At 60.8% G+C, this 105,166-nt stretch carries 90 protein-coding genes and 1 pseudogene (1 of these 91 cut by a window edge); 39 read left to right on the plus strand and 52 right to left on the minus strand.

What is annotated here, in order from left to right:
- Positions 1-574, minus strand: the 5' portion of a protein-coding gene (locus ACR0AO_RS15285) for an HAD-IA family hydrolase (protein ID WP_480605060.1). Its footprint begins 107 nt before the window's first position; the window shows 574 of its 681 coding nt (coding positions 1-574); it begins with the start codon at positions 572-574; its stop codon lies beyond the left edge, outside the window.
- Between the two features lie 133 nt (positions 575-707).
- On the opposite strand from ACR0AO_RS15285, the gene glmU reads away from it, so the two are divergent.
- From glmU to ACR0AO_RS15305, 4 genes are read left to right on the plus strand one after another with little or no spacing between them, the layout of a single operon-like run.
- Positions 708-2,057: a bifunctional UDP-N-acetylglucosamine diphosphorylase/glucosamine-1-phosphate N-acetyltransferase GlmU gene (gene glmU / locus ACR0AO_RS15290; protein WP_480605062.1), complete on the plus strand. Its 1,350-nt coding sequence runs from the start codon at positions 708-710 to the stop codon at positions 2,055-2,057.
- A 5-nt stretch (positions 2,058-2,062) separates the two neighbouring features.
- Positions 2,063-3,883, plus strand: a complete 1,821-nt coding sequence (gene glmS / locus ACR0AO_RS15295) for a glutamine--fructose-6-phosphate transaminase (isomerizing) (RefSeq protein ID WP_480605065.1) — start codon at positions 2,063-2,065, stop codon at positions 3,881-3,883.
- A gap of 3 nt (positions 3,884-3,886) precedes the next feature.
- Entirely contained in the window at positions 3,887-4,429 is a 543-nt protein-coding gene (locus tag ACR0AO_RS15300) for a pyridoxamine 5'-phosphate oxidase family protein (protein WP_480605068.1), read from the plus strand.
- A 7-nt stretch (positions 4,430-4,436) separates the two neighbouring features.
- Positions 4,437-5,123 (plus strand): DNA alkylation repair protein, encoded by a 687-nt coding sequence (locus ACR0AO_RS15305; RefSeq protein WP_480605070.1) that lies wholly within the window; start codon positions 4,437-4,439, stop codon positions 5,121-5,123.
- On the opposite strand, the gene ACR0AO_RS15310 is transcribed toward ACR0AO_RS15305, so the two are convergent.
- On the minus strand, positions 5,111-5,536 hold the full coding sequence (locus ACR0AO_RS15310; protein WP_480605072.1) for a hypothetical protein: 426 nt from the start codon (positions 5,534-5,536) through the stop codon (positions 5,111-5,113). The two genes, ACR0AO_RS15305 and ACR0AO_RS15310, sit on opposite strands and share 13 nt — an antisense overlap.
- A gap of 90 nt (positions 5,537-5,626) precedes the next feature.
- Between ACR0AO_RS15310 and moaA the strand changes: the two genes are divergently transcribed.
- Positions 5,627-6,634, plus strand: coding sequence for a GTP 3',8-cyclase MoaA (gene moaA, locus ACR0AO_RS15315; RefSeq protein WP_480605227.1), 1,008 nt, complete (start codon positions 5,627-5,629; stop codon positions 6,632-6,634).
- Between the two features lies 1 nt (position 6,635).
- Positions 6,636-7,934, plus strand: coding sequence for a 3-deoxy-D-manno-octulosonic acid transferase (locus ACR0AO_RS15320; RefSeq protein WP_480605074.1), 1,299 nt, complete (start codon positions 6,636-6,638; stop codon positions 7,932-7,934).
- A 45-nt stretch (positions 7,935-7,979) separates the two neighbouring features.
- On the opposite strand, the gene ACR0AO_RS15325 is transcribed toward ACR0AO_RS15320, so the two are convergent.
- From ACR0AO_RS15325 to ACR0AO_RS15345, 5 genes are read right to left on the minus strand one after another with little or no spacing between them, the layout of a single operon-like run.
- Complete coding sequence (locus ACR0AO_RS15325; RefSeq protein ID WP_480605076.1) at positions 7,980-9,143, minus strand: M20 aminoacylase family protein; 1,164 nt, start codon at positions 9,141-9,143, stop codon at positions 7,980-7,982.
- A 22-nt stretch (positions 9,144-9,165) separates the two neighbouring features.
- Complete coding sequence (locus ACR0AO_RS15330; protein ID WP_480605078.1) at positions 9,166-10,329, minus strand: M20 aminoacylase family protein; 1,164 nt, start codon at positions 10,327-10,329, stop codon at positions 9,166-9,168.
- 14 nt (positions 10,330-10,343) lie between these two features.
- Positions 10,344-11,510 (minus strand): M20 aminoacylase family protein, encoded by a 1,167-nt coding sequence (locus tag ACR0AO_RS15335; RefSeq protein ID WP_480605080.1) that lies wholly within the window; start codon positions 11,508-11,510, stop codon positions 10,344-10,346.
- A 32-nt stretch (positions 11,511-11,542) separates the two neighbouring features.
- Entirely contained in the window at positions 11,543-12,709 is a 1,167-nt protein-coding gene (argE, locus tag ACR0AO_RS15340; RefSeq protein ID WP_480605082.1) for an acetylornithine deacetylase, read from the minus strand.
- A 4-nt stretch (positions 12,710-12,713) separates the two neighbouring features.
- The gene (locus ACR0AO_RS15345) at positions 12,714-14,534 is read right to left on the minus strand and encodes an ABC transporter ATP-binding protein (RefSeq protein WP_480605084.1); all 1,821 of its coding nucleotides are present in this window, start codon (positions 14,532-14,534) and stop codon (positions 12,714-12,716) included.
- A gap of 285 nt (positions 14,535-14,819) precedes the next feature.
- Between ACR0AO_RS15345 and ACR0AO_RS15350 the strand changes: the two genes are divergently transcribed.
- The 3 genes from ACR0AO_RS15350 to ACR0AO_RS15360 all read left to right on the plus strand — a co-directional run bounded on the left by ACR0AO_RS15350 (position 14,820) and on the right by ACR0AO_RS15360 (position 18,600).
- Positions 14,820-16,526 (plus strand): peptide ABC transporter substrate-binding protein, encoded by a 1,707-nt coding sequence (locus ACR0AO_RS15350; RefSeq protein ID WP_480605086.1) that lies wholly within the window; start codon positions 14,820-14,822, stop codon positions 16,524-16,526.
- Between the two features lie 93 nt (positions 16,527-16,619).
- Positions 16,620-17,627 carry an ABC transporter permease gene (locus tag ACR0AO_RS15355; RefSeq protein ID WP_480605088.1) on the plus strand — a complete coding sequence of 336 codons (1,008 nt, stop codon included), beginning with the start codon at positions 16,620-16,622 and terminating at the stop codon, positions 17,625-17,627.
- Complete coding sequence (locus ACR0AO_RS15360; RefSeq protein WP_480605090.1) at positions 17,620-18,600, plus strand: ABC transporter permease; 981 nt, start codon at positions 17,620-17,622, stop codon at positions 18,598-18,600. Before ACR0AO_RS15355 ends, ACR0AO_RS15360 begins: the two co-directional genes overlap by 8 nt.
- Positions 18,601-18,728: 128 nt before the next feature.
- Here ACR0AO_RS15360 and ACR0AO_RS15365 read toward each other — a convergent pair whose 3' ends face one another.
- The 6 genes from ACR0AO_RS15365 to ACR0AO_RS15390 all read right to left on the minus strand — a co-directional run bounded on the left by ACR0AO_RS15365 (position 18,729) and on the right by ACR0AO_RS15390 (position 25,339).
- Complete coding sequence (locus ACR0AO_RS15365; RefSeq protein WP_480605093.1) at positions 18,729-20,018, minus strand: DUF3422 family protein; 1,290 nt, start codon at positions 20,016-20,018, stop codon at positions 18,729-18,731.
- A 109-nt stretch (positions 20,019-20,127) separates the two neighbouring features.
- Complete coding sequence (locus ACR0AO_RS15370) at positions 20,128-20,481, minus strand: VOC family protein (protein ID WP_480605095.1); 354 nt, start codon at positions 20,479-20,481, stop codon at positions 20,128-20,130.
- A gap of 101 nt (positions 20,482-20,582) precedes the next feature.
- Positions 20,583-22,037 (minus strand): NAD(P)(+) transhydrogenase (Re/Si-specific) subunit beta, encoded by a 1,455-nt coding sequence (locus ACR0AO_RS15375; RefSeq protein ID WP_480605097.1) that lies wholly within the window; start codon positions 22,035-22,037, stop codon positions 20,583-20,585.
- 13 nt (positions 22,038-22,050) lie between these two features.
- Positions 22,051-23,622, minus strand: coding sequence for a Re/Si-specific NAD(P)(+) transhydrogenase subunit alpha (locus ACR0AO_RS15380; protein ID WP_480605099.1), 1,572 nt, complete (start codon positions 23,620-23,622; stop codon positions 22,051-22,053).
- 123 nt (positions 23,623-23,745) lie between these two features.
- Entirely contained in the window at positions 23,746-24,204 is a 459-nt protein-coding gene (locus ACR0AO_RS15385; RefSeq protein ID WP_480605102.1) for a methyltransferase family protein, read from the minus strand.
- A gap of 181 nt (positions 24,205-24,385) precedes the next feature.
- A complete protein-coding gene (locus ACR0AO_RS15390; RefSeq protein WP_480605104.1) occupies positions 24,386-25,339 on the minus strand; it encodes an MBL fold metallo-hydrolase in 954 nt (317 codons plus the stop codon).
- Positions 25,340-25,459: 120 nt separating this feature from the next.
- Between ACR0AO_RS15390 and ACR0AO_RS15395 the strand changes: the two genes are divergently transcribed.
- Together ACR0AO_RS15395 and kynU are read left to right on the plus strand one after the other, a co-directional pair.
- Positions 25,460-26,212, plus strand: a complete 753-nt coding sequence (locus ACR0AO_RS15395; RefSeq protein ID WP_480605106.1) for an SDR family NAD(P)-dependent oxidoreductase — start codon at positions 25,460-25,462, stop codon at positions 26,210-26,212.
- A gap of 78 nt (positions 26,213-26,290) precedes the next feature.
- Entirely contained in the window at positions 26,291-27,484 is a 1,194-nt protein-coding gene (kynU, locus tag ACR0AO_RS15400) for a kynureninase (protein ID WP_480605108.1), read from the plus strand.
- Here kynU and ACR0AO_RS15405 read toward each other — a convergent pair.
- A complete protein-coding gene (locus ACR0AO_RS15405; RefSeq protein ID WP_480605109.1) occupies positions 27,477-28,055 on the minus strand; it encodes a TetR/AcrR family transcriptional regulator in 579 nt (192 codons plus the stop codon). The genes kynU and ACR0AO_RS15405 overlap by 8 nt on opposite strands.
- Before the next feature lie 104 nt (positions 28,056-28,159).
- Between ACR0AO_RS15405 and ACR0AO_RS15410 the strand changes: the two genes are divergently transcribed.
- The 3 genes from ACR0AO_RS15410 (at position 28,160) to ACR0AO_RS15420 (ending at position 31,875) form a co-directional block, all read left to right on the plus strand.
- Positions 28,160-28,624: a (2Fe-2S)-binding protein gene (locus ACR0AO_RS15410; protein ID WP_480605111.1), complete on the plus strand. Its 465-nt coding sequence runs from the start codon at positions 28,160-28,162 to the stop codon at positions 28,622-28,624.
- Positions 28,625-28,627: 3 nt separating this feature from the next.
- Entirely contained in the window at positions 28,628-30,868 is a 2,241-nt protein-coding gene (locus ACR0AO_RS15415) for a xanthine dehydrogenase family protein molybdopterin-binding subunit (RefSeq protein ID WP_480605113.1), read from the plus strand.
- 233 nt (positions 30,869-31,101) lie between these two features.
- The gene (locus tag ACR0AO_RS15420; protein WP_480605115.1) at positions 31,102-31,875 is read left to right on the plus strand and encodes a prephenate dehydrogenase/arogenate dehydrogenase family protein; all 774 of its coding nucleotides are present in this window, start codon (positions 31,102-31,104) and stop codon (positions 31,873-31,875) included.
- Here ACR0AO_RS15420 and ACR0AO_RS15425 read toward each other — a convergent pair.
- On the minus strand, positions 31,863-32,642 hold the full coding sequence (locus ACR0AO_RS15425; RefSeq protein WP_480605117.1) for a gamma-glutamyl-gamma-aminobutyrate hydrolase family protein: 780 nt from the start codon (positions 32,640-32,642) through the stop codon (positions 31,863-31,865). The genes ACR0AO_RS15420 and ACR0AO_RS15425 overlap by 13 nt on opposite strands.
- Before the next feature lie 236 nt (positions 32,643-32,878).
- Here ACR0AO_RS15425 and ACR0AO_RS15430 point away from each other — a divergent pair, with 236 nt between their 5' ends.
- Positions 32,879-33,853 (plus strand): phosphatase PAP2 family protein, encoded by a 975-nt coding sequence (locus ACR0AO_RS15430; RefSeq protein WP_480605121.1) that lies wholly within the window; start codon positions 32,879-32,881, stop codon positions 33,851-33,853.
- Here ACR0AO_RS15430 and ACR0AO_RS15435 read toward each other — a convergent pair.
- Positions 33,837-34,262 carry a GlcG/HbpS family heme-binding protein gene (locus ACR0AO_RS15435; RefSeq protein WP_480605124.1) on the minus strand — a complete coding sequence of 142 codons (426 nt, stop codon included), beginning with the start codon at positions 34,260-34,262 and terminating at the stop codon, positions 33,837-33,839. The genes ACR0AO_RS15430 and ACR0AO_RS15435 overlap by 17 nt on opposite strands.
- A 65-nt stretch (positions 34,263-34,327) precedes the next feature.
- Entirely contained in the window at positions 34,328-36,472 is a 2,145-nt protein-coding gene (locus ACR0AO_RS15440; RefSeq protein WP_480605127.1) for a malate synthase G, read from the minus strand.
- Positions 36,473-36,693: 221 nt separating this feature from the next.
- Here ACR0AO_RS15440 and pepN point away from each other — a divergent pair, with 221 nt between their 5' ends.
- From pepN to ACR0AO_RS15455, 3 genes are all read left to right on the plus strand, one after another.
- Positions 36,694-39,300 (plus strand): aminopeptidase N, encoded by a 2,607-nt coding sequence (gene pepN, locus ACR0AO_RS15445; protein WP_480605129.1) that lies wholly within the window; start codon positions 36,694-36,696, stop codon positions 39,298-39,300.
- Entirely contained in the window at positions 39,297-39,749 is a 453-nt protein-coding gene (locus ACR0AO_RS15450; protein ID WP_480605131.1) for a hypothetical protein, read from the plus strand. The genes pepN and ACR0AO_RS15450 overlap by 4 nt, the downstream gene beginning before the upstream one ends.
- A 135-nt stretch (positions 39,750-39,884) precedes the next feature.
- Positions 39,885-41,147 (plus strand): hypothetical protein, encoded by a 1,263-nt coding sequence (locus tag ACR0AO_RS15455; protein ID WP_480605133.1) that lies wholly within the window; start codon positions 39,885-39,887, stop codon positions 41,145-41,147.
- A gap of 175 nt (positions 41,148-41,322) precedes the next feature.
- Here the strand turns inward: ACR0AO_RS15455 and ACR0AO_RS15460 are convergent, their stop codons facing one another.
- Complete coding sequence (locus ACR0AO_RS15460) at positions 41,323-41,469, minus strand: hypothetical protein (protein WP_480605135.1); 147 nt, start codon at positions 41,467-41,469, stop codon at positions 41,323-41,325.
- A 135-nt stretch (positions 41,470-41,604) separates the two neighbouring features.
- Between ACR0AO_RS15460 and gatB the strand changes: the two genes are divergently transcribed.
- On the plus strand, positions 41,605-43,116 hold the full coding sequence (gatB, locus tag ACR0AO_RS15465; protein ID WP_480605137.1) for an Asp-tRNA(Asn)/Glu-tRNA(Gln) amidotransferase subunit GatB: 1,512 nt from the start codon (positions 41,605-41,607) through the stop codon (positions 43,114-43,116).
- 433 nt (positions 43,117-43,549) lie between these two features.
- Positions 43,550-44,350: a 4-hydroxy-tetrahydrodipicolinate reductase gene (gene dapB / locus ACR0AO_RS15470; RefSeq protein ID WP_480605139.1), complete on the plus strand. Its 801-nt coding sequence runs from the start codon at positions 43,550-43,552 to the stop codon at positions 44,348-44,350.
- A 171-nt stretch (positions 44,351-44,521) separates the two neighbouring features.
- On the opposite strand, the gene ACR0AO_RS15475 is transcribed toward dapB, so the two are convergent.
- Both ACR0AO_RS15475 and ACR0AO_RS15480 read right to left on the minus strand, forming a co-directional pair.
- Positions 44,522-45,640, minus strand: a complete 1,119-nt coding sequence (locus ACR0AO_RS15475; RefSeq protein WP_480605141.1) for an asparaginase — start codon at positions 45,638-45,640, stop codon at positions 44,522-44,524.
- Positions 45,630-47,003: an MFS transporter gene (locus tag ACR0AO_RS15480; RefSeq protein ID WP_480605143.1), complete on the minus strand. Its 1,374-nt coding sequence runs from the start codon at positions 47,001-47,003 to the stop codon at positions 45,630-45,632. Before ACR0AO_RS15480 ends, ACR0AO_RS15475 begins: the two co-directional genes overlap by 11 nt.
- A gap of 199 nt (positions 47,004-47,202) precedes the next feature.
- On the opposite strand from ACR0AO_RS15480, the gene ACR0AO_RS15485 reads away from it, so the two are divergent.
- The gene (locus tag ACR0AO_RS15485; protein WP_480605145.1) at positions 47,203-47,631 is read left to right on the plus strand and encodes a DUF4177 domain-containing protein; all 429 of its coding nucleotides are present in this window, start codon (positions 47,203-47,205) and stop codon (positions 47,629-47,631) included.
- A 500-nt stretch (positions 47,632-48,131) separates the two neighbouring features.
- Here ACR0AO_RS15485 and ACR0AO_RS15490 read toward each other — a convergent pair whose 3' ends face one another.
- Positions 48,132-49,460 carry a tetratricopeptide repeat protein gene (locus ACR0AO_RS15490; protein WP_480605146.1) on the minus strand — a complete coding sequence of 443 codons (1,329 nt, stop codon included), beginning with the start codon at positions 49,458-49,460 and terminating at the stop codon, positions 48,132-48,134.
- A 144-nt stretch (positions 49,461-49,604) separates the two neighbouring features.
- Between ACR0AO_RS15490 and ACR0AO_RS15495 the strand changes: the two genes are divergently transcribed.
- Positions 49,605-49,913 carry a hypothetical protein gene (locus ACR0AO_RS15495; RefSeq protein WP_480496469.1) on the plus strand — a complete coding sequence of 103 codons (309 nt, stop codon included), beginning with the start codon at positions 49,605-49,607 and terminating at the stop codon, positions 49,911-49,913.
- A gap of 4 nt (positions 49,914-49,917) precedes the next feature.
- Entirely contained in the window at positions 49,918-51,372 is a 1,455-nt protein-coding gene (gntH, locus tag ACR0AO_RS15500) for a guanitoxin biosynthesis MBL fold metallo-hydrolase GntH (protein ID WP_480496467.1), read from the plus strand.
- Positions 51,373-51,418: 46 nt separating this feature from the next.
- Here gntH and ACR0AO_RS15505 read toward each other — a convergent pair whose 3' ends face one another.
- Together ACR0AO_RS15505 and ACR0AO_RS15510 are read right to left on the minus strand one after the other, a co-directional pair.
- Entirely contained in the window at positions 51,419-51,610 is a 192-nt protein-coding gene (locus ACR0AO_RS15505; RefSeq protein ID WP_480496465.1) for a hypothetical protein, read from the minus strand.
- Positions 51,611-51,620: 10 nt separating this feature from the next.
- Positions 51,621-51,749 (minus strand): annotated as a pseudogene (locus ACR0AO_RS15510) (ATP-binding protein); the annotation flags it as partial.
- Between the two features lie 167 nt (positions 51,750-51,916).
- On the opposite strand from ACR0AO_RS15510, the gene ACR0AO_RS15515 reads away from it, so the two are divergent.
- Positions 51,917-55,141: an AAA family ATPase gene (locus ACR0AO_RS15515; protein ID WP_480605148.1), complete on the plus strand. Its 3,225-nt coding sequence runs from the start codon at positions 51,917-51,919 to the stop codon at positions 55,139-55,141.
- A gap of 8 nt (positions 55,142-55,149) precedes the next feature.
- Here ACR0AO_RS15515 and ACR0AO_RS15520 read toward each other — a convergent pair whose 3' ends face one another.
- Positions 55,150-55,524 carry a nuclear transport factor 2 family protein gene (locus ACR0AO_RS15520; RefSeq protein ID WP_480496461.1) on the minus strand — a complete coding sequence of 125 codons (375 nt, stop codon included), beginning with the start codon at positions 55,522-55,524 and terminating at the stop codon, positions 55,150-55,152.
- A 535-nt stretch (positions 55,525-56,059) separates the two neighbouring features.
- Positions 56,060-56,314: a BolA family protein gene (locus ACR0AO_RS15525; RefSeq protein WP_480605150.1), complete on the minus strand. Its 255-nt coding sequence runs from the start codon at positions 56,312-56,314 to the stop codon at positions 56,060-56,062.
- 107 nt (positions 56,315-56,421) lie between these two features.
- Here ACR0AO_RS15525 and ACR0AO_RS15530 point away from each other — a divergent pair, with 107 nt between their 5' ends.
- The gene (locus ACR0AO_RS15530; RefSeq protein WP_480605152.1) at positions 56,422-57,048 is read left to right on the plus strand and encodes a J domain-containing protein; all 627 of its coding nucleotides are present in this window, start codon (positions 56,422-56,424) and stop codon (positions 57,046-57,048) included.
- A gap of 65 nt (positions 57,049-57,113) precedes the next feature.
- On the opposite strand, the gene ACR0AO_RS15535 is transcribed toward ACR0AO_RS15530, so the two are convergent.
- Positions 57,114-58,658, minus strand: coding sequence for an arylsulfatase (locus ACR0AO_RS15535; RefSeq protein ID WP_480605154.1), 1,545 nt, complete (start codon positions 58,656-58,658; stop codon positions 57,114-57,116).
- Between the two features lie 302 nt (positions 58,659-58,960).
- On the opposite strand from ACR0AO_RS15535, the gene cobS reads away from it, so the two are divergent.
- From cobS to ACR0AO_RS15565, 6 genes are all read left to right on the plus strand, one after another.
- On the plus strand, positions 58,961-59,947 hold the full coding sequence (gene cobS, locus ACR0AO_RS15540; RefSeq protein WP_480605156.1) for a cobaltochelatase subunit CobS: 987 nt from the start codon (positions 58,961-58,963) through the stop codon (positions 59,945-59,947).
- Positions 59,948-59,960: 13 nt separating this feature from the next.
- Complete coding sequence (locus ACR0AO_RS15545; RefSeq protein WP_480605158.1) at positions 59,961-60,659, plus strand: aspartate/glutamate racemase family protein; 699 nt, start codon at positions 59,961-59,963, stop codon at positions 60,657-60,659.
- Positions 60,659-62,536, plus strand: a complete 1,878-nt coding sequence (cobT, locus tag ACR0AO_RS15550; protein WP_480605160.1) for a cobaltochelatase subunit CobT — start codon at positions 60,659-60,661, stop codon at positions 62,534-62,536. Before ACR0AO_RS15545 ends, cobT begins: the two co-directional genes overlap by 1 nt.
- 322 nt (positions 62,537-62,858) lie before the next feature.
- Positions 62,859-64,022 (plus strand): alpha/beta hydrolase, encoded by a 1,164-nt coding sequence (locus tag ACR0AO_RS15555; protein ID WP_480605162.1) that lies wholly within the window; start codon positions 62,859-62,861, stop codon positions 64,020-64,022.
- Between the two features lie 79 nt (positions 64,023-64,101).
- On the plus strand, positions 64,102-65,892 hold the full coding sequence (locus ACR0AO_RS15560) for an aminopeptidase P family protein (protein ID WP_480605164.1): 1,791 nt from the start codon (positions 64,102-64,104) through the stop codon (positions 65,890-65,892).
- Positions 65,893-65,955: 63 nt separating this feature from the next.
- On the plus strand, positions 65,956-66,300 hold the full coding sequence (locus ACR0AO_RS15565; RefSeq protein ID WP_480605166.1) for a DUF427 domain-containing protein: 345 nt from the start codon (positions 65,956-65,958) through the stop codon (positions 66,298-66,300).
- Between the two features lie 15 nt (positions 66,301-66,315).
- On the opposite strand, the gene ACR0AO_RS15570 is transcribed toward ACR0AO_RS15565, so the two are convergent.
- The 10 genes from ACR0AO_RS15570 to murB form a co-directional block, all read right to left on the minus strand.
- A complete protein-coding gene (locus tag ACR0AO_RS15570; RefSeq protein WP_480605168.1) occupies positions 66,316-68,001 on the minus strand; it encodes a chloride channel protein in 1,686 nt (561 codons plus the stop codon).
- 102 nt (positions 68,002-68,103) lie between these two features.
- Positions 68,104-69,753 carry a DNA repair protein RecN gene (gene recN, locus ACR0AO_RS15575; protein ID WP_480605170.1) on the minus strand — a complete coding sequence of 550 codons (1,650 nt, stop codon included), beginning with the start codon at positions 69,751-69,753 and terminating at the stop codon, positions 68,104-68,106.
- Between the two features lie 33 nt (positions 69,754-69,786).
- The gene (locus tag ACR0AO_RS15580) at positions 69,787-70,638 is read right to left on the minus strand and encodes an outer membrane protein assembly factor BamD (protein WP_480605172.1); all 852 of its coding nucleotides are present in this window, start codon (positions 70,636-70,638) and stop codon (positions 69,787-69,789) included.
- Positions 70,639-70,765: 127 nt separating this feature from the next.
- Positions 70,766-71,686 (minus strand): UDP-3-O-acyl-N-acetylglucosamine deacetylase, encoded by a 921-nt coding sequence (lpxC, locus tag ACR0AO_RS15585; protein WP_480605174.1) that lies wholly within the window; start codon positions 71,684-71,686, stop codon positions 70,766-70,768.
- Positions 71,687-71,899: 213 nt separating this feature from the next.
- Positions 71,900-73,519 (minus strand): cell division protein FtsZ, encoded by a 1,620-nt coding sequence (ftsZ, locus tag ACR0AO_RS15590; protein ID WP_480605176.1) that lies wholly within the window; start codon positions 73,517-73,519, stop codon positions 71,900-71,902.
- Positions 73,520-73,870: 351 nt separating this feature from the next.
- A complete protein-coding gene (locus tag ACR0AO_RS15595) occupies positions 73,871-74,290 on the minus strand; it encodes a hypothetical protein (RefSeq protein ID WP_480605178.1) in 420 nt (139 codons plus the stop codon).
- Positions 74,277-75,611, minus strand: coding sequence for a cell division protein FtsA (gene ftsA, locus ACR0AO_RS15600; protein ID WP_480605229.1), 1,335 nt, complete (start codon positions 75,609-75,611; stop codon positions 74,277-74,279). The genes ACR0AO_RS15595 and ftsA overlap by 14 nt, the downstream gene beginning before the upstream one ends.
- 4 nt (positions 75,612-75,615) lie before the next feature.
- Positions 75,616-76,617, minus strand: a complete 1,002-nt coding sequence (locus tag ACR0AO_RS15605; protein ID WP_480605180.1) for a cell division protein FtsQ/DivIB — start codon at positions 76,615-76,617, stop codon at positions 75,616-75,618.
- A complete protein-coding gene (locus ACR0AO_RS15610) occupies positions 76,605-77,525 on the minus strand; it encodes a D-alanine--D-alanine ligase (RefSeq protein WP_480605181.1) in 921 nt (306 codons plus the stop codon). Before ACR0AO_RS15610 ends, ACR0AO_RS15605 begins: the two co-directional genes overlap by 13 nt.
- Before the next feature lie 107 nt (positions 77,526-77,632).
- Positions 77,633-78,559 carry a UDP-N-acetylmuramate dehydrogenase gene (gene murB / locus ACR0AO_RS15615; protein WP_480605183.1) on the minus strand — a complete coding sequence of 309 codons (927 nt, stop codon included), beginning with the start codon at positions 78,557-78,559 and terminating at the stop codon, positions 77,633-77,635.
- Positions 78,560-78,631: 72 nt separating this feature from the next.
- On the opposite strand from murB, the gene ACR0AO_RS15620 reads away from it, so the two are divergent.
- Positions 78,632-79,978, plus strand: a complete 1,347-nt coding sequence (locus ACR0AO_RS15620; RefSeq protein ID WP_480605184.1) for an adenylate/guanylate cyclase domain-containing protein — start codon at positions 78,632-78,634, stop codon at positions 79,976-79,978.
- A 9-nt stretch (positions 79,979-79,987) separates the two neighbouring features.
- Here ACR0AO_RS15620 and ACR0AO_RS15625 read toward each other — a convergent pair whose 3' ends face one another.
- From ACR0AO_RS15625 to ACR0AO_RS15640, 4 genes are read right to left on the minus strand one after another with little or no spacing between them, the layout of a single operon-like run.
- Positions 79,988-80,281 (minus strand): hypothetical protein, encoded by a 294-nt coding sequence (locus tag ACR0AO_RS15625; protein WP_480605186.1) that lies wholly within the window; start codon positions 80,279-80,281, stop codon positions 79,988-79,990.
- Positions 80,282-80,296: 15 nt separating this feature from the next.
- Positions 80,297-80,563 (minus strand): DUF2484 family protein, encoded by a 267-nt coding sequence (locus ACR0AO_RS15630; RefSeq protein ID WP_480605188.1) that lies wholly within the window; start codon positions 80,561-80,563, stop codon positions 80,297-80,299.
- Positions 80,560-80,814 carry a DUF2484 family protein gene (locus tag ACR0AO_RS15635; protein WP_480605190.1) on the minus strand — a complete coding sequence of 85 codons (255 nt, stop codon included), beginning with the start codon at positions 80,812-80,814 and terminating at the stop codon, positions 80,560-80,562. The genes ACR0AO_RS15630 and ACR0AO_RS15635 overlap by 4 nt, the downstream gene beginning before the upstream one ends.
- Positions 80,811-81,998, minus strand: coding sequence for an APC family permease (locus ACR0AO_RS15640; protein WP_480605192.1), 1,188 nt, complete (start codon positions 81,996-81,998; stop codon positions 80,811-80,813). The genes ACR0AO_RS15635 and ACR0AO_RS15640 overlap by 4 nt, the downstream gene beginning before the upstream one ends.
- Positions 81,999-82,172: 174 nt before the next feature.
- Here ACR0AO_RS15640 and ACR0AO_RS15645 point away from each other — a divergent pair, with 174 nt between their 5' ends.
- A complete protein-coding gene (locus tag ACR0AO_RS15645; protein ID WP_480605194.1) occupies positions 82,173-82,682 on the plus strand; it encodes an N-acetyltransferase family protein in 510 nt (169 codons plus the stop codon).
- Here the strand turns inward: ACR0AO_RS15645 and murC are convergent.
- The 3 genes from murC to ftsW are packed head-to-tail and all read right to left on the minus strand — an operon-like array spanning position 82,667 to position 86,348.
- Positions 82,667-84,091, minus strand: coding sequence for a UDP-N-acetylmuramate--L-alanine ligase (murC, locus tag ACR0AO_RS15650; protein ID WP_480605196.1), 1,425 nt, complete (start codon positions 84,089-84,091; stop codon positions 82,667-82,669). The genes ACR0AO_RS15645 and murC overlap by 16 nt on opposite strands.
- Complete coding sequence (locus tag ACR0AO_RS15655) at positions 84,088-85,185, minus strand: UDP-N-acetylglucosamine--N-acetylmuramyl-(pentapeptide) pyrophosphoryl-undecaprenol N-acetylglucosamine transferase (protein WP_480605198.1); 1,098 nt, start codon at positions 85,183-85,185, stop codon at positions 84,088-84,090. Before ACR0AO_RS15655 ends, murC begins: the two co-directional genes overlap by 4 nt.
- The gene (gene ftsW / locus ACR0AO_RS15660; RefSeq protein ID WP_480605200.1) at positions 85,185-86,348 is read right to left on the minus strand and encodes a putative lipid II flippase FtsW; all 1,164 of its coding nucleotides are present in this window, start codon (positions 86,346-86,348) and stop codon (positions 85,185-85,187) included. The genes ACR0AO_RS15655 and ftsW overlap by 1 nt, the downstream gene beginning before the upstream one ends.
- 130 nt (positions 86,349-86,478) lie before the next feature.
- Between ftsW and ACR0AO_RS15665 the strand changes: the two genes are divergently transcribed.
- Positions 86,479-87,660, plus strand: a complete 1,182-nt coding sequence (locus tag ACR0AO_RS15665) for a BaiN/RdsA family NAD(P)/FAD-dependent oxidoreductase (protein ID WP_480605201.1) — start codon at positions 86,479-86,481, stop codon at positions 87,658-87,660.
- A 69-nt stretch (positions 87,661-87,729) separates the two neighbouring features.
- Here ACR0AO_RS15665 and murD read toward each other — a convergent pair whose 3' ends face one another.
- From murD to mraZ, 8 genes are all read right to left on the minus strand, one after another.
- Positions 87,730-89,130 (minus strand): UDP-N-acetylmuramoyl-L-alanine--D-glutamate ligase, encoded by a 1,401-nt coding sequence (gene murD / locus ACR0AO_RS15670; RefSeq protein ID WP_480605202.1) that lies wholly within the window; start codon positions 89,128-89,130, stop codon positions 87,730-87,732.
- Positions 89,131-89,280: 150 nt separating this feature from the next.
- The gene (gene mraY, locus ACR0AO_RS15675; RefSeq protein ID WP_480605203.1) at positions 89,281-90,363 is read right to left on the minus strand and encodes a phospho-N-acetylmuramoyl-pentapeptide-transferase; all 1,083 of its coding nucleotides are present in this window, start codon (positions 90,361-90,363) and stop codon (positions 89,281-89,283) included.
- A gap of 16 nt (positions 90,364-90,379) precedes the next feature.
- On the minus strand, positions 90,380-91,780 hold the full coding sequence (locus ACR0AO_RS15680; protein ID WP_480605205.1) for a UDP-N-acetylmuramoyl-tripeptide--D-alanyl-D-alanine ligase: 1,401 nt from the start codon (positions 91,778-91,780) through the stop codon (positions 90,380-90,382).
- A complete protein-coding gene (locus ACR0AO_RS15685; protein ID WP_480605206.1) occupies positions 91,777-93,276 on the minus strand; it encodes a UDP-N-acetylmuramoyl-L-alanyl-D-glutamate--2,6-diaminopimelate ligase in 1,500 nt (499 codons plus the stop codon). The genes ACR0AO_RS15680 and ACR0AO_RS15685 overlap by 4 nt, the downstream gene beginning before the upstream one ends.
- A gap of 21 nt (positions 93,277-93,297) precedes the next feature.
- A complete protein-coding gene (locus tag ACR0AO_RS15690) occupies positions 93,298-95,085 on the minus strand; it encodes a peptidoglycan D,D-transpeptidase FtsI family protein (protein ID WP_480605208.1) in 1,788 nt (595 codons plus the stop codon).
- The gene (gene ftsL, locus ACR0AO_RS15695) at positions 95,082-95,450 is read right to left on the minus strand and encodes a cell division protein FtsL (RefSeq protein ID WP_480605210.1); all 369 of its coding nucleotides are present in this window, start codon (positions 95,448-95,450) and stop codon (positions 95,082-95,084) included. Before ftsL ends, ACR0AO_RS15690 begins: the two co-directional genes overlap by 4 nt.
- On the minus strand, positions 95,447-96,439 hold the full coding sequence (gene rsmH / locus ACR0AO_RS15700; protein ID WP_480605212.1) for a 16S rRNA (cytosine(1402)-N(4))-methyltransferase RsmH: 993 nt from the start codon (positions 96,437-96,439) through the stop codon (positions 95,447-95,449). Before rsmH ends, ftsL begins: the two co-directional genes overlap by 4 nt.
- A gap of 4 nt (positions 96,440-96,443) precedes the next feature.
- Positions 96,444-96,947, minus strand: a complete 504-nt coding sequence (gene mraZ / locus ACR0AO_RS15705; RefSeq protein WP_480605213.1) for a division/cell wall cluster transcriptional repressor MraZ — start codon at positions 96,945-96,947, stop codon at positions 96,444-96,446.
- A gap of 985 nt (positions 96,948-97,932) precedes the next feature.
- On the opposite strand from mraZ, the gene ACR0AO_RS15710 reads away from it, so the two are divergent.
- Positions 97,933-98,154: a DUF1127 domain-containing protein gene (locus ACR0AO_RS15710; RefSeq protein ID WP_480605215.1), complete on the plus strand. Its 222-nt coding sequence runs from the start codon at positions 97,933-97,935 to the stop codon at positions 98,152-98,154.
- A gap of 371 nt (positions 98,155-98,525) precedes the next feature.
- The gene (locus tag ACR0AO_RS15715) at positions 98,526-98,816 is read left to right on the plus strand and encodes a DUF1330 domain-containing protein (RefSeq protein WP_480605217.1); all 291 of its coding nucleotides are present in this window, start codon (positions 98,526-98,528) and stop codon (positions 98,814-98,816) included.
- Here the strand turns inward: ACR0AO_RS15715 and ACR0AO_RS15720 are convergent.
- Complete coding sequence (locus ACR0AO_RS15720; RefSeq protein ID WP_480605219.1) at positions 98,813-101,215, minus strand: ATP-dependent helicase; 2,403 nt, start codon at positions 101,213-101,215, stop codon at positions 98,813-98,815. The two genes, ACR0AO_RS15715 and ACR0AO_RS15720, sit on opposite strands and share 4 nt — an antisense overlap.
- Positions 101,216-101,410: 195 nt before the next feature.
- On the opposite strand from ACR0AO_RS15720, the gene ACR0AO_RS15725 reads away from it, so the two are divergent.
- The 3 genes from ACR0AO_RS15725 to ACR0AO_RS15735 form a co-directional block, all read left to right on the plus strand.
- On the plus strand, positions 101,411-103,198 hold the full coding sequence (locus tag ACR0AO_RS15725) for a sensor domain-containing diguanylate cyclase (RefSeq protein WP_480605231.1): 1,788 nt from the start codon (positions 101,411-101,413) through the stop codon (positions 103,196-103,198).
- Positions 103,199-103,236: 38 nt separating this feature from the next.
- Complete coding sequence (locus ACR0AO_RS15730; RefSeq protein WP_480605221.1) at positions 103,237-104,397, plus strand: alpha-hydroxy acid oxidase; 1,161 nt, start codon at positions 103,237-103,239, stop codon at positions 104,395-104,397.
- 125 nt (positions 104,398-104,522) lie between these two features.
- Positions 104,523-105,166: biotin carboxylase N-terminal domain-containing protein (locus ACR0AO_RS15735; RefSeq protein WP_480605222.1), on the plus strand; the 644-nt coding region annotated here is incomplete at its 3' end.

The following is a 105,166-nucleotide window of genomic DNA, read 5'->3' on the forward strand; positions in this document are numbered from 1 at the left end:
ACGGTCCGAAAGTCACCAGAACCGAAGGCACGCCCGCAGCCCGGGCCGTATTCCGGTCGGTATCGGAATCTCCTACCAGAATGCACGTCTCGGGGTTTCCGCCGGCGCGCCGCGCGGCCTCGCGCAGCGGTTCCGGGTCGGGTTTGCGCACGGGAAGCGTATCGGCACCGATCAGCGAATCGAAGACATCGCGCGCACCCAGACGGGTCAGCAACAGGTCGGCCAGCGCCTCGGGCTTGTTCGTGCAAATGCCGACCCGGTATCCCGCCGATCTCAATTCATCCACCGCGGCCAGCGCCCCGGGGTAGAATTGCGTATGATGGTCGATGGCCTCGCCATAAGCTGACAGCAGAACGGGGTAAAACTGGTCCACCGCGGCAGGTTCGTAGCAACCCAGACGTTCCAACCCGCGCGTCAGCATCATCCGCCCTCCTCGCAGGGCGATGCCCGCATCTTCGCCTGGGATCAGAACATCGCCGTGTCCCATCAACCGAAAGCAATGGTTTGCGGCCGCCAAAAGATCGCCCGATGTATCCGCCAATGTTCCGTCCAGATCAAAGATAACCGTGCGCATCCTGTCTCCATGCTCGGCGGGATTTCGCCTTGTCGTGTTGCAAACGGCAATTTTGTTTGATCACCGAATTGCTTGCGCCTTTTGGCATAGCGGATAAAACGGACGGCAACAAAACGAAAGAGAAAACGTATTCATGAGTACTGCATTGGTCATCCTCGCCGCCGGGAAAGGCACCAGGATGAACTCGGAAATTCCGAAAGTCCTGCACCCGATTGCCCAAACTCCCATGCTGATCCATGCGATGCGGGCAGGCGCTGTATTGGAACCCGAGCGCACTATCGTGGTTGCGGGCCACGGCGCCGAACAAGTGCGCAAAGTGGTTGCGGGCGAAAGCGAAACAGCGACGGTTGTTTTGCAAGAAGAACAACTCGGCACCGCGCATGCAGTAAATCAGGCGCGCGACTCGCTTGAGGGCTTCAATGGTGAAGTCGTCGTACTTTACGGTGACACGCCGTTCCTGCAGCCCGAGACACTGGAAAGAATGGTCGCGGCCCGGCGATCTCATGATCTGGTCATTCTAGGCTTCCAAGCGGCGAATCCGGCGCGCTACGGCCGGCTGATCATGAACGGCGATACCCTGGAACGCATCGTGGAATTCAAAAATGCATCCGAGGAAGAGCGCGCCATTACATTCTGCAATTCCGGGCTGATGGCCTGTGACGCGGCGACCTTGTTCTCTTTGATTTCGGACGTGGATAACAGCAATGGTTGCGGGGAATACTACCTCACGGATGTCGTTGAAATCGCACGCCGGAAAGGATTGAGCGTGACGGCGGTGGCCTGCGAAGAAGAAGAAACACTGGGGGTCAACTCACGGGCTGACCTGGCGGCGGCGGACGCGATTTTTCAATCCAAAGCCCGCGCCAGTCTTCTCGAAAATGGTGTTACCATGATGGCCCCCGAGACCGTCTATCTGGCCTCCGACACCGTGATCGGGCGGGATACCGTAATCGAGCCCAATGTTGTCTTTGGCCCCGGCGTCACCGTCGAAAGCGGAACCCTGATCCGGTCTTTCACATACCTTGAGGAATGCCACATTAGCCGGGGCGCCATTGTCGGCCCGTTTGCCCGACTGCGCCCAGGCGCGGAACTGGCCGAAAACACAAAAATCGGCAACTTCGTCGAGATCAAGAATTCGGAAATCGGTGAAGGCGCCAAGGTCAACCATCTGAGCTATATCGGGGATGCGTCGGTTGGCGCTGGCTCGAATATCGGCGCTGGCACCATCGTCTGCAACTATGATGGCGTAATGAAATACCGAACCGAAATCGGGCAAAACGTGTTCATTGGATCAAACACCATGCTTGTTGCACCCGTGAAATTGGGCGATGGTTCGATGACCGCCACCGGTACTGTGGTAACCCGTGATGTCGAAGCAGACGCCCTGGCGGTCGGGCGGGCGCGGCAAGAGAATAAACCAGGTTATGCACGCAAATTGTTTGAAATGTTGAAGGCGAAGAAGGCTCGTCGCGATAAGGGGTAAATTTCATGTGTGGAATTGTCGGAGTTCTTGGGCATCACGAAGCCGCACCCATTTTGGTGGAGGCGCTAAAACGACTTGAATACCGTGGCTATGACAGTGCCGGTATCGCGACGATCAACAGCGGCGCGCTGGACCGACGCCGCGCAGTAGGAAAACTGGTCAATCTCAGTGACCTTCTGGTGCACAAGCCGTTGGCTGGAAAATCGGGTATCGGCCACACCCGCTGGGCCACGCATGGCGCACCTTCCGTCGGCAATGCGCATCCCCATCGCGCCGGTCCGGTCGCAATCGTTCACAACGGGATTGTCGAGAACTACCGGGAACTGCGCGCGGAACTGGCCGAAAATGGGATCGGGTTCCAAACCGAAACCGATACTGAAACCGTCGCCCTGATGACAGAGCATTTCATGCAGGACGGACTCGGGCCGGTCGAGGCCGCCTTCAAGACAATTGATCGGCTTAAGGGCGCGTTTGCGCTCGCCTTTCTCTTTGAAGGTCAGGACGATCTGATCGTCGCCGCGCGCAAGGGTTCGCCGCTTGCCATCGGTCATGGCAAGGGCGAGATGTTTGTCGGCTCCGACGCCATTGCCCTGGCCCCGTTGACCAACCGCATCACCTATCTGGAGGAAGGCGACCGCGCAGTCCTGACACGCACATCGCTGGAAATCCGCACCGAAGACGGCGAGCTGGCGAACCGTGAAATCCGCGAGATCAAGCTGGATCACGCCCGAACAGGCAAGGACGGGCACAAGCACTATATGGCCAAAGAGATCAACGAACAGCCCGTGGTCGTTGCCGAAGCCATCCTGTCCTATCTGCCCTCCGGAAGCGAACAGATAGTTTTTCCTGCAGAATTGGATTTCTCTAAGATCGACCGTCTGACCATGGTGGCCTGCGGCACGGCTTTCTATGCCTGCCTCACCGCAAAATACTGGTTCGAGCAGCTGGCGCAGATCCCGGTCGAGGTCGATATCGCATCCGAGTTCCGCTATCGCGAGCCACCGGTAGCGCACCGCACGCTCGCCCTTTTTGTCAGCCAATCGGGAGAAACCGCCGACACGCTGGCGGCGCTGCGGTATTGCGAGGGCAAGGCGGAGAAAATCGTGTCTGTCGTCAACGTCCCTGAAAGCTCGATTGCGCGGGAAAGCGATGTTGCCCTGCCCATTCATGCCGGCGTTGAAATCGGCGTCGCCTCAACCAAGGCCTTTACCTGCCAGTTGACCGTGCTGCTTTTGCTGGCCCTGAAAGCCGCCGCTGACCGCGAAACCCTTAGCGACGAACAATTTAGCGATCACGTCGCGGCCCTGCGCGGACTGCCTTCGGTGCTGAATGCGGCGCTGGATCTGAACGAAGCGATCCGCAAGGCCGCGCAGCAACTCAGCGAGGCGCGCGACGTGCTTTTCCTGGGTCGCGGCCTAATGTACCCGCTTGCGCTTGAAGGGGCTCTGAAACTCAAGGAAATCAGCTATATCCACGCCGAGGGATATGCTTCGGGTGAACTCAAGCATGGTCCGATCGCGCTGATCGACAAACACATGCCGGTGGTCGTTCTTGCCCCGCATGACAGGCTGTTCGACAAGACGACCTCGAACATGCAGGAAGTCATGGCCCGCAAGGGCAAGGTCATCCTGGTGTCAGACGATGACGGCATCGCCGATGCCAAAGACGGCGTCTGGTCGACGATCAGGATGCCGCACATCCACGACAGCCTGACACCGATCCTTTACGCGATCCCGGCGCAGCTTTTGGCCTATCACACGGCGGTTGCCAAAGGCACTGATGTCGATCAGCCCCGCAACCTGGCAAAATCCGTGACCGTGGAGTGACACATGGCCAAGCAGTTCCCCGCCCTTGAGGACGCACACCGCAAGTTCATCGAAGACCAGCATATGTTCTTTACCGGGTCGGCAGGCCCGGAGGGGCGGGTGAACATATCTCCAAAGGGGATGGATTCACTTCGGGTCCTGGACCCTAACCGCATCCTGTGGATGAACCTCACGGGCAGCGGGAACGAGACCGCCGGGCATCTGATTGAAGCCAACCGTATCACGTTGATGTGGTGTTCGTTCACCACGCGCCCGATAATCCTGCGCGCATATGGGTCGGCCAGAGTGTCTCACGTCAATGATCCCGACTGGGGCGAACTCGCCACGCATTTTCCGGCCCACCGCAGCGCGCGGCAGATTTTCGACGTCAGCGTGGATATGGTGCAAACTTCTTGCGGTTATGCGGTTCCGTTCATGGACTACCTCTCTGAACGCGACACGATGCAGAAATGGGTGGATGACAAGTCCGACGATGACATCCGCTCCTATTGGGTCGAAAAAAATCAAATGACAATCGATGGAAAACCGACTGGCGTGCCGGTCTGATCCGGCCATGCTTGTTCCGTATCTCGATCAGATCAAGGCGCATGCCGACCCCGAACGCGCGGTTCAGATGGCGGCCTATCACAAGGCGGACCGCCCCTATCTGGGCATCGCGAATCCGGTTCTGAACGAGCTGACAAAAACGTGGCGGCAAGAATTGTCTGTTGCAGGACGTGTGGAACTGGCCAATGCCCTTTGGCAGACCAACATTCACGAAGGCCGCCTGGCCGCCGCAAAACTGTTGACCCAGGCCCGCATAAGACCCGATGATGCGGCGTGGGCGTTGCTGCAAAGCTGGGTGCCTGACTTTGACGCCTGGGCTGTCGCCGACCACGCTTGCATGGCCATGCAAAAAAGACTGGTTGCCGACCCTCAGCGTTTGGACCAAATCGAAAACTGGATTCTCTCAGACCATATGTGGACCCGCCGCGCGGCGCTGGTTTCCACTCTGCCCTGGACCAAGCAGAACCACCCTAAGCCAGACGATCTGGTCCGCAGGGACCGCATCCTTGGCTGGGCCGCGGGATACGTAACCGATCGCGACTGGTTCATACAAAAAGCCGTGGCCTGGTGGCTGCGGGAATTGTCCAAGCACGACGCCGCGCGCGTCGTCGCGTTTCTGGCCGAGCATGGCGCGTCCATGAAACCCTTTGCCCGCAAAGAGGCCGCAAAATACCTGGCCGGTCAGTTGGAATAGACGTCCAGTTCCACCAACTGATCCAGAGGCAGCAACATCGCCTTCATCGCCTCCAGCGACAGACGGCTTCCGGCGCCCTGCGGCCCCGGCGCCGGGATCAGCAAAACATAGACCTGCGCGCCAGTTTCCCGTGTCACGATTCTTCCGTTGATTTCAGAGGTGACCAGCGGTGTTTCCAACCACCGCCCCGGTCGCGTCGGATCGCCCAGCCCCGCCACGGTCCGCTTGGCCCCGTCCCAGCCCGGATCGACCGCGCCGGGGGCCTCTTCCACGTTCTCGGGCGCATCGACGGAAACCTCTTCCACGACGGTTTCCGAAACCGGCTCACTCTCTCCGAACAGGCGGTCCCGGGTCGACCGGATGGCGGAACAGCTGACGAGCAGGATCAATGACATCAGGGCTATGTATCTCATGCGGGCGACCCTAGCTGCGCCCGGAAAGACATGCCAGTCAAATCACTGTTGGCCCTTGCCGCCAGCCATCACCCGCTTTACCTATTGCGCATGACTGCTCCGTTGATCGACCCGTTTGCCCGCGCCATTACCTATCTGCGTGTTTCCGTCACGGACCGCTGCGATTTTCGCTGCGTGTATTGCATGTCGGAAAACATGACCTTTCTGCCCAAGAAAGAGCTATTGACGCTGGAAGAACTGGACCGCATGTGTTCGACTTTCATCCGCATGGGCGTCGAAAAGCTGCGCATCACCGGCGGCGAGCCTTTGGTGCGGCGGGACATCATGACGTTTTTCAACGCCATGACCCGGCATCTGGAAAGCGGCGTGCTGAAAGAACTGACGCTGACCACCAATGGTTCGCAACTGTCGCGATTTTCAGACCAGCTTTATGCGGCGGGTGTGCGCCGGGTGAACGTGTCACTGGATACGCTGGACGAGGCGAAATTCGCCGACATCACCCGCTGGGGTCGCCTGCCTCAGGTTCTGAAAGGGATCGACGCCGCGCAAAAGGCCGGTTTGCGGATCAAGATCAACGCCGTGGCCCTCAAGGGGTTCAACGAAGAAGAACTGCCACGCATCACCGAATGGTGTGCCGAGCGCGACATGGACCTGACCTGGATCGAAGTCATGCCGATGGGCGATATCGGCAACGAGGACCGGCTGGATCAGTACTGGTCGCTCAAGGACGTGCGCGCGGAATACGAAAAGCACTATCAGGTGACCGATCTTACGGAACGCACGGGCGGACCGGCGCGTTACGTGCGGCTGGAGGAGACCGGTCAGAAGATCGGCTTCATCACGCCACTCAGCCATAATTTCTGCGAAAGCTGCAACCGGGTGCGCCTGACCTGCACCGGAGAGTTGTTCATGTGCCTGGGACAAGAGGACATGGCCGACCTGCGCGGGGCTTTGCGCGATAATCCCGATTCGGAAACGCCACTGGAAAACGCCATTCGCGCCGCGATCACCCTGAAACCCAAGGGGCACGATTTCGACTATTCGCGCCAGCGTGTGGACGGCCAGATGACCCGGCACATGAGCCACACGGGCGGCTGAGGTGAAGCGCAGCCCAGGTAAGGCAACGCTGCTCTATTCGGCATATTGCGGCGCGACCGCAATTCTGGCGCCGATCGCGTGGTCGGTCATTCGTCGCAAACTGGAACGCGCCGGAGTTTCCCGAGAACGACAGCAAGAACGTCTGGGCCATGCCAGCCTGCTCCGCCCCGACGGGAAACTGATCTGGTTTCACGCGGCGAGTGTGGGTGAAAGCCTGTCCGTTCTGAGCCTGATCAAACGCATTGGTGCCCGCCTGCCGGAAACCGAATTCCTGATCACATCCGGCACGCCAACCTCTGCCGCTCTGATCGAAAAACGCCTGCCGCCGCGGACACGCCACCAATATCCCCCGCTGGACACTCCGTCTCCGGTGAAGCGTTTTCTCGACCACTGGAAACCGGACGCGGGTATTTTTGTGGAAAGCGAGATCTGGCCACGGCTGGTCGTCGAAAGCGGTGCGCGTGGCATCCCACTGGCCTTGCTGAACGCGCGCCTGTCCGAAAAATCGGTGCAGGGCTGGAAGAAACGCCCCGCAACCGCGCGGTTCATCCTGGACCAGTTCCGACTGTTTCTCACACAGAACAACACAACTGCGGCGAACCTGATCGACATGGGTGCCGGTACGACCCGCGTTCGGCCCGGAACCAACCTCAAGGCCATGTCCGATCCTTTGCCGGTAGATGATGAGACACTGGCCGGGATTCAGGCACAAATCGGCCAGCGCCCGGTCTGGATCGCAAGCTCGACCCATGCCGGAGAAGAGGAAACCGTGCTGGCTGCTCATGCGGACCTGCTCGAACGCTGGCCCGATCTTTTGCTTCTGCTGATCCCGCGCCATCCGGAACGGGGAAACGAGGTCGCAGCCCTGATCGAAAAGGCCGGTCTTGGCATGGCGCGCCGAACCTCGCAGGACACCATCACTTCGCAAACTCAGGTCTATATGGCCGACACGCTCGGCGAGACCGGAACCTGGTATGCCCTGTGCCCGCTGGTGTTTCTGGGCGGGTCTCTCAAGGAAATCGGCGGGCACAACCCGTTCGAGCCCGCTCAGGCCGGGGCCGCCGTGATCACCGGGCCGGGGTATTTCAATTTTGCGGAAACCTTCAAACCGCTGATAGAGAACGGCGGCGCAATCGAGGTTCGCACGGCCCAGGACCTGGCACGCGCGGTGGCGACTTGGCTATCGGACGAATCCGCGTTGAACGCCGCCCGGAAGGCCGCGCAAAGCTGCGTGTCCGACCAGAGACACGCGCTGGAGGCCGTCATCGACACGCTGTGCTCGCAGCTTGATCTTACCTGAATTGCCGGCAAGACGTGGGAGGCAACCTCCCACGACCTTGGCCCGTCAGGCTGCGGGCATCCGCTTTTCAACAATTTCAGCCCACCAACTGCATCCGGCAGGGATTGCTTCGTCGTTGAAGTTGTACTCGGGGTGGTGCACCATCGCCGTATCGCCGTTGCCGACCAGAATATAGGCACCGGGGCGTTCTTCGAGCATGAAGGCGAAATCCTCGCCGCCCATCACCAGCGGCGCCTCTTCGCATTCACCGGATACCGCGCGTGCCACCTCGGCCGCGAATTCGGTCTGCTCGTCGCTGTTCACCATCACCGGATACCCGCGGATATAGGTCACATCCGCCGTTCCGCCAAAGGTCGCGGCGACACCCGCGCATATCGCTTTGATCCGCTCTTCGGCCAGATCGCGCATCTCTTTGCTCATGGTTCGCACGGTGCCCTTGATCTGAACTTTCTGCGGTATCACGTTGAAAGCATTTGAAGACGTCTCAAACGACGTGACCGACACCACCACCTGATCAACCGGATCGGCATTGCGCGAAGCGATGGTCTGCAGCGCCAGAACCGCCTGCGCCGTCATGACCGTGGTGTCCACCGTCTCGTGCGGTTTGGCCGCGTGCCCGCCCCGGCCCTCAAAGGTGATGTCGAACTGATCGGTCGCGGCGAAAAATGCTCCGGAACGTATCGAGAAACTGCCGACCGGTTTTCCCGGCCAGTTGTGCATCCCATAGACTTCCTGAATGTTCCAACGCTGCATCATGCCGTCTTCGCACATCTCGCGGCCGCCACCACCGCCTTCCTCGGCCGGCTGGAAGATGACCACGACCGTTCCGTCGAAATTGCGGGTCTCGGACAAATACTTGGCCGCGCCCAGCAACATCGCCGTATGGCCATCATGACCGCAGGCGTGCATCGCACCCGGCGTCTTGGAGGCATATTCCAGCCCTGCCGCCTCGTGGATCGGCAACGCATCCATGTCAGCGCGCAACCCGATCACCTTGCCGGAACTGTCGCTCTTGCCCCTGATCACCCCAACAACACCGGTGCGGCCGATGCCCGCCACCACTTCGTCACAGCCGAATTCGCGCAGCTTGTCCGCGACCAAAGCGCTGGTGCGATGAGTTTCGAAAAGAATTTCGGGGTTTTCGTGAATGTCACGACGCCAAGCAGCAATTTCATCCTGCAACTCGGCGAACCGGTTTTTCACTGGCATATCTGTCTTCTCCTTGAATATCTCAGGCTGCCGGCATCCGGCGTTCGACCATTTCGGCAAACCAAGAGCACCCCAACGGGATGATCTCATCATTGAAATCGTATTCGGGGTGATGCAGCCCGGCGCTGTCGCCATTGCCCAGCACGATGAAAGCGCCGGGGCGTTCCTCCAGCATGAACGAAAAATCCTCGCCCCCCATCACCATCGGCGCCTCATCGCAACTGCCACCGACGGCAACCGCCGCTTCGACAGCATAGCCAGTCTGCTCCTCGGCATTGATTGTCACCGGAACTCCATGGCTGTAGCGGATTTCGGCTGTTCCTCCGAATGCAGCGACAACCCCGGAAACGACCTCATTCAGGCGCACTTCGATCAATGCGCGCGCTTCGTTGGAATGTGTCCGAACCGTTCCGCGCAGGCGCGCCGATTGCGGGATCACGTTGAAGGCATTGGAAGATGTTTCGACCGACGTCACAGACAACACCGCTTGCAGGGTCGGGTCTACATTGCGCGATACGACCGTCTGCAACGCCACGATGACTTGCGACAGCATCACCGTGGTGTCGACTGTCTCATGCGGTTTCGCCGCGTGGCCTCCGCGCCCTTCCAGGTGAATGTCGAACTCGTCCGCCGCCGCCAGCAAAGGCCCCGACCGGATCGCAAACTGACCGGTGGGCAGACCCGGCACATTGTGCATGGCATAGACTTCCTGAATGCCGAACCGATCCATCAGCCCGTCCTTGACCATCGCTTCGGCCCCATTGCCGCCTTCCTCGGCGGGCTGGAAGATAACCACCGCCGTGCCGTCGAAATTACGGGTCTCGGCCAGATATTTTGCAGCCCCCAGCACCATTGCCGTGTGGCCATCGTGACCGCAGGCATGCATCGCCCCGGGCGTCCTGGAGGCATGGCCCAGCCCGGTCTGCTCCTGCATCGGCAGCGCGTCCATGTCCGCGCGCAGCCCGATGGCCCTGCCCTGCGTGTCCGTCTTGCCCCGGATCACACCGACAACACCGGTGCGACCGATGCCGGTCACCACATCGTCGCAACCGAATGCCTTCAGCTTGTCGGCGACCAGCGCGCTGGTGCGGTGTGTATCGTACAGAATCTCGGGGTTCTCGTGAATGTCACGCCGCCAGGCCGTGATCTCGTCGTGCATTTCCGCGAGGCGGTTCTTGATCGGCATGTCACTCCCCCTTTTCACGCCACGGGCATTCGTCGTTCCACCAGTTCCGCAAACCAGCTGCAGCCGGCAGGAATGGCGTCATCGTCAAAATCATAAGCCGGATGATGGCACATGGCCGTATCCCCGTTCCCGATAAAGATGTACGCGCCGGGCCGTTCTTCAAGCATGTAGGCGAAATCTTCTGACGGCATGATCGGATCGGTCGAGTCGTTCACATGGCCCGACACCGCCTGTGCCGCATCGGCCGCGTATCCGGTTTCGGCCTCGGAATTGATCGTGGCCGGATAGCCAGGCGTCCATGTCATCTGGGCCGTCGCACCAAACGCGGCCGCGGTATCCTCGGCAATCCGGCGCACACGCTCTTCCGCGATGGCGCGATATTCCGGATCCAGTGTCCGCACCGTACCTTTCAGACGCGCAGTATGCGCGATGACATTCGATGCAACACTGTCGGTTTCAAACGTGCCCACGGTCAGAACCACGCTTTTGATCGGATTGACAGTACGGGCCACGACCGATTGCAGGGACACCACGATCTGCGACGCCACCAGAGTTGTATCGACCGCCTCATGCGGGGCCGCCGCATGGCCGCCCTTGCCGGTGACGACAATCTCGAACTCATCGGAAGAGGCCAGCAGGGCACCGGACCGGATCGCGAACTCGCCCACGGGCAGCCCCGGCATGTTGTGCATCCCGTAAACTTCCTGAATCCCCCAGCGGTTCATCAGACCGTCCTGGCACATGGCCAGACCACCTGCCCCGCCTTCTTCTGCCGGCTGGAAGATCAGCACCACGGTCCCGTCGAAATTCCGTGTCTCGGCCAGATATTTCGCCGCCCCAAGCAGCATCGACGTATGCCCATCATGACCGCAGGCATGCATCTTGCCGGGCACGGTCGAGGCATATTCGGCTCCTGTAACCTCCTCGATCGGCAGCGCATCCATGTCCGCACGCAGACCGATCACGCGACCCTTGCCGTTGGAATTCCCCTTGATCACCGCCACAACGCCCGTCTTGCCTATTCCGGTCGTGATGTCGTCGACACCGATCTCCTTAAGGCGCTCCACCACAAAGGCCGCGGTTTCGTGCACGTCGTACATAAGTTCGGGGTGGGCATGCAGATGGCGGCGCCAACCGGTGATTTCACTGTGCATTTCCGCAAGCCGGTTCTTGATCGGCATGTCCAATTCTCCTCTGTTGGTTGCAGGCGGTACTAGGCCGACAGCTTGTCCAGCAGCCGTTCCATGAATGTGTGGCCCGCATTGAATTGCTTCACGGTAATGAATTCATTTGGCTGGTGCGCCTGCGCAATGTCTCCGGGGCCGCAGATAACTGCAGAATAGCCCGCCTCCTGAAACTGTCCGGCCTCGGTGCCGTAGCTTACAACGTGGCGCCCGTTGTCGCCAGTGAGGGCACGCACCAGCATCTCAGCCTCACCGTGCTGTTCAGGCAACAACGCGGGAACCGCGAAATGTTCCGATACCTCGATGCGCGCATCGGAATGCACCGCCTGCATTGCGGCCTGGGCCTTGCGGACCTGCTCCAGATAGGCATCGCGCCACATGCCCGCATCTTCACCGGGCACAATCCGGAAATCCATCATGAACCGGCAATCCTTGGCGGTGATGTTATGCGCCGTTCCGCCGTTGATCATGCCGACGTGGCAGGTGGTCCAGGGCGGAACGAATAACGCCGCCACTTCAGAAGGTTCCGCCGTCATGTTCTCGGCATTTCGGCGATTTGCCCAGTCGATCAGCGGCGCGGCAGACATAACCGCATTGACGCCCGTATGCATGATCGAGCTGTGCACCTCGAAGCCAACCACGTGAGTATCATAGCCGAACCCGCCCTTGTGCCCGGTCACCGCCTGCATCATCGACGGCTCGCCCACGATCACGGCAGAACCTTTGGGCAGCACCTCCTGCATCGCCACAATCATCGGCGGCGCACCGGTGCAGCCGATCTCTTCGTCAAAGCTGAGCGCCAGTTGCAATGGCCGTGTCACGTTCCGATATTTCGCCTCGATCAGCGTCCAGATCGCCAGCGCATCAAAGCCCTTCATGTCGCATGTGCCACGCCCGAAATACTTGCCGTCACGCTCGGTCACGGTGAACGGATCGCTGTCCCAGGGCTGACCATCGACCGGCACCACATCGGTATGGCCGGACAGGATCACCGCGCCCTCTTCCCACGGGCCGACATGCGCAAACAAGGCAGCCTTGTGCGATTGATCCGGATCGGTCCAGCGATGCGCCTTGATCCCGTGACCAGCCAGATAGTTTTCGACCCATTCGACCAAAGGAAGGTTCGTGTCGCGACTGACAGTGGGAAAGGAGATCAGTTTCACCATGATCTCCAGCGGCGACAAACGTTGAGCCATTCGGTCAATACCCGCTGTCGGTCGTCAGGATGAAATGCCCCGGCTCCACTTCGCGATATTGCGACGGCTCCGGATCGTACCCGATGGGGTGGATCGGAGATGGGATCGGTTTGAAATTCAGATCCTTTTCAGATTTGCGCTTGTTGGGGTCCGCAATCGGAACCGCCTGCATCAACGCCTGGGTGTAGGGGTGTTGCGGATTCTCGAAAACACTTGCACGCGGCCCCAACTCGACGATGCGGCCCAGATACATGACACCGACATGGTGGCTGACCCGTTCCACCACAGCCATATCATGGCTAATGAAAAGATAGCTCAGCCCAAGTTCAGCCTGCAGTTCCATCATCAAGTTCAGAACCTGCGCTTGTACCGACACATCCAGCGCCGACACGGCCTCATCGGCGATGATCAGCTTCGGGTTCAGCGCAAGCGCGCGTGCGATGGCGATGCGCTGGCGTTGCCCGCCCGACATTTCGTGCGGGAACCGACGCATGAAGCTGCGCGGCAATTGTACCCGGTCGAACAGAGTCGCCACACGATCCTGAAGCTCGGAACCTGACGCGACATTGTAATTGCGCAACGGCTCTGCCACCTGATCCACCAGTTGCATCTGTGGATTGAGCGAGGCGAACGGATCCTGAAAGATCATCTGCATGTCCAGGCGCGCCTTGCGCAGACCGCCCTGGTCCAATTTCATGATATCGACGCCATCGAGGTTGATTTCACCCGCCATCGGCTCGACCAACCGCAATATGGACCGGCCAGCCGAAGACTTGCCGCAACCCGACTCGCCCACAAGGCTCAGGGTCTGACCTCGGTTCAGGGTAAAGGATACATCTTCGACCGCATGCACATTTGAAATGGTACGGCGCAGCAACCCGCCCTTGACCGGGAATCGTGTCGTCAGATTACTGACGGACAGCAGAGCTTCCTGAGTGCCGGGGATGGGCGCGATGTTCTGGTTCTCGACTCCCATCAGCTTCATCGGCTCGGGCGCGGGTTTTCCCCGCATCTCGCCCAGCTTCGGCACCGCCGCCAGCAGCGCCTTGGTATAATCATGCTGCGGGTTTTCAAAGATTTCGGTAACGGAGCCTTCTTCAACCTTGTTGCCGCGGAACATGACCACCACGCGGTCGGCCATCTGCGCCACAACCGCCATGTCATGGGTGATGAACATCACCGCCGTGCCGGTCTCACGCTTGAGCCGGTCCATCAGCGCCAGGATCTCGGCCTGGATGGTCACATCAAGCGCCGTGGTGGGTTCGTCGGCAATCAGCAGACGCGGCTCACACGCCATCGCCATGGCTATCACAACCCGCTGACGCATCCCGCCCGAAAGTTCATGCGGGTATTGTTTCAGACGCCGTTCGGGCTCGGGGATTCGAACCTGGCGCAGCAACTCCAGCGCGCGTTCCTCGGCCTGCGTCCTGGACATATTCTTGTGAATTCGCAGACCCTCGGTCAATTGACGGCCCACGGTGAAAACCGGGTTCAGCGCCGTCATCGGTTCCTGAAAGATCATCCCGATCTCGTTTCCGCGAATCTGTTTCATCAAATCCTGATCGGCTATCGACAGATCGAACTCTTCCCCGTCGCGCCGATCGAACAGCAACTGGCCGCCCGCAATCTCGCCGCCACCGAATTCAACCAACCGCATCAGCGACAGTGACGAGACCGATTTTCCTGACCCGGATTCGCCTACGATACAAACGGTTTCACCGGGATGAACCTCGAACGAGACATCCTCCACGCCCACGACCGGGCCGTCCTTGGTCTGAAACTCGACGCGAAGTTTCTTGATTTGTGCAATGGGCTGATCCAGCACGAGTGCGCTCCCCTTGGTCACCCTTATGTGTTGTGTGTCAAACGCTATGTCCGGGGGGCGGCAAAAGTCAAACCCATTGGGAATTTTCCCAACGGCAAGGCTTGCATTTTTCAGAAACTCTGTTTCGATACGCGTCGTAACCGTTCCTGGGGAGAGAACGAATACGGCGCATTGTGAAACACTTTGTCGTTCGGTTTCAATATCTTACCAGACATGCGGCAACGCCTAATCCGCAGGCAATGCGGAGATAATCGAGACACGATCGTGTCCAACATGGAGTATAATATGAAAACCAAAGCCCTTTTACTTGGTGCGATTGCAAGCACGGCTCTGGCCCCGGCGGCCTTTGCCGAACGCGGATCGGACGGCAATGTCAGCATTATCTATTGGCAGGCCCCGTCGATCCTGAACCCGTTCCTGTCGGGCGGCACCAAGGACGTGGAATCGGCCTCGCTGGTGATTGAGCCGTTGGCCCGCTATGACCAGGACGGCAACATGGTGCCTTATCTGGCCACCGAGATCCCGACCGTCGACAATGGCGGCGTGAGCGAGGATCTGACCTCGATCACCTGGAAGATTGCGCCGGGCATCACCTGGTCGGACGGCACCCCCTTTACCGCGCATGACGTAAAATTCACCGCCGACTATTGCATGCACCCAGAGGGCGGCTGCGCGCAGGTGACAAAATTCGAAGGTGTCACCAATGTCGAGGCGGTTGATGACATGACCGTCAAAGTAACCTTCGGCACGCCGACACCTTTCCCCTATGGGCCGTTTGTGGGCGGTGAAAGCCCGATCATTCAGAAAGCCCAGTTCGAAAACTGCTTGGGCGCAAAAGCCCCCGAGTGCACAACCGAGAATTTCGGCCCCATCGGTACCGGCCCATTTGTCGTGGACGAATTCAAGCCGAACGACGTGATCACCATGTCGGCCAACCCAAACTACCGCGACCCGAACAAACCTGCCTTTGCCACGCTAACCTTCAAAGGTGGCGGTGATGCGACAGCGGCGGGCCGCGCGGTGATGGAAACCGGTGAATTCGACTATGCCTGGAACCTGCAGCTTGCACCGGAAGTGATCGCGCAGATGGAAGCGGGCGGCAAAGGCATTCCGGTCGCAGGCTTTGGCCCGCTGGTCGAACGCATCATGCTGAACCAGACCAATGCTTCGCCAGACCTGCCCGAAGGCGAGCGTTCGACCGCCAAGCATCCGCATCCGTTCCTGACCGATCCGGCAGTGTACAAGGCAATGTCGCTGGCCATCGACCGGCCACTGCTTGTGGAAATCGGCTACGGCAAGGCCGGTCAGGTGACCTGTAACTGGGTTCCGGCTCCGGCTGCAGTGAACTCGGATACCTTTACCTGCGACAAGCAGGACATCGAAGGCGCGAAGAAGTTGCTGGATGACGCAGGTATCGTCGACACCAACGGCGACGGCGTTCGTGAAAAGGACGGTGTTCCGCTCAAGATCGTCTACCAGACCTCGACCAACGCGGTCCGTCAGGACTTCCAGGCGCTGATCAAGGAATGGTGGGCTCAGATCGGTATCGAATCCGAGCTGCGCAACCTCAACGCCTCGGTGTTCTTCGGCGGCGATCCGGGCAGCCCGGATACGTTCCAGAAGTTTTACGCCGATGTTGAAATGTACGCCAACACCTTCAACGGAACAGACCCGCAATCCTATCTGGGCAACGGCCTGTGCGACAAGGCGCCAAAGCCTGAAAGCCAGTGGCAAGGTGAAAACATCAGCCGTTTCTGCAACGAAGAGTTCGATAAGCTGCATGAGGAACTCACCAAAACGGCCGGGGCCGATGCACGCGCGGAAATCGCCAAGCGTCTGAACGACATCATGGTCGAAAATGGCGGCATGATCCCGCTTGTTCACCGTGGCCGTCTGTCGGCACATGCCAACACTTTGGGTGGCGTGGTCCTGAACGTTTGGGACAGCGAGTTGTGGAACGCAGCGGACTGGTACCGCAAGACCGGTTCCTAAGCGTCTTGCTTGCACAACCGCGTCCCGATTTTTCGGGGCGCGGTATCAAGCAGGCGACCTCATGAAAAGACTAATAAACCAAGGCGCACCTGAATGCTGACCTTCACTATCCGCCGCCTGATCCTGGCCGTTCCGACGCTTTTGTTCATCAGTCTCGTGATCTTCCTGCTCCTCGAACTCGCCCCCGGCGACCCGATGGCGCAGGTTCCCCTGACCGTCCCCCCGGAAGTTAAGGAGAAAATGCGCGAGGCCCTGGGCCTTGGCCAGCCGATGCACATCCGCTTTTGGAAATGGATCGTGCAATTTTTCTGGATAGAACCACAGGTTCTGATCGACCACTATCTTGGCACCACCTTTGCCGAAGGCGACCTGCGGGTGATCTCGTGGCAGACCCGCTCTCCGGTGATGGACATCGTGGTGCAGCGCATTCCGCAGACCCTGTGGGTCGTTGGCACCGCCTATATCGTGGCGATCATAATCGCCCTGCCGATCGGTATCTATTCGGCCTATCGCCAGTATTCGTGGTTCGACCAGATGGGCACTTTCGTGTCGATGGTCGGCTTCTCGGTTCCGCCCTTCTTTTCCGGTGTTCTGGTGATCGTGATCTTTTCGGTTCAGCTGGGATGGTTCCCGTCGATCTATGACACCACACATGTGGTTAACAGCTGGGAAAGCTTCGTCGAACAGCTCAAACAGATGATTATGCCGGTGATGGTTCTGGCGTTGCAGATCACCGCACAGCTCAGCCGATTCATGCGCGCCTCGATGCTGGACAATCTCAACCAGGACTACGTGCGCACCGCGCGCGCAAAGGGGCTGAGCGAATACACGGTCGTCATGGTTCATGTTCTGCGCAACTCGATGATACCGGTGGTGACCGTGATCGCGTTGGGTATCCCTGCGATCTTTGGCGGCGCCATCATCACCGAGCAGGTGTTCAAGGTGAACGGAATCGGCCAGTTGCTGATCGGCGCCATTCAGGCAAATGACTTGCCAATGGTACAGACTCTTACCTTCATCTTCGCCGTGCTGATCGTGCTGTTCAACCTGATCGCCGACGTACTCTATGGCATTCTGGACCCGAGGATCCGCTATGACTGACAAGGATCGCACTGAAACCCTGGTTCCGGACGAAGGACTCGCCCCGGCCTCGACCGCACTGCCGACAGCCGACGTGATGGAAGAAATCGCCACTCCGCCGCGCAGCCAGTGGCGGGACGTCTGGGATCAGTTCAAAACTCACAAAGGCGCAATGATCGGGGCGGTTTTGTTCTTCCTGATCGTCGCTGCCGTCTATCTGGGCCCATACGTGTGGGATATAGATCCGACCAAAACCGCCATTCGCGAGCGCAATCAGGGACCCAGCCTTGCACACCCGTTCGGCACGGATCAGCTCGGTCGAGACATCATGGCCCGGATGATGGCGGGCGGTCAGACCTCGGTGTCCGTCGGCATCACCGCAATGCTGCTGGCGCTGTTTCTGGGATCGCTGATCGGGGTCGTTGCCGGGTTTTTCAAACGGCTGGACGGGCCGCTGATGCGTCTGACCGACCTGTTCCTGGCTCTGCCACTGCTGCCGCTGCTGCTGGTAATGATGCTGTTGTTTCGCGAGCCCCTGTCCGCCGCTTTCGGGTTGGAGCGCGGGATCTTCATACTGATCGTGTCCGCCATCGGCGTCACCTCGTGGATGCCCACTGCGCGGATCGTGCGCGGGGATGTGCTGGCCATCAAGGAACGGGAATTCGTTCTGGCTGCGCGTTCGATCGGGACATCGAACAGACAGATCATCACGCGGCACATCCTGCCCAACGTACTGTCGCCTATCATGGTTTCCGCGACGCTGGGCATCGCCACGGCGATCATCACCGAAAGCGCTCTGTCTTTCCTGGGCCTTGGCTTTCCGCCCGATTTCCCGACTTGGGGCCGCCTGCTGTTCGATGGGGTCGACTATCTGCAACAATATCCCGAGCGGGTGTTCTGGCCCGGACTGGCGATCTCACTAACGGTGCTGAGCGTCAACTACCTCGGCGACGGTCTGCGCGATGCCCTGGACCCGCGCATTCGCGGGCGCTGAAGCGGGTGTCAAAAATACTCAGCCGCCCTGTCGGACGGCTGAGGCCTTGCGAGGTTCCGCCTCGCGCTTCGGGATATTTTTGGCCAGATGAACAGGGGATCGGTTCGTACGGATGGCCGGCAATCTGCCTATTTGTTCTGGCGTTCCAACCGGTGGCGGATCCGCCGGATTGACACCCAAACCAGCAAAACCACCGGAAGTGTGACAAGTGCTGTGAGCATCCCTTTGCTGATCCCCGCCGCAGTCAGTGGATACAACAGATAGCCGACCAGCGAGACGGCATAATAGCTGATGGCGACAACCGACAGGCCTTCGACTGTGTGCTGCAGGCGCAGGGCGAGATCTGCCCGGTGGTCCATGCTTTCCAAAAGCGCCTGATTCTGTGCGCTGCGCTCCACGTCCACACGCGTTCGCAACAATTCGCCTGCCCGGATGGCCCTGTCCGACAAAGCTTCCAGCCGCTTTTCCGTTGACTTGACCGTTCGGATCGCCGGATCATATCGGCGCATCATGAAATCGGCAAAAGTCTGACGACCCGCGAACCGCTCCTCGCGCAGAATTTCGATTCTCTGGTTCACGATGGCTTCATAGGCACCGGTCGCACCAAATCGAAAAGCGCATCGCGCGGACAGAGTTTCGAGTTCCGTCGACGTCGACAAAAGTTGCGGCAAAAGCGCATCGGCGCTGGCATCACCATCGGTCATTTCCGTCATCAGCGCTGTCAGTTTGCCGTCCAGCTCGCCAATGCGTGGTATCAGTTTCTTGACACGGGCAAAGCCCAGCATCGACATTGCCTTATAGGTCTCGATTTCACACAAACGCTGAATGATCCGTCCGGTTCTGCGATGGCCGGCTTCACTAGATACAAAGACCGCCAAACGCATATGCCCCGCGGGATCAATGCGAAAATCGCTGGCCACAACCGCGGTGTCATCCAGGACACGCGCAACGGCGAGGCTTTCCGGTTCGAACCATTCCGCCAACGCTTTGTCGATCTGGTTTTCGGCCGGGCGATCCACGACGCGCAGCATGGCCGATGTCACTCTCTGCCCCGGACTTTGCACCAGCCAGTCGGGAGGGAAAATCTCAAAATCCGCCGGATTGAAGGCCCGGTCACTGACGTTTCGCGTGATCGCTGTATAGGTCACGAATTCGGTGTGCTGTTCCCATTTCAGCCAATGGCGCCCGATCTGGCCCGCATAATGCGTGGCACCGGGTTGCGGATGCGGCGCACCATGCCGGTCCAGCAGGTTGATCAAATGGGCAACATCCAGCGTCTTGTCGCGGGCCGCCGCTTCGACGGGCTGCTTGATCGCCAGAAACACAACGGTGCACGGCGTTGACGCCGATGGAAAGGGCCGTGCATGCAACTCGTTGGCCAGCGCATAACGCAAAGGGTGATCCTGGATCGGCGTCATTTTCAGCTCCTGCAATTGCAGGGCACTATACGCAACACCCAAAATACATCAATTCCCTTTTATTTCATGTGCTTACATGAATACCAAGGTATACGGGGCCACCAAACCCCTATTTCGGTTGCCATAATTCAATCGGGTTGCCTTCGGGGTCGTGAATCCGGGCGAACCATCCAACCTCACTGTCCCACTCGCTGCGGGTTTCAACATCGATTCCAGCGGCACGCAACTGTGCGATCATGGCGTTCAGATCATCGACCCGAAAATTGATCATCCATTGTTGCTCGACCTTGCCAAGATATTCCGTGTCGCGCGCGAAAGGCGCAAATACCGTATAGCCTTCACGCTGACGCCAGGGCAGCGGGTTCAGCCGGTCCACACCCAGATACGTTTCATACCACATGGCCAGAGCATCCGGGTCGCGGGCACGGAAGAAAAAGCCGCCGATGCCGTTTACCTTTTCCATCGTCACCTCCGTTTGTCCGATCTTATTCCCCGTTGGTGTGGGCCCCAAAGACAAAAGGGGCGCCCCAACAGGGCGCCCCGATTGCTTTTATACCGGCTGACTTACTCGATCATCGGCAACAGCTTGTCCAGCGACTGCTTGGCGTCGCCATAGAACATGCGGGTGTTTTCCTTGAAGAAAAGCGGGTTTTCGATGCCCGAGTACCCGGTGCCCTGACCGCGTTTCGACACGAACACTTGCTTGGCCTTCCAACACTCCAGTACCGGCATCCCGGCGATGGGCGAGTTCGGGTCCTCCTGTGCCGCCGGGTTCACGATGTCGTTCGAGCCGATAACGATGGCCACATCCGTATCCGGAAAGTCCTCGTTGATCTCGTCCATTTCCAGAACGATGTCGTAAGGCACCTTCGCCTCGGCCAGCAGAACGTTCATGTGGCCCGGCAGGCGGCCCGCGACGGGGTGGATTGCAAAACGCACGTTCTTGCCCTTGGCGCGCAGCTTGCGGACCAGTTCGGACACCGATTGCTGCGCCTGCGCAACCGCCATGCCGTAACCGGGGATGATGATCACGCTGTCGGCATCGTTCAGCGCTGCGGCAACCCCGTCGGCCTCGATGGCGACCTGTTCGCCCTCGACCTCCATCTGCGGTCCGCCGGTGTTGCCGAAACCACCGAGGATCACCGACACGAAGTGACGGTTCATGGCCTTGCACATGATGTAGCTGAGGATGGCACCGCTTGATCCCACGAGCGCGCCGACCACGATCAGAAGGTCATTGCCCAGCGAGAAGCCGATCGCCGCAGCGGCCCAGCCCGAGTAGCTGTTCAGCATCGACACAACCACCGGCATGTCGGCACCGCCGATGCCCATGATCAGGTGATAGCCGATAAACAGGGCCGCCAGCGTCATCAGGAACAGCGGGAAGAACCCGCCCGAACTGGTGTACCAGATCAGGCAGATCAGCGACAAAGCCGCAGCACCGGCGTTCAACGCATGGCCGCCGGGCAGCTTGGTTGCGGCAGACGTCACCTTACCTGCCAGTTTGCCATAGGCCACGACCGAACCGGTGAAGGTGATCGCACCGATGAAGATGCCCAGGAACAGTTCCACATGCAGAATCGACAGTTCCGCAGACGTCTTCTTGGCGATCAGCTTGGCGAATGCGCCGAGATCGGACAGATCCGCATCCTTGGCGGCATCTACGATCGCAAACACCTCGGCGACGTTCTTGATCTCGAAATGCGCATTGAAGCCGACGAAGACCGCCGCCAGACCGACCAGCGAGTGCATCGCGGCCACAAGCTGAGGCATCTCGGTCATCTGCACGCGCTGCGCGACGTATTGACCGATCATGCCGCCGCCCGCGATCAGCAATAGCGACAGCAACCACAGTCCCGAACCGGGGCCGACCAGCGTGGCAAAGACCGCCAGCGCCATGCCGACGATGCCGTACCAGACCGCACGCTTGGCGCTTTCCTGGTTCGAAAGGCCGCCGAGGGACAGGATGAAAAGGACAGCCGCGACGACATAGGCGGCAGTGGTGAAGCCATAATCCATTTGCCCGGCCTCCTTAAGATTTCTGGAACATGGCGAGCATGCGCCGGGTGACAAGGAAGCCGCCAACGATGTTGATCCCGGCCATGAAGACCGACAACGCCGCCAGCAGAATGACGAGGAACGAGCCCGACCCGATCTGCATCAGCGCGCCCACGATGATGATCGACGAGATCGCGTTGGTGATCGCCATCAGCGGAGTGTGCAGGCTGTGCGAGACGTTCCAGATAACCTGGAAGCCCACGAAGATCGCCAGTACGAAAACGATGAAGTGCTGCATGAAGCTGGCCGGGGCCACCAGCCCCACCAGCAACATCAACGCCCCTCCGACACCCAGCAGGGTAAACTGCTGTTTGGTCTGCGCCTTGAAGGCCGCAACCTCCTGCGCGCGTTTTTCTTCAGCCGTCAGTTCCCTGGTTTTTTCCTTGGGCTTGGCCGCAATCGCCTGCACCTTGGGCGGCGGCGGCGGGAAAGTGATTTCGCCCTGATAGGTGACCGTCGAGCCACGGATCACGTCGTCTTCCATGTCGTGATTGACCTGCCCATCCTTCTCGGGCGTCAGGTCGGTCATCATGTGACGGATATTGGTCGCGTACAGAGACGAAGACTGCGCCGCCATCCGGCTGGGGAAGTCGGTATAGCCGATGATGGTCACGCCATTGTCGGTGACGATTTTTTCGTCCTTGACAGTGCCTTCGACATTGCCGCCGCGTTCGGCAGCAAGGTCGACGATGACCGAACCCGGTTTCATCGCCGCAACCATATCCTCAAGCCAAAGCTTGGGCGCTTCGCGGTTGGGGATCAGCGCCGTGGTGATCACGATGTCCATTTCCGGAGCCAGTTCGCGGAACTTGGCCAGTTGCGCCTCGCGGAATTCCGGGGACGAAACCGAGGCATAACCGCCGGTGGCGGCACCGTCCTGCTGCTCTTCCTCGAAATCGAGATAGACGAATTCGGCCCCCATCGACTCGACCTGTTCGGCCACTTCGGGACGCACGTCGAAAGCATAGGTGATTGCCCCCAGCGAGGTCGAGGTGCCGATGGCGGCCAGACCGGCCACACCCGCGCCCACGATCAGAACCTTGGCGGGCGGCACCTTGCCGGCGGCGGTCACCTGCCCGGTGAAGAACCGGCCAAAGTTGTTGCCAGCCTCGATCACCGCACGGTAACCGGCGATGTTGGCCATCGAACTCAGCGCATCCATCTTCTGCGCGCGGGAAATCCGTGGAACCATCTCCATCGCGATCACATTCGCGCCTTTGGATTTCGCCAGTTCCATCCCTTCTTCGTTCCCGGCGGGATTGAAGAAGGAAATCAGCGTCTTGCTCTTGTTCAGGCGCTTGAGTTCCGCCTCGTTCGGCTGGCGGACCTTGGCGATGATGTCGGCCGCCTTCCACAGCGCCGCCGGTGTCTTGACGATCTCGACCCCCGCCGCCTCATAGGCCGCGTCCGAAAAACCGGCAGCCGCGCCCGCACCGCTTTCGATAACGCAGTCATAACCGAGTTTCTGCAACTGCAGCGCCGAGTCAGGCGTCATCGCAACCCGGTTCTCGCCTTCGAAAATTTCCTTTGGTGTGCCTATTTTCACCCCTCGGGTCCCCCTTTTTTGTTCGCCAAGCTCAACCGGGCTTCGGTATTGTTTGCAAAGCAAAGATGTACATCGCGCAATATTCTTTCGCAAGTGCAGCATTTTTGACGTTATGTCAAATGTTCATTCCCATCCAACCCACCTGCCGGTCTTGCGTTCGTAGCGCGCGAAATCCATTCGGAAGGTACGACGCAGCCGGTCCTCTTCCGGTAGAATGAAGCGTTGTTCGAGCAGCCAGAAAAAGACCGGCACCAATACCAACGCGAGCACCGCGTCAAACCGCAGGATCAATCCGGTAAGAATAATCACATCCCCCAGATAGATCGGATTTCGGCTGCGCCGATAAATGCCGGTCTGCACCATTGCCGATGGCGTCTCATGCGGGATGATCGTGGTTTTGTGTCGCCGGAGTTCCACGGCGGCCAATACAATCAGCAACACGCCGCCACCGATCAAAATCCCGCTGACAAACCGCGTGAAACTACTGTCCAGCGACAATCCGAAAGACAGAAATCTCGACTGAACCCAAGCCAGTATGGCAAATCCCAACAGCCAGACGGGCGGTACATCAATTCGGCGCATGTGCGATCCTTGCCCGACAGAGCTTCGTAAGGTCGTTTTCTTCTTGCGAGACGTCGTAAACCGTTCGCACATGTTTGGCAAAGGCCACCGGGCAGAAAAAGCGAAAATGACGAATCTGCCGCAGCGGCCGCAGCGGCCGGATGCAGGGAACATTATCCGGAACGGATCTCATTCCCGAGGGTTATTCCCATTCCATCTCTTCGAACACGCGCCCCGCGTTTTTGGTCGCCAGTTCCTCGAACGTATCCAGGGCTTGCCAGCGTGACTGATCCACATAATAGGCGCTGGCCAGATCACCGCCGTCGTCTATGTGCGCTCCGATCTTTTCGCGCAGGTCCCTGAGGTAACCGACCGTATACCGCCCGACCTGCGCGAAATTGGTTGGATGACCATGTCCCGGAATGACATAGGCTGGTGAAATCGGTTCCAGCCGGGTTTCCCATGTCTCGATCCAGCAGCTTGTGCAGGTATGCTCGAATATCGGCAGCATCCTCTCATGAAAGGCGATATCGCCGGTGATCATCAGATCCCATTGTGGAATCCAGACCTGAGTGTCGCCGGGATCATGGGCGGGACCCAGATGCAATACCCTGATCTCGACCCCGCCAAGTGTGATCGCATATTCTTCTTCAAAGGTCAGATTGGCGTGTTCGACCCGGGTGCCCTCGGCGCGCTCGCGATTATAGCGTTCCATTCCCTGAAGGATGAAATCGCCATTTTCTGTGGTTTCAGCCACGGCATCGACATGCGCCAGAATATCCACCCCCTGGTCGCGCCAGTATCCATTGCCCAGCATGGCGTGTCCCTGGCCGTTCTCGTTGATGACCAGAACTACCGGCTGATCCGTTACTGCCTTGATTTCCTGATGCAGGGCCGCCGCCAATCGGCTGGATGCACCCGAATTGACAACCACCACCCCTTCGTTTGTCACGATAAAGGACAGGTTGTTGTTGTGCCCGGCATTCTCATAGGTCGGTGGTGCGGTCGCACCAATGGCGGAAAAGACATGCGGAACGAACTCGACTGGCTTTGAGTAAAGCTCAGACTGGGGATACTGGTCTGGTATGTCCTCACTGGCAGTCGCCGCCGAAGCCAACAACAGGGCGACGCAGGCAGTCATGGGTTTCTGAAACATCTGTCCTCCGCAATCAAAATTCACATTCATATTTATGCATAATAAAGCGTACGGCGGGACGGCGCGTCTTGTCACAGGCAAAACTCGCTTTAGGATTCCGCAAGACAGGGAGGATCACACGTGACGCTGAACGGAAAACACGCACTGGTCACTGGTGGCGGAACAGGGATCGGGCTGGCCATCGCGCAAGCGCTGGCCGACGAAGGCGCGGTCGTTACGATTACGGGCCGGCGTCAGACGGTGCTGAACGAGGTCGCGAATGACCGAATCTTCGGTCAGTCCATGGATGTCCGCGACGAAGACGATGTTGTGCAATGCATCGGCAAGGCTGTTGATGCGCGCGGTCCGATCCAGGTCTGCGTCGCCAACGCGGGAATTGCTGTTGGCAAGACACTGCAAAAAACGGACACGGAATTTTGGCGTGACATCATGGCGACCAATCTCGATGGCGCCTTCCTGACCATTCGCGAGAGCTTGCGCTCCATGTTAGAAACGGACTGGGGCCGGGTCATCTCGGTCGCGTCCATCGCGGGCCTACACGGTGTGCCGGGAGCCGGAGCCTATTCGGCCTCAAAGCATGGGCTGATCGGACTGACCCGCAGCTATTCCGAGGAATTTCTGGGCACGCCCTTCACTTTCAATGCACTGTGCCCTGGCTATGTCGACACGCCCATCGTGGATCGCAACAAGACCTCCATTTCAAAGCGCGCCGGCATCACCGAGGAAGAAGCCCTCAGGGCCATGGTCGACCAGAACCGCCACAAGCGGCTGATCATGCCGATAGAGGTCGCCGCCGCCGCGCTGTGGCTGGTGCGTCCGGGATCGGAAAGCATCAGCGGTCAGTGTATCCAGATCGCGGGCGGGCAGGTCTGAACGGCGTCCGCTGGACAAATCCGAGTGAAACCTGTAGTCGATGAATGCTTCAAGCTTAAAACAACCAATGAGGCCAGAATGACTGATTTTGCCACGACAAAGGCGATGTTCGATCTGCCCGAGGGCATTCTCTATCTCGACGGCAACTCGCTGGGCCCGGTGCCACGCGCCGCAAAGGCGCGGGTTCAAAGCATGATGGCCGACGAATGGGGTGGCATGCTGATCACCGGCTGGAACAAGGCGGGCTGGATGGGCCTGCCCACTGGTTTGGGTGACCGGATCGGCAAGCTGATCGGGGCCGAGCCGGGCAGTACCGTCGTCGGCGACACCCTGTCGATCAAGGTCTATCAGGCGGTGGCCTCGGCGCTGGAACTCAATCCCGGCCGCACCGTGGTTTTGTCGGACAACGGGAATTTCCCCACCGACCTTTATATGGTCGACGGACTTCTGCGTTCGCTTGGCGCGGAATACGAATTACGCACCGTCGACCCTGAAGCCGTCGCCGAACACATAACGGAAGACATCGCCGTGCTGATGCTGACCGAAGTGGACTATCGCTCGGGCCGCAGGCACGACATGAAGGCACTGACCGAACTGGCCCACGCCAACGGTGTTGTCACGGTCTGGGATCTGGCCCATTCCGCCGGGGCCATTCCGGTCGATCTTGCCGGATGCAACGCGGATTTCGCGGTGGGGTGCACTTACAAATACCTCAACGGCGGTCCCGGCGCGCCTGCATTCATCTATGTCGCGCCAAGACTTGCGGACAAGGCGCGCCCTGCCCTGTCCGGCTGGCTGGGGCATGAATCGCCCTTTGCCTTCGATCTCGATTACCGCCCCGGAAACGGTATCGAACGCATGCGCGTCGGCACGCCGCCGGTCATTCAAATGACGGCGCTTGCAGCAGCCATGGACGTTTGGGACCACGCCGACATCGCGGATGTGCGCACCAGATCGGTGGAACTGACTGAACTTTTCATTCGCAAGGTCGAAGACACCTGCCCCGAGCTGAAACTTGCCAGCCCGCGCGATCCCGATCTGCGCGGCAGTCAGGTTTCGTTCCGCTTTTCAGAAGGGTACGCCGCCATGCAGGCCCTGATCGCAAGCGGGGTGATTGGCGATTTCCGGGCTCCGGACATCATGCGGTTCGGGTTCACTCCGCTTTACATCGACCAAAGGGATGTGACGCAAGCCGCGGACATACTGGCCGATGTGATGCAAAACAAACTCTGGGACAAGCCGGAATTCAAAATCCGCCAGCGCGTTACGTGACATCCAGCCCCGCACCGATCAGACCCGCCAATTGCGCAACACGCGCCACGTAGGTCTTATAGTCCGGCGCGGTGGTTTTGACCCCTTTCAGGGCCGCAGTAATTGTTACCGCCACGTCCGAGGCGTCACCGGTCAGGCGAATGCGGTCCGCATCGGCCTCTCGCCGCAGCCACGCGGCATAGATTTCCGTCAACTGCGCCTCTCCGTCCTGAACGATGTCCGGGGCGGTCGAGGTTCCGGCATCCAGCAATTCCAGACCGTGCGGAGAGTCCAGCAGCGCCTCAATCCCCTCCGTTTGGGCGGCCATGGCGGACCCCAGAACTTCGGCAACCGGTCCTGAATTGTTCAGCGCCTCGGTCACCGCGACTGTTTTGGTCGCGTAGAAAAGTTCCACCAGATTGCGAAAGATCGCCTCTTTGTTCTTGTAGAACAAATAGACCGCCGGGCGCGACATCCTGGCGCCGCGCGCTATGTCGTCCATCGAGGTCTTGCGAAACCCATAGGTCGCAAATGCCTGCCAAGCCGAATCAAGAATCGCCTTTTGCCGCGGATCGAGGTCTGCATCCTTCATGATCCGACCTCTGACAGTTATTGCAAATTTTGTCAATTGACATCCTGACAATTCACGTTATTTTTGTCAGCCATCAAAACCACAACGAAAAAGCGAGAACCGCCATGGCAACCTCTCTAACGGTCAACGGAGCACCCCATCGGGTCGATCTGCCCGACGACGTGCCTCTCTTGTGGGTGCTTCGCGATGAAATCGGTCTGACGGGAACCAAGTTTGGTTGCGGCGTTGCCGCTTGCGGGGCCTGCACTGTCCAAATCGATGGCGAGGCCGTCCGCTCCTGCCAGGTACCGCTATCGGATGTCTGGGGCGAAGTGACCACAATCGAAGGCTTGGGCACACCCGACGCGATGGCCGCTATCCAGCGGTCGTGGGTCGATCATCAGGTGGCGCAATGTGGCTATTGCCAGTCGGGCCAGATCATGCAGGCCGCTGCACTTCTGGCCGCAAACCCTGCCCCGTCCGACGCCGAGATCGACGAGGCGATGCAGGGTAACCTGTGCCGGTGCGGAACCTACCCGCGTATCCGCGCGGCAATCCACGACGCCGCAGCCAAACTCAAGGAGGCGTAAGGGATGGCAAGCATCGGAAAAATTATCCGCAGAACATTCCTGATTGGCTCTGCCGCAATTGTCGGGGGTGTGGCGTTCGGCGTCTATTACGTCAACCGGCCCGCCCCCAACCCGCTCAAACCAAAGGATGGCGAAGCGGCACTCAACCCGTTTGTCCTGATTGATCAGAACGGTGTGACCCTGTTTGCGCCACGGGCCGAGATGGGTCAGGGCGTCAAGACCACGTGGGCGGCGCTGCTAGCGGAAGAACTGGATGTCGACCTTGATCAGGTGAACGTTTTGCACGGCCCGGCGGCAGCGGCATACTACAACACCGCCATGATCGGCGAAGGTCTGCCCGGCAAAGGTTATGACATCTCGAATTTCCAGCACAACCTCGGCGAGGCACTTGGCGTTGTCGGCAAGGTGCTGAGCCTTCAGATCACCGGCGGTTCCACCTCGATGAAGGACGGGTTCGAGCGGATGCGCGAGGCGGGCGCCTCGGCCCGCGAAACCCTGAAACAGGCCGCGGCGGATCGTCTGGGTGTCAACCGGGATCAACTCAAAACCGAAAGCGGCCATGTCATCGCGCCTGACGGCACGAAGTTGAGCTATCCGGAACTGGCGATGGATGCGGCCGGCCTTGACCCGGTCGAGGCGGTTCTGCGCGACCCATCCGAGTGGCGCTATCTCGGCAAGTCACTGCCTCGCATAGACATGATCGAAAAAGCCACCGGCACCGCGCAATTCGGTATTGATGTACGTCTGCCGGGAATGAAATTCGCCAGCGTGCGCATGAACCCGAAACTTGGCGGCGGCATCAAAAGGTTCGACGACAGCGCCGCCAAAGCCATGCCTGGGGTCGAAAAAGTCGTAAATCTGGGAACGGGCATGGCGGTGATCGCCAACAACACATGGTTGGCCATTCAGGCCGTCGAAGCGATCGAGGTTGAATGGGAAGATGCCCCCTACCCGAACGAAACCGACGAGATTTTCGACAAGATAGCCGGGGCCTTTGACTCCGAGCCGAATTCGACCATGCGCGACGATGGCGACGCCGACACGGTGCCTGCGGGCGCGACCGAGATCACAGCCGAATACACCGTTCCCTATCTGGCCCACGCCACGATGGAGCCGATGACCGCGACCGCTCTGTTCTCGGGCGACCGGCTGGAATTCTGGGGCGGCAATCAGGCGCCGACCATCATGCAGATGAAATGCGCCAGCGCCGCCAATCTCGACACCGAATCCGTCGAGGTCCATACCACCTATCTTGGCGGCGGGTTCGGGCGCCGTGGTGAGTTCGATTTCGGCGTGATCGCCACCGAGATCGCCATGGCTGTGCCCAACGTTCCGGTCCAGACCACATGGAGCCGGGAAGAGGACATGCGCCACGACTTCTACCGCCCCGGCGCGATGGCCCGGATGCGCGGCGCGGTCAAGGATGGCAAGGCGCTGCTGATTGATGGAAAGTTAGCGGCGCAATCCCCGACGCATCAGGCGATCGAACGGATGACAGGCTTTGCCGGCGGCGGCCCCGACAAGGTTCTGGTCGAGGGGTTCTTCAATCAACCTTATGCGGTTCCTAACTATCGCATGAGTGGCCATATCGCCGATCTGAAAATCCCCGTCGGCTTTTGGCGCTCGGTCGGAAACAGCCACAACGGGTTTTTCCACGAAACCTTCATGGACGAGATGGCCCTTGCCGCCGGCCGCGACCCGCTGGATTTCCGGCTGGAACTGATGCGGGACGAACACGCCCCCTCGGCGGGCTGCATTGAGGCTGTGCGCGAGATGTCCGGATGGACGGGAAAGACGCCAGATGGCGTTGGCCGCGGCGTAGCGTTTACCTATAGCTTCGGCACGCCGGTCGCGCAGGTGATCGAGGTGGTGGACGAGGATGGAACCATTCGCATCAACAAGGCCTGGATTGCCTGCGACATGGGGCTGGCGCTGGACCCGGACACCGTCAGGGCGCAGATGTTTGGCGGGATGATGTATGGCCTGTCGGCGGCCTGCTATGGCGAGATCACGTTCTCTGATGGCGAGGTCGAACAGCTGAACTTCCCCGACTATGACGCGATGCGAATGCACACCGCCCCGCAGGTCGAGGTGCGCGTGCTGGAAACCAATCGTTTCATGGGCGGCGCGGGCGAACCCGGCACGCCGCCGTCGATGCCCGCTCTTGGCAACGCCCTGTTCGATCTGACCGGAAAACGGGCGCGGACCCTGCCGTTCAACAAAAGCTTCAACCTTTTGGTCTGAGGCAAAGCCGGAGCAGCCCGCCAGCCACAGGCGGACTGCTCCGCGCGTTTGGCTTGACCCGGCAAGGGTTTTGCCGGTAAAGCCCGTGACATGAGCACGAAACGGACCCCTGCCGTCAATTTCTATTATCCCCCGTCCAGATAACGGCGGGCGCTCAGTCATGTTCAACCGCCGCGACAGGCGGTTCGAACGTATTCTCAACCCTGCATCGCGGCCCACCCCGGAGTATCCCGATGCAATCCCGTCCTGAAATCAGAACTATTGGCCTTTTGGGCTTTGGCGCGTTTGGTCGCCTGATGGCCCGTCACCTCGCACCGCTTGCCCCGGTTGTGGTGCATGATCCGGCACTGAATGCCCGACCCGCCGGCATCACTTGCGGCGACCCGGTTCAGGTCGCCCGGTGCGATCTGGTCATTCTGGCTGTCCCGGTCAGTGACTTGGCGGCAACGCTCAAATCCATCGCGCCGCATTTGCGGCCCGGAACCATTGTTGCCGATGTGGCCTCGGTCAAGATCCGGCCGGTTCAGACCATGCGGGACCTTCTGCCTGCGCATGTCCAGATTGTCGGCACCCATCCCCTGTTCGGGCCCCAAAGCGCAAAGGATGGCGTGCGGGGCCGCAAGATCGCCGTCTGCCGGGTGCGGGGCGATGCCTGCCTGACGCTGGCGGCCCTGATGCGCCGGAGACTTGGCCTGCGCCCTTTTCTGGTTTCGGCGGAAGAGCATGACCGCGAAGCCGCCGTGGTGCAGGGGCTGACGCATTTCATCGCCCGCGCCTTGACCGCGCTGGACCCGCTGCCAAACCGTCTGACCACAGCCAGTTTCGACCGCCTGTGCGAGGCGGTCGACATGGTGCGCAACGACCCGCCTGGTGTTTTTCACGCCATCGAAAGGGACAACCCCTATGCCGCCCAGGTGCGTGACGGTTTCATGTCCAACGCCAGCGCTTTAGTCCGCGAGTTGGCAGGAAAGGGTGACACGATTTGGAAACTGGATCAGGCCGTCTGACGGTACATCCCCGTGCCCTTGCATCCGGCCCAATCCCGGACCGCATCCCCAAAGGCCACGAACAGTGGACGTGACACCGGATCATTGGCGGCATCCCATTCGGGGTGCCACTGCACCGACAAGGTAAAACCCGGAGCATCCTTGACATAGATCGCTTCGGGCGTGCCGTCAGGTGCGTGGCCGTCGATCACGACGCCCTGCCCCGGCATTTTGATGCCTTGCCCGTGCAAAGTGTTGGTCATCACTTCCCGCGCCCCGAACAGCCGGTGAAACACGCCGTTTTCCGCCAGGGTCACGACGTGGCGCAGCGCGAATTTTTCTTCGAGCGTGCCATCGGGCGGCATACGGTGGTTCATCCGCCCCGGCAGTTCCCGGATTTCCGGGTACAGTGTGCCGCCCAGCGCGACATTTAATTCCTGAAACCCGCGGCAGATGCCCAGAATCGGCTGCCCCCGCTCGACGCAGGCCCGGATCAAAGGCAGGGTGATCGCGTCCCGCGCGCGATCGAATTCGCCATGCGCATCGGTTGCGGGCTCGCCATATTCCTCGGGATGGACATTGGGCCGTCCGCCCGTAAACAGGAAACCGTCACATACTTCCAAAAGTTCCGCGACCGAGACGAAACGCGGATCTACCGGAACCAGCAATGGCAGGCATCCGGACACGTTCGCCACCGCATCCGAATTCATGGTGCCTCCGGCATGGGTCGGATATTCGTCATTGATCAGGTATGAATTTCCAATGATACCTACGACCGGGCGAGACATGGGTTTTCCCAATTTGTTGAATGCGTTGTCCTGAACCTAGCGCCCGGCGCCCTACCGTGCAACAACACACACTCTGCACGACAGCGCAAGTTGTTGTTCAATGGTGCACTCCGCCCACATTTCGTGATTTCGACAGTACACATCTCTGATTTCTCAACAATCCCGCACGCACGCCACAAATTGGACACAAAACTCTCCCAAACAACAAATCTGATCCCTAATTCGGTCGAGGCGGCATGAGCGACGCGTCACATTGTTCCAACGCAACTTTTTCGCGCCGGCCTCTCGGGTTTGCGTTGCTGGCCAATGAAGCCCTGCTTTTGATCCTGCTGATTGCTACCGCTCTTCTTTGCGTTGCCATTTCGACAATTTACTCGAAGCCAGTTGATTGGAGCGGCTTCGGCACCGGCGCGGCTTCCGCAGCAGCCCTCTTCGCGGCAGGACTATATGCCAGAATCCGAAAGAACCGGGAAAATCTCGCCCATCTGGCCATTGCGAACAGCATCTATCTGGGCTTTACCTGTTTCACGACACTTCTGATATTCCTTCGCTTTCCGACGCATGACCTAAGCGTTGATCTGACATTGACGAGAATTGACTCTCTGTTGGGTTACAACTGGCCTGCTTTCGTGGAATTTTTTGCGGGGTATCCTCTGCTCTCCCGGATTTTGGGTTTGGTCTATGCCAGTTCTTTGGCACAGCTTATTATTCTGGTGGCATATCTGGCCCTGACCGGACGAATTCTCCTATTGCATCGAACTTTGCTTGCCGGAAGCATCAGCTTGCTGTTGACGACAATGATCTGGTGGGTTGCACCGAGTGTTGGGCCATCGGCGCTTTTTGAACTCTCGGATCGAACGGTCCAGGCGACGGGTCTGGTGACCAACAACGATTATGGCGCTTATCTGAGGCTTTTGGTGGATCAGGGGCTGCAAGTAGTCAGTCCAGAGAACATCGTGGGCGCGATCGCGTTTCCTTCGTATCACACCGTCATGGCACTTCTGGTGGTCTGGTATCTCAGGGGTACGTGTTTGTTTTTTCCGGCGCTGACTCTCAATACCTTGATGATACCCGCAATCCTGATGCACGGCGGGCACCATCTGACAGACGTCATTGGCGGAATCGTGACCTTTTCCATAGCCGCGGTTTTAGCCGGAAGGATTGCACCAAACACCTCCAGCCCGCAGCCGGAAATCAGATCTCTCCGGTAAGACCCGTTGCCTCGATCCCGGCCATCGCGGCGGCGGCATCGTTTTCCGATGTATCACCGGTCACGCCGACGGCGCCGACCACGGCACCCTTCTTATCACGCACCAGAACACCACCGGGCACCGGGATCACCTGACCGCCATAGACCCCGTTCACCGCCGCCATGAAATAAGCCTGCCCCTCGGCCCGCTGCATCTGCGCCGTTCCCGCCATGCCCAGCATCACCGAGCCGTATGCTTTGCCGTGCGCAATCGCGAACCGGCCTGGCGCGGCCCCGTCTTCGCGTTCGAAAGCGATGACATGCCCTCCGGCATCCAGAACAACGACCGAAAGGGGCTTGAGTTCCATCTCATGCCCCTTTTCCAAAGCCTTCCGAATAATCGTGCGTGCGCGCCGCAAAGATATGGGCATGTCTGTTCCTCTCCGTCTGGTTGCCAGAAACCGAAGAGCAACGCGCTCCGGTCACAGGAACATCCTTAACGCAAGCGAGCCTTCAATTCCAAGCGCCGCGCGTGCAGCACCGGTTCGGTATAGCCCGAAGGCTGCTCACGTCCCTTGAACACCAGATCACAGGCCGCCTGAAAGGCGACCCCGTCAAAGCCGGGGGCCATGGGCCGGTACCCAGCGTCATCCGCGTTCTGCCCATCCACCACTGCGGCCATCTTGCGCATCGCAGCCATCACATCCTGCCCCGAAACGATGCCATGATGCAGCCAGTTGGCGATGTGCTGAGCCGAAATCCGGCACGTTGCGCGATCCTCCATCAGACCGACATTGTTAATGTCCGGCACCTTGGAACAACCGACCCCCTGATCGATCCAGCGAACGACATATCCCAGAATTCCCTGCGCGTTGTTTTCCACTTCACGGCGGATCTGATCTGGCGACCATTTGCGGAAGGCGGCCAGCGGGATGTCGAGGATACCGTCCACATGCGCACGGCGGCCACCGGCCTTCAGCGAATTCTGCACCGCGAACACATCCACCTTGTGATAGTGTATCGCATGCAGCGTCGCTGCCGTCGGGCTGGGCACCCAGGCGCAAGTCGCGCCCGCCTTCGGGTGTTCGATCTTGGTCTCCAGCATGGCTGCCATGCGGTCGGGCATGGCCCACATGCCCTTGCCGATCTGCGCGCGGCCCTGCAATCCGCATTCCAGACCGACATCGACATTCAGGTTCTCATAGGCCCCGATCCACGCCTTGCGCTTGATGAAGTCCTTGCGGCTGAACGGACCGGCCTCCATCGAGGTGTGGATTTCGTCGCCGGTCCGGTCGAGAAAACCGGTATTGACAAAGGCCACCCGCGATTTCGCGGCGCGAATGCACTCTTTGAGATTGACCGAGGTGCGCCGTTCCTCGTCCATGATTCCGATCTTTACGGTATTGCGCGGCAAGCCCAGAATGTCCTCGACCATATCGAAGGTTTCGACCGCAAAGGCCACTTCTTCGGGGCCGTGCATCTTGGGCTTGACCACATAGACCGAACCATGAACCGAATTGCCGCCTTCACGCTCAAGGTCATGCTTGGCAATCAGGACGGTGATCAGCGCGTCCATCAGCCCTTCGAAAATTTCCCGACCGTCGCCATCCAGAACGGCCGGGTTGGTCATCAGGTGACCCACATTGCGCACCAGCATCAGCGCGCGCCCTTTCAACGCCGCCGCCGTGCCCGAAGGTGTGGTGTAAGCCTTGTCTGCGACCAGCCGCCGGGTAAATGCCTTGCCGCCTTTGCTGACCTCCTCGGTCAGATCGCCCTTCATCAGGCCAAGCCAGTTGGAATAGGCCAGAACCTTGTCCTCGGCATCGACGCAGGCGACGGAATCCTCGCAATCCATGATCGCCGAGACCGCGCTTTCCAGACGGACATCGGCCAGGCAGGCCTGATCGCGGCTTCCGATCGGATGCGCGCGGTCAAAGACCAGTTCCACATGCAAACCATTGTTGCGCAGCAGAACCGAATCCGGCGCCCTGGGATCGCCCGTGTAGCCCGCGAATTTCCCGGGTTGCTCCAGCGGCAGGTCATCAACAAGCAGCGCACCGTCCTTGATGTGATAACGCCGCGCATCCGCATGGCTGGTGCCCACAACCGGAAACGCATCGTCCAGAAACACCCGTGCCCAGGCCACGACCCGCGCGCCGCGCCCCCTGTCATAGCCGCCTGTTGGCGGCAGGCTGCCCAGCGCGTCAGTGCCATAGAGACTGTCGTAAAGGCTGCCCCAGCGGGCATTTGCCGCGTTTAGGGCATAGCGGGCATTGGTGATCGGGACCACAAGCTGCGGCCCCGGAATTGTTGCGATTTCGGGGTCTACGTTTGCGGTTTCAACACCGAACTCATCGCCTTCAGGCAGCAGATATCCGATTTTGGTCAGAAACGCCTTGTAGGCTTCGTGATCATGCACACGATCGCGGTGCTCGATGTGCCAGGCATCGATCCTGGCCTGCAGATCATCGCGCTTGGCCAAAAGCGAGCGGTTTTTGGGCGTCAACTCACCCACCATCCGCGCCAACCCCGCCCAAAAGGCGTCCTCCGAGACGCCGCTCTCCGGCAAGGCCCGCGTTTCGATGAACTCCACCAGCTCCGCAGCCACCTGCAGCCCGCTCCGGTCCAGCCTGTCACTCATGATATAGCCCCATATAGCCCCGCAATTGTGTGCAACTGTATGCAGTGCGTAACTAGCCCAGCCTTTTGCCTCCGGCAACTGCCAAAAAAACGGGATCGTTCCGAACGGGCAGACGGATCTTTCGACCGGTGTTCAAGTCAGCGGCCAATCCGTCCGGTGCTTGCAGCCCGACGACGAACCGTCATAGGGTCGGCGCGCAGTCAACCGACACGAGGCAAAAGATGCGCGACGCCGCCCCGACCACGATTCACCTCATGGATTACACGCCGTTCGGTTTCGTGATCGACGATGTCCACCTGACCTTCCGGCTGCACCCGACCAAGACCCTGGTCACGTCACGCATCCGGTTTCGGCCCAACCCGGAAACCGACAATCGCGACTTCCGCCTGAACGGCGAGAATATGTCCCTGCGATGGGCAAGGATCGACGGGCAGGATTGGAAACCTCACATCCAGGACGGCATTCTGACAGCCACCCCGCCCGATCCCCAGGCGCCCTTCGTGTGGGAAGCCGAGGTCGAGATCAACCCGAGCGGCAACACCGCGCTCGAAGGGCTCTACATGTCCAACGGCATGTACTGCACCCAATGCGAGGCCGAAGGGTTTCGCAAGATCACCTATTATCCCGACCGACCCGACGTGATGGCGCCCTTCAGCGTGAGAATCGAAAGCGGCCAGCCGTTTACTTTTTCCAATGGCGAAACCCTGCCTGCAGACGGGCCGCATCCGGTTTTACTGTCCAACGGCAATCCCGCTGGCAAGGGCGATGGCTGGGCCGAATGGAACGATCCGTGGCCCAAACCCGCCTATCTGTTTGCCCTCGTGGCGGGCGATCTGGTGGCCCATCCCGACCGCTTCACTACCCGCTCGGGCCGTGAGGTCGAACTGAACCTTTACGTCCGTCCCGGCGACGAAGGTAAATGCGCCTTCGGCATGGAAGCCCTGAAGAAATCTATGCGCTGGGACGAAGAGGTCTATGGCCGCGAATACGATCTGGACGTGTTCAACATCGTCGCCGTCGATGACTTCAACATGGGTGCGATGGAAAACAAGGGGTTGAATATCTTCAACTCGTCCTGCGTTCTGGCCAGCCCCGAGACCTCGACTGACACCAATTTCGAGCGGATCGAAGCGATCATCGCGCATGAGTATTTCCACAACTGGACCGGCAACCGCATCACCTGCCGCGACTGGTTTCAGTTGTGCCTGAAAGAGGGGCTGACGGTGTTCCGTGACGCCCAGTTCACCTCGGATATGCGCTCGGCCCCGGTCAAGCGCATCCATGATGTGATCGACCTGCGCGCACGCCAGTTCCCCGAGGATAACGGGCCGCTGTCCCACCCCGTGCGCCCCGAAAGCTTTCAGGAAATCAACAATTTCTATACCGCCACCGTTTACGAGAAGGGCGCCGAAGTCATCGCCATGCTCAGACGCCTTGTGGGCGATGATGCCTATGCAAAGGCGCTGGACCTCTATTTCGACCGGCACGACGGCCAGGCCTGTACCATCGAGAACTGGTTGAAGGTTTTCGAGGACACCACCGGCCGTGACCTGAGCCAGTTCAAACGCTGGTATTCGCAGGCCGGGACGCCCCGCGTGAAAGTCGAAGAAGGCTGGGCCGACGGCACCTATACACTGACGCTCAGCCAGTCGACCCCGCCGACGCCGGGGCAACCCGACAAGAAACCGCAGGTGATCCCCGTTGCATTGGGATTGCTGGGACAGAATGGCGACGAGGTGCAGGGAACCGAGATTCTGGAACTGACCGGAGAGAGACAGAGCTTCACGTTTAAAGGGCTGCCCGGCAAGCCAATCCCGTCGATCCTGCGCGGATTCTCGGCGCCGGTTATCCTTGAGCGCGAAAGCACGCCCGCAGAACGCGCCTTTCTGCTGGCCCATGACACCGACCCGTTCAACCGATGGGATGCCGGACGGTCGTTGGCGCAGGAAACGCTGTTGGGCATGATTTCCCGGGACGAAACGCCTGATGCCGACTATCTGGACGGGATGCTGGCGGTGCTGCGCGACGACGAGCTCGACCCGGCCTATCGCGCATTGATGCTGGGCTTGCCGACACAATCGGAACTGGCCGCCGCCCTGCATGAACGCGGCATCACGCCCGATCCGATGGCGATCTGGACCGCCGTCGAGACATTGCGGCAGGCCACCGCGCAACACCTGCAAGATCTGTTGCCGCGCATCCACAGCCAGTCACAGGTCGACGCCCCTTATCGCCCCGATGCAGAGCAGTCGGGCAAGCGTGCGTTGGGAAGTGCCGTTCTGGCATTGATCTCCCGTCTGGACGGCGGCGCACAGGCGGCATCGGAATACGCAAGGGCCGACAACATGACACTGCAACTGTCGTCGCTGTCGCACCTGCTGAAAGCGGGCAAGGGAGATGCGGAACTCGCCGCGTTTTACGAGCAATGGAAAGATGACCGGTTGGTCATCGACAAGTGGTTTGCGCTGCAGGTGTCCCTGGCCACCCCCGACCGCACCGCCGATACTGCCGGGCGTCTGACGGAACATGCCGACTTCAACTGGAAAAACCCGAACCGTTTCCGTGCCCTGATGGGATCTCTGGCGATGAACCACGCCGGTTTTCACCACGAATGCGGGGCATCCTACAGGTTGCTGGCGGACTGGCTGATCCGGCTTGATCCGATCAATCCGCAAACCACGGCGCGCATGTGTTCGGCCTTTCAGACATGGAGGCGCTATGACGCCGACCGTCAGACCCGGATGAGGACGGAACTGACCCGTATTTCGGCCAGCCCGGACCTGTCCCGCGACACCAGCGAAATGGTGTCGCGTATTCTTGGGGCGTGACTTCGTTGACCGATCCCGATGCGAACACGTTCGAGTTCACCCGCCACAACCGCAGCCAGCGCGCGGTCGCCATCCTGATCTTGATCTATGGCGGCCTGATTGCCCTTATCATCCTGTTCCAGGCCGCCTGGTGGCTGATGGCCCTGCTGGCGCTGCCCACCCTGCCGGCGCTGTGGGACCTGGTGGCCAATACACGTGCGGGCATGAGCCTTGATGACACCGAACTCCGCTGGTTCACCGGCCGCCGCGGCGGCAGTTTGCCGCTTGCAGAAATCGAGTATTTCCGCCTTGATACCCGCTGGGATTTCTCGGTACGCGTGTCGGCCTGCCTGACTTCGGGCAAACGCGTTCGCCTGCCGGACGAGGCGATGCCGGCGCACCGGGATCTGGAAAATACGCTGCTTGCCCGCGGCATCCGCACCGAACGCCACCACTTCCGCGTGCTCTGACGCCCGCCAAGACACGCCCTTCGCCGCCATTTTAATAACAATGCCGTGTTTCGCCGGGCGCCCGTCATGTTTCTGCCGTATTGCAAAGCCAGACAATGGAGAGTGTTTACGAGTAACTTCCTAGTGGATGTAATAATGTTTGAGATTGCACAGAGATTTACTTCTCTCCTTCCCGGCTGGCGTGGATTCGGCCGCTCAACCCAGAACACAAGCTGGAAATTCCCCGAAGACCGAACCGGCACGCCGGAACAGCGCCTGTTCATTCCGGTTGCCACGCGCAGCGCCGATGATCTGGCCGGAAGCGAGAACCTTGATCGGGGCCGCGATCTGGCCCGGCAGGACCTTTGGGAACAACTGGCGCAGGAGATCGCCGAGGCAGACGCAGCGCGCGCCAAGGCTCCCGGCGGGACACCCATTACGGAATTGCTGGCCTATGGAGCCAGATCGGATGTCATTTTGGCAGTTGAACATGGCTTGTCCGAAAGCGTCGCAGCCGACGACACCTCATTGATCGGCGGGATCTCCGATCTGGAGGCCGTATTGAAGGAAAACGGCAACGATCCGATGATCGGTCTGGTGGTGGCGCAGGCCCATATCGACATAGCTTGGGCCTGGCGCGGCACCGGATGGGAGGCAACCCTGCCCCAGATCAACCGTGAACGCTGTGCCGCGCATTTCGACAGGGCGCACGTGCTGTTGTCAAAATGTCTGGCCGCCGCCCCCAACAGCCCGGCGGTCCTGTCAGCCTGTTGCGCGCTTCTGGCCGGCCGCAGGGCCCCCACCTTCAAGGTCGCGGATCAATATGAAAAACTGATCGTGCTCGACCCCGACAATCACCGCCACATGCGGGCGATGGGCAACCATCTGCTGCCACGATGGTTCGGAAGTTATGACGAGTTGGAACTCGAAGCGCGCCGCACCGCGTCCAATACCCAGACGCAATGGGGCGCGGGGGGATATACGTGGGTTCAGTTCGACGCCATAGCGCTTGACGAAAGGGCCTGCGCCCGCGTCGATGTCGATTTCTTCGTCGACGGGCTGCGCGACATCGTAGAACACCGTCCGGATCAGGAAATGATCAACATTCTGGCCGCCTATTGCACGCTTACTCTGCAAAACGGCCTGGGTCTGAACGAAGAGGCCGACCTTGCGCGGGTTCGCATCGCCGACGCCGCCAACTGGCTGATCCGCGAACACCTGACCGAGTTGCATCCGCTGATCTGGGCCCATGCTGCGGACGGGTTCAACAACAGTGCGCGCATCAATTCTCCCGCCCGGTTCGCCGCGCGCGGCTACCGGCAGGCGCTGGAGGTCATCGCAACCTTGTTCCGCGACGAATTGCGCGGCGGGCAGAAGATTACCTTTACACCAACGGGCCCGCAATTCGGTACGCAATAGCGCGCCGCACGGTCACATGGAAACCGATGATTTCAGGCTTTCAGCCTGACGGTTCCAGGCAGGTCGCGGCATGAATGCAGAAGTGCCCGGTCAAGGCCTGACGAACGCGCAGGAACAGATAGGCCTCTGCCACATCCCACGCGTGGTTCGGGGGCCATCTGGTTCTTTCGCGCTCTCAAACCGCGATACGCTTGCCGTGACAGACCGCATCGGCAAAGCAAAGTAACGCGCCGTTCAAACCGTCGTCACAAACAAGACAGAAATGCAGGACGATCCATGTGGTTTTCCACGCGGTCTGCAACAGGGCGGCATCACCGACCATTCATTCAAATCCACCGTTTCCAGACTGGCGGCTCAATCAGGGTTGAGATCAAGTGCGATTTGCCATTGCCCCTTGCCCCTTGCGCCTGCCGGGCCTAATACGCAGGCTTAGACTTCTGCGGATATGAGGCGCGCCATGCTCGACCTGACCTACGAAATGCCCAAACCCAAAACCATTGCCGGTGCCAAGCACGATTGGGAACTGGTGATCGGGATGGAGGTGCACGCTCAGGTCTCGTCCAATGCCAAGCTGTTCTCGGGCGCATCGACCCAATTCGGAGCCGAGCCGAATTCGAACGTGGCCTTCGTGGACGCGGCGATGCCGGGTATGCTGCCGGTGATCAACGAATTCTGCGTGGAACAGGCAGTTCGCACCGGGCTGGGATTGAAGGCCGACATCAACCTGAAATCGGCTTTTGACCGCAAGAACTACTTCTACCCCGACCTGCCACAGGGCTATCAGATTTCCCAGCTGTATCACCCCATCGTGGGCGAAGGCGAAGTGCTGGTCGAGATGGGCGACGGTACCGCGCGCAAGGTGCGGATCGAGCGTATTCACATGGAACAGGACGCGGGCAAATCGATCCACGACATGGACCCGAATATGTCCTTTGTCGACCTGAACCGCACCGGTGTCTGCCTGATGGAGATCGTCAGCCGCCCCGATATTCGCGGGCCGGAAGAGGCCGCCGCCTATATCGCCAAGCTGCGCCAGATCATGCGCTATCTGGGCACCTGCGACGGCAACATGCAGAACGGCAACCTGCGGGCGGATGTGAACGTGTCGATCTGTCGTCCCGGTGCTTATGAGAAGTATCAGGAAACACAGGACTTTTCGCATCTCGGTACCCGCTGCGAGATCAAGAACATGAACTCGATGCGGTTCATCCAGCAGGCCATTGAGGTCGAAGCCCGCCGCCAGATCGCCATCGTCGAAGGTGGCGGCAAGGTTGAGCAGGAAACCCGTCTCTATGACCCGGACAAGGGCGAGACCCGCTCGATGCGGTCCAAGGAAGAAGCGCATGACTACCGCTATTTCCCCGACCCTGATCTGCTGCCGCTTGAGATCGAGCAGGCATGGGTGGATGACATCGCCGCCAAGTTGCCGGAACTGCCGGACGACAAGAAGGCACGGTTCATCAGCGAATTCAGCCTGACCGACTATGACGCCTCGGTGCTGACTGCCGAAGTTGAATCGGCTGCATACTTTGAAGAGGTCGCAAAAGGCCGCAACGGCAAGCTGGCCGCGAATTGGGTGATCAACGAACTGTTCGGCCGCCTGAAGAAAGAAGACCACGACATCACCGAGTCTCCGGTTTCTCCCGTGCAGCTGGGCGGGATCATCGACCTGATCGCCTCGGACGCGATCTCGGGCAAGATCGCCAAGGACCTGTTCGAGATCGTCTATACCGAAGGCGGCGACCCGGCGCAGATCGTCGAAGAACGCGGCATGAAACAGGTCACCGACACCGGCGCTATCGAGGCAGCACTGGACGAGATCATCGCCGCCAATCCGGCGCAGGTCGAAAAGGCCAAGGTGAACCCGAAACTGGCGGGCTGGTTCGTGGGTCAGGTCATGAAGGCCACCGGCGGCAAGGCCAACCCCAAGGCGGTGAACCAACTGGTCGCGGCCAAGCTGGGCCTCTGAACTGTCCGAATTGTACGGGTTTTGACAGGGGTCTTGTGCGAATTGTACATCTTGGAAAGGGCACCTGATTGGGTGCCCTTTGTCATGAGTTCTGCAAGTGGCGCAATTCCCGTCCTGATTTGGCACAGTTTGCGAGTTGAGCATAATTTTGCTGCCGAAAAACTGTTCGTGGGATTCAGCTGCGAAACCGATTATCCGATTTCAACGAAGCAGAGAAAGCAGCCGCTCGACTATCTGCATTGATGAGCTTGATCCGACCGGTAGCCGTTTTTTATTTCTGATCTGAAATAACATGGAAACATGATACACTTCCTTTGACCGAGTTGGACCACTTTGGATACGGAGCAAAATTCGGGCTCTCAACACAATGACAACAGACCGGAGATTTTTCGCCCGCTGTTCCTGTGATCCCGACTAGCAGGGGGAGGCCAAAATGACTGGGATTGGACTTTATGGTGTCGCAGGACACATGGGGGTCACGATTGTCAGGGCCATCAGCGAAAACGATGCTTGCGAACTCTCCGGCGGCTGCGAAAAGGCCGGATCACCCAAAATTGGACAGGATATCGGAACCCTATCCGGTCTTCCGCCGCTTGGAATCGAGGTGACAGATGACGCGGGCAAGCTATGCGATGTTTCCGATGTGATTGTCGACTACAGCGCGGCATCGGCGACAGTGGCGCTGCTGCCGGTTGCGATCGAAAGAAAAACGCCGGTTCTGATTTGCACCACCGGATTCAGCGAAGAGCAGATTGCCGCTATTGAAAATGCGGGCCGGTCGATTCCTGTTCTGGTTGGTGCGAACATGAGCGTTTCGGTGATCGCAATGTACCAGCTGGTCAAACTGGCCGCTCAATTGCTGGGGGAAGATTTTGACATCGAGATCTTTGATTTTCATCCGTGGGACAAATTGGATGCGCCTTCGGGAACTGCCATAGAACTTGCGGAATATGCCGCCGAAGGCCGTGGCGTTAAGCTGTCGGAGGTGATGGTGCCTGCGCGATTTGGGGACACGGAAAATCCAATACGCGGAAGGATCGGTTTTTCGTCTGCGCGCGGGGGATTTGTGAATTGCGAAAACACCGTCTTTTTCGCCGGTCCCGGACAGCGGCTCGAAATTATCAGCCGGGTCACCGATTACAGTGCATTTGCGGGCGCAACGTTGGACGGTGCAATATGGATATCCAGGCAAAGCCCCGGATATTACAGCATGGACGATATGCTGCAATCCTGATCCCGATTTTCAGCGTTGCCAGCTCGAAAACCCGGCAATCAACCAATGCCCACTCCGGGTTCAAAGTTCAGGTTCGCCAAGAATTTATTCCAATGCTGCCGACGTCTTTGAAAACTTGCAGCATTTGCCGCGAAGGGCTGACCGATGGGGTCCCTTTTTAGTCAGGTCGCATCATCCCCCCTCGAACAACTCTGCCAACGCCGCCCTGTCCGATCCGTGATGCAGCATCCCCAGCATCAGCAAAAGGCGGGCCTTGGTGGAGGGGAGGTCTCCGGCGAGGATGCAGCCCGCTTTCTGCAGGGTCGCGCCGCCGCCCTGATCGCCATAGATCGGCTCGACACTGCCATGATAGACGCGGGTGGCGATGACGACGGGCAGGCCCCTGGACAAGGCATATTCGATGGCCTTGAACATGGCCGCGTTCACGTTTCCTGCACCGACGCCCTCGACCACCAGCCCCTTGGCGCCGCTGTCGACCGCATAGCGCAGCAGGCGGCCGTCGGAGCCGGCATAGGCCTTGATGATCGGGACGTCGGGAAAGCTTTGCGGTATCGGATCGGGAAGCTGCAGGCGGGTTCGGTGCACGCGGTCGTTGAGGCGCTGCACATCGGTGCCGAAGACATAGCCCAGATAACCCTTTTCACCGGAATTGAAGGTCTGGACATTGGTGGTCTGGGTCTTGCGCACGTGGCGGGCGGAGTTGACATAGCGGTTGAGCGTCACGGTCACGCCCCAGTTCGCGGCCTGGGCCGACAGCACCTGGGCGGTGGCGGCATAGATGTTTCCCGGGCCGTCGGGGTTGGGGCTGGAGGCGTCGTTCATCGCCCCGGTGAACACCACCGGCTTGTCGCTGATCAGCGTGATATCGGTGAAATAGGCGCCATCGGCCATTGTGTCGGTGCCGTGGGTGACGACGGCCCCGACAATGTCGCCGCGTGCCAGGACGAAGTCCAGATCGGCGCTGAGTTTGGCCCAGATCGCCGGGGTCATCTGCGAAGAATCGATGTTGGAAACCTGCAGTACGCCGATATTGGCAAGCTTGGACAGGCCAGGTACGGCGGCGACCAGATCGCTGGCCGAAACCGCCGGAACCGCGCCGCCGGTCTTGGGGTCGGTGCGTTCGGCAATGGTGCCGCCGGTGGCCAGAATCGCCACGTTCGGCAGGTCGGGGTTACGGGAAGCGAAGTCGAGCTTTGGACCGTTGTCCTGAGCTAGCGAAAGGCCCGGTGTCAGGCCAAGCAACAGGGCTGTTGCCAGTGCCAGCAACAGGCCGAATATGTCAGTTTTCACTGTTGTCCCCTTCCCTTTGATCCTTCGGGCGCTCAATGCTCAGGTGACTGTAGAGCAGCACCGCCAGCGCAAATCCGGCGGTAGCCCAGAACACCGCCGGAAAGCTGCCGGTGGTGGCATAGACGGTGCTGCACACCGCCATGCCCAGCGTGCCGCCCAAAAGCTGGCTGCTGAGCACGATCCCGCCCGCCTGCCCCTGCATCCCCGGCGGCACCGACATCATCACCGCACGTTGCGGCGGCACGAACAGGAACGACACCGCCGCCCCCGACAGCAGCAGCCCGACGAGGATCAGGGCGTGGCTGTCCAGCCCCATACCCAGCGCCACCGCCGCGATGCCCAGCGCCGTGCCCAGCACGCCCAGCAGGGATGGGCCTCGGGTTCCGAACCGGTCGGCGGCCTTGCCCGCGAAGGGGGCCGTGATCATCGGCGGCACGACGGCCGGCAACAAGGCCACCCCGGCCATCAGCGGCGACAGGCCCATCGCCTCTTGAAAATACATCGCGCCGAAGACAAAGCTGGCGATCTTAACATATTGGGCCAGAAACACGATCAGGTTCGAGGCGGCGAAGGTGGAGTTTGAAAATAGCCGGACAGCGATCAGCGGGGGGGTGAATTTCAGCTCGGCCGGGATCAGCAGCGCCAGCAACACCAGCCCAAGACCCAGCGGCAGAATCACGTCGGCACGGGTCCAGCCGCGCTCGGGCCCTTCCATGATGGCGAAGACGGTGAGGGTCAGACCGCCCACCATCAGCAGCAGGCCGCGCCAGTCGAACCGTTCCTCCGGCGCGTGGGAGGGGTCGCGCCAGAATTTCCACGTCACCGCCGCTACGATCAGAACGATCGGCGGGTTGATCCAGAAAATCCAGCGCCACGACAGGTATTCGGTCAGCAGCCCGCCCACCACTGGCCCCAACGCCAGAAAAGTGGTGCCAATGGATCCGTAGATGCCCAGCGCCATGCCGCGTTCGCCCTCGTCGAAGGACATCGAGACCAACACCAGCGACAGGGGAAAAATCACCGCGGCGCCCACGCCTTGCGTCATCCGCGCCAGTATCAGCACCGTTTCGTTGCCCGCCAGCCCGGCCACCGCCGAGGAGAGGCCGAAAAGCAGCAGCCCCACAACCACCAGGACCCGTGTGCCCAGAATGTCGCCCAGCCGTCCCGCCGCCCCGGCCAGCGCCGCCAGTGTCAGCAGATAGATGTTCACCACCCAATGCGCGCCAAGTGCGGTCAGGCCAATCTCGGCCTGGATGGTCGGCAGAGCCACGCCCACAACGGTTTCGTCCAGCAGGATGACCCCGAGGATCACGCCCATCGCGCCCAGAATCCACCAGCGTGTGTTGTCTTTCCCTTTTGTCAAAGATCAGGTCCTGAAAGCTTGGATCAAATTGCCGAAACGTCCGGACATTAAGCCCGGTCGTGTGGGGACGCGTCAAGTTGGCGGGATTTGGCCCTTGCGACGGCGGATTTCCCGCCGACGTCCCCGAGCCGGAGTCAGCCCTCTGGTCTTTTGGCCATAGGTTGCAGTAGGCTGCGCGCAATAAACCAAAGGCGCGAGCATGATCCGATACGAATACAAGGTGGTTCCGGCCCCGCAAAAAGGCACCAAGGCCAAGGGTGTCAAGACGGCCGAAGGGCGGTTTGCCCTGTCGATACAACAGTCCCTCAACGCCTTGGGGGCCGAAGGATGGGAATACCTTCGGGCCGAGCTGCTGCCCAGCGAGGAGCGTACCGGCCTGACCGGAAGCACGGTGAACTGGCGCAACGTGCTGGTCTTTCGCAGGCCGGTCACGGCCGAAGGCGAGGCGCCATCAACGCCCGCCAAAATACCGGAAAACACCCCCGAGGGCATCCCGCTGGCCCGCCCGGTTCCGGGACCCGACGCGGTCGCCGCCCCGGCCCCGATTTCCGAAAAGCCGTCGGACCCGCCGCTGTCGTTGAAGGGGGTGGGCGAGATACCTGAGCCGGAAAAGGTGAAAAAGATCTGAGGGCGTATTGGGAAAAGGTACTGCTGCGGCGGGTTGAGGCGAACCCATACGGATTATTTCTGAGCGACTTGGAAGCCGTGGATGTAGCTGGCAGGTCTCAGCCCCAGACAGACGGAATGGTCCGGCCTCGAAATTGCGGAAGCTAACCTTCGCTGCATGTCAGTGCGCTGGAAGGTAGGCGGACGGAGCCGACTTTTGCTCACGCCGCTTTTGCTGACGCAGAAACCCCTCGCAGGCGCGACACGCCATTTGTTGCATCGTAGAGGATTTCTCATTTGCGGTCATTCATCGGCGCAAAATTCGGCCTAATCCAAATCGCTCTTTCGCCGCAGCTTTGGTCGACACACGAGGAGCGGACAAAATTGCCGTTCGCAGCAAAATGTTCCGATGACTGCCTTCCGGGTTCATTGACATTACTTGGGTACGAATGTGTGTGTTGGTGGTAAAACACACTTTGCACTCGTGAGCCAGTTTTCGGTCACGGCTTAAATGGGTTTTTCTTAGAAACGCCATCCCGCATCTGTTAAGGCTGAAATCACCTCGTCCGACAAATCTGGGCTGGAGTAAAACGCACCTAGAACCAAATCTGGCCTGAACTCTGGCCAGGACTGCTTCAGTTGAGTCAGTGTTTCCTCTGCTTCATTGGTCTCATCCAACCTCTGATAGGCGGCAGCCAAGTAAACCAAAGAGAGAGCGCTGACAGGGTCACCATTGTCACTCGCAAATTCCAGAGAAGAGATTGCCTCCCTGAACTCTCCGATGTGAAAGCTGGCAACTGCGTGAATGTTCCTGTGTGCAAACCGATGGCTCCCAATTTCTCGCTGATGGCTTGGGTCACTGACTTCATACGCTTCTTCAAAACGACCCAGAACCAGCAATATCAGGCCGCGAAAGTCCAGAACATTTCCGTCTTTGGGGCGAAGCAACTGGGCGAGCGCTGAATATTCCAATGCACTGTCATGGTCGCCTTTGACATATGACATCCATGCCAACGCGGATTGGCTCCAGCCGTTTGATGGCGCAATGTCCACCGCTTTCTGTGCCATTTCTTCTGAATTCAGTATCAGTGCGTCACGCTCTTCCCCGGCTCGCGATAGGAGAGCCCGGGTTCCCAGGCTGTGGGCCAGTCCGGCATATCCACAGTAGAAATCGGGGGCTTCTTTAATAGCCATCCTGAAAATGTCGCCGGCCAGGATTTGGTTCTCGATACTAGCGACAGGAAACAGCAGGCCCCGGGCCTGATCGCAATAGTTTGATGCCTGTACCGCCGCGGGTGACTTGCCGGACAAAGCTTGTCGTTCAAGCGTGCGCGCAGGCGTCTGTGAGTTAATTTCAACAGTCAACTCTGAGGGTTGGCCCCAGTGGTAAACGAATGCCATGATCGAAATAGCGACAACAGGAACGCTGATTAGCCAATACAGTTTCGGCCTGACGACCGCTTGAACAATCTGAGGCGCTGCGCTTGTATCCGAGCAGTCCTCGAACCAGGGCGCGTACCCGCCACTATCGATATGAATGCGCAGATCGTCCTTGGCACCAATTGTTTCGTAGTAGAGCCGAAGTTTCCGCCGGAGCCGTCCGGCGTCTACGCGAACAACGTTAATGTGACTGTCTTCGCCAGCAAAACTCTTGAAGTAGACATCCTGAGCAATTGTTTTGCCAAGAATAGCTTCTGACCTGCCTTCTATGGCCTCTTCTACTACGTAGTTCAGGAAGTTCCGTAGGCGTTCCGCCTTGGCGAAGGTGTCACTGGCCAACACGCGTTCCAACGCCTCCCTTACGCGGGTCGCATGCTGTTCCGGATCAAGTGTCAGATCTTGCTCAGCCATCTCACAATTCAAGTTTTGCTGTGTTTTCAGATCAATACTGCCGCCTGACCAATCGGATGTCACCCTAATTTCACGGTGTTTCCCTTCCGCGATACGCCTTGTGCTCTCAAGCTCGTGCTCAGAGAGGAACCAGGTGGCCGGACAATGACAGACGTCAGTTTACTAGAACTCACTTTCCCTGACCAAATCAATCGCATCCGCCACATGCGAAAGACTCATCATGGATTTGAGACGCTTTGCCAGGATTTCGAGCTGCTCTCTGCCGAGTTGGAGAGACCGGAGGAGGTCAATAGAACAACTCCGGCATGTCTGATCGACCCTGTCACCGAAAGCCTTGACGGCCTGGCTGAAGAGATCGCCGAACATCTCTCTCGGGGCATCCAATCAGAAATCATCCCGAAATCAATTTCAGAAGTGGCCCCCATATTCACAAAGGCTCGAACAAAGGACTGAAGATATGCTGCAAGATAGATGGAAGAAATCGATTAAGTCACTCGGCGCACTCGCCGCCGCGGCGACATTGTTCGCTACGAGTGCGCTCGGTCAGGCTCCTCCAGTACAGGAGCCCTCATCACAGGAAGATATTGCCGCTGCGTTAGGCGGCGGTGTTCCAATGGGGCGCTGGAAAGAGGGTTTGACTTTTGAAGGCATCTCGCCGCAACCGTGGTTGAAAAGCGCGGCAAACTGGTTCCCGCGCACCGAAGATGTTCAGCCCAATGAGATGCGGATCATCTTCATGGGATCGGCCCCGTTCATTCGTCCCGGACAGATGAACACTGCCATTCTTGTCGAACTGGGCAACGGCAAGATTTTCATGTTCGACATTGGCGAGGGCTCACCTGCAAATATCATTGCCAGTGGGTATGCATTGAATGAAATAACTGACGTGTTCATTACCCACTTGCACGTGGACCACTTTGGCGGTTTGCCATACCTGTGGATGTTCGGAACCTGGGCCGGCGGATGGCATGAGCAGCTGACGGTGCATGGTCCATCGGGCCGAACCGAAGAATACGGTACAGCGACGATGGTCCAAGGCATGAAAATGATGACCGGTTGGCACCGGGATGCGTTTAGCGTGTTTCCGGTTGGCAAAGGCTGGGACATCATCGTCAACGAATTCGATTTCCGCGACAATGGTGGCGTGATCTATGACGAAGACGGGGTGAAAGTCACCCACTGGCAGCGAAGCCATGCCAAGGATGGTGCATCCGGATATCGATTGGACTGGAATGGCTTGTGCTTCATCTGGACGGGTGACGGCCGCCCCAACATGATCGACATACCCTTCGCCAAAGGCTGTGATGTCTTTGTCACCGAACAGCAGCAGGAAATCATCGAAATCTCATCTGGTGTTCAAGGCGTGCCGCCATTCCTGGGACGTTATACAGTCGATACTCATCACACACCCAGCTATGCCGCTGGCTACATTGCCAATCTGGTTCAGCCCCGACTTCTGATGAATACGCACATGAGCTATGATCCCTATCAGATTGAGGAGACCGTTGCGGAGATCCGCGAGCATTGGAAAGGTCCCTATCACTTTGGTGCGCCTGACGGCATCGTGGTCAACGTAACAAAAGATCAGATATGGGTGCGTGAAGGTATTCTGCCACGGTTCCCAAACTCACGGGCGCCGCAGTTTGACTTCAGCAATGGCCAGCTTGTGGTGCCGCATCCTCCGCATCAGCGCGTGGACATTCAGGAGCCTTATGTGCGCGAAATGGAAATCGACCCAAAGCTGTACTACCCCGAAGGATACCACCCCGAGCTGCTGACCGAATGGCCAGTTGACGGCGATCTTGTTGTTCCTTTGGATGCTCTTCCGGATAACTTGAAAGAGAGCATGGGCGCAGCGTGGCGCCATCGTGAAGCCAACCGCAAAGTGCTGGAAGAACAAAGCGACAATTAAATCGCGACGGCAATCAAACCGGCCATCCAAATCGCCGGGTGGCCGGTCACCTTTTCCAAATCACCGCAGGAGGGATGAAGTCTTGTTGATCGTACTTGGTCTCTATTTTGGAATAGTCTGGCTGGTCTTCTCCAAGTTCCAACTTCTCCCCTGGAACGGGATCTGGAAAACTCTGGTGTTGATTTTCGCTGAGAACTGACCCGGTATTTTCACCGAGATTTGATCCGGCTTTGCTCATGTATCGGTGTCTATGCTTTGGTCAATGTCGGCGTCTCCTTTCTTGTTTTCTTTGCAGATTCTGAGCTGGCTTTGAAGCGGTAGCTGTCATTGCCTGTTTCCAGGATGTGGCAGCGGTGTGTGAGCCGGTCGAGCAATGCGGCCGCAAAAATTTTCGAACAACATCTGCAATCCGAACTTTCGGGTAGAAAGCGACCGCGAAATCCACTGATTTCACCTGAAAACCCTCGAATCGGTTGTTGTGATTGGTCAAGTTACAAGAAGGGTTTGATTTGTGTTAATGTAGTTTCATCCACCGAGGTTTCCGATGCCGCAGCGGGTGCATAACTTTCTCAGCGAGCTTGGGCTCACCGAATACAACGAGGCCTTTCGCGAGCAAGGCGTTGATTACGATCTACTTGGCGATTTGACCGCCGACGATTTGCGTGAGTTGGGGATAGAAAAGCTTGGCCACCGTAAACGCATCTTGGCTGCGGCAGCGCAGATTGAAACTAAGTTGGATCGCGAGGCGCCAGTCAGGAGGCGCCTACTGACCTTGATGTTTGCTGATTTGGTCGACTCAACGGCGCTGTCAACACAGATAACTTTGGAAGATTATCACGCCCATATCCGCAGTTTTCAGAATGCCGCCAAAAGCACGGTCGAACAGTACGGTGGCTATGTCGCAAAGTATTTCGGTGACGGCGTGTTGGCATATTTTGGCTATCCCCAAAGTCATGAAGACGATGCAGATCGTGCCATTCGAGCGGGCTGGGAATTGGTCAAATTGGTTTCGGACCTACCCGGTTCACCAGAAGGCATTACTGTGGCAGCCCGTGTCGGCATTGAAACAGGGCCAGTGGTTATTGGAGAGGTCGTTGGTGAAGGTACTGCCAGCGAACACAGCGCTTTGGGATCCACACCAAATCTTGCGGCACGCTTGCAGTCTGTAGCTTCCCCAAGTTGCGTGGTTGTTGGCCCGGCAAGCCGACGCCTCGCAGATGGCAATGCGCATTTCGAAAGTCTTGGGCCACATACTCTGAAAGGCTTCGAGGATCCGGTTCTCGTTTGGAAGGTAACCGCCATTGCCAGATCGCGAGACCGTTTAGATCGACAAAAAGGCAACCTGACACCTCTCATCGGACGCCGCCAAGAGTTGAACGCTTTGACTTCTGCGCTAACGCGTATGCGTGTGGGTGCCTCAATGGCGGTGAATGTGATCGGTGAAGCCGGGATTGGAAAGTCGAGACTTGTTCGTGAATTTTTTGATAATTCTGGGGGAACATTTACCAGTCTAAAGGGTCAATGCAGCCCCCATGGAGGGTCCACTGCTTTCCACCCATTTATCGAATTGGTCCGTGAGTATGTAGCGGATAGAAAACGGGAAGGCCTCTCGCCAGAAGACGGGTTTACCCAGATTGGGCTGGATCGCAAACGCCACGTGCCCTATTTGCTACTGCTCATCGGAAATAAAAAAGTTGATCAATCGCAAGTCGATCCAGAATTGGTTGGACCCCGCACACATGAAGCCCTGATCGAACTGGTGGTTTCTCATGGGCGGACGTCTCCAACGGTTCTGTTTCTCAACGATCTGCATTGGGCCGACGAAAGATCGGTAAGTGTTATCAATCACCTGATCCGCAAAGCTGATAGGCCTGGCGTCCTGGTTCTAACTTGTTACAGACCGGACTTTGAGGCGACGTGGCTCAACGCCCCGGGGGTTGAGAATATCAACCTGATCCCCTTGGATCGAGAACAGTCAGCTCTGCTGCTTCGCGAATGCGTGGCCTTAGAAGCAGAAACTCGTGATTTTAGCGATCTTGTTACGCGCGCTGGAGGCAATCCTCTTTTCCTGGAGGAACTTGCACGTCACGTTTTGGGCGCTTACGAGAGTTTGGAAACTGAAACCGGGGCTTCTATTCCCGATACCCTTGCAGGTCTCTTGATGCACAGGGTCGATGCGCTTTCTCCCGGTGCGCGCCGCGTCACGGAAATGGCGTCAGTTCTTGGCCGCGAAGCGGAAATCTCGTTACTTGGAGACAATTTGCAGACAGAATTCGATGCAATTGGTGGGCAGGGTATTCTGGAGCCCTCGCCACAGAATGCAAACAAAGTGCGCTTCCACCACGCACTCGTTCAACAGGTGATATATGAAAGCTTGCTTTCTGATGACCGACGTATGCTTCATCTGGAGGTGGCACAGAGAATTGAAGATAAGCACGCCGACAACCTGGCCGAGGTGGCGGAGACCCTTGCGCATCATTTCGAAGCTGCCGGCGAATACAAATCCACCGCTCGTTTCGCCTATTTAGCAGGTTGCAAGGCGCTTGACCTTTTTGCATTGCGCGACGCCGAAATGTGGTTTGGAAAATGCTTGGACCTGACGATGAATCAAACCGGGGATGAGGCGACATTACTCCTGGCTCGGACTGTTGTGAATCAGACGCAGGTTCTTTGCTGGAATGGAGATTTTGCAGCGATGACCAAGCTGGCAAAAAGCCACTTGCCGCGCATACAAACTCTTGGTGAAATTGAAGAAGTTTCGCGATCACTAACGTGGATTGGTGAAGGCTATCTACATGCCGGACGTTTCAAGGACGCGGCTAAATCGTTTGATTCTGCTCTGCACATTGGCCGCCAACTTGGAGATGAAAGTTGCGTCGGTTATTCGCTTGGGCTGACCCTGTGGTTGGACTGTATCGTTGCAGAAGGCGAGTGGTACTCCAAGTTGGTGTCTCAGGCAGACGTTGTGCAAGCGGCTGGCGAACAACTTGGAGATCGCTATCTAAAAACGTTGGCTTATTATGGACGGTGGTGCCACGCGATACAGATCGGAAAAGTAAGTGTCGCGGTAGAAATCGCTCAATCATTGTTTGAGATGGGCGATCACGACAGCTATCCGCCAGCTGAGTGCTGGGGTGCCTGTCTCCTTGCAGTCAGCCATGCGATGGCTGGGAACAAGATTGAAGCGTTCCAATTTGCGCGCACCGGGATGGAAAGTGCTGCGAGCGGTTTTGACCGGCTTATGTCCGAGCTTGCTTTAGGAATGACGCACGTGGCGCTGGGTGAACCAGAACAAGGCCTGGAGCGCCTTGCTAAGGCGCCGTGGCGCAGTGAGCAGATCGGCGCATTCTACTTTGCTTATGCCGGAGACGCCGCGTATGGCTCCGCGTTGATCCAGACAGGGCGAACTGATGAAGGGATCAAATGGCTTGAGACCGGCATTAGCCATTTTGAGGGCTGCGGAAACCTTCGTGGCGCCTGTATTTCAAGATTGGAGCTTCTGAAATACATTGCCACAACAAAGCACTTGTCGGCAGCGCGAAAAATCCTGCTGGAAATTCATGTCAACGCAGCCAATTTGGAAATGGATGGGCTCCACTCGGAAGCAATTGGAATTGTTGCCGAAATGGAGCTACAAGCGAAGCAACCTGAAAAGGCGCTTCAGCTCATTGAACTTGGAATTCAAATTTGTGTTCCGCTAAGCTGGCCAACTCTGGAGCAGAGCCTAAACCACACCGCACTACGGATAAAAAATGCGTCTGAGATCTAACCGTTCTGTCAGAACGCAGATTTCCATTGCTCGGTATCGACAAACCAGCGTTCTTCGGTGATCAGGTCATCAGAATTGAACTTGAATAACACCGCGCATTGCGAGCCGTTTGGCAGTTTGTCAGACCTAAACTCTACAACGTTCATGATCTCATTGTCACCCGGGCAAAAACGCAGGTCAGTTATGTCGAAGCCCGGAGGCAGCGCTTGACCAATCCCGTCAAGAGCCGATCTAAAAGCAATCCGGCCCTCCAATACATCATTCTGGCCGGGCAAGACGAATATCATATCCTCAGCATAGAAACTCGCAAGCTTGTCCATTTCCCCAGCCGCAAGCGCTGCCCAACCTGCCTTCAGATCTTCTAATTGTTTTTCATGTGCCATTTTATAATACCCCTGTCGGCAAATGCGCGTTCTCAGAAAGTGTACCATTTTTTCCGTAGGTCGGAGAATTTTCCGGCAGTTTGACGCGGTGCCTTTTGGCAATGACAGAAATAGCCTGCTTGGGGCGACTGCCGGTATAGTTCGTGTAAAGAATACTGATCGGTTCACGAATGGCCGGAACGACCGACCGCTGTGCAGCACCGTGATCTCTCGTCGAGCGTCTGTTCTGGACTGACCTAGCAAGACTGCCGGCACGGTGAAACGTGACCTGGACAATCTCACTAACTGCGCATTGATGTCATTGGGGCTTCGCGCAGCATCGGTCTGTGTGGGCTCCATCCAGCCAATCGCGGCGTCCGGTTTGAAGGGCCGCTGTCTGGACTCCGCCCAAACTTTGCAACGCCCGAGGTCTGCGCATCGCGGAGGTTCGGTTTTGCCAACAGCAAATGCCCGGAATATCCCGCTTGCTGTTGGTTTCCGGTTCCCTATCAGCGCCAACTCAGCTTTCAAAAGCGAGCTGTGGGAAACCTCTGACCTAGCCGCCGATATCCAGCGACAGCGCGTGAATGCGCGGCACGATATCGCCCAGGGCGGCATGCACCGCCCGGTGGCGGGCGACGCGGGATTTGCCGGCAAAGGCCTCGGCGCGGATGCGGACGTTGAAATGGCTTTCGCCCCCGTCGCGGTATCCCGCATGGCCGCGATGGCTCTCGCTGTCGTCGATCACTTCAAGTTCGCGCGGGTCAAACGCGGCGGTCAGGCGGTCGCGGATGGTTTCTGTCATGCTCATTTCTGCTCATGCGGCAAAATAATTGCCGCCCCCCTCTTCTATCTTCGGCGTCTTAGATTAAACTGCTGCCTCCGAGTCGGAAAGACGAGTTCGTAAGGAGCAGCGCCATGGTAAAATCAGACCCGTTCGGGTTCGATATGTCGGTCTCATCCGCCAAAAAGAAAAACCCCCGCGGGCGACGGGGCATGTCGGGCGCGTCCGAGACCTCGACCCGCGTCTGCGATCACGAAGGGTGTCAGGAGGCGGGCAAATACCGCGCGCCCAAGGCGCCGGATGTCCTGGACGAATTCTTCTGGTTCTGCCAGCAGCATGTGCGCGAATATAACCAGAAATGGAACTTTTTCGACGGCACCACCGAGGCGGAACTGAACGCGCAGCGCTCCAAGGACAAGGTGTGGGAGCGCGAGACCAAACCCATGGGCGACCCCGAGGCCCGCGCCTGGGCACGTCTGGGCATCGAGGACCCGCATCAGGTGCTGGGCCAGAACGCCACCAAAAACCCCGGTCGCACCTCGGGCGGCGGCGGTCGCCGCCTGCCCCCGACCGAACGCCGCGCCATCGAGATCCTCGAAGCCAAGGACAGTTGGACCAAGGCCGAGGTGCGCAAGGCCTACAAGAAGCTGATCAAGGTGCTGCATCCCGACATGAACGGCGGCGACCGGTCTCAGGAAGAGCAATTGCAGGAGGTCGTCTGGGCCTGGGACCAGATCAAGGACAGCCGGAACTTTAAATAAATCTTGTGCAATAACGAAAACAGGGCGCCCGGGTGGACGCCCTATTTTGTTTGCGGAGGTTGGATTTATCCGCCCTGATTGCGTTGAAGAGATTCCAGAACCTGATCAATCGAGAAACTGGCCGGTTTCTGCCTTGGCGGGTAATCCTGGAACGTTCCGAGAAACTGCGCGACGAATGCCTGCGCGGGAACCAGCAGATAGGTCCGGTCCAGCCGCCATTTCGGATAGCCGATGGATTCGTGTTCGGCGCGTTCGAACGGGTCGGAATAGAGGTCGATGATTTTCGGCAGGCGCAGGAAGGTCAGCGGCTCCTGCCAGACGTCGAACCCGTGGGCACGCTGTTCGGCAAAGACGACCTTCCACCGGTTGTAGCGCAGATTGACCAGATCGCCGCCATCCGAGAAGTAAAGGAATTCGCGGCGGGGCCCTTCCTCGGCTTCGCCCTTGAAGTAGGGCAGGAAGTTATAGCCATCGAGATGCACCGGCTCGTTGGCCTCGCCGAAGGGTGCCTCGGTCAGCATGGATTCTTTCATGTTCGCGTCGCCAAGGGCGGCCATGAACGTCGGGAACCAGTCAAGATGGCTGATGATCTCGTTGGACTTGCGCCCCGGTTCGATCACACCGGGCCATTTCAGCAGCAGCGGCACGCGATAGCCGCCTTCCCAGTTGTCATTCTTTTCGCCCCGGAATGGGGTAGTGCCGCCATCCGGCCAGCTGAACACCTCGGCCCCGTTGTCGGTTGAATACATCACAACCGTGTTTTCGGCGATGCCAAGCTCTTCCAGCTTGTCGAGCATCTGGCCGACCATCTTGTCGTGCTCGACCATGCCGTCCGGGTAGACCCCCAGGCCCGTCACGCCCTGGCTTTCTTCCTTAAGGTGGGTGAAGATGTGCATCCGGGTGGTGTTGTACCAAAGGAAGAAGGGCTTATCTTGATCGACCGCCCTGTCGATAAAGTCGAGCGCGCCTGCGGTCACTTCCTCGTCGATGGTTTCCATCCGCTTGCGCGTCAGCGGGCCGGTATCTTCGACATTACCGTCCGAACTGGACCGGATCACACCGCGCGGGCCGAAATTTTCGCGGAATTCGGGATTCTTGGGATAGTCGACATTTTCTGGCTCTTCCTCGGCATTGAGGTGATAGAGATTGCCGAAGAATTCATCGAAACCGTGGTTGGTCGGCAGGTGTTCATCCCGGTCGCCGAGGTGGTTTTTACCATACTGACCGGTCATGTAGCCTTTGGACTTCATGTATTCGGCGATGGTAGGGTCCTTCTCGCTCATCCCCTCCTTGGCACCGGGCAATCCAACCTTGAGCAGTCCGGTGCGAAAGCCGGACTGGCCGGTGATAAAGCTGGCGCGACCTGCGGTACAGGATTGTTCGCCATAGGCATGGGTGAACAGCATCCCGTCGTTGGCGATACGGTCGATATTGGGGGTTTCATACCCCATCATGCCCTGATTGTAGGCGCTGACATTCCAATAGCCGATGTCATCGCCCCAGATGATCAGGAAGTTCAGCGGTTTTTCCTGAGCAACCGCAGGCAGGGCCAGTCCGACGCCCAAAATCCCAACGGCAATTAGGTCTTTCATATTACCGAAATTCGACATTTCATTCCCTCAATTGTTGCTTTGAAAATACGGCCCCGGACCAGGCGCCAAAGCGCGCGTGACGCCAAGACCACTGCCAGTATTAACAGAAAATGCGCTGTGTTTGTTAAGTTTGGCACAAAACCGGCCAGCGACCGCTTGACAAGTGACGGCGTGCCTTTGGCCTGCGGATAGGGCCAGTTTCAAAGAAACGCCTTGTCATGTGGCGGCGTGCGAGGCTTTCCCTTGCCCTTGTCTGCAATATGTTGCACCACACACGGGTTCAAACCCGACAAGCGGGGCAAAGGATAAGGACGAGGCGCATGGCTGACGGATCGATCGACATCAACGCAAAACCCACCGAAGATATCTCGGTCCGGGACGTATTCGGCATTGATACCGACATGAAGATCAAAGGCTTTGCCGAGGCCAGTGACCGCGTGCCGGTGATCGACCACACATACAAGTTCGACCCGGAAACCACGCTGGCGATCCTGGCAGGCTTTGCCCACAATCGCCGGGTGATGATCCAGGGCTATCACGGCACCGGCAAGTCAACCCATATCGAACAGGTCGCCGCCCGTCTGAACTGGCCCGCCGTGCGGGTGAACCTGGACAGCCATATTTCCCGGATCGACCTGATCGGCAAGGACGCCATCAAGCTGCGCGACGGCAAGCAGGTCACCGAGTTCCACGAAGGCATCCTGCCCTGGGCGCTGCGCAACCCTGTCGCCATCGTGTTCGACGAATACGATGCCGGCCGCGCCGATGTGATGTTCGTGATCCAGCGTGTCCTGGAGCATGACGGCAAGCTGACCCTGCTGGACCAGAACGAGATCATCACACCGAACCCGAACTTCCGCCTGTTCGCCACCGCCAACACCGTGGGTCTGGGCGACACCACCGGCCTCTATCACGGGGTGCAGCAGATCAACCAGGCGCAGATGGACCGCTGGTCGCTGGTCTCGACCCTGAACTATCTGAGCCACGACGCCGAGACGATGATCGTTCTGTCGAAGGCGCCGCATTACAACACCGCAACGGGGCGCAAGACCGTGAGCCAGATGGTGACGGTGGCCGACCTGACCCGGACCGCGTTCATGAATGGCGATCTGTCCACGGTGATGAGCCCGCGGACGGTGATCAACTGGGCGCAGAATGCCGAGATCTTCCGCAATGTGGGCTATGCGTTCCGCCTGAGCTTCCTGAACAAGTGCGACGAGCTGGAGCGCCAGACCGTGGCCGAATTCTATCAGCGCTGCTTTGACGAAGAACTGCCGGAAAGCGCAGCGAGCGCAAGCCTGGGGTGACGGGAGGTCCGCCATGCATATCGGTTTGATTGGCGGGATCGGAGTTGCGGCGACGGTGGTTTATTATCAGCGGCTGACTGCCGCTGTGGCCGCGCAAGGCAAGCGGCTGGAGCTGACCATCGTTCATGCGGATGTGCAGGATCTGGTGCGAACCAATCTGGCCGATGACCGGGACACGCAGGCGCAGATCTATGCGGGCCTGATCGACCGGCTGAAAGCAGCGGGCGCCGACTGCGCAGCGATCACATCGCTGGGCGGGCATTTCTGCTATGACGAGACGGTGGCGGTATCCTCGTTGCCGTTGATATCGGCGGTCAAACCTTTGGATGCCTATTTCGCCTCGCAAGGGTTCGGAACCGTCGGGTTGCTGGGTACGCGCGTGGTGATGCGAACGAAACTCTATGGACAGCTTGCGGAGACCGGCGCGGTCGCATTGGAAGGCGAGATCGACACGCTGGGGCAGACCTATCAGGACATGGCGATTGCAGGGGTATGTTCAGCGTCCGACCGCGCCCTATTTCTGGATGCAGGCCGCCGCATGGTCAACGATCTCGGCGCCGATGCCATTGTGCTGGCGGGCACCGATCTGAATCTGGCCTTTGACGGGCAGGAACCGGGGTATACTGTGGTGGATGCGCTGGATGTGCATGTGGATGTGCTGGCGCGGCTGGCGACCGGTGAGATGACGCTTGAACAAGCAGGGGCCGATTGATGAAAAAACCCAACGACAACCCCGCCGATCCGTTCAAGAAGGCGCTGGCCGAGGCCACCAAGGTGATGGCCGATGATCCCGAATTGAACGTCTCGTACACGGTTGACCCTTCGGGCCTGTCGGGCGAGTCGATGCGGCTGCCGCAAGTCTCGCGGCGCATGACTCGGGAAGAGGTGCTTTTGGCGCGCGGCACGGCGGATGCGCTGGCTTTGCAACGCCGCTATCACGACGATGCCACCCATGCGCGCTATGCGCCGCCGGGGGACATGGCGCGCGATCTTTATGAGGCGATGGAGGTTGCCCGCTGCGAGGCGATGGGCGCGCGCGACATGCCGGGCACGGCCAGCAATATCGACGTCAAGATCAGCCATGAAGCGATCCGGCGCGGCTATGACCAGTGCAAACAGCCCGCCGAGGCGCCGCTGCCGGTGGCCGCCGGATATCTGATCCGGCATCTGGCGACCGGGCGCGACCTGCCGCCTGCGGCGGAGAATGTGATGAACCTGTGGCGCGGCTTTATCGAGGAGCAGGCGGGCGGGACGCTGGAGAATCTCGACGATACCCTTTCGGACCAGGCCGCATTCGCGAAGTTCGCACGGCAGATGATCAAGGATCTGGGCTATGGCGACCAGCTGGGCGACGATCCGGACGAGCTGGACGAGGATCAGGAGGATCAGGCCGAGGACGACGCCGAGGAACAGCCCGACCCCGACAGCACCGGGCAGGACGATCAGGAGGATCAGGACGCCGACGCCGATCCCGAGCAGAGCCAGGAAGAACAGCAGGACCAGTCTCAGGCCCAGGTCTCGATGGACGAGATGGCCGAGGACGACATGGGTGACGAGATCGAGATGCCCGAGGGCGAAGCGCCGCAGGAGCCGCCTGCGCCGCCGCCTGCGTCCGAGGCCGATCCGGATTACAAGGTGTACCTCAACACTCATGACGAGGAGATCGCAGCCGAGGATCTGGCGGAACCCGCCGAGCTGGAGCGGCTGCGGGCCTATCTGGATCAGCAGCTGGAGCCGCTGAAGGGGGCTGTCAGCCGCCTGGCCAACAAGTTGCAACGCCGCCTTCAGGCACAGCAGAACCGCAGTTGGGAGTTCGACCGCGAGGAAGGCATTCTCGATGCCGGGCGTCTGGCGCGGGTGGTGGCGAACCCGACCACGCCGCTGAGTTTCAAGGTCGAGAAGGATACCGAGTTCCGCGACACGGTGGTGACTTTGTTGCTGGATAATTCAGGGTCCATGCGCGGGCGTCCGATTTCCATCGCCGCGATCTGTGCCGATGTTCTGGCGCGGACGTTGGAGCGGTGCAACGTGAAGGTCGAGATTCTGGGCTTTACCACCCGCGCGTGGAAGGGCGGTCAGGCGCGCGAGGCGTGGCTGAACGATGGCCGTCCGCAGCAGCCCGGACGCCTGAACGACCTGCGCCACATCATCTATAAGGGGGCCGACGCGCCCTGGCGGCGGGCGCGGCCCAATCTGGGGCTGATGATGAAAGAGGGCCTGCTGAAGGAAAACATCGACGGCGAGGCGCTGGAATGGGCGCATCGGCGGATGCTGGCCCGGCGGGAACAGCGCAAGATCCTGATGGTGATTTCGGACGGCGCGCCGGTTGACGATTCAACGCTCAGCGTCAATCCGGCGAACTATCTGGAAAAACATCTGCGCGACGTGATCGCGATGGTGGAAAAGCGCAGGATCGTCGAACTGCTGGCCATCGGCATCGGTCATGACGTGACCCGGTACTATGACCGTGCGGTGACCATCACCGATGTCGAACAGCTGGCCGGTGCGATGACCGAACAACTGGCGGCGCTGTTCGACAGTGATCCCCGTGCACGGGCGCGGGTGATGGGGATGAAGAAGGCCAGTTAAATCCGGGCGCCCTGTCTGATCAGTCTAAGCAACAGTTGTATCCAGCGGCGCTGAGGGGGTGCCGCATATACTTCGCCGGCCACTTCGTTATCGCGCGTTTCGTTCAAACACTGTCGGTCGGACCGCTGATATCTGGCGGCGGGATGGCGCAGCAAGGCTGTGTCGAATGGGGGCATCATGGCCGGGTCCTCCTGTAGCGATAGCCCAAGCCTGGATGAACGCTGCCCTTTGCGCTTGAAGAACAGCCTTGGATTTCCCTTAGAAACTCCTGTTTTTGCTACGACGCCTTGCCGGATCGGCGACGGATCAGTGATAGTCCGGTATGCGTTACGAATTTGCCGATTGCGTTCTGGATGCTGACGAGCACGTGCTGCTACGGGGGCAGGAACCCGTCGCCGTTGAGCCCCAAGTCTTTGATCTGTTGCATCTTCTGGTCAGAAACGCAGGACAACTTGTCAGCCGGGATGAGATTGTTGAACAGGTTTGGGACGGGCGGATCGTCTCGGATTCGGCCATAAGTGCGCGTATTGCGGCCGCCCGTAAGGCAGTCGGTGACGATGGAAAATCCCAGGATGTCATTCAGACAATCGCCCGGCGCGGGCTGAAACTGGTAGCCAAAGTTTCATCGGACAGGCTGCATCGCATATCCGTTGCGCAATCCGAACAGCGCATCCGGCACACGCAGACACGCGAAGGCCAATCGTTGGCTTTCACTGTCACCGGGTCCGGGCCGCCTGTCGTTCGGAGCGCATATGCCACAACGGATCTGGAGGCCGAGTGGAATACGCCTTCGGAACGAACGCTCTTTGAGACCGTTTCTGCGCATCACGCGCTGTTGCGGTTCGATCCCATCGGGTTTGGCCGTTCGGATCGCGCGCATGAGGCGTTTTCCTTCGACAGGCAAGCCGAGAACCTGATCACGGCTGCGGATGCTGCCGGGTTCGATCAGTTCGCGCTCTATTCAGAATCCGGCGGTGCTCTGTCTGCGGTGCGTGTCGCCGCCAGACACCCGGACCGGGTGCGCTGTCTCGCCATCATCGGCGGCTATGCCGAGGGGCGCGGCCGTCGCGAGCCGGAGGTCAGGTCAGATGCGCTGCGCTCGCTGGCCGCCGAGGGCTGGAACGCGCCCGAGATCAGTTTTGTATCCGCCATGCTACTGAGTTATTTTCCCGAAGGTCCGCTGGAAGCCGTGCATGACATGGCCCGCAACATGATCAGCGCGAGTTCCGAGAGCGCCATTCTGAAGGTCCGAGATGCCATTCACGAAGGTTCCGTGCTGCCGCTTTTGTCCTTGGTCCAATGCCCCACGCTGATCGTCCATTCGCGGCATGACAATGTACATCCCCTGTCCGAAGCTCAGAAACTGGCTGCCGGAATTCCCAAGGCGGAACTGATCGTGCTGGATACTGCGAACCACATTCCCTTGCCCGGAAATGCGGTGTGGGACGAGTTTGCGAATGTTCTGCTGAACTTTCTGGCCGGTTAGATCAGCGGCAATCCTATCTGGACATTTTCTTTGCCACGCACCACTTTCCGGCCATAAACAAACGACGGGCAGGATCACCATGTTCCAGACATTCGAAGTAACCGCGCGCCCGGAACAGGGACCGCCGCGTCTGGCCGCTTTGCGCGGGGAAATGATGCGTGAGGGGCTGGACGGGTTTCTGATCCCGCGGGCGGATGCGCATCAGGGGGAATATGTCGCGGCACGGGACGACCGGCTGGCCTGGCTGACCGGGTTTACCGGGTCGGCGGGGTTTTGCGTGGCGCTGAAGGATGTGGCGGCTGTGTTTGTCGACGGGCGTTATCGCACACAGGTCAAGGCGCAGGTAGCGGATGTCTTTGCGCCGGTGCCCTGGCCGGATGTGAGCCTGTCACAATGGCTGAAAGAGCAACTGCCCGAAGGCGGCCACGTGGGGTTCGACCCGTGGCTGCACGCGGCGGGGCAGATCAAGAGCGTCACGGCCGAGCTGGAAGGGTCCGGCGTCGAGTTGGTGCGCTGTGACAATCTGGTGGACCGGATCTGGACGGATCAGCCGGCACCGCCGATGAACCCGGTCAAGGCCCATCCCATCGAATTCGCCGGCGAAAGTGCCGGGGACAAGATCGCGCGTCTGGCCGGGGATCTGGTCAAGGCCCGGCGCAAGGCGGCAGCAATCACCCTGCCCGACTCGATCATGTGGCTGCTGAACATTCGCGGCTCGGATATCCCCCGCAATCCGGTGGCGCACGGGTTCGCCATTCTGACCGCGGAGGGCCGGGTTGATCTGTTCATGGCCGCCGAAAAGCTGGACGGCCTGCAGGAGCATCTGGGCACACGGGTCACGGTGCAGGAGCCGGAGCGGTTCCTGCCGGCGGTCAAGGCGCTGGACGGGCCGGTGCAGGTGGACCCAGGCACGGTGCCGCAGATCGTGGCGGATGCCCTGGGCGGCAAGCTGGTCGATGGTGGCGATCCCTGCGCCCTGCCCAAGGCGCGCAAGAACGCCGCCGAGATCGCCGGAACCGCCGAGGCGCATCTGCGGGATGCGGCGGCGGTGACAGAGCTTTTGTGCTGGCTGGATAGGCAAGCCTTTGGAACCGTGACCGAAACACAGGTGGTCACCAGGCTCGAGGAATATCGCCGCCGGGACAATGCCTTGCAGGAGATCTCGTTCGATACCATCGCGGGCACCGGCCCCAACGGCGCGATCATGCATTACCGGGTAACGGAAGAGACCGACACCACATTGCAGGACGGGCATCTGCTGGTGCTGGACAGTGGCGGGCAATATCTGGACGGCACCACCGACATCACCCGCACCATCGCCATTGGCGAGGTTGGGGACGAAAAAAAGGCCAGTTTCACCCGTGTGCTGAAAGGCATGATCGCAATGTCGATGCTGCGCTGGCCGGTGGGGTTGGCCGGGCGCGACATAGAATGCGTGGCACGGGCGCCGCTGTGGCAGGCGGGGCAGGATTTCAACCACGGGGTCGGGCACGGCGTCGGCGCGTATCTGAGCGTTCACGAAGGGCCGCAGCGGCTGTCGCGTCTCAGCCATGTGCCACTGGAACCGGGCATGATCCTGTCGAACGAGCCGGGATACTATCGCGAAGGCGCGTTCGGCATCCGGATCGAGAACCTTGTCGTCGTGCAAGAGGCCCCCGCCCTACCCACGGGCGATTCCGAACGTGCCATGCTGAACTGGCGCACACTGACCTATGTCCCGATTGACCGGCGGTTGATTGTGGGGGATATGTTGGCGGCGAATGAGCGGGCCTGGCTCAACGCCTATCACCGCGATGTAGCGGACAAAGTCGGCCCGAGGCTCAGCCCGGACGCGCAGCGGTGGCTGGAGGCCGCAACCGAACCGGTCTGACACCCGGTTGTTACACAAGAAGGGCACTGGAGAGGCTCTGACACCATAAGGGAAGGAACAGGAATGGATGATCACATCAAGATTCGGAAAGCGCCCGGCAAATGGAGCGTGCGTTCAGGCGGTGCGATCCTGGGCGAGACGAGCAACGCGCTGGAGCTGAGCGAAGGTGATCTGCCCCCAGTTATCTATTTCCCCCGCGCCGATATCGCGATGGCGTTTCTGGACCGCACCGACAAGGTGACCCATTGCCCGCACAAGGGCGATGCGGCGCATTTTTCCATCGTCAACAAATCCTCGGTGACCGAAAACGCGGTCTGGAGCTATGAGAACCCGATCCAGGCATTGCATGAGATCAAAGGCCATCTGGCATTCTACCGCAACGACACGGTTAAGGTTGAGCAGCTGTAGGGCTGCAACAGACGGCTAAGAATGCTCTTCGGCAGCAGTCGCCGCCAATGCCCGGTTATAGGCCTTGAGCGCGTCGATGTGATACAGGACGCCTACGGGCGTTTCTGTGCCGTCGTCTTCGCGGATCACCACCGGGATGCAGTCCACGTCGTCGCGGTCAAAGAACGGCATCGCCGCCTCAAGCGTTGAACCGGCGCCGATGCAGAGGCCCTGAGCGGTGAGTTCACGGCATTCCTCGACACTCAGCGCGCGCGGATCGCCAAGCGGGCGCATCACGGCGCCGGCGCGCAGCATCGCCAGCAGATAGGCTTGCGGACCGGCGGCCAGATGCACGTCACGCCGTTCAAGCTGGGTCAGGAAAAAGGACCCGTCCACCATGCGTGAGGCCAGCGCCGTCGACATCGACACCGACACCATCACCGCCAAACCGATCTGCCAGTCGCCGGTCAGTTCAAAGACGATCAGCGTTGTCGAGATCGGCGCGCCCAGCACCGCCGCCGCAACCGCGCCCATGCCCGCAAATGCATAAAGCGCGTCGGTGCCCGAAACATGGGGCAGAAGGCCGGTGGCGATATAGCCAAAGGCCAGCCCGGTCAGTGCCCCGATCATCAGGGATGGGGAAAACACACCGCCGCCCATGCGCCCGCCCATGGTGATGGCCAGCGCCACGGTCTTGACCACCGCGAACACGATGGCCGTGGTCAGGGCCAGTTCGCCGCTCAGCGCGAGGATCGTGGTTTCATAGCCGACGCCGATGATATGCGGGAACCAGATGGCGATCAGGCCCAGCATCGCGCCGGATACGGCCGGGCGCAGCCAGCGCGGCAGAGACAATCGGTTCTGGATATGGGTGCCGATATCCTCGGCAAAGAAGATCGACCGCATCAGCAACAGCGACACGAGACCGCAGATCAGCCCCAGCAGCAGGAAGGCGGGCAGTTCGACGTAGAATTGCAACGAACCCGGCGTTTCCAGAACGAATTCGGTCACGTCGCCGTATTCCAGCCGGTTGATGACGGTGCCCGCGACCGCGGCAATGACGATGGGCGCGAAGGCGTGAATGGCAAAATGGCGCAGCACGACTTCGAGCGCGAACAGCGCCCCGGCGATGGGGGCGTTGAAGCTGGCGGAAACCGCCGCCGCAACCGCGCAGCCCAGCAGGTCGCGCCCGGTGATGCCGTCGGCATGTATCCTGTCGCTGACCCATGTCGAAATGACGCCCGCCATATGAACCACTGGCCCTTCACGGCCCGACGAACCGCCCGAACTAAGCGTGATCAGCGAGGCGAACATCGAAGCGATTCCGGCGCGGATCTCGACCCGGCCATCGGTCAGCGCCGAGCCCTCGATCACGTCGGCGACCGAGCGTACCCGCCCATCATCGGTGAAATGATTCAGGATCAGCCCGACGACGAGGCCGCCGACGATGGGGATGATCAGAATCCAGTACCACGGCAGCTTTTCCGCGAAACTGTGCAGGAACTGCACGTTGTCGGTACCATAGAGATTGGCCTGCAGCGCTGCGATACCCTTGCGGAAGAACAGCGCCGCGAACCCGGCGGCGATGCCGATCAGAAGCGCGATGAACCAGAATTGGATCTGGCTTGGGCCGCGCCGGCGCAGCACGCGCCATGCATCCCTGACCGCGGCGAGAGCCTGCCGGATCTGATCGCGCAAAACGGTGCGGGTGGACTGCGTCATCGCGCCCCTCGTTTCCTCGGATATCCCTTAGTAAGCCACGAGGCCAAAACAGAAAAGGCGGTTCACGACAGTGTGCCCCTTGCGTTGCGGCAGGACCTCGGGTCAGGCGTGCAGAAGGGCACGGGCGGCGGCGCGGGCCTCGTCGGTGATGGTGTCGCCCGCGACCATGCGGGCAATCTCGTCCACCCGCTCATCAGGGCCGAGGTGCAGCACGGTCGACAGGGTCTGCCCATCGGCGACCTGTTTCTGCACGCGCCAGTGATGCGCGGCGCGGGCGGCGACCTGCGGCGAGTGGGTGACGACCAGCACCTGCCCGCCCTGCGCCAGCGCCGCCAGCCTGCGGCCCACCGCATCCGCCGTGGCGCCGCCGACGCCGCGGTCGATCTCGTCAAAGATCATCGTGCGGCTGCCGTCATCGCCGCTGAGACAGACCTTGAGTGCCAGCAGAAAGCGGCTGAGTTCCCCGCCCGAGGCGATCTTGTTGAGCGGCCCGGCCGGCGCGCCTGGGTTGGTGGCCACGGTGAAGGCCACCGTGTCGCGGCCCTCGGGGCCCGGCTCGGCCTCGGTCAGGCCGGTCCGGAACACCGCGCGTTCCATCCTGAGCGGCGCTAGCTCGGCCATGACCGCCTGGTCGAGGCGACCGGCGGCCTCGGCCCGGGCGGCGGTCAGGGCGCGGGTGGCGGTGTCATAGACGCGCTGCGCCTTGGTGAGTGCCGCGCGGCGGTCCGACAGCTCGGCATCGCTGGCCTCCAGCTTGCTGAGCCGCGCCCGCAGCGTGTCGGCGAAACCGCCCAGATCGTCGGGCGCGACATCATGCTTGCGGGCCAGTGCGCGGATGGCAAAGAGGCGTTCTTCGGCCCGTTCCAGTTCGGTTGGGTCGAACTCCAGCGCCTCCAGACAGGCACCGACACCGTCCTGCGCCTCGCCCAGTTCGATCATGGCGCGGCCGAGCGCGGCGATGGGGTCTTCCAACTGGCCGCCTGCCTTTTCGGATACGCCTTCGAGCCATCGCAGAGCGTCGCCCATCGTCCCTTCGGCACCATCGCCACCAAGCAGCTCAAAGGCGCGGGCAACGTCGTCGCGGATGCGTTCGGCCCCCTGCATCATACGCCGGCGGGCGTCCAGTTCGGCATCTTCGCCCGGCTGCGGGTCGAGCTTGTCCAACTCGCCCACGGCATGGCGCAGAAACTCTTCCTCGGCGCGGACGGCGTTGACGGCGGCTTCGGTTTCGGCCAGCGCCCTGCGGGCCGCGGACAGCCCCGACCAGGCGCTGCGCGTGTCGGCCACGGCGGCGTCGAGGCCGGCATAGGCATCAAGCATGGCGCGATGGCCGCGCGGGTTCAACAGGCCCCTGTCGTCGTGCTGGCCATGCAGTTCGATCAGTGTCTCGGACAGCGCCCGCAGCACCTCGCCGGAGCAGCGGCGGTCGTTGACCCATGCGGTCTTGCGCCCGTCCGCCGTGTTGACCCGGCGCAGGACCAGTTCATCGCCCGCCGGTATCCCGGCCTCGGTCAGCACTGCCAGGGCGGGGTGGCCGTCGGGCAGATCGAACTCGGCCACGACCTCGCCCTGCTCGGCCCCCTGCCGGACCAGCTCGGCACGCCCGCGCCAGCCCAGAACAAAACCAAGTGAATCGAGCAGAATCGACTTGCCCGCCCCGGTTTCGCCAGTCAGCACGTTGAGACCCGGCTGAAAGGACAGTTCCAGCCGGTCGATGATCAGCATGTCGCGAATATCAAGCGCCCGCAGCATTGGTCCTAATCCCTCAGACCTGCCCGCATGGCGTTACAACCACTGTCCCTTGATCGACTGGCGGTAGATCTGGCTGAGCCAGTTGTCGCCGCTGGATTTGAGTTCCAGCCCGCGCGATGTCAGCAGCTTGTAACTGCTCTCGTACCAGTCAGTGGACTGGTAGTTATAGCCCAGGATCGCGCCCGCGGTCTGCGCCTCGTCCACCAGACCGAGCGACAGGTAGGATTCCACCAACCGGTGCAGCGCCTCGGCTGTATGGGTGGTGGTCTGGAAATCCTCGACCACGACGCGGAAGCGGTTGATCGCCGCCGTATAGTGCTCCTTGCGCAGATAGAAGCGCCCGATCTCCATCTCCTTGCCGGCCAGATGGTCGAAAGCGAGATCGAATTTCAGAATCGCCGAGGTGGCGTATTCACTGTCGGGATAGACCTCGATCACCGTGCGCAGCGCCTGCAGCGCCTGGAAGGTCAGCCCCTGGTCGCGGCCCACCTCGTCGATCTGGTCGTAATAGCTGAGCGCCAGAAGGTACTGGGCATAGGCCGCGTCTTCGTCCGCCGGGTAAAAATCGATATAGCGCTGCGCGGCGGCGCGGCTTTCTTCGTAGTTCTTGTCGGAATGATACGAAAAGGCCTGCATGATCAGCGCCCGCCGCGCCCAATCCGAATAGGGATACAGCCGCTCGATCTCGGAAAAGTACCAGGCCGCGTCGTCTTCGCGGCTTTGCGCAAGCTCGAATTCGCCGCGGGCAAAGATCTGTTCCGGTGTATAACCTTCGAGATTCTGCGTGCGGTCGGCAGAGCGCCGGGCAAAACCGCTGCAGGATGCCAGGGCAGCCGCCAGAAGAATTGCGCCCGCAAGCCTGACTGCCGCTTTGCTGCCAACCATACCGCCCATCCTTGCCTTCTTCTGTCGTGGGGTGCGCCCCGGATCGGGCTTTGGTCTAGCACATAAAATTCCGGTGCAAAACGCCTTATCAACGCCTTCGGTGATTTGCTGCGATCAAGACCGGGTGTCAGGCAACTTCGGGGATTTCGGACCAGACAAGCCCCTGCCCCGGCAGGCGCGCGGCCTGTTCGGGCGTGCACAGCACGGGGCGCACGGCGCCCGGTGTCTCAAACAGTTTGCGCAACAGCGTGTTGGTCATCGTGTGCCCGGACTTGTCGCCGATATAATGGCCCAGAATCGGCCCCCCCGCGAGATAGAGATCACCCAGCGCGTCCAGCATCTTGTGGCGCACCGCCTCGTCCCCATAGCGGAAACCGCCCGGTGTCAGAACCTGCGCGCCATGCACCACGACCGCGTTGTCGAGTGACCCCCCCAGCGCCAGACCGTTGGCGCGCATCGCCTCGACATCCGAGCGGCGGCAGAAGGTACGGCAATCGCTGAGTTCGCGGGCGAAGGAGCCGTTGCGCATGTCCAGAACCTTGGTCTGGCGGCCGATTGCCTCGTCCTCGAATTCGATATGGAATTCGATCGTCATCCCGTCGGCGGGCAGCAGCGTTGCCTGCGCGCCTTCGCGCTGCGCCGTCACCGGCTTGAGCACCTGATAGGCCAGAACCGGGCTGGCCTGGCGCCGCACGCCGCGCCCCATGATGCCGCGCACGAAATCGACCGCGGATCCGTCCATGATCGGCACTTCGGGTCCATCGATTTCGATCAGCGCATTATGCACACCGCACCCGGCCAGCGCCGCCATGATATGTTCGACGGTCGAAACGGAAACCCCGGCATGGTTCACAAGACGGGTGCAGAGCGGGGTGCGCTCAACCACATCGTAGGAGGCCGGGATCATCGCATTGCCAAGCTCGATATCGGTGCGTTTGAACCAGATGCCATGGCCAGCCGCTGCCGGTCGCAGAACCATCGTGGCGGGTTGGCCGCCATGCAGACCAATGCCCTTGAATGCGACCGGGGATTTGAGCGTGTGTTGCAAAATGTGCCTCTGCGAGCTGTGTCCAACCTCAGGCGGCTGTGTTGGGCAATCAGTTAAGGGAGCGGGGCGTTACACACAATTCACTCTTTGTAACTGAATGAAACAAGTGTGTGACAGATCGGCAGAACCCTGCCTACACTGCCGTAACAGGCTGAACAAAAAGAAAAAAGGGTCGCCCGAAGGCGACCCTTAATGGTCATTTTGTTACCGCCGTCAGTTGGCCTGACGCCGCAGGAACGCAGGGATTTCGATGCGCTCTTGTTCGGGATCGGCCTCGTCATGCGCAGGTGCCGTAGCGTCACGCTGGCGCATGGGCGGCTGGTGGCGCACCGGCTGCGACGGCGTGTCGGCGGCGTGTCCGGTCATGCGGTCGATCAGCCGGTTGAAGCCGAAACGCGGCTTGTCCTGCGCCGCCTCGGGCTGCGTCTGCACCGGTTCCGCCATCGGGCGGCGCTGTTGTGCAGCGGGCACTTTCTGTACTGCCGCCTGCAACCGGCGCAGCGCCTCGGGCGACGGCGTTCCCGGCGTCGACGCACGGGGCGCGACAAAGGAATCCGGCGCGGTTTCCTGCGCCTCGACCTGCGGTTCGAACTCCGGCACTCTCGGCTGATAGGCGGGCGGCGGCAGGCCGTCGTCTTCCATCACTTCCGGTTCGGGATCGAAGCTTGCCACGGCGGCGTGAGCCTCCTCTTCCGGCTCGGCTGCCTCGAAGAGCGACGGTTCGCGCTCGGCCACCGGCTCGGGGCGGGTTTCGGCGGCAACCGGTGCCGGCTCGGCAGCGATCGGCGTCACTTCTTCGACCGGAGCGGTACGCGCCAGCGGGGTCGAGATCGAGCGGCGGGCAACGGGGATCTCTGCATGCACGTCCGAGGCGTCGATGCCGGTGGCAACCACCGAAACGCGCATGGTGCCTTCCATGTCGGGGTCCAGCGTCGAGCCGACGATGATGTTGGCGTCGGGGTCCACTTCCTCGCGGATGCGGTTGGCGGCCTCGTCCAGCTCGAACAGGGTCAGGTCGTGGCTGCCGGTGATATTGATCAGCACGCCCTTGGCACCCTTGAGGCTGATTTCGTCCAGCAGCGGGTTGGCGATGGCCTTTTCGGCGGCCTGAACGGCGCGGTCTTCACCGTCGGCCTCGCCCGTGCCCATCATCGCCTTGCCCATCTCGTCCATCACCGCGCGCACGTCGGCAAAGTCGAGGTTGATCAGGCCCGGACGCACCATCAGGTCCGTGACGCCCTTGACGCCCTGATACAGCACGTCATCGGCCATCGAGAACGCTTCGGTGAACGTGGTCTTTTCGTTGGCGAGGCGGAACAGGTTCTGGTTCGGGATGATGATCAGTGTGTCGACCACCTGTTGCAGCATATCGACGCCATCCTCGGCCTGACGCATCCGCTTGGCGCCTTCGAACTGGAACGGCTTGGTGACGACGCCGACGGTCAGCACGCCCAGCTCACGCGCGGCCTGAGCGATGATGGGGGCGGCACCAGTGCCTGTGCCGCCACCCATCCCGGCGGTGATGAAGCACATATGCGCACCCGCCAGATGGTCGACGATCTGTTCGATGCTTTCCTCGGCTGCCGCTGCGCCCACGGCGGGACGCGCGCCTGCGCCCAGGCCTTCGGTCACCTTGACGCCCAGTTGCACCCGCGCCTGCGACTGGCTTTGCTGCAACGCCTGCGCGTCGGTGTTGGCGACAACGAAATCGACGCCCTCAAGCCGTTTTTCAATCATGTTGTTGACGGCGTTACCGCCTGCCCCGCCAACGCCAAATACGGTGATCCGAGGCTTCAGTTCGTCGTGCCCGGGCATCGAAAGATTCAATGTCATGCTCTGTCCGCCTGTTTTTATGTTGCCGCAAAATACGGTTTATTCTGACCTATCCACCAATGATTTTACCGTTTGAAATCCAAAACGTCACCAGAAAAATCACGCGAATCCACAAAATATGGAGGAAACATGGCTTGAAACAGCGGCATTTTGCCGTCGTCGCCATATGTTGCGGCAGAAGGCTTGTGCAGCACTACACACCAAGAGAGCGCACCCGCCTAACGGAATGCGTCACAATCGGCTGATCACTCTTTCCAGGTCGCGGAAAACTGCTCAATGTCCTGCCGCTGGGCCTCTGCCGGGCCTTGTGGATATCTTGCGGGATTACACGCCCGGCTGCAACCGGTTTCTTTAGCTGATCGGGACACTTGGACAGTTCAGCCCATCTTTGGTGATGCTGCGGACCTCTTGCGTTTCGGTGCCGACAAAGCGGGCCAGACGCACCATCAGCCGGTCGTTATGCAGGAAGGGCCACCAGCAGACCGGCAAGCCGTCGGGCGCATCATCGTAGAGGAAACAGATCTGGCCGTTGGGCGTGGTGATCTGGCCGTAGACGCAGCCCTGCCCCTCCGGCCGCCAGACCGAGAGCGACCGGCTGAGGAAGTCTTCGGTCCCGACCAGCAAACCCGTGCGGATTTCGTGGAACCTGACGGTTTTTCCGACCACGGCGTCCAGAAACTGGTCAGGTGAGATCAGCGTCTGAGCCGAAACCGCGACGGGAGAGACGGCCGCGCAAAGGACCGCACGGCGCAGGGCTTTACCAATTGTCACGGAACCAGCGCACCGCGCGTTTGAACGGGCGGGCGTTGAAGGGATCCGTCGGCATTTCGAAATCCCACCATTCGTCCTGCGGATGGGCGGCGAAAAGGCTGAGGCCCACCGCCGAGGAAAAGCCCGGCCCGGTCGCCGATTGAGGCAGGCCGTGCACCCGCAGAGGGCGGCCGAGGCGGACGCGCTGGCCCAGGATGCGGCTGGCCAGCCCGTCCAAACCAGTGACCTGGCTGGCGCCGCCGGTCAGGACGATCTGCTGGGTGGGCAGATGCTCGAACCCGGCGGCATCCAGACGCACGCGCACCTCTTCGAGGATTTCCTCGACACGCGGACGCATGATGCCGATCAGTTCGGCCCGGCTGACGGTGCGGCGGTCGTGCTCCCAATCGCCGGTATCGCCGCCGATGTCGATCAGGTCGCGGTCGTCTGCGCCGGTCGCGTGCACACCGCCATTGACGTTCTTGATGCGCTCGGCGATGGGCGCAGGAACGCCCAGACCCATCGAAATGTCACTGGTGACGTGATCGCCGCCCATGCGGACGCAATCTGCATAGATCATGTGTTTCTTGAGAAAGATCGAAACGCTGGTCGTGCCGCCACCCATGTCGATACAGGCCGCGCCCAATTCCTGTTCATCCTCGACCAGCGCCGAGATGCCCGAGACGTAAGCCGAGTTGGCGATGCCCGCAAGTTCCAGGTCGCAGCGCTTGATACACTGAACGATATTATGGATCGCCGGGGCGTCGACGGTCAGCATGTGCATGTCCACCGCCAGCGTCTGCCCCAGTTGCCCGCGCGGATCGATCAGGCCCGAGCGGTTGTCGAGCGCGAAATTGACCGGCTGGGCGTGCACCACCTCGCGCCCTGCCCCGTAATCGGGCACATCACAGGCACTCAGGACGCGGCCGATATCCGCCTCGCTGACCAGCTGCGCCTCCAGATCGATCTGCGCATCCAGCCCATACGAGCGGGGATTGGCCCCCGAGAAACAGGCGATGACGTGATCGACGCGGATTTCGGCCATCTTCTGCGCCGCCTGCACGGCAGTGCGTATGGCGCGTTCGGTTTCCTGCATGGCGGTGACTTCGCCGAACTGAACCCCGCGTGAGCGGGTGGTCGCCGCGCCGATCACCCGGAACCCGGTCTGCCCGGCCATCGAGCCGATGGAATTGTCTTCGCTCAGCCGCCCGGCGGCGTCGAAGCGCAGCACCAGGCACGCGATCTTGGAGCTGCCCACATCCAGAATGGCCACCACGCCCCGTTGCATTGCCTGCCGGCGCATCTGCCGCATGGCCCTTTGTGACTGATAGAGATCCGTCATCATACTATTGCCCGCTCTTTACCGTTACTTTCGTATTCCACCATTCTGCGCTGGCGGTTTCGTTCATCCTGATGGTCGGTCGCGACCCGATGCGCATGTCCACTGCGGCGACGTCGCGCTCCAGCAGATCCTGCACCTCGCTGACCGCGAGCACCCGTTCCAGCGCCTGTACCGGGCGCTCGGTCGGCAGCATGATGCGTTGGTTGCGGTCCAGCACCAGATCCCAGCGCCGCTCACCAACACGTACCAGACCGCGAACCCGGTCGCCCAGCGCCCGCGCCGTGCGGATCAGGGCCAGCGCCTCACCGACATGGGCATCCGCGCCCTCGCCGGCGATCACCGGCAGGTCGGGACGATCGGCGCGCGCGGCGATGTCATCCACATGCGCGCCGGTCTCGTCCAGCATCTCGACCCCGTCCCAGGTGCGCCAGACCACGACCGGCTCGCGTTCGAGCACATCGACCTGCAGGATGCCGCCCGGACGGATTCGAACACTTACCGACTTGACCGGGTCGAGGCCGGCAATGGTGTCGCGGATCTGGTCGGCATCCAGGTCGAAGGAACTGATCGGGAAATCCAGCGGCACCACCTCGCGGATATCCTCGGACAGGTTGACGCCCGCACCGTCGATGGCCATCAGGTTGACCATGAATTCCGGGCGCTCCTCGAACGAGGTGCGCAGCTCGGAGAAAAATCCATGCACCGCGTCGCGCCGCTGATCATCGGCGAAATACGCAGTTCCGGCCACGAAAACGGCGGTAAAGGGAATCCCCATGCGCAGTCCCAGCCGGATGCCGGGGGTCAGCATCCAGCGCTGGAAACGGAAACTTAGCCGTGACGGGGCCGGATCGGCCTTTCGGCCTGTCCGGCGGCGGCCCATCCGCAGACGAAACCGGGGCTGAACGCGGTGGGACGATGTATCGGCGACGGCAAATTCGGCATCCTCATCCGTCAGAGGCTTTTCCCGCCAGGCCACAAGCTCGCGATGCGGTCTTACCGGTCGCATGAGGCGTCCTCCACCATCCAGGCGCAAAGCTGGCCAAAGGTCATCCCCAGATATTCGCCCTGTTCCGGAACCAGCGAGGTCGGGGTCATGCCGGGCTGGGTGTTGGTTTCCAGCAGGAACAGGCCGTCGGCGCCCTTGCTGTCGTCCCAGCGGAAATCCGTGCGGCTAACGCCCCGACATCCGAGCACGTCATGTGCACGCCGCGCAAATTCCATGCACCGGTCAAAAATCCCCGGCGGAACATCGGCGGGCAGCACGTGCCAAGAGCCGCCGGGCTTGTATTTGGCGTCGTAGTCGTACCAGCCATCGGTCATGATCTCGGTCACGGTCAGTGCCCGGTCATCCATCACGGTCACGGTCAGTTCGCGCCCCGCCACATACTGTTCGACCATAACCTGGTCGGGCATGTCATCCGCCAGCTTCGGCGGACCGTTCGCGCCTTCGTGCACCAGATAGATGCCGACGCTGGAGCCTTCGTTATTGGGTTTGACCACGTAGGGGGCTGCCATAACGTGGCCTGCCATCACCTCTGTCTTGGGCACGATCACACTATCTGCAACGGGCAGCCCCGCCACGCGGAACGCTTCTTTGCTGCGCTGCTTGTCCATGGCCAGCGCCGAGGCCAGCACGCCGGAATGCGTATAGGGAATGCGCATCCATTCAAGCAGGCCCTGCACGCAGCCATCCTCGCCCCAGCGGCCATGCAGGGCGTTGAACACCACATCCGGCTTGATTTCCTGAAGGCGTGCATAGAGGTCGGAACCGGCATCCAGTTCGACCACTTCAATGCCTTCTCCCCTGAGGGCGGCTGCGCATTCGCGCCCGCTGCTGAGCGAAACCTCGCGTTCTTTCGAGGGTCCGCCCATCAATACCGCCACTTTGGGGTTTGTCCTGCTCGACCTACCCACGTTCGTGCGCCTCAATGTCCCCGGGCCTTATTCGGTGGCCCGTGCTGCTGTGTTATGCCTTTGATCCGCCGCCTTGTTTTGCCTGTTCTGGTCGACGGTCGGGGCTGCTATTTCTTGAGCGGGTCACCGACCCGCATGATTTCCCACTCTAGCGTGATGCCGCTTGTTTCGTAAACCTTTTTTCGCACCTCTTCGCCCAGACCTTCGAGATCTGCGGCGGTCGCGCCACCGGTGTTGATCAGAAAGTTGGGATGCTTTTCGCTCATCTGCGCGCCGCCCTTGCGGGCGCCGCGCAGACCGGCGTTGTCGATCACTTTCCAGGCTTTCAGATCATGGGTGTCATCGGCCCGCCCGGTCGAGGAAAACCCGGCCGGATTGCGAAAGGTCGAGCCGGCGCTGCGGTCCCTGGTGGGCTGGGTTTCGTCGCGCTTTTGCAATTGCGCGTCCATGCGCGCGTGCAGCTCATCCGGCGAAGCGGAAGGCCCCGCCATCTTTGCCGCGACCAGCACCGCGCCCTCGGGCAGGTCGGACTGGCGGTAGCGGAAGTTCAGGTCGGCGCCGGTCAGCTCGGCGATGTCGCCGTCGCGCAGGACCACGGTGGCGGATTGAAACACATCGGCCATGTAGCTGCCATAGCAGCCCGCGTTCATCCGCACGGCGCCGCCGACCGAACCGGGGATGGTGCGCAGAAAGGTCAGGTCAACGCCCGCATCCGCCGCCTTGCGCGCCACATGCGCGTCCAGCGCGGCGGCGCCCGCGACAACAGTATTGCCATCGACCGAGATGCCGTTGAAGCCGCGCCCGAGCCGGATCACCACCGCACGCAGACCGCCGTCGCGGACGATGAGGTTGGAGCCCACGCCCATAGGGAAAACGGAGACGTCACCCGGCAGGTCCCGCAAAAAGCCCTGCAGGTCTTCCAGATCGGCGGGCTGGAACAACCAATCCGCCGGGCCGCCCACCCGCAGCCAGGTCAGCTCGCAAAGCTCACGGTTGGGTGTCAGTCTGCCACGGATCGTGTCGGTCGGGATCATGGGACTCTTCCGTTTAGGTCGGTTTGGTGCATCTAGCCCGGTTTCACATCCGGAACAACGCGGAAGACCGTCTTGGCGCGGAAAATCCGGCACTTGATCGGCAAGCCATTGCCCGGCACGATTGTTCGCACCTTGCCGTGGAGGACCGGAGTGCAGCCCATCGGGACCGGATCGAACCTGACAGACATCGACAAGCTGACCGCCCGACTTGCCGACCCGCAGATGGAGCGCCGCTATCTGAAGGCCCGGCTCGACCGCGATCTCAAGCGATTTCGGCTTTCAGCGGTTCTGGCCGGTACGGCCAGTCTGATTTTTGCGCTGCTCGATTGGTCGGTGATCCCGGAAAACGCCGATCTGGCGGTACTCACCCGTCTGATCGTCGCCTTTCCCGGCGCCGGTACGATTTACGTGATGACTTATTTCAGCGCGTTCCGACAGCGGCCCGAGATACTGGCGTGGATCGCCATCGGCACCGCGACACTGTGCTATGCCTTTCTCAATCTGGTCGCCGAAACGCCCGATGAATACCTGTCGGGCTTCGTGATCGTTCAGATGTTTCTGTTCTTCATCCTACCGCTGGGCTTTGCGACCGCCGTCGCGATCGGATCGATTTGCACCTTTGCCTTTGCGCTCAGTTTCACGCTCGCGCGGGATCTGGCCTTCGGCAGCCTGGTGACGATCTATTTCCAGTATCTGGTGGTGCTTCTGGTCGGCGGCTTTGCCGTGCACCAGCTGAACGTGTTGCGCCGGCTGGAGTTTCTGAGCGAGCGTAAAGTCGGGCGTCAGAAAACCCGTTATTTCGAGCTGCTGACGCGCATCCTGCCGGGCAGCATCGTGGCGCGGATGGAACGGGGCGAAGAACGTATCGCCGACACCGTGCCGGAGGCGGTGGTGTTGTTTGCCGACGTGGTCGGGTTCACCGAACTGGCCGCGCGAAATTCGCCCGAAGAGGTCGTTGCGTCATTGAACGGGCTGTTCGGCGCATTCGACCGGCTGGTGGCGGCACACGGGCTGGAAAAGATCAAGACCATTGGTGACGCGTATATGGCGGCAGGCGGCGCGCCCGAAGCGTTGCCGGATGCTGCGGATGCTGCTGCGAAACTGGCGCTGGACATGCTGGACTGCGCGGCGGCATTCGAAGGGATGTCGGGCGAACGGCTGCAGATCCGGGTTGGGCTGCATTGCGGGCCGGTGCTGGCCGGTGTGATCGGCGAGTCGCGGTTCGGCTATGATCTGTGGGGCGACACGGTCAACCTTGCCAGCCGCCTGCAGACGCTTGCCGAACCCGGAACAGTCCTTGTCAGTGCCGCCATGCGGCAGTCACTGGTGGACCGGTTCGACCTCGCCGAACTGGGACCGAACGAGATCAAGGGGCTGGGCAAGGTTCCGGTGTGGCGTCTGACCGGGCCAAGCGCCTGACGCTGCCGGTCAAGCCCCGGCGCGACTAGCCAGGCTGCGTCCGCCGACGCCGCCCATGATCACCGCAAACAGGAAGGGCAGTACGCCGCCCGTAAGCCAGACAAAGGGCGCAAAGGCGCGCTCTTCCTCGCCGGTGCCAACGGTGGTCAGCATGACGATCAGTACCAGACCGACCGCCGAGGTCAGGCCGATCAGCCAGAGCAGGTTGCGAAACCCCATCCAGCGGCCCGCGACAAAACCGGCAACAATACCGGACACAAGCGCGATCAGCGGCAGATAGGCAAACGTAGCGATATTCCCCATGACGAGGTCTCCGAATCATTTCTTCGCCGCCTTCAGCCCCTGCATCTTCGACCGAATCCAACGGGTCAGGTAGATCACCGGCCAGCGCAGCATGGACATGCCCGCGGCCATCACCACCAGACCGATCCAGGGGCCGTTTTCATAGGTGACATAACCCAGCAGCGGGATGCCGACGGCAATCAGCACATAGGCCTTGCGCCAGTGGTTGTCCTTGCTCGGAGTCAAGGCGAGTACATTTGCCGCAACGGCCCAGATGCAGGCGAGGGTGAGCGAGACCGTCATTTGCGCCCCTCCGTCTCCGGGCCGCGCCACCTGCGCCAGAAATAGATCAGCGGGTTGCGGAACATCGACAGGAAACCCGCCAGCGCGGCAATGCCAAGAATCCAGCCGTACTGTACCCACAAGATCGCGATCAGAACCGGGGCGGCGGCCAGCAGCATGATGCCGGGAACGTACTGGCGGCGCATCGGCAGGAACGACACCGCGGTCGCGGCAAAGACCCAGGCGATGGCAAGAACGACCGGCAGGCTCATGCGATCCCTCCTATGGCGACGGCAAGCGCGATTGACGACAGTACGAGACCCAGAACCGGAACGGCCATCGGCACACGGAATCGTGCCTCGGGTTCGCGCCGCTTCTGGACGATCAACGCCAGGTTGACCAGAGCAAATACAGCCAGGAGGATCGCCGATGTGGTTTCCGCCAGCGTGGCGAAGGGAACATAGAGCGCGGCGGCGACCACGACGGCGCCGATCAGCACGGTGGCCAGAACCGGCGTCCCCAGTCGCGGATGCGCCCGATGAAAGACGCCCAATGCCGGGCTACGCTTGCCGAGACCAAAAAGAACACGGCTGGCCATGACGATCTGCGCCAACACCCCGTTCAACGCCGCAAAGACGGCGATGGCGGACAGGAACTCGCCCGAGCCGCCGCGCGCGGTCTGCCAGACCAGCGCCAGCGGGCTGCCCGAGGCGGAGAGTTCCGCCAGCGGCACCACCCGGACGGCCGCCCAGCTGACCAGGGCGTAGATCACCGATGTGACGGCCAGTGAAATCAGGATCGCGCGCGGCATCGTCCGCTCGGGCCGGTCGACCTCTTCGGCCATGTTGACGATGTCCTCGAACCCGATAAAGGCAAAAAAGGCCAGCACGCCGCCCAGGCCGATCCCTGTCCAGACCGGCGGCGGTGATGCCGCCCAATCAATCGACGCCTCTCCGCTCAGCCCTGCCCAGCTGACCAGCCCCAATCCGCCGAGTTCGATAGCGGTAAGGACTGCCGCCAGCGCGAGGCTTTCGAGCACACCAAACACGGCGACGGAGGTCAGTGCTGCCCCCAGAACCAGAATGGCCAGCGTCGCGTCCACGTCGATGGCATGGGTGAGATACCCTACCCCGCCACGCAGCACCGCCCCGGCAGACACCGTACCGGCGGTCACAACGGCAAGGCCGACGAAAACCGCCAGCGCCTGGCTGTTCAGGCCGGCGCCGACATAGGCCGCCTCGCCCGCCGCTTCGGGCAGGCGGGTGGAGAATTCGGAATAGCTGAGCGCGGTGGGGGCGGCGATAAGACCGGCCAGAACGAAGGCGAGCGGCGCCCAGATCCCGGCATCCGCCGCGATGGCACCGACCAGCACATAGATACCGGCACCGACCATCACGCCGACGCCATAGGCGGTCAGCAGACCCAATCCTATACGGCGCTTGAGCTCCTGCGCCATATCGTACCCCTTATGTCTTTACGACACGGCCGGATCATTGTCCGGCCGGAACAGAGTACGACTTTCCCTCCCTTACGCCAAGCATGCAGTCGTGATATGACTGATTTTCTTTGCGAAATGATCCTGTGCCGCCAGGCGCGCAACATTAGAAGCACCACCGGGAGCCGACACCGCATGCGCTTGAGAACAGCACAAAACCTTGATGCCGCGAGCCTTGCGGCGCTCTCAATCGAAGTGTGGCTGGCGACCTATTTGCGGCAGGGCGTCAATGCCTTCTTTGCGCAATACGTTCTGGCGGAATTCACCACCCAGAGATTCGAAGCCCTGATCGGGGCACCGGGCGAACATATTGTCGTGGCCGAGCTGCAGATGGGGGTTTGCGGCTATGTCCGTGTCTCGTCGGGGCGGGCGGGGCCTGTGGACGGATGTTCCGACACCGAGATTTCAACGCTCTACGTGCAAGCCAGACATCATGGCAAAGGGTTGGGCAAGGCCCTGCTGGGCCGGGCGCTGGAGCATTGCCGGACATCGGGGGCCGGGTCGGTCTGGCTGACAACGAACTCGGAAAACGCCCCGGCGCTGGCGTTCTACCGGGCGCAGGGGTTCCGCAGGATCGGGAAAACCCATTTCGAGATTCAGGACCAGGCCTATCCCAACGATGTTCTGACCTACGCCCTGGACTGAGCGACTGCCCGCGGTTCCGTCAACCGTTCGGGCAGCGCATTGGCCCAGGCGCTGATCGTCCCGGCGCCAAGGCAGACGACCATGTCGCCCGGGCGGGCCTGTTCGCGCACGAGGCGTTCGAGATCGTCCTCGTTCAGGATGGCGCGGGCGTGGCGGTGGCCGTGGCGGATGAGGCCCGCGACCAGATCGTCGCGGCTGGCGCCTTCGATCGGGTCCTCGCCAGCGGCATAGACCTCGGCGATGGCGACCACGTCCGCGTCGTTGAAACAGGTGCAGAAATCGTCGAACAGGTTGGACAGGCGGGTATAGCGATGCGGCTGATGCACCGCGAGGACCCGGCCCTCGGTGGCCTGACGCGCGGCCTTGAGCACGGCGGCAATCTCGACCGGGTGGTGGCCGTAATCGTCGATGACGGTGACACCGTTCACCTCGCCCACCTTGGTAAAGCGCCGGTTGACGCCGCCGAAATTGGCCAGAGCGTCGCGGATTTCGGTAGCCTTCATGCCCAGATGCCGGGCCACGGCGACGGCGGACAAGGCGTTCGAAACATTGTGATCGCCGGGCATGGGCAGGGTGCAGCCCTCGATCATCATATCCTCGTATTGCAGGTGAATGTCGAAATGCGCCACCCCGCCCTTGTAGGTCAGGTTCGTGGCGCGAACGTCCGCCTGCGCGTTGAACCCGTAGGTGCGGACGCGGCGGTCGGTAATGCGGCCCACCAGCGCCTGCACCTCGGCATGATCGGTGCAGCAGACGGCGAGGCCATAGAACGGCAGATTCGAAACGAACTCGTGAAACCCGTCGCGAAGTTTGTCGAAATCGCCCCAATGCTCCATATGCTCGGGGTCGATATTGGTGATGATGGCAATGGTCGCGGGCAGGCGGTTGAACGAGCCGTCACTTTCGTCGGCCTCGACCACCATCCATTCGCCCTGCCCCATCCGGGCGTTCGAGCCATAGGCGTGAATGATACCGCCATTGATCACGGTCGGGTCGAAATCGCCCGCCACCATCAGCTCGGCCATCATGGTGGTGGTGGTGGTCTTGCCGTGGGTTCCGGCAATCGCGATGTTGGATTTCAGCCGCATCAGTTCGGCCAGCATGTCGGCGCGACGCACCACCGGCAGGCCTTGCGCCCGCGCGCCGTCCAGTTCCGGATTGCCCGGCTTGATCGCGGTCGACACCACGACCACGGCGGCCCCGTCGAGGTTTTCGGCGCTCTGGCCCACAAAGATCCGGGCGCCCAGCTTTTCCAGCCGGCCGGTGATCTTGGACGCCTTCAGGTCAGACCCCTGCACCCGGTACCCCAGATTCAGCAGCACCTCGGCGATGCCCGACATGCCGATGCCGCCAATCCCGACAAAGTGAATGGGGCCTACGTCCTGCGGTAGTTTGGTGGCTGGGGTCATGCGGTCTCCTTCTGGGCCAGTTGCTCGACGAGGGCGACCAGGCGCTCGGTGGCGTCCGGTGCGCCCACCGACAGGGCGGCACGGGCCATTTGCTGGGCGGCTTGCGGGTTGGTCAGGATCGTGGTGATTTGCTCTGACAGAGCGGAAACGTCAAGAGCACTTTCGGGAATCATGATCGCGGCCCCGGCCTGCACCAGCCCGCGCGCATTGGCGGTCTGGTGATCTCCGGCGGCGGCGGCGAAAGGGATCAGGATCGACGGCCGCCCGATCACCGAAATATCGGCGACGCTGGACGCGCCCGAGCGGCTGATCACCAGCTGCGCCTCGGACATGCGGCGCGGGATGTCCTGAAAAAAGGGCTGCACATCGGCCTTGATTCCATGCGCCGCGTAGTAAGCGGTGACACGCTCTCCATCCTCTTCGCGGGCCTGGTGCGCCACACGGATATACTGACGCATCCCTTCGGGCAGCGCCGCAATCGCGCCGGGCACCGTGTCGCTGAGGATGCGCGCGCCCTGGGAACCGCCCATAACGAGAACCGACATCGGATAGTCGCCGGGCGGGATATATCCCGCTGCCTCCCGCTCCAGCACCGCCGCGCGCACCGGATTGCCGGTATGGATGCCATGCGCGCCATCGGGCAAATCCGTCGGCCACGCACCGCAGGCCACATGGGCGACGCGGGTGGCAAAGATCTGGTTCACCCGCCCCAGCACCCCGTTCTGTTCGTGGATCATCCGGGGCACCCGCAGCATCGTCGCCGCGCCCAGCGCCGGGATCGAAGGATAGCCGCCAAAGCCCACCACCACATCCGGCCTGTCGCGCAGCATCTGAAACGCCATGCTGCCCACGCCGCCGGCAATTGTCGGCCCGGCCATCGCCTTGGCCGCCGGTCCGCCGCGTGCGAAGGTGGCCGAGGCGACCTGAACGATCTCGGTCGTGTGCGGAAACCCCTTGGTATACCGCGCGCCGCGCGCGTCCGTCGACAGGCGCACCCGCCAGCCGCGTTTCAGCATCGCCTCGGCCAGCGCCTGTGCCGGAAACATATGGCCGCCGGTCCCACCGGCAGCAATCAGAAGATACGGCTTGCCCATCATCCCCGTCCGCGCAGAATATCACCCAGTTCGCCCTGCGGCCGCGTGCGGGTAAAGGCCAGCAACATGCCCAGCGCAATCCCCCCCGCGATCAGGGAGGAGCCGCCATAGCTGACAAAGGGCAGCGTCATGCCCTTGGCGGGCAGCAGGCGCACCGCGACGCCCATGTTGATCATCGCCTGCACCCCAAACATGCAGGCCAGCCCGGTGCCCGCCAGGCGGATGAACATGTCGCGCTCGCGCATCAGCCGCAAGAGAGAGCGTACCACGATCAGGCTGTACAGCGCGATGATGATCAGCACCAGGATCAGCCCGTATTCCTCGGCAGCCACGGCGATGATGAAATCGGTATGTGCATCCGGCAGCGACCATTTCACCTGCCCCTCGCCGACACCCACGCCGAACAGCCCCCCCTCGCGGATCGCGTTGGTGGCATAGCCCAGCTGCGTGGTCGGATCGACATCCGGGTTCAGAAACCCGTCGATACGGCGGGCGAAATGCTCGGAACTGGAATAGGCCAGCATGCCGCCCAGAACCACGACCCCCGCCATGCCCACCAAAAGCAGCATCGGAGCACCGGCCACGAAATAGATCACGCCCCAGCTGAACAGCACCAGACAGGCCTGCCCGAAATCGGGCTGCAGCACCAGCATCGCGACAATCGCCAGACACAGGGCAAAGGACCACAGGCGCCCCGGCGGGCCGTTGATTTCCTGTGCGGCGGCAAACAGCCATGCGGCCACGACAATGAAGCCGGGCTTGAGGAACTCTGATGGTTGCACCGAGGCAAAACCCAGCGAATACCAGCGCACCGCGCCCTTGCCGAAATCGGTGCCCAGAAACGGCAGCAGCGCCAGCGCCACAAAGGCGCAGACAAAGCCGATCACCGCCAGCCGCCGCACCAGCACCGGAGACATCATCGAGGTCAGCAGCATCGCCACGGCGGCCAGCCCCCCGAACAGCGCCTGCCGTCCGACATAGTGAAACGGTTCGAACCCGTTGCGCGACGCCAGCGGCGGCGACGAGGCCAGCCCCAGCAGCAGGCCGATCACGAACAGGATCAGCACACAGGACATCGTCCACTTGTCGATCGTCCGCCACCATTTGGGAAGGATCGGTTCACCGCGCCGCTCTGGCACAGCACCATACACCATCTCAGTCATGAGATTACCGCCACTATCTGCCTCGTTAACGCCCCGTTTTCGGGGTCTGTGCGCGATTCTACAGGCAAAATGGCATTCAGGCCAGCCTCTTCCTCTTGTCATTGGCATCATTCCGCGCCAAGGGCGGAGGATGAGGTTCGACACGATTATCCTGGGCGCCGGGGCCGCCGGCATGATGTGCGCCGCCCATTGCGGCGGGCGCACTCTGGTGATCGACCATGCAAAGGCTCCGGGCGAGAAAATCCGCATCTCGGGCGGCGGGCGCTGCAATTTTACCAACATGTATGCGGGCCCCGCGAACTTCCTGTCGCGGAACCCGCATTTCTGCAAATCCGCCCTGTCCCGCTACACGCAATGGGACTTTGTCGAACTGGTCGACCGCCACGGCATCGCCTGGCACGAAAAGACGCTGGGGCAGCTGTTCTGCGACGGCTCGTCAAAACAGATCATCTCGATGCTGCTGACCGGGATGGAGCGCGCGGGCGCCGAGCTGTGGCTTTCCACCACCCTGCGGGATCTGCAGCACCGCGATGGCGCATTCGCACTCGATCTGGAGCGCGACGGCAAGCGGCACAAGCTGAGCTGCACCAATCTGGTACTGGCGACCGGTGGCAAGTCGATCCCCAAAATGGGTGCAACCGGGCTGGCCTATGACATCGCGCAGCAGTTCGGGCTGGCGGTCACCGAAACCCGCGCCGCCCTGGTCCCTTTCACTTTCGCGCAGGGCCGGTTCAGCGACCTCTCCGGCGTCTCGCTGCCCGCCCGGCTTGGCACTGCCCGCGCCAGCTTTGACGAGGCGCTGCTGTTTACCCATCGCGGCCTCAGCGGGCCTGCCGTGCTGCAACTCTCAAGTTACTGGCGCGAGGGCGAGGCGATCTCGGTCAACCTGATCCCGGAAATCGACCTCTACGAGACCCTGCGTGCCCGGCGTCAGCATTCGGGCCGCAAGGCGGTGACGACCGAGCTGGCCCGCCACCTGCCCGCCCGGCTGGTCGAACACCTGAACTCCATCCTGCCGTTCGGCGGCAATCTCGCGGACCAGTCCGACGCCAAACTTACCGCCCTGTGCGCCGCCCTGAGCGACTGGCAGCTGACACCGTCGGGCACCGAAGGCTATCGCACCGCCGAGGTCACTCTGGGCGGCATCGACACCGATGCGCTGTCGTCAAAAACGATGGAGGCCAAATCCCTGCCCGGCCTCTACGCCATCGGCGAGGCGGTGGATGTGACCGGCTGGCTGGGCGGCTACAACTTCCAATGGGCCTGGTCCTCGGGCCATGCCGCAGGCACCGCCATCGCGGCAAAAGGGTGACAGACCCTTCTTCCCGTTGACAAATACGGCGGGGGTGAATTGCCGCAGACCAAGAAGGGCAGCGGTGTCCTACGGCGCCAGCCGCTTTTGCACCTCGGCCACGAAATCCGCGCCGCGCCGCTCGAAATTGTCATACTGGTCGAAACTCGCCGCCGCAGGCGCCAGCAGCACCGTTTCGCCCTCCTGCGCCTCGGCCATGGCCCGCTCGACGGCGGCGGCCATCGTGGTGCAGACCTCGGCCTCGACCTCCAGTTGCATGGCGAAACCGGCCGCCTCGCGGCCGATGACATAGGCCTTGACCACCTCGCCCACCACCGCGTTCAGCGCCGAAAGGCCGCCCTCCTTTTCCAGCCCCCCGCAGATCCAGCGGACCCTGCGGAAGGCGCTCAGCGCCTTGGCGGCACTGTCCACGTTGGTGGCCTTGGAATCGTTCACATAAGTCACGCCGCGCGCCTCGGCGATGATCTGGCTGCGATGCGGCAGGCCGGGAAAGCTGTGCAGCGCGGCCTCGATCACCCTTGGCGCCAACCCCAGCGTGCGGCAGGCGGCATAGGCCGCGCAGGCGTTCTGGTGGTTATGCGCCCCGGGCAAGCCCTTGATGCCGCGCAGATCGACCGATGCCGCCTGCCGGCCCTTGCGATATTCCGCCAAAAACCCCTTGCGGGCAAAGACTTGCCAGCCCGGTCCGGTCAACTTGCGGGCAACCGAGATGCGGATCACCCGGTCATCGACGGGTCCTTCCGACATCTGCCCTGCCAGAAACGCGCCTTCGGTCTCGTCCACGCCGATCACCGCCCGGTCCGGGCCGCCCTCGGCAAACAGCCTGCGCTTGGCGGCGAAATATCCGCCCATGCCGCCATGCCGGTCCAGATGATCCGGGCTGAGATTGGTAAAGACCGCCACATCCGGCGTCAGCGCGCGCGCCAGTTCGGTCTGATAGCTTGAAAGCTCCAGCACCACGACCGAGCCATCCTGCGCGGGCGCAATATCCAGCACACCGCGCCCGATATTGCCCGCCAATTGCGAGGGCCGCCCAGCCTCGGTCAGGATGTGATGGATCAGCGCGGCGGTTGTCGATTTCCCGTTCGAGCCGGTGACCGCCACCACCTGTGGCGTCCTGTCGAAATTGTTCCAGTCCGGCCCCGCGAAGGACCGGAAAAACAGCCCGATATCGTTGTCCACCGGCACCCCGGCCTCTAGTGCCGCCCGAACTACCGGGTTGGGTTCGGGATAGAGATGCGGAATGCCGGGGCTGACGATCAGCGCCGCCACATCGTCAAACGCCCCCTCGCGGCGCAGATCGGCGCAGGTGAACCCCTCGGTCTCCGCCGCCGTGCGCGCGGTGGGGTTGTCGTCCCAGCAGACCGGGTCCGCCCCGCCCGCGCGCAAGGCGCGCGCGGCGGCCAGCCCCGACCGGCCAAGGCCCAGCACGGCAACCTTTCTGCCGGAAAACCCTTTGACCGGGATCATCGTGTCTCTTCCTTTCCGCCGCCACTGGTCGCGGCCACACTGCACCGATGCAAAAACGAATGGCAAGGGCAAGATCAGGCTCGCGCCAAGGCGCGAGCCGGGCCCAACCGCTGGCCGCCGGGCCCTGGCCCGGCGCAGCTGGCGGGAGCCCTACCTTACCTTCAGTGTCGCCAGCCCGATCATCGCCAGGATCAGCGAAATGATCCAGAATCGGATGACGATCTGCGGTTCGGCCCAGCCTTTTTTCTCATAGTGGTGATGGATCGGCGCCATCAGGAACACCCGCCTTCCCGTGCGCTTGAAATAGAGCACCTGAATGATCACGCTCAGCGCCTCGACCACGAACAGCCCGCCGACGATGGCCAGCACCAGCTCGTGCTTGGTGGCCACCGCGATCGCGCCCAGCGCGCCGCCCAGCGCGAGCGAGCCTGTATCGCCCATGAACACCGCCGCGGGCGGAGCATTGTACCACAGAAAGCCCAAGCCGGCTCCGAACAGGGCGGCGGTGAAGATCAGGATTTCGCCGGTGCCCGGCACATAGTGCACATCCAGATATTCGGTGAAGTCGACGCGCCCCACCGCATAAGCAATGATCCCCAGCGTCGAAGCGGCGATCATTGCGGGCATGATCGCCAGTCCGTCCAGACCGTCGGTCAGGTTCACGGCATTGGCCGAACCGACGATGACGCAGATCGAAAACGGGATATAGAACAGGCCCAGATTGATCAGCGTGTCCTTGAACACCGGCAGCGCCAGCTGGTTCTGCAAATCCGCCGGATGGTTATAGGTGGCCCAGAGCGCCGCGATCACCGCGATGATAATGCCCAGCGCCAGCCGCAAACGGCCCGGCACGCCTTTGGTGTTCTGCTTGGACACTTTGGCATAGTCGTCAGCAAACCCGATCGCCGCATAGGCCAGCGTCACGAACAGAACCAGCCAGACGAACGGATTGCTCCACCGCGCCCAGAGCAGGGTCGAGGTGACCAGCGCGCCCACGATCAGAAGCCCGCCCATGGTGGGCGTTCCGGCCTTGGAAAAATGCGCCTCGGGGCCGTCGTCGCGGATCGGCTGGCCCTTGCCCTGCTTGCGGCGCAGCACGTTGATCAGGGGTTTGCCGAACAGGAAACCGAACACAAGCGCGGTCATGAAGGCCCCGCCGGCACGGAAGGTGATATAGCGGAACAGGTTCCAGAAATCGCCACCGTCCGAAAGGGCCGTCAACCAATAGAGCATCTCTCTTCCCTTTCTCTCAGGCGTCTTCCTGTTCAGGCGCCGGGCCATGCCCCATTTTTCGGACGCCGTCAACGATGCGCGCCAGATCCATGCTGAGCGAGCCTTTGGCCAGAACCGCATCGCCCGCCCGCACCAGTTGCGGCAGGTTTTGCGCCATCTCCTCGCTGGTTCCGGCCCAGAGGCCGCGTTTCTCGGCGGGCAGGGCCGCATGCAGCGCCTGCATCAGCGGACCGATACAGTGAACCTGATCGACGCGGGCCATGGCGTCGATACCGGCCATTGCCGCGTGCATGGCCTCTTCCCGCGCGCCCAGCTCTTTCATGTCGCCCAGAAAGGCCACCCGGCGGGCGGTTGTCGCAGCTGCCAGCACATCCAGCGCCGCCGCCATCGAGGTGGGGTTGGCGTTATAACTGTCGTCGAGCAATTCGATCTGGCCGTCAGCCAATCTAATCTTCTCGCGCACGCCGCGCCCCTTGTAGGGCGTCCAGCCGCGCAGACCGGCAATGGCGTCGTCCAGCGGCACGCCCAGCGCCACGCAAGCGGCCAGGGCGCCCAGACCGTTCATCGCGAAATGGGTTCCGGCGGAACGGACGTCGAACGCAAAGGCGGACCCGCCGGCACTTGCCTCGGCATGGGTCAGGTCGCCCCGGCTTGCCACGTCAAGCAGACAGTAGTCGTCAGCTTGCTTTCCGAACCCGAAAATCCGCACGCCCTGCCTTTGGGCGCAGTCGCGCAGGATGTCGGCATGTTCGATATCCGCATTCACGATGGCGGTGCCGCCCGGCTCAAGCCCCTCGAAAATCGCCGCTTTTTCCCGCGCGATATCTGCCACCGTGTCGAACGCCTCAAGATGCACCGCCGCGACGGTGGTGACCAACGCCACATGGCTATGGGCCTGACGGGCCAGCGGGGCGATTTCGCCGGGGTGGTTCATACCGATCTCAATCACCGCATAGTCCGTATCACGCGGCATCCGTGCCAGCGTCAGCGGCACACCCCAGTGGTTGTTATAGCTGGCAACGCTGGCATGCATCCTTCCCCGCGCGCCCAGCATGGTGGCCAGCATTTCCTTGGTCGAGGTCTTGCCGACGCTGCCGGTAACCGCCACGACCCTGGCCCTGGTCCGGCTGCGTGCGGCCTGCCCCAACGCCTCAAGCCCGGATTGAACGTCATCGACGATCAGCAGCGGCGCGTCGGGCGGCACATCGTCGGGAATGTGCGAGACCAGTGCGGCGCCCGCGCCTTTTTCCAGCGCCTGCGCCACAAAGTCGTGCCCGTCGCGCGCAGCCTTGAGCGCCACGAACAGGTCGCCCGGTTGCAGCGTTCGAGTGTCGATGGAGACACCGTTTGCCTGCCAGTCGGAGGTTACGCGCCCACCGGTGGCGCGGGCGGCCTCGTCCGCGGTCCAGAGTGTCATGCAACCCTCCCGTCCAATGCGGCCACGGCAATGCTGGCCTGTTCGGCATCGTCGAAAGGCAGGACCTGATCGCCCACGATCTGCCCGCTTTCGTGTCCCTTGCCCGCAATCAGCAGCGCATCGCCGGGTTGCAGGGCGTCGACGCCACGCAGAATTGCCTCCGCCCGGTCTCCGATTTCCGTGGCGCTCGTGTTCCCACCCACCCCAATCGCGCCATCCATCACGGCGGCGCGGATCGTGGCGGGGTCTTCGCTGCGGGGGTTGTCGTCGGTGACAAAGACGATATCGGCATTCTCGGCCGCTGCCCGCCCCATCAGCGGGCGCTTGGTGGCGTCGCGGTCACCGCCTGCCCCCACGATTGCGATAAGCCGCCCCATGACATGCGGACGCATGGCCCTGAGCGCGGTTGCGACTGCGTCAGGTGTATGGGCGTAGTCCACAAACACCGCAGCGCCGTTGTCACGCGTGGCCGCCAGTTGCATACGCCCGCGTACGGTCGACAGGTGCGGCAGGGTTTCGAACACCCGCTCGGGTTCCTCGCCGCCGGCGATCACCAGGCCGCAGGCCAGCAGCACATTTTCGGCCTGAAAGCCGCCGATCAGGTTCAGCCGTGTCTGGAACGGCTTGCCGTGCCAGGAAAAGCGCAAATCCTGACCGGTGGCGTCAAAGCGCTGGTTCAGCAGACACAGATCGCCGCCTGCGCGCCCAACGGTCAGAACCTCCTGCCCGCGCGCGGCGGCCACGGCGCGCATTTCCGCGCCCTTGGGGTCGTCCAGATTGATCACTGCGGTTCCGTCGGGCGGCAATACGCGGCGGAACAAGCCCGCCTTGGCCGCGAAATAGGCCTCGAACGTGTCGTGATAGTCCAGATGATCCTGGGTGAAATTGGTAAAGCCCGCCGCCTTGAGACGCACGCCATCCAGGCGGCGCTGTTCCAGTCCGTGCGAGGATGCCTCCATCGCCGCGTGAGTCACGCCATACGCAGCGGCCTCGGCCAGCGCGCGATGCAGGGTGATCGGCTCGGGCGTGGTGTGGGCCAGCGGCGCTGTCCAGGAGCCTTCGACGCCGGTGGTGCCCAGATTGACGGCGCAGTGCCCCAGTTCGACCCAGATCTGGCGCACGAAGGTGGCAACGGACGTCTTGCCATTGGTGCCTGTCACCGCCACCATCGTTTCCGGCTGTGCCCCGAACCAGAGCGCCGCCGTAAAGGCCAATGCCTGACGCGGGTCTTCGACGACCACCAGCGCGGCGTCCGACGCGGCCAGTTCACTGGCCGCGATCGCTGCTCCTTTGGCATCGGTCAGAATGGCCGCGGCCCCCATGCGCAGGGCGAACTGGATGAACTCGCCGCCATGCACGCGGGTGCCGGGAAGCGCGGCGAACAGGAAACCCTCCCTGACCGCGCGGCTGTCCACGGCCAGACCGGTGATCGCGGGGTTGCGGCCGCCGCGTGCGGTCAGGGCCAGTTCGCTGAGTTTCTTTGACCGTGCGCCCATGACCTGTCTGCCTCGTGCTGCCTAGTTTGAGGTCAGCGTTATAGCAGCGCCCGCTTCAGGCTCAAGCCGGGGGCGCAGGCCCAGCAGAGGGGCCACGCGCCCGATCAGTTCCGCCGCCACCGGCACCGCTGTCCAGCCTGCCGTCCGGCGCTTTTCGCCATAGGCCACGATCGAGGGTTCGTCCAGTGTGACGATCAGCACGTATTTCGGATCATAGGCCGGAAAAATCGAGGCAAAGGTAGCTATGACCTTGTCATCGTAGTAACCGCCGCGCGGCTTCGGCTTGTCAGCGGTTCCGGTCTTGCCGGCCACGTCATATCCCGCCACCTCACCAAAACTGGCGGTGCCGTCGGTGACCACCTTACGCAACATCCGCTGCGCCTGACGCGCCGCATCTTCCGAGATCACCCGGGGGCCATATTGCGGCCCGCGCTGTTTCAGAATCGTGGGGCTGACATAGTTGCCGCCATTGGCGATTGCCGCATAGCCCGCCGCCAGATGCATCGGACTGGTCGACAGGCCGTGCCCGTAGGAAATGGTGACCGTGCTCAACTCGCCCCATTTCTTGGGTTTCAGAGGCGCGCCGCCCGCGGCCTCGACAATCTCGAAGGGAGTCGGTTCGAACATGCCCAGCGCACCAAGGAAATCCTGCTGCCGCGTGGACCCGATCTGCAAAGCAAGCCGCCCTGTGCCCCGGTTCGAACTGTGGACGATCACATCCGCGACGCTGATCTTGCCGTAATTCTTGCCATTGAACTCGCCAATCGGAAACCGCCCGATCCGCATCGGCCCCGAAGTATCGATGATGGTTTCCGAGTTCACCAGACCCAGATCCACCGCCTGCGCCGCCGTGAAGATCTTGAAGACCGAACCCAGTTCGTAGACCCCCTGCACATAGCGGTTGAAAAGCGGGCTGTCAGAGGGGTCGAACCCCGAGGTGGGCGGTCGCGGGCGGTCGTTAGGGTCGAACGAGGGCAGCGAGGCCGCCGAGATCACCTCGCCGGTATGAACATCCATCAGAACCGCCGAGGCGCCTTTGGCGTTCATGATCTTCATACCGCCGAACAAAACGCGTTCGACCGCCGACTGAACTGTCAGGTCAAGCGAAAGCTGCAGGGGTTTGTGACCGTTGGCGGGATCGCGCAGATAGCCGTCGAACTGCTTTTCCACACCCGCAACACCGATGACTTCGGCAGCGCTCACGCCTTCGCGGCCGAAGCCGGAGCCGCCAAGTATATGCGCCGCAAGCTGGCCGTTGGGGTACAGGCGCATTTCGCGGGGGCCGAACAGGATGCCGGGATCGCCGATGTCATGCACCGCCTGTTTCTGTTCGGGCGAGATGCGCTTTTTGATCCACAGAAACTTGCGCTTGCCGGTGAAGTCCTTGATCAGACGCGCCTTGTCGAGATCCGGAAAGATGCGGACCAGACCTTCGGCCGCCGCCACCGGGTCGATCATCTGCGGCGGCTGCGCATAGACGGAGTAGGTTTCCAGATTGGTGGCCAGAATGCGCCCTTCGCGGTCAACGATATCGGCCCGCTGCATGGCGATATTGGCGCCGGGCGCGGTGGCCAGCGGCTCCTGCGCCTCGGAAGTAGCGAGCATTCCCATCCGCGCGCCGATCACGGCAAAGGCACAGAAAAAGAACGCGCCCAGAACCAGCAGCCGCCCCTCGGCGCGGGTGCGGGCGCGGTCCTTCATCTCTTCATGGCGCTTGCGAATGTTCTCGCGTTCGATCAGGTCGGGGTTTTCACCGCGGGCGCGGGCGTCGAGAATGCGGGCCAGCGGTCGGAGCGGCGTGCGGGTCATGGAATCTGCACCTCACCCAGCGCCTGGAACTCGGCGATTGCCTGCAACTCGATAGGGTCGACAATCGGCAGATCCGGGTCCTCGCCATAGGCGATCTGGTCGGCCTGCCCGAATTGCTCGGCCCGCAGGGGCAACAGGCCCAGACGTTCGAAATTCAGATCCGCCAGTTCGCGCAGCCGGTCCGGGCGGTTGAGATAGGCCCATTCCGCGCGCAAGACCGCCAGCCGGGCCTGCGCCGCACCGATCTGGCGCTGCAGGTGCTGGGTTTCCTTCAGCACCTGCTGGGTGCGGTAATTTTCCTGATAGGCCCACAATGCCAGCCCGAACACGGCCAGAGCGGTCAACACATACATCAAACTCTTCATCTCGCTCCCCGACTCAGTTGAGGCATTCCGATAGCGCGGGCGTCGATCGCCCCCGCCGGGGCGTCCGTGCGCACCGCAACCCGCAGCTTGGCCGAGCGCGAACGCGGGTTTTCGGCCAGCTCCTGTTCGTCCGGGCCGACGGCCTTGCGCGTTTTCAGGGTGAATTGCGGCTGGTCCTGCTGCTGCTCGGGCGCATAGCGATTGGCGCGTCCGGTCTTGCCCGCGCGGGCCTGCAGAAAGCGTTTGACCATGCGGTCTTCGATGGAATGGAAGGTGACGACCGCCAGTTGCCCGCCGGGTTTCAAGGCGCGTTCTGCCGCCATAAGCCCCTGAAACAATTCTTCATATTCCGCATTGACCGCAATCCGCAGCGCCTGAAACGAACGCGTCGCGGGATGCGATTGCCCCGGCTTGGCGCGCGGCAGGCAGGATTCGATGATTTCGGCAAGACGCAGGGTCGTGGTGATCGGCGCCTCGGTGCGGGCCTTGACGATGGCACGGGCGATGCGGCGGCTGGCGCGTTCCTCGCCATAGTGGAACAGAATATCGGCCAGAGCGGCCTCTGAGGCCGTGTTCACCAGATCGGCGGCGCTTTCCCCGTCCTGGCTCATGCGCATGTCGAGGGGGCCGTCCTTCATGAAGGAGAACCCGCGCTCGGCCTGATCGAGCTGCATCGAGGATACGCCAAGATCCAGAACCACGCCGTCGAGGTCCCGAGCATAGTCGTCCATGCAGGAAAACACGCCCGGCTGCATCACCAGGCGGGCACCATAGGCCCCGGCCCAGTCAGCCGCCATTTCGAAGGCCAGCGGATCACGATCCACCGCGATGACCTTGTCCGCTCCGGCCTCGAGCAATCCGCGTGTATAGCCGCCCGCGCCAAAAGTGCCGTCCAGCCACACGCCAGACACCGGCGCAACCGCCGCCAGCAGGGGGCGCAGCAGAACGGGGATGTGCGGATCGTCCGGGGAGGAGGCAGCGGCAGCCATGCCGTCACCCGTCCCTTGGACCGTCGAGGAACTGCATCGGATCGAAGTCGCCCGGCAAATCGTCCAGCCATTCCTCGGCCGCGGCCAGTTCGACCTGTTCGTAGGTCTCGGGCTTCCAGATCTGGAACGTGTCGCCGGCGGCAATGAAGAACGCCTCGCCTTCCAGGCCGATCTTCTTGCGCAGCTTGGCGGGCAGCACCAGCCGCCCGGTTTCGTCCACATTGGTGGGAAAGGACTGGCCGTGGAACATGCGTTGCAGCATCTTGCGCTCCATCGAGCCGCGCGGCAGCGCGTCGATCTTGGCGTCGACCTCGTCGATCGCCTCCATCGTGTAGCACTCCAGGAACTTCCGGCGATCATCGCCATAGACGATCACCAGTTCGGGGTTGTCGCCAGATTGCCAGTTGGGATCGCCCGCTTCGAGCACACGGCGAAACGAGGCCGGGATCGACACCCTGCCCTTCGCATCCACCTTGTGGTGGCTTTCGCCTCTGAACCTGCGCGCCAAGCCGACTGTCCCTTTCGCTTGCGCCCCCAAAAAAATTTCCGCCCCCTGAAGTTAAAAACGGCGAGTTGATCTGCTGCCACTGATCAACCCGCCGCATTTGCCCGCCTTGCGGGAAGTCCAGCTGCGCGCGCCACCTGGGGGGATGTCTGCTCGCTCGCGCGCCGGATCTCTTGGTTCGATGAAAGCGAGATGCCTGTATGAAACCTTTTGATTTTTTTCGGGGTCGTTTGGTGCCCCTGTCGCCTCGTCCTCATCGGATGAACAAGGGATGCCATGGGAATTCATGGAAATCAACTAGTTTTTGCAAAGAATCTCAACAGGAGTTGTTCAAGTTGGATATGAAAAAGGAGAATTCCTTGGAGAAAATTGCCGCCTCTTACCTCATGCTGTTATTAGGGTTTAGATTCATACCATATATAGACAAAGGATTACTCAAACATTTTCTCCCATAATTTCCCAGAGAAACCAAAATTTTGACCACCAATCTCGACTAGATCACTATATGTTCCGAAAATCGGTGCGCGAATCACCTAAAATCACAACCAAGTCCCGAAATTCGCCCAAAACGACGCCCTTGGGATTTTCGGCGTCCCACGTATTCCCGTAACCCACGCTTTCCCGTCGTAGCCTCCCATAATTTCCCAACACAGGGCAGCTTGAACGAACCGTCAACGTGGTGATTTTCATGCAACCGACGAATTCCGCGGCGCTTCAAGACCCGTTTTCCGGGTATCTCACGTCAACTTCGGCGCGGGCTGTTTGAAAACCGCAGCGTGGAACCGCACAATCCACTATCGGGGAACACCAAAGCACCAACGAAATATGGGTCCTGTTACTCCGCCGGTGATGCCCCTGGCCAATCTATGCAAATGCCGCATACCCGGTTTGATCACGCACCCCATTGTGCACCTGCAGCATTTGCCTATTTTCAGTCTCAAGCAAGGCTGCGGCGACGTGGCAAACGAACTGGAACAGGTCAAGAGACATGGCTGCTACGAGCGAGCATTTTACCCACAAGGGCGCACGTGCCTTTGGTTTTTCCTCGATCATCGAGGCTACGAAAACCCGATTGAGCCGTCATCTGTTGTACCGCCGAACGGTGAACGAACTGTCGAGCCTGAACGCAAGCCAACTGGCCGATCTCGGGTTGAACCGTTCGATGATCCGGCAGGTGGCGCTGCAGGCGGTTTATGATCGCACTGCATAACAAACACCGAGAGACATAAGAATTCAGGCCTGCCTCCTCCTCCCTGCGGGCCTGAACTTCAAGCGGCGGCATCCTCCTCCTTGATGCCGCCGCAAAGAATACCGGCCCAGAACGCCGGAAGCTGATACACCGGCTTTTCCTCCCTGTAATGCCGGTGTTGAAAGCGCGCGACGATGCCGTCCTCCTCCCTGGCATCGTCGCGACCTCATACCGGGTGCAAACCCGGGTCCGAATACATCGGGGCTCTCCTCCTCCCTGCCCCGATGTTGCAAAGAACGGCGGTTCCCTCTCCTCCTCCCTGGGAACCGCCGTTTCTTTTTTGCGGGAAACCGGACTACCATGCCTCGACTTCAACCGTGAACGAGGGTGCCATGCCCGCCTATTTCATCGCGCAACTGAACATCCACGACCCTGAGGGGTATCAAGACTACCTCAAGGGGTTCATGCCGATTTTCGACCGCCACGGGGGGCGCCTGCTGACGGTGTCATCCAAACCTGTAGACTGTATCGAAGGCGCCTGGCCCGACGGCGGGGTCGTCCTGATGGAGTTTCCGGACCTTGAAACAGCGAAGGCGTGGAAGGATGACCCGGACTATGTCGAGCTGGCGAAAATCCGGCAGGCTACGGCCGCGACAAACATGATCCTGGTCGAAGGGATTTAGAACGGCACATCATCCTTGGCCGACAGGAACCGGGCCACGACCTTCTTGGTGCCCGCCTTGTCGAAATCGACCTCGACCTTGTCCCCCTCGATGCCGATCACCGCGCCATAGCCGAATTTCTGGTGAAACACCCGTTCGCCCAGCGTGAAACTGGCCACGGCGGTGGCGTCAATCACCGTATTGCGGCTCTCGCGCGGTTGCGACATGCCGTATTGCCCCTGCCGCGCCTGCAGGCGTTTCCAGCCAGGAGAGTTATAGACATTCGCCTCGGCCGCGCGGGTTTCGATGCTAGCGGTGGGCTGGCCGCCGCCATAGAGACCCGGAGGGGTCAGCACCTCGACATGATCCTCGGGCAATTCATCAATGAAACGGGACGGCATCGAGTTTTGCCATTGCCCGAACACGCGCCGGTTGGCGGCGAAGGAAATGGTGCAGACCTCTTCGGCGCGGGTGATACCGACATAGGCCAGGCGCCGTTCCTCTTCGAGGCCCTTGACGCCGGACTCGTCCATCGAGCGCTGCGAGGGAAACAGCCCGTCCTCCCACCCTGGCAGGAACACGGCGGGAAACTCCAGCCCTTTGGCCGCGTGCAGGGTCATGATCGAGACTTTGGCCCCGTCAGACTCCTGCTCGTTATCCATCACCAAGCTGACATGTTCCAGAAATCCTTGCAGGTTCTCGAAATTATCCAACTGGTTGACCAGTTCCTTGAGGTTCTCCAACCGCCCCGGCGCCTCGGGCGTCTTTTCGTTCTGCCAGTGCGCGGTATAGCCGGATTCGTCGAGGATGATCTGCGCCAGCTCGATATGCGTGTGCTCGGGCGCGCCATAGCGGATAGGTGAGACACCGTCATCAATGACCGTTTCATCATCGACCTCGATCCGCGGCCCGCGCGTCATCGCATTCCACCGCGCCAGCCCGTCGATCAACTCGCGCAGCGCCTTGCCGCCCTTGCCCTTGATCAGACCGTTGTCGACCGCGATCCGCGCGCCCTCGACCAGTGACACGCCGTTCTCACGCGCCACCACCTGAATCGTCTGCTGCGCCTTGTCGCCGAGGCCGCGTTTGGGCGTGTTCACGATCCGCTCGAAAGCCAAATCATCCTCGGAGCTGATCACCAGCCGGAAATAGGCCATGGCATCGCGAATCTCCATCCGCTCATAGAACCGGGGTCCGCCGATCACCTTGTAGGGCAAGCCAATGGTCAGGAATCTATCCTCAAAGGCGCGCATCTGGTGCGAGGCACGGACCAAAATCGCGATATCGTCGAGGTTCATGGGCCGCATGCCGCGGGTACCGCCCTGCATCGCGTCGATTTCTTCGCCGATCCAGCGCGCCTCTTCCTCGCCATCCCAGTGACCGATCAGACGGACCTTTTCGCCATCCTGCGCATCGGTCCACAACTCCTTGCCCAACCGTCCTTCATTGCCGCGAATGACATTCGAAGCGGCGGCCAGAATATGCGGGGTCGAGCGGTAGTTCTGTTCCAGCCGCACTACATGCGTGCCGGGAAAATCTTTTTCGAACCGAAGGATGTTATCAACTTCGGCCCCACGCCAGCCATAGATTGATTGGTCATCGTCACCGACAACACAAATGTTCTTGTCTTCACCAGTCAACAATCGCAGCCAGAGATATTGGGCAACGTTGGTGTCTTGGTACTCGTCCACAACGATATACTTGAACCAGTTCTGGTATTTTTTTTGCAAGTCCTCGTGGATCTGGAAAATTGTGACCATGTGCAGCAGCAGGTCGCCAAAATCCACCGCGTTCAGTTCTCGCAGGCGAGTTTGGTACTGAGCGTAAAGCTCAATCCCCTTGTTGTTATAGGCTCCGGCATCTATTGCAGGCACTTTGTCTGGGGTTAGCGCACGGTTCTTCCAATCATCAATATGCCCAGCCAGCAGGCGCGGCGGCCAGCGCTTATCATCAATATTTGCAGCCTGAACAAGTTGTTTGAGCAAGCGAAGCTGGTCGTCACTGTCTAGGATTGTGAAATTGGTTTTCAGTTCCACAAGCTCGGCATGGCGGCGCAACAACTGCGCACTGATCGAATGAAACGTACCCATCCAAGGAATAGGGTTGCGTACAAAGTATGGAATCTCGCCCAAGCGGCGCTTCATGTCCTTCGCAGCTTTGTTTGTAAAGGTAACCGCCAACACCTCGTTAGGTTGCGCTATTCCAGAATTTATCAAGAAAGCAACACGCGCCATTAGCGTTTTGGTTTTGCCGGTACCAGCACCCGCTAGGATTAGAACCGGACCAAGGTGTTGTGTTGCCGCTTCGCGCTGCTGCAGATTCAGATCGCCAAGGTAGTCGCTCTCAGGTCTCCGCGCCGCCATTGCGCGGGCCGACAGGGAAGCGCCTTCGAAGGCGTCGAATTCGTCAAAACTGCTCATAGCCGCAAACTACGCCTTTCGGAAGCCGAGGGAAAGGGTTTGTTCACTCCTTGTTCCGACCGCTTCGCACCCCACCGATATCGCTAAATATTGAGCGAAATGGCGATCGCCTGGCGCTGGCGAATTAACCTTCTGTCAAGCCGTGGCGGCGATCCTTGATCGGGAACGGGAGCGCGGGACATGAAGCTTTTGAAAATGCATGGGGGATCATGGCACCTCAAATGGGTCATGGTCGCCGCCGGGCTGGCTGCAGCGACGGGGTTGGCCGTGTGGGGAACGATCAAACTCCCCCATACCATCGTGGACAAGATGATCGAGGCCGACATCATGCATCAGGCCGATTTGTGGAACCGGCGGGTGGTGCTGCATATGGAAGATGTCGAAACGGCGTTTCGGACCGGAACGCTCGATTCGCATGATGAAGAGTTCCTGAGCCTGATGCCGCGCGCCTCAGACGTCTATCGGTTCAAGCTGTTCGATGCGGAGGGGCGGGTATTCTGGTCAAGCCGCGACTCGGATATCGGCATGGCAACGTCCAAACCCTATTTCGAAGATGTGGTTGCCGAAGGTGGCTTTTACTATGATCGGTCAGTCAAGCCCGCCTCGGAGATCGACAATTTCAATCCGCAGCCGGGACAATCGGCAAACCAGCCGCGACAGGTGGCTGAGATCTATACTCCGGTTATGGCCGGGGGGAAGTTTCTGGGTGCGGTGGAGTTTTATTCCGACATCACCGATATCCGGAACATCCTGATGGCGCGCGTTCGCCTGTCGCTGATGTTGGTGTGCGGCGTCTCTCTGCTGGCGACGGCGGGCGTGTCGGTCATGCTGTTTCATACCAACCGCGTCAGGATGCAGGCGCTGAGGGCGCGCACCGACAAAGAGCGTGAGCTGATGGCCGATCAGCTGCGCCTGGTGCGCGAGGTCAGGCTGCTGGGTGAGCTGAACGAATGGCTGCAATCCAGCCGCTCGCTGGACGAGCTGTTCGAAATGGTCGCGCGTTTCATGACTCACATCCTGCCCGACGCCGAAGGCAACGTATATGTCTATTCCAACTCGCGCGACGTGTTGGACGGCTGCGCCAGCTGGAATGGCGGCACACACAAACCTCATATCCACCCCGAGGGGTGCTGGGGCCTTCGCCGGGGGAGAACCTATGAATTCGGCGCTTCCGAAATCGATTTCGTCTGTGAACATGCCGAGCCGCATGACGGGCGGCCATATTTCTGCTTTCCCATCCTTGCCCATGGTGAAACCGTCGGCCTTTTGCACTTGCGCGCACGGAGCGGCTGCGGCCGGAACTTTCATTCCAGCAAGCAACTGGCCCAGATGTGTGCCGAGCAGATCAGCATGGCCATTGCCAATGTTCGCATGCGGGATCAGTTGCACGACCAGTCGGTGCGCGACCCGCTGACCGGGCTGTTCAATCGCCGCCATCTGACCGAGTGCCTGCGCAGGAGCATCGGATACAGTCAGAAAACCGGCGCGCCGCTGTCGCTGGTGGCGGTGGATGTGGATCACTTCAAGAAATTCAACGACACCCACGGGCACGACGCGGGCGACATGGTGCTGCGCGCTGTCGGCTCGGCCCTGGGTCAAAGCTGCGACGGTGACGAGGTGGCCTGCCGTATTGGTGGCGAGGAATTCATGCTGATCCTGCCCGACACCACGCCCGAAGACGCTCTTACCCGCGCCGAGCACCTGCGTCAGGCGATCGAGGTCATCAGCGTGCGCTATGGTGAAAAAACGCTGCCCCGGATCACGATTTCCGCCGGAATCTCCCATTACCCGTCTCATGGCACCATGCCGCAGGAACTGATGCATGCCGCGGACGAGGCGCTGTATCAGGCCAAGGACAAGGGACGGAATCAGGTCTGTGTGGCGGCCAAGACACCGCTGACCGGCCTGTCGGGAGGCGAAATCGGGCCAAAATGCAACACCGGGTCCGGACAGATGCAGAACGGCTCGGATGCGGCTGCCTGAGTACTTGTCGAATCGTTCCCGGGGGTGGATCAATCCTCATGGATCTGCACAGCACCTATCCCGGCATTGAGGACCTGAAATGGCGTGCGCGTCGCAGGTTGCCTCATTTTGTCTGGGAATATCTGGACAGCGGCACCGGGGTGGAGGCTACCAGAACCCGCAACCGCGCCGCGCTGGACCGCGTCGGATTTGAACCCTCGATCCTGCACGGCCCGCTGGAATTCGATTTGCGCACGTCGTTTCTGGGGCAGGAATTTCCCCTGCCCTTCGGCATCGCCCCGATTGGCATGTGCGGCCTGATCTGGCCGGATGCCGAAGGCATCCTGGCGCGCCACGCCGCGAACACCGGACTCCCCTATACCCTGTCCACCGTCGCCAGCCAAAGCCCCGAAGACCTTGCCCCCCATCTGGGCGAACACGCCTGGTTCCAGATGTATCCGCCCAAGGACCCGGACATCCGAAAGGACATGCTGGATCGCGCCCGCGCCGCCGGGTTCGGGACACTGGTTCTTACCGCCGATGTCCCGGTCGCGTCCCGCCGCGAGCGGCAGACCCGATCGGGGCTGACCCAGCCGCCGAAACTCACGCCGCGCCTGCTGGCGCAGGTGGCGGTCCGCCCCGCATGGGCTCTGGGCATGGCGCGGTCCGGGATGCCGCGTATGCGCACGCTCGACAGATACATATCCGGCGAACACAGAAATCTGCCGCCAACCGCGCATGTCGGCTATCTGCTGCGCACATCGCCCGATATGGGCTATGTGAAATGGCTGCGGGACAACTGGAACGGCCCGCTTGTGGTGAAAGGCGTGATGCGCGCCACGGACGTGGCCCCGCTTGAGGCGATCGGCGTTGACGCCTTGTGGGTTTCCAACCATGGCGGCCGCCAGTTCGACGGCGCACGGGCCAGCATCGAAGCTCTGCCTGCGATTCGCGCCGCAACCTCGCTGCCACTGATTTTCGACAGCGGTATCACCGGCGGCCTCGACATCCTGCGGGCTCTTGCCCTCGGGGCTGATTTCGTAATGGCGGGCCGGGCGTTTCTGTATGGCCTGGCTGCGCTGGGACAGGCCGGTCCGGCCCATGTTATCGACATCCTGCGCAAGGACATGGAAGCCAATATGGGCCAACTCGGCGCTGGCCGCCTGTCGCAGTTGCCGCCCTCTGTCAGCCTTTGCGACGCTGCGACGCAGCATAACTGAGGCGAAAAAAGTCGTTCGAGGGCGCATGCGAGCGATAACATGCCGGTTCTACCCAGAATTACAGATATACGTGCGCGTATTGTCCGCCTAAAACACGGCCAACCGCTAACTTCCGGGACCTGCCAATGACCGATTTCAAGAAAATCCTGATCGCCAACCGCGGCGAGATTGCCATTCGCGTGATGCGCGCGGCCAACGAGATGGGCAAGAAAACCGTTGCCGTTTTTGCCGAGGAGGACAAGCTGGGCCTTCACCGCTTCAAGGCGGACGAAGCGTATCGCATCGGTGAGGGGATGGGGCCGGTTGCGGCCTATCTCAGCATTGACGAGATCATCCGCGTGGCCCGTGAAAGCGGCGCGGATGCGATCCATCCCGGCTATGGGCTGCTGTCCGAGAACCCCGAATTCGTGGATGCCTGCGTCAGCAACGGCATCACCTTCATCGGCCCCAGGGCGGAAACCATGCGCGCCCTGGGCGACAAGGCCAGCGCCCGCAAGGTCGCCATCGCGGCCGGGGTTCCGGTGATCCCGGCCACCGAGGTTCTGGGCGACGACATGGACGCCATCCGCAAGGAAGCCGCCGGGATCGGCTATCCGCTGATGCTGAAGGCGTCCTGGGGCGGCGGCGGGCGCGGCATGCGCCCGATCCATTCGGAAAAGGAACTGGCCGAAAAGGTGATGGAAGGCCGCCGCGAGGCCGAGGCCGCGTTTGGCAATGGCGAGGGCTATCTGGAAAAGATGATCACCCGCGCCCGCCATGTCGAGGTGCA

The sequence above is a fragment of the Ruegeria sp. AF8 genome (genome assembly GCF_056541825.1).

Bases quoted from the DNA above. Each gene is read 5' to 3' on its own strand.
- glmU (WP_480605062.1), top strand. From the start codon at position 708: ATGAGTACTGCATTGGTCATCCTCGCCGCCGGGAAAGGCACCAGGATG.
- glmS (WP_480605065.1), top strand. From the start codon at position 2,063: ATGTGTGGAATTGTCGGAGTTCTTGGGCATCACGAAGCCGCACCCATT.
- ACR0AO_RS15300 (WP_480605068.1), top strand. From the start codon at position 3,887: ATGGCCAAGCAGTTCCCCGCCCTTGAGGACGCACACCGCAAGTTCATC.
- ACR0AO_RS15305 (WP_480605070.1), top strand. From the start codon at position 4,437: ATGCTTGTTCCGTATCTCGATCAGATCAAGGCGCATGCCGACCCCGAA.
- ACR0AO_RS15310 (WP_480605072.1), bottom strand. From the start codon at position 5,536: ATGAGATACATAGCCCTGATGTCATTGATCCTGCTCGTCAGCTGTTCC.
- moaA (WP_480605227.1), top strand. From the start codon at position 5,627: ATGACTGCTCCGTTGATCGACCCGTTTGCCCGCGCCATTACCTATCTG.
- ACR0AO_RS15325 (WP_480605076.1), bottom strand. From the start codon at position 9,143: ATGCCAGTGAAAAACCGGTTCGCCGAGTTGCAGGATGAAATTGCTGCT.
- ACR0AO_RS15330 (WP_480605078.1), bottom strand. From the start codon at position 10,329: ATGCCGATCAAGAACCGCCTCGCGGAAATGCACGACGAGATCACGGCC.
- ACR0AO_RS15335 (WP_480605080.1), bottom strand. From the start codon at position 11,510: ATGCCGATCAAGAACCGGCTTGCGGAAATGCACAGTGAAATCACCGGT.
- argE (WP_480605082.1), bottom strand. From the start codon at position 12,709: ATGGCTCAACGTTTGTCGCCGCTGGAGATCATGGTGAAACTGATCTCC.
- ACR0AO_RS15350 (WP_480605086.1), top strand. From the start codon at position 14,820: ATGAAAACCAAAGCCCTTTTACTTGGTGCGATTGCAAGCACGGCTCTG.
- ACR0AO_RS15355 (WP_480605088.1), top strand. From the start codon at position 16,620: ATGCTGACCTTCACTATCCGCCGCCTGATCCTGGCCGTTCCGACGCTT.
- ACR0AO_RS15360 (WP_480605090.1), top strand. From the start codon at position 17,620: ATGACTGACAAGGATCGCACTGAAACCCTGGTTCCGGACGAAGGACTC.
- ACR0AO_RS15365 (WP_480605093.1), bottom strand. From the start codon at position 20,018: ATGACGCCGATCCAGGATCACCCTTTGCGTTATGCGCTGGCCAACGAG.
- ACR0AO_RS15370 (WP_480605095.1), bottom strand. From the start codon at position 20,481: ATGGAAAAGGTAAACGGCATCGGCGGCTTTTTCTTCCGTGCCCGCGAC.
- ACR0AO_RS15375 (WP_480605097.1), bottom strand. From the start codon at position 22,037: ATGGATTATGGCTTCACCACTGCCGCCTATGTCGTCGCGGCTGTCCTT.
- ACR0AO_RS15385 (WP_480605102.1), bottom strand. From the start codon at position 24,204: ATGCGCCGAATTGATGTACCGCCCGTCTGGCTGTTGGGATTTGCCATA.
- ACR0AO_RS15390 (WP_480605104.1), bottom strand. From the start codon at position 25,339: ATGTTTCAGAAACCCATGACTGCCTGCGTCGCCCTGTTGTTGGCTTCG.
- kynU (WP_480605108.1), top strand. From the start codon at position 26,291: ATGACTGATTTTGCCACGACAAAGGCGATGTTCGATCTGCCCGAGGGC.
- ACR0AO_RS15405 (WP_480605109.1), bottom strand. From the start codon at position 28,055: ATGAAGGATGCAGACCTCGATCCGCGGCAAAAGGCGATTCTTGATTCG.
- ACR0AO_RS15410 (WP_480605111.1), top strand. From the start codon at position 28,160: ATGGCAACCTCTCTAACGGTCAACGGAGCACCCCATCGGGTCGATCTG.
- ACR0AO_RS15415 (WP_480605113.1), top strand. From the start codon at position 28,628: ATGGCAAGCATCGGAAAAATTATCCGCAGAACATTCCTGATTGGCTCT.
- ACR0AO_RS15420 (WP_480605115.1), top strand. From the start codon at position 31,102: ATGCAATCCCGTCCTGAAATCAGAACTATTGGCCTTTTGGGCTTTGGC.
- ACR0AO_RS15425 (WP_480605117.1), bottom strand. From the start codon at position 32,642: ATGTCTCGCCCGGTCGTAGGTATCATTGGAAATTCATACCTGATCAAT.
- ACR0AO_RS15430 (WP_480605121.1), top strand. From the start codon at position 32,879: ATGAGCGACGCGTCACATTGTTCCAACGCAACTTTTTCGCGCCGGCCT.
- ACR0AO_RS15435 (WP_480605124.1), bottom strand. From the start codon at position 34,262: ATGCCCATATCTTTGCGGCGCGCACGCACGATTATTCGGAAGGCTTTG.
- ACR0AO_RS15440 (WP_480605127.1), bottom strand. From the start codon at position 36,472: ATGAGTGACAGGCTGGACCGGAGCGGGCTGCAGGTGGCTGCGGAGCTG.
- pepN (WP_480605129.1), top strand. From the start codon at position 36,694: ATGCGCGACGCCGCCCCGACCACGATTCACCTCATGGATTACACGCCG.
- ACR0AO_RS15455 (WP_480605133.1), top strand. From the start codon at position 39,885: ATGTTTGAGATTGCACAGAGATTTACTTCTCTCCTTCCCGGCTGGCGT.
- ACR0AO_RS15460 (WP_480605135.1), bottom strand. From the start codon at position 41,469: ATGGTCGGTGATGCCGCCCTGTTGCAGACCGCGTGGAAAACCACATGG.
- gatB (WP_480605137.1), top strand. From the start codon at position 41,605: ATGCTCGACCTGACCTACGAAATGCCCAAACCCAAAACCATTGCCGGT.
- dapB (WP_480605139.1), top strand. From the start codon at position 43,550: ATGACTGGGATTGGACTTTATGGTGTCGCAGGACACATGGGGGTCACG.
- ACR0AO_RS15485 (WP_480605145.1), top strand. From the start codon at position 47,203: ATGATCCGATACGAATACAAGGTGGTTCCGGCCCCGCAAAAAGGCACC.
- ACR0AO_RS15490 (WP_480605146.1), bottom strand. From the start codon at position 49,460: ATGGCTGAGCAAGATCTGACACTTGATCCGGAACAGCATGCGACCCGC.
- ACR0AO_RS15495 (WP_480496469.1), top strand. From the start codon at position 49,605: ATGACAGACGTCAGTTTACTAGAACTCACTTTCCCTGACCAAATCAAT.
- gntH (WP_480496467.1), top strand. From the start codon at position 49,918: ATGCTGCAAGATAGATGGAAGAAATCGATTAAGTCACTCGGCGCACTC.
- ACR0AO_RS15505 (WP_480496465.1), bottom strand. From the start codon at position 51,610: ATGAGCAAAGCCGGATCAAATCTCGGTGAAAATACCGGGTCAGTTCTC.
- ACR0AO_RS15515 (WP_480605148.1), top strand. From the start codon at position 51,917: ATGCCGCAGCGGGTGCATAACTTTCTCAGCGAGCTTGGGCTCACCGAA.
- ACR0AO_RS15520 (WP_480496461.1), bottom strand. From the start codon at position 55,524: ATGGCACATGAAAAACAATTAGAAGATCTGAAGGCAGGTTGGGCAGCG.
- ACR0AO_RS15525 (WP_480605150.1), bottom strand. From the start codon at position 56,314: ATGAGCATGACAGAAACCATCCGCGACCGCCTGACCGCCGCGTTTGAC.
- ACR0AO_RS15530 (WP_480605152.1), top strand. From the start codon at position 56,422: ATGGTAAAATCAGACCCGTTCGGGTTCGATATGTCGGTCTCATCCGCC.
- ACR0AO_RS15535 (WP_480605154.1), bottom strand. From the start codon at position 58,658: ATGTCGAATTTCGGTAATATGAAAGACCTAATTGCCGTTGGGATTTTG.
- cobS (WP_480605156.1), top strand. From the start codon at position 58,961: ATGGCTGACGGATCGATCGACATCAACGCAAAACCCACCGAAGATATC.
- ACR0AO_RS15545 (WP_480605158.1), top strand. From the start codon at position 59,961: ATGCATATCGGTTTGATTGGCGGGATCGGAGTTGCGGCGACGGTGGTT.
- cobT (WP_480605160.1), top strand. From the start codon at position 60,659: ATGAAAAAACCCAACGACAACCCCGCCGATCCGTTCAAGAAGGCGCTG.
- ACR0AO_RS15555 (WP_480605162.1), top strand. From the start codon at position 62,859: ATGCGTTACGAATTTGCCGATTGCGTTCTGGATGCTGACGAGCACGTG.
- ACR0AO_RS15560 (WP_480605164.1), top strand. From the start codon at position 64,102: ATGTTCCAGACATTCGAAGTAACCGCGCGCCCGGAACAGGGACCGCCG.
- ACR0AO_RS15565 (WP_480605166.1), top strand. From the start codon at position 65,956: ATGGATGATCACATCAAGATTCGGAAAGCGCCCGGCAAATGGAGCGTG.
- ACR0AO_RS15570 (WP_480605168.1), bottom strand. From the start codon at position 68,001: ATGACGCAGTCCACCCGCACCGTTTTGCGCGATCAGATCCGGCAGGCT.
- recN (WP_480605170.1), bottom strand. From the start codon at position 69,753: ATGCTGCGGGCGCTTGATATTCGCGACATGCTGATCATCGACCGGCTG.
- ACR0AO_RS15580 (WP_480605172.1), bottom strand. From the start codon at position 70,638: ATGGTTGGCAGCAAAGCGGCAGTCAGGCTTGCGGGCGCAATTCTTCTG.
- ftsZ (WP_480605176.1), bottom strand. From the start codon at position 73,519: ATGACATTGAATCTTTCGATGCCCGGGCACGACGAACTGAAGCCTCGG.
- ftsA (WP_480605229.1), bottom strand. From the start codon at position 75,611: ATGACGGATCTCTATCAGTCACAAAGGGCCATGCGGCAGATGCGCCGG.
- ACR0AO_RS15605 (WP_480605180.1), bottom strand. From the start codon at position 76,617: ATGCGACCGGTAAGACCGCATCGCGAGCTTGTGGCCTGGCGGGAAAAG.
- murB (WP_480605183.1), bottom strand. From the start codon at position 78,559: ATGATCCCGACCGACACGATCCGTGGCAGACTGACACCCAACCGTGAG.
- ACR0AO_RS15625 (WP_480605186.1), bottom strand. From the start codon at position 80,281: ATGGGGAATATCGCTACGTTTGCCTATCTGCCGCTGATCGCGCTTGTG.
- ACR0AO_RS15630 (WP_480605188.1), bottom strand. From the start codon at position 80,563: ATGACGGTCTCGCTCACCCTCGCCTGCATCTGGGCCGTTGCGGCAAAT.
- ACR0AO_RS15635 (WP_480605190.1), bottom strand. From the start codon at position 80,814: ATGAGCCTGCCGGTCGTTCTTGCCATCGCCTGGGTCTTTGCCGCGACC.
- ACR0AO_RS15640 (WP_480605192.1), bottom strand. From the start codon at position 81,998: ATGGCGCAGGAGCTCAAGCGCCGTATAGGATTGGGTCTGCTGACCGCC.
- ACR0AO_RS15645 (WP_480605194.1), top strand. From the start codon at position 82,173: ATGCGCTTGAGAACAGCACAAAACCTTGATGCCGCGAGCCTTGCGGCG.
- murC (WP_480605196.1), bottom strand. From the start codon at position 84,091: ATGACCCCAGCCACCAAACTACCGCAGGACGTAGGCCCCATTCACTTT.
- ACR0AO_RS15655 (WP_480605198.1), bottom strand. From the start codon at position 85,185: ATGGGCAAGCCGTATCTTCTGATTGCTGCCGGTGGGACCGGCGGCCAT.
- ftsW (WP_480605200.1), bottom strand. From the start codon at position 86,348: ATGACTGAGATGGTGTATGGTGCTGTGCCAGAGCGGCGCGGTGAACCG.
- ACR0AO_RS15665 (WP_480605201.1), top strand. From the start codon at position 86,479: ATGAGGTTCGACACGATTATCCTGGGCGCCGGGGCCGCCGGCATGATG.
- murD (WP_480605202.1), bottom strand. From the start codon at position 89,130: ATGATCCCGGTCAAAGGGTTTTCCGGCAGAAAGGTTGCCGTGCTGGGC.
- mraY (WP_480605203.1), bottom strand. From the start codon at position 90,363: ATGCTCTATTGGTTGACGGCCCTTTCGGACGGTGGCGATTTCTGGAAC.
- ACR0AO_RS15680 (WP_480605205.1), bottom strand. From the start codon at position 91,780: ATGACACTCTGGACCGCGGACGAGGCCGCCCGCGCCACCGGTGGGCGC.
- ACR0AO_RS15685 (WP_480605206.1), bottom strand. From the start codon at position 93,276: ATGGGCGCACGGTCAAAGAAACTCAGCGAACTGGCCCTGACCGCACGC.
- ACR0AO_RS15690 (WP_480605208.1), bottom strand. From the start codon at position 95,085: ATGACCCGCACGCCGCTCCGACCGCTGGCCCGCATTCTCGACGCCCGC.
- ftsL (WP_480605210.1), bottom strand. From the start codon at position 95,450: ATGAAGAGTTTGATGTATGTGTTGACCGCTCTGGCCGTGTTCGGGCTG.
- rsmH (WP_480605212.1), bottom strand. From the start codon at position 96,439: ATGGCTGCCGCTGCCTCCTCCCCGGACGATCCGCACATCCCCGTTCTG.
- ACR0AO_RS15710 (WP_480605215.1), top strand. From the start codon at position 97,933: ATGGCTGCTACGAGCGAGCATTTTACCCACAAGGGCGCACGTGCCTTT.
- ACR0AO_RS15715 (WP_480605217.1), top strand. From the start codon at position 98,526: ATGCCCGCCTATTTCATCGCGCAACTGAACATCCACGACCCTGAGGGG.
- ACR0AO_RS15720 (WP_480605219.1), bottom strand. From the start codon at position 101,215: ATGAGCAGTTTTGACGAATTCGACGCCTTCGAAGGCGCTTCCCTGTCG.
- ACR0AO_RS15725 (WP_480605231.1), top strand. From the start codon at position 101,411: ATGCATGGGGGATCATGGCACCTCAAATGGGTCATGGTCGCCGCCGGG.
- ACR0AO_RS15730 (WP_480605221.1), top strand. From the start codon at position 103,237: ATGGATCTGCACAGCACCTATCCCGGCATTGAGGACCTGAAATGGCGT.